Origin of the sequence: Microbacterium sp. TWP3-1-2b2 (assembly GCF_049896145.1) — a bacterium.
GTDB lineage: Bacteria > Actinomycetota > Actinomycetes > Actinomycetales > Microbacteriaceae > Microbacterium.
Map to the genome: position 1 here is coordinate 2,621,670 of NZ_JAFCTS010000001.1, position 111,532 is coordinate 2,733,201.

111 protein-coding genes and 3 tRNA genes (2 of these 114 only partly in view) are annotated in these 111,532 nt (G+C 66.1%); 64 read left to right on the top strand and 50 right to left on the bottom strand.

Translation table 11 applies throughout. The features are described from left to right. The 5 genes from argG to ACP7AR_RS12935 all read left to right on the top strand — a co-directional run. On the top strand, nucleotides 1-276 hold the final stretch of the coding sequence (gene argG / locus ACP7AR_RS12915; protein WP_426186364.1) for an argininosuccinate synthase. 1,155 nt of this gene lie to the left of the window's left edge; only the last 276 of its 1,431 coding nucleotides appear in the window; its start codon lies off the left edge, out of view; the stop codon is at nucleotides 274-276. 83 nt (nucleotides 277-359) lie between these two features. After that, nucleotides 360-977: a TetR/AcrR family transcriptional regulator gene (locus tag ACP7AR_RS12920; RefSeq protein WP_426186367.1), complete on the top strand. Its 618-nt coding sequence runs from the start codon at nucleotides 360-362 to the stop codon at nucleotides 975-977. Further along, a complete protein-coding gene (locus ACP7AR_RS12925; RefSeq protein WP_426186370.1) occupies nucleotides 974-1,660 on the top strand; it encodes a hypothetical protein in 687 nt (228 codons plus the stop codon). Before ACP7AR_RS12920 ends, ACP7AR_RS12925 begins: the two co-directional genes overlap by 4 nt. Further along, a complete protein-coding gene (locus ACP7AR_RS12930) occupies nucleotides 1,657-3,483 on the top strand; it encodes a YhgE/Pip family protein (RefSeq protein WP_426186373.1) in 1,827 nt (608 codons plus the stop codon). Before ACP7AR_RS12925 ends, ACP7AR_RS12930 begins: the two co-directional genes overlap by 4 nt. 184 nt (nucleotides 3,484-3,667) lie before the next feature. After that, complete coding sequence (locus ACP7AR_RS12935) at nucleotides 3,668-6,328, top strand: penicillin acylase family protein (protein WP_426186376.1); 2,661 nt, start codon at nucleotides 3,668-3,670, stop codon at nucleotides 6,326-6,328. A 22-nt stretch (nucleotides 6,329-6,350) separates the two neighbouring features. On the opposite strand, the gene ACP7AR_RS12940 is transcribed toward ACP7AR_RS12935, so the two are convergent. Beyond that, nucleotides 6,351-7,064, bottom strand: coding sequence for a GntR family transcriptional regulator (locus ACP7AR_RS12940; RefSeq protein WP_426186379.1), 714 nt, complete (start codon nucleotides 7,062-7,064; stop codon nucleotides 6,351-6,353). Between the two features lie 286 nt (nucleotides 7,065-7,350). Between ACP7AR_RS12940 and ACP7AR_RS12945 the strand changes: the two genes are divergently transcribed. From ACP7AR_RS12945 to ACP7AR_RS12965, 5 genes are read left to right on the top strand one after another with little or no spacing between them, the layout of a single operon-like run. After that, nucleotides 7,351-8,241: a transporter substrate-binding domain-containing protein gene (locus ACP7AR_RS12945; protein WP_426186382.1), complete on the top strand. Its 891-nt coding sequence runs from the start codon at nucleotides 7,351-7,353 to the stop codon at nucleotides 8,239-8,241. Between the two features lie 10 nt (nucleotides 8,242-8,251). Beyond that, complete coding sequence (locus tag ACP7AR_RS12950) at nucleotides 8,252-8,986, top strand: amino acid ABC transporter permease (RefSeq protein ID WP_426186385.1); 735 nt, start codon at nucleotides 8,252-8,254, stop codon at nucleotides 8,984-8,986. Next, on the top strand, nucleotides 8,983-9,648 hold the full coding sequence (gene ehuD, locus ACP7AR_RS12955) for an ectoine/hydroxyectoine ABC transporter permease subunit EhuD (protein ID WP_426186388.1): 666 nt from the start codon (nucleotides 8,983-8,985) through the stop codon (nucleotides 9,646-9,648). The genes ACP7AR_RS12950 and ehuD overlap by 4 nt, the downstream gene beginning before the upstream one ends. A 16-nt stretch (nucleotides 9,649-9,664) precedes the next feature. Further along, nucleotides 9,665-10,447 (top strand): ectoine/hydroxyectoine ABC transporter ATP-binding protein EhuA, encoded by a 783-nt coding sequence (gene ehuA / locus ACP7AR_RS12960; RefSeq protein WP_426187747.1) that lies wholly within the window; start codon nucleotides 9,665-9,667, stop codon nucleotides 10,445-10,447. A gap of 40 nt (nucleotides 10,448-10,487) precedes the next feature. Beyond that, complete coding sequence (locus ACP7AR_RS12965; protein WP_426186391.1) at nucleotides 10,488-11,252, top strand: alpha/beta fold hydrolase; 765 nt, start codon at nucleotides 10,488-10,490, stop codon at nucleotides 11,250-11,252. 129 nt (nucleotides 11,253-11,381) lie between these two features. On the opposite strand, the gene ACP7AR_RS12970 is transcribed toward ACP7AR_RS12965, so the two are convergent. The 7 genes from ACP7AR_RS12970 to ACP7AR_RS13000 form a co-directional block, all read right to left on the bottom strand. Then, complete coding sequence (locus tag ACP7AR_RS12970) at nucleotides 11,382-12,254, bottom strand: hypothetical protein (RefSeq protein WP_426186394.1); 873 nt, start codon at nucleotides 12,252-12,254, stop codon at nucleotides 11,382-11,384. A 256-nt stretch (nucleotides 12,255-12,510) separates the two neighbouring features. Further along, a complete protein-coding gene (gene mnhG, locus ACP7AR_RS12975; RefSeq protein ID WP_426186397.1) occupies nucleotides 12,511-12,900 on the bottom strand; it encodes a monovalent cation/H(+) antiporter subunit G in 390 nt (129 codons plus the stop codon). After that, nucleotides 12,897-13,166, bottom strand: a complete 270-nt coding sequence (locus tag ACP7AR_RS12980; protein ID WP_426186400.1) for a monovalent cation/H+ antiporter complex subunit F — start codon at nucleotides 13,164-13,166, stop codon at nucleotides 12,897-12,899. Before ACP7AR_RS12980 ends, mnhG begins: the two co-directional genes overlap by 4 nt. After that, nucleotides 13,163-13,735: a Na+/H+ antiporter subunit E gene (locus ACP7AR_RS12985; RefSeq protein WP_426186403.1), complete on the bottom strand. Its 573-nt coding sequence runs from the start codon at nucleotides 13,733-13,735 to the stop codon at nucleotides 13,163-13,165. Before ACP7AR_RS12985 ends, ACP7AR_RS12980 begins: the two co-directional genes overlap by 4 nt. After that, nucleotides 13,732-15,285, bottom strand: a complete 1,554-nt coding sequence (locus ACP7AR_RS12990) for a Na+/H+ antiporter subunit D (RefSeq protein ID WP_426186406.1) — start codon at nucleotides 15,283-15,285, stop codon at nucleotides 13,732-13,734. The genes ACP7AR_RS12985 and ACP7AR_RS12990 overlap by 4 nt, the downstream gene beginning before the upstream one ends. Then, entirely contained in the window at nucleotides 15,282-15,839 is a 558-nt protein-coding gene (locus ACP7AR_RS12995; RefSeq protein WP_426186409.1) for a Na(+)/H(+) antiporter subunit C, read from the bottom strand. The genes ACP7AR_RS12990 and ACP7AR_RS12995 overlap by 4 nt, the downstream gene beginning before the upstream one ends. Next, the gene (locus tag ACP7AR_RS13000; RefSeq protein WP_426186412.1) at nucleotides 15,839-18,784 is read right to left on the bottom strand and encodes a Na+/H+ antiporter subunit A; all 2,946 of its coding nucleotides are present in this window, start codon (nucleotides 18,782-18,784) and stop codon (nucleotides 15,839-15,841) included. The genes ACP7AR_RS12995 and ACP7AR_RS13000 overlap by 1 nt, the downstream gene beginning before the upstream one ends. Nucleotides 18,785-18,911: 127 nt before the next feature. On the opposite strand from ACP7AR_RS13000, the gene ACP7AR_RS13005 reads away from it, so the two are divergent. Then, on the top strand, nucleotides 18,912-20,423 hold the full coding sequence (locus ACP7AR_RS13005; protein WP_426186415.1) for a hypothetical protein: 1,512 nt from the start codon (nucleotides 18,912-18,914) through the stop codon (nucleotides 20,421-20,423). 5 nt (nucleotides 20,424-20,428) lie between these two features. Here the strand turns inward: ACP7AR_RS13005 and ACP7AR_RS13010 are convergent, their stop codons facing one another. The 8 genes from ACP7AR_RS13010 to ACP7AR_RS13045 all read right to left on the bottom strand — a co-directional run bounded on the left by ACP7AR_RS13010 (nucleotide 20,429) and on the right by ACP7AR_RS13045 (nucleotide 29,279). Further along, nucleotides 20,429-21,481, bottom strand: a complete 1,053-nt coding sequence (locus ACP7AR_RS13010; protein ID WP_426186418.1) for a Gfo/Idh/MocA family protein — start codon at nucleotides 21,479-21,481, stop codon at nucleotides 20,429-20,431. Beyond that, nucleotides 21,478-22,518: a Gfo/Idh/MocA family protein gene (locus tag ACP7AR_RS13015; RefSeq protein ID WP_426186421.1), complete on the bottom strand. Its 1,041-nt coding sequence runs from the start codon at nucleotides 22,516-22,518 to the stop codon at nucleotides 21,478-21,480. Before ACP7AR_RS13015 ends, ACP7AR_RS13010 begins: the two co-directional genes overlap by 4 nt. Before the next feature lie 10 nt (nucleotides 22,519-22,528). Then, a complete protein-coding gene (locus tag ACP7AR_RS13020; RefSeq protein ID WP_426186424.1) occupies nucleotides 22,529-23,410 on the bottom strand; it encodes a carbohydrate ABC transporter permease in 882 nt (293 codons plus the stop codon). Further along, nucleotides 23,400-24,353: a carbohydrate ABC transporter permease gene (locus ACP7AR_RS13025; RefSeq protein WP_426186427.1), complete on the bottom strand. Its 954-nt coding sequence runs from the start codon at nucleotides 24,351-24,353 to the stop codon at nucleotides 23,400-23,402. The genes ACP7AR_RS13020 and ACP7AR_RS13025 overlap by 11 nt, the downstream gene beginning before the upstream one ends. 5 nt (nucleotides 24,354-24,358) lie before the next feature. Further along, nucleotides 24,359-25,654 (bottom strand): ABC transporter substrate-binding protein, encoded by a 1,296-nt coding sequence (locus ACP7AR_RS13030; RefSeq protein WP_426186430.1) that lies wholly within the window; start codon nucleotides 25,652-25,654, stop codon nucleotides 24,359-24,361. Nucleotides 25,655-25,707: 53 nt separating this feature from the next. After that, nucleotides 25,708-26,880, bottom strand: a complete 1,173-nt coding sequence (locus tag ACP7AR_RS13035) for a Gfo/Idh/MocA family protein (protein WP_426186433.1) — start codon at nucleotides 26,878-26,880, stop codon at nucleotides 25,708-25,710. Further along, entirely contained in the window at nucleotides 26,877-28,046 is a 1,170-nt protein-coding gene (locus ACP7AR_RS13040) for an ROK family protein (protein WP_426186436.1), read from the bottom strand. Before ACP7AR_RS13040 ends, ACP7AR_RS13035 begins: the two co-directional genes overlap by 4 nt. 168 nt (nucleotides 28,047-28,214) lie before the next feature. After that, on the bottom strand, nucleotides 28,215-29,279 hold the full coding sequence (locus tag ACP7AR_RS13045; protein WP_426186439.1) for a LacI family DNA-binding transcriptional regulator: 1,065 nt from the start codon (nucleotides 29,277-29,279) through the stop codon (nucleotides 28,215-28,217). A gap of 57 nt (nucleotides 29,280-29,336) precedes the next feature. Between ACP7AR_RS13045 and ACP7AR_RS13050 the strand changes: the two genes are divergently transcribed. The 3 genes from ACP7AR_RS13050 (at nucleotide 29,337) to ACP7AR_RS13060 (ending at nucleotide 32,076) form a co-directional block, all read left to right on the top strand. Continuing rightward, entirely contained in the window at nucleotides 29,337-30,572 is a 1,236-nt protein-coding gene (locus ACP7AR_RS13050; RefSeq protein WP_426186442.1) for an MFS transporter, read from the top strand. A gap of 101 nt (nucleotides 30,573-30,673) precedes the next feature. Next, nucleotides 30,674-31,369: an endonuclease NucS gene (gene nucS / locus ACP7AR_RS13055; protein WP_426186445.1), complete on the top strand. Its 696-nt coding sequence runs from the start codon at nucleotides 30,674-30,676 to the stop codon at nucleotides 31,367-31,369. Nucleotides 31,370-31,407: 38 nt separating this feature from the next. Next, the gene (locus ACP7AR_RS13060) at nucleotides 31,408-32,076 is read left to right on the top strand and encodes an HAD hydrolase-like protein (protein ID WP_426186448.1); all 669 of its coding nucleotides are present in this window, start codon (nucleotides 31,408-31,410) and stop codon (nucleotides 32,074-32,076) included. 69 nt (nucleotides 32,077-32,145) lie between these two features. Here the strand turns inward: ACP7AR_RS13060 and ACP7AR_RS13065 are convergent, their stop codons facing one another. Continuing rightward, nucleotides 32,146-32,352, bottom strand: coding sequence for a cold-shock protein (locus ACP7AR_RS13065; RefSeq protein WP_033105552.1), 207 nt, complete (start codon nucleotides 32,350-32,352; stop codon nucleotides 32,146-32,148). A 745-nt stretch (nucleotides 32,353-33,097) separates the two neighbouring features. Here ACP7AR_RS13065 and ACP7AR_RS13070 point away from each other — a divergent pair. Together ACP7AR_RS13070 and ACP7AR_RS13075 are read left to right on the top strand one after the other, a co-directional pair. After that, a complete protein-coding gene (locus tag ACP7AR_RS13070) occupies nucleotides 33,098-33,271 on the top strand; it encodes a CsbD family protein (RefSeq protein WP_426186452.1) in 174 nt (57 codons plus the stop codon). A 36-nt stretch (nucleotides 33,272-33,307) separates the two neighbouring features. After that, entirely contained in the window at nucleotides 33,308-34,399 is a 1,092-nt protein-coding gene (locus tag ACP7AR_RS13075; protein WP_426186455.1) for a carboxylate-amine ligase, read from the top strand. On the opposite strand, the gene ACP7AR_RS13080 is transcribed toward ACP7AR_RS13075, so the two are convergent. Both ACP7AR_RS13080 and ACP7AR_RS13085 read right to left on the bottom strand, forming a co-directional pair. Then, a complete protein-coding gene (locus ACP7AR_RS13080) occupies nucleotides 34,371-36,443 on the bottom strand; it encodes an MMPL family transporter (RefSeq protein ID WP_426186458.1) in 2,073 nt (690 codons plus the stop codon). The genes ACP7AR_RS13075 and ACP7AR_RS13080 overlap by 29 nt on opposite strands. A 109-nt stretch (nucleotides 36,444-36,552) precedes the next feature. Further along, nucleotides 36,553-37,110 (bottom strand): small multidrug efflux protein, encoded by a 558-nt coding sequence (locus ACP7AR_RS13085; RefSeq protein ID WP_426186461.1) that lies wholly within the window; start codon nucleotides 37,108-37,110, stop codon nucleotides 36,553-36,555. A 157-nt stretch (nucleotides 37,111-37,267) separates the two neighbouring features. Here ACP7AR_RS13085 and ACP7AR_RS13090 point away from each other — a divergent pair, with 157 nt between their 5' ends. From ACP7AR_RS13090 to ACP7AR_RS13105, 4 genes are read left to right on the top strand one after another with little or no spacing between them, the layout of a single operon-like run. Next, nucleotides 37,268-38,494, top strand: coding sequence for a sensor histidine kinase (locus ACP7AR_RS13090; RefSeq protein WP_426186464.1), 1,227 nt, complete (start codon nucleotides 37,268-37,270; stop codon nucleotides 38,492-38,494). Beyond that, nucleotides 38,491-39,093 (top strand): response regulator, encoded by a 603-nt coding sequence (locus ACP7AR_RS13095; RefSeq protein WP_426186467.1) that lies wholly within the window; start codon nucleotides 38,491-38,493, stop codon nucleotides 39,091-39,093. Before ACP7AR_RS13090 ends, ACP7AR_RS13095 begins: the two co-directional genes overlap by 4 nt. A 16-nt stretch (nucleotides 39,094-39,109) precedes the next feature. Next, entirely contained in the window at nucleotides 39,110-39,802 is a 693-nt protein-coding gene (locus ACP7AR_RS13100; RefSeq protein WP_426186470.1) for an aspartate/glutamate racemase family protein, read from the top strand. A gap of 5 nt (nucleotides 39,803-39,807) precedes the next feature. After that, nucleotides 39,808-40,707 carry a hypothetical protein gene (locus ACP7AR_RS13105; protein WP_426186473.1) on the top strand — a complete coding sequence of 300 codons (900 nt, stop codon included), beginning with the start codon at nucleotides 39,808-39,810 and terminating at the stop codon, nucleotides 40,705-40,707. 61 nt (nucleotides 40,708-40,768) lie between these two features. Here the strand turns inward: ACP7AR_RS13105 and ACP7AR_RS13110 are convergent. Then, nucleotides 40,769-40,851 (bottom strand) — tRNA-Leu (locus ACP7AR_RS13110). Nucleotides 40,852-41,059: 208 nt separating this feature from the next. Between ACP7AR_RS13110 and ACP7AR_RS13115 the strand changes: the two genes are divergently transcribed. The 7 genes from ACP7AR_RS13115 to pknB all read left to right on the top strand — a co-directional run bounded on the left by ACP7AR_RS13115 (nucleotide 41,060) and on the right by pknB (nucleotide 49,958). Further along, nucleotides 41,060-41,752, top strand: a complete 693-nt coding sequence (locus tag ACP7AR_RS13115; protein WP_426186476.1) for an FhaA domain-containing protein — start codon at nucleotides 41,060-41,062, stop codon at nucleotides 41,750-41,752. Then, nucleotides 41,749-42,258 (top strand): FHA domain-containing protein FhaB/FipA, encoded by a 510-nt coding sequence (locus ACP7AR_RS13120; protein ID WP_426186479.1) that lies wholly within the window; start codon nucleotides 41,749-41,751, stop codon nucleotides 42,256-42,258. The genes ACP7AR_RS13115 and ACP7AR_RS13120 overlap by 4 nt, the downstream gene beginning before the upstream one ends. A 7-nt stretch (nucleotides 42,259-42,265) precedes the next feature. Then, on the top strand, nucleotides 42,266-43,594 hold the full coding sequence (locus ACP7AR_RS13125; protein ID WP_426186482.1) for a PP2C family protein-serine/threonine phosphatase: 1,329 nt from the start codon (nucleotides 42,266-42,268) through the stop codon (nucleotides 43,592-43,594). Then, nucleotides 43,594-44,979 carry an FtsW/RodA/SpoVE family cell cycle protein gene (locus ACP7AR_RS13130; protein ID WP_426187749.1) on the top strand — a complete coding sequence of 462 codons (1,386 nt, stop codon included), beginning with the start codon at nucleotides 43,594-43,596 and terminating at the stop codon, nucleotides 44,977-44,979. Before ACP7AR_RS13125 ends, ACP7AR_RS13130 begins: the two co-directional genes overlap by 1 nt. Continuing rightward, nucleotides 44,976-46,433 (top strand): peptidoglycan D,D-transpeptidase FtsI family protein, encoded by a 1,458-nt coding sequence (locus ACP7AR_RS13135; RefSeq protein WP_426186485.1) that lies wholly within the window; start codon nucleotides 44,976-44,978, stop codon nucleotides 46,431-46,433. The genes ACP7AR_RS13130 and ACP7AR_RS13135 overlap by 4 nt, the downstream gene beginning before the upstream one ends. Then, nucleotides 46,430-48,175: a serine/threonine protein kinase gene (locus tag ACP7AR_RS13140; RefSeq protein ID WP_426186488.1), complete on the top strand. Its 1,746-nt coding sequence runs from the start codon at nucleotides 46,430-46,432 to the stop codon at nucleotides 48,173-48,175. The genes ACP7AR_RS13135 and ACP7AR_RS13140 overlap by 4 nt, the downstream gene beginning before the upstream one ends. 70 nt (nucleotides 48,176-48,245) lie before the next feature. Beyond that, complete coding sequence (gene pknB / locus ACP7AR_RS13145) at nucleotides 48,246-49,958, top strand: Stk1 family PASTA domain-containing Ser/Thr kinase (protein WP_426186491.1); 1,713 nt, start codon at nucleotides 48,246-48,248, stop codon at nucleotides 49,956-49,958. A gap of 34 nt (nucleotides 49,959-49,992) precedes the next feature. Here the strand turns inward: pknB and ACP7AR_RS13150 are convergent, their stop codons facing one another. Genes ACP7AR_RS13150 through ACP7AR_RS13160 form a run of 3 tightly spaced genes read right to left on the bottom strand, consistent with a single transcriptional unit; the run spans nucleotide 49,993 to nucleotide 51,582 of the window. Further along, nucleotides 49,993-50,628 (bottom strand): anthranilate synthase component II, encoded by a 636-nt coding sequence (locus ACP7AR_RS13150; RefSeq protein WP_426186494.1) that lies wholly within the window; start codon nucleotides 50,626-50,628, stop codon nucleotides 49,993-49,995. After that, a complete protein-coding gene (locus ACP7AR_RS13155; protein WP_426186497.1) occupies nucleotides 50,625-50,780 on the bottom strand; it encodes a hypothetical protein in 156 nt (51 codons plus the stop codon). The genes ACP7AR_RS13150 and ACP7AR_RS13155 overlap by 4 nt, the downstream gene beginning before the upstream one ends. A 10-nt stretch (nucleotides 50,781-50,790) precedes the next feature. Beyond that, nucleotides 50,791-51,582 (bottom strand): class E sortase, encoded by a 792-nt coding sequence (locus ACP7AR_RS13160; protein ID WP_426186500.1) that lies wholly within the window; start codon nucleotides 51,580-51,582, stop codon nucleotides 50,791-50,793. Nucleotides 51,583-51,660: 78 nt separating this feature from the next. Here ACP7AR_RS13160 and ACP7AR_RS13165 point away from each other — a divergent pair, with 78 nt between their 5' ends. Next, on the top strand, nucleotides 51,661-51,900 hold the full coding sequence (locus tag ACP7AR_RS13165; RefSeq protein ID WP_307360439.1) for a cell division protein CrgA: 240 nt from the start codon (nucleotides 51,661-51,663) through the stop codon (nucleotides 51,898-51,900). Nucleotides 51,901-52,099: 199 nt separating this feature from the next. Here ACP7AR_RS13165 and ACP7AR_RS13170 read toward each other — a convergent pair whose 3' ends face one another. Then, complete coding sequence (locus ACP7AR_RS13170) at nucleotides 52,100-52,990, bottom strand: rhomboid family intramembrane serine protease (RefSeq protein ID WP_426186504.1); 891 nt, start codon at nucleotides 52,988-52,990, stop codon at nucleotides 52,100-52,102. A 25-nt stretch (nucleotides 52,991-53,015) separates the two neighbouring features. Then, the gene (locus ACP7AR_RS13175) at nucleotides 53,016-53,573 is read right to left on the bottom strand and encodes a peptidylprolyl isomerase (RefSeq protein ID WP_426186507.1); all 558 of its coding nucleotides are present in this window, start codon (nucleotides 53,571-53,573) and stop codon (nucleotides 53,016-53,018) included. 156 nt (nucleotides 53,574-53,729) lie between these two features. Between ACP7AR_RS13175 and ACP7AR_RS13180 the strand changes: the two genes are divergently transcribed. Both ACP7AR_RS13180 and ACP7AR_RS13185 read left to right on the top strand, forming a co-directional pair. Further along, entirely contained in the window at nucleotides 53,730-54,227 is a 498-nt protein-coding gene (locus tag ACP7AR_RS13180; protein ID WP_426186510.1) for a DNA helicase, read from the top strand. Between the two features lie 77 nt (nucleotides 54,228-54,304). Beyond that, a complete protein-coding gene (locus tag ACP7AR_RS13185) occupies nucleotides 54,305-54,766 on the top strand; it encodes an aminoacyl-tRNA deacylase (protein ID WP_426187751.1) in 462 nt (153 codons plus the stop codon). 22 nt (nucleotides 54,767-54,788) lie between these two features. On the opposite strand, the gene ACP7AR_RS13190 is transcribed toward ACP7AR_RS13185, so the two are convergent. Both ACP7AR_RS13190 and ACP7AR_RS13195 read right to left on the bottom strand, forming a co-directional pair. Continuing rightward, nucleotides 54,789-55,211, bottom strand: a complete 423-nt coding sequence (locus tag ACP7AR_RS13190) for an NUDIX hydrolase (RefSeq protein ID WP_426186513.1) — start codon at nucleotides 55,209-55,211, stop codon at nucleotides 54,789-54,791. A 45-nt stretch (nucleotides 55,212-55,256) separates the two neighbouring features. Continuing rightward, nucleotides 55,257-56,693, bottom strand: a complete 1,437-nt coding sequence (locus tag ACP7AR_RS13195) for a sulfatase family protein (RefSeq protein WP_426186516.1) — start codon at nucleotides 56,691-56,693, stop codon at nucleotides 55,257-55,259. Between the two features lie 115 nt (nucleotides 56,694-56,808). Here ACP7AR_RS13195 and ACP7AR_RS13200 point away from each other — a divergent pair, with 115 nt between their 5' ends. After that, nucleotides 56,809-57,978 carry an ROK family protein gene (locus tag ACP7AR_RS13200; protein WP_426186519.1) on the top strand — a complete coding sequence of 390 codons (1,170 nt, stop codon included), beginning with the start codon at nucleotides 56,809-56,811 and terminating at the stop codon, nucleotides 57,976-57,978. An 11-nt stretch (nucleotides 57,979-57,989) separates the two neighbouring features. Here ACP7AR_RS13200 and ACP7AR_RS13205 read toward each other — a convergent pair whose 3' ends face one another. After that, complete coding sequence (locus ACP7AR_RS13205) at nucleotides 57,990-59,597, bottom strand: amidohydrolase (RefSeq protein ID WP_426186522.1); 1,608 nt, start codon at nucleotides 59,595-59,597, stop codon at nucleotides 57,990-57,992. 94 nt (nucleotides 59,598-59,691) lie between these two features. Between ACP7AR_RS13205 and ACP7AR_RS13210 the strand changes: the two genes are divergently transcribed. After that, a complete protein-coding gene (locus ACP7AR_RS13210) occupies nucleotides 59,692-60,819 on the top strand; it encodes a M24 family metallopeptidase (RefSeq protein ID WP_426186525.1) in 1,128 nt (375 codons plus the stop codon). 13 nt (nucleotides 60,820-60,832) lie between these two features. On the opposite strand, the gene ACP7AR_RS13215 is transcribed toward ACP7AR_RS13210, so the two are convergent. After that, complete coding sequence (locus ACP7AR_RS13215; protein ID WP_426186528.1) at nucleotides 60,833-61,963, bottom strand: aminotransferase class V-fold PLP-dependent enzyme; 1,131 nt, start codon at nucleotides 61,961-61,963, stop codon at nucleotides 60,833-60,835. 196 nt (nucleotides 61,964-62,159) lie between these two features. On the opposite strand from ACP7AR_RS13215, the gene ectA reads away from it, so the two are divergent. The 5 genes from ectA to ACP7AR_RS13240 all read left to right on the top strand — a co-directional run bounded on the left by ectA (nucleotide 62,160) and on the right by ACP7AR_RS13240 (nucleotide 66,845). Further along, the gene (gene ectA / locus ACP7AR_RS13220) at nucleotides 62,160-62,711 is read left to right on the top strand and encodes a diaminobutyrate acetyltransferase (RefSeq protein ID WP_426186531.1); all 552 of its coding nucleotides are present in this window, start codon (nucleotides 62,160-62,162) and stop codon (nucleotides 62,709-62,711) included. Nucleotides 62,712-62,784: 73 nt separating this feature from the next. Further along, complete coding sequence (gene ectB, locus ACP7AR_RS13225) at nucleotides 62,785-64,125, top strand: diaminobutyrate--2-oxoglutarate transaminase (protein ID WP_426186534.1); 1,341 nt, start codon at nucleotides 62,785-62,787, stop codon at nucleotides 64,123-64,125. Continuing rightward, the gene (locus tag ACP7AR_RS13230) at nucleotides 64,122-64,514 is read left to right on the top strand and encodes an ectoine synthase (protein WP_426186537.1); all 393 of its coding nucleotides are present in this window, start codon (nucleotides 64,122-64,124) and stop codon (nucleotides 64,512-64,514) included. The genes ectB and ACP7AR_RS13230 overlap by 4 nt, the downstream gene beginning before the upstream one ends. A 72-nt stretch (nucleotides 64,515-64,586) precedes the next feature. After that, nucleotides 64,587-65,483 (top strand): ectoine hydroxylase, encoded by an 897-nt coding sequence (gene thpD / locus ACP7AR_RS13235; RefSeq protein WP_426186540.1) that lies wholly within the window; start codon nucleotides 64,587-64,589, stop codon nucleotides 65,481-65,483. A gap of 291 nt (nucleotides 65,484-65,774) precedes the next feature. After that, a complete protein-coding gene (locus tag ACP7AR_RS13240) occupies nucleotides 65,775-66,845 on the top strand; it encodes a 3-deoxy-7-phosphoheptulonate synthase (protein ID WP_426186543.1) in 1,071 nt (356 codons plus the stop codon). 134 nt (nucleotides 66,846-66,979) lie between these two features. Here the strand turns inward: ACP7AR_RS13240 and ACP7AR_RS13245 are convergent, their stop codons facing one another. From ACP7AR_RS13245 to ACP7AR_RS13270, 6 genes are all read right to left on the bottom strand, one after another. Continuing rightward, nucleotides 66,980-67,258, bottom strand: coding sequence for a hypothetical protein (locus tag ACP7AR_RS13245; protein WP_426186546.1), 279 nt, complete (start codon nucleotides 67,256-67,258; stop codon nucleotides 66,980-66,982). Between the two features lie 86 nt (nucleotides 67,259-67,344). After that, nucleotides 67,345-67,417 (bottom strand) — tRNA-Ala (locus ACP7AR_RS13250). A gap of 27 nt (nucleotides 67,418-67,444) precedes the next feature. After that, nucleotides 67,445-67,518: transfer RNA gene (locus ACP7AR_RS13255), tRNA-Ile, on the bottom strand. A gap of 53 nt (nucleotides 67,519-67,571) precedes the next feature. Next, nucleotides 67,572-68,513 (bottom strand): hypothetical protein, encoded by a 942-nt coding sequence (locus tag ACP7AR_RS13260; protein ID WP_426186549.1) that lies wholly within the window; start codon nucleotides 68,511-68,513, stop codon nucleotides 67,572-67,574. Continuing rightward, on the bottom strand, nucleotides 68,510-69,205 hold the full coding sequence (locus ACP7AR_RS13265; protein ID WP_426186552.1) for a LuxR C-terminal-related transcriptional regulator: 696 nt from the start codon (nucleotides 69,203-69,205) through the stop codon (nucleotides 68,510-68,512). The genes ACP7AR_RS13260 and ACP7AR_RS13265 overlap by 4 nt, the downstream gene beginning before the upstream one ends. Continuing rightward, on the bottom strand, nucleotides 69,193-70,473 hold the full coding sequence (locus ACP7AR_RS13270) for a histidine kinase (RefSeq protein ID WP_426186555.1): 1,281 nt from the start codon (nucleotides 70,471-70,473) through the stop codon (nucleotides 69,193-69,195). Before ACP7AR_RS13270 ends, ACP7AR_RS13265 begins: the two co-directional genes overlap by 13 nt. A 104-nt stretch (nucleotides 70,474-70,577) precedes the next feature. Between ACP7AR_RS13270 and ACP7AR_RS13275 the strand changes: the two genes are divergently transcribed. Then, entirely contained in the window at nucleotides 70,578-71,288 is a 711-nt protein-coding gene (locus ACP7AR_RS13275; protein WP_426186558.1) for a VIT1/CCC1 transporter family protein, read from the top strand. Between the two features lie 63 nt (nucleotides 71,289-71,351). Here the strand turns inward: ACP7AR_RS13275 and ACP7AR_RS13280 are convergent, their stop codons facing one another. From ACP7AR_RS13280 to dnaA, 7 genes are all read right to left on the bottom strand, one after another. Further along, entirely contained in the window at nucleotides 71,352-71,756 is a 405-nt protein-coding gene (locus ACP7AR_RS13280) for a DUF3566 domain-containing protein (protein ID WP_307360399.1), read from the bottom strand. Beyond that, nucleotides 71,753-74,293, bottom strand: coding sequence for a DNA gyrase subunit A (gyrA, locus tag ACP7AR_RS13285; RefSeq protein ID WP_426186561.1), 2,541 nt, complete (start codon nucleotides 74,291-74,293; stop codon nucleotides 71,753-71,755). The genes ACP7AR_RS13280 and gyrA overlap by 4 nt, the downstream gene beginning before the upstream one ends. 42 nt (nucleotides 74,294-74,335) lie before the next feature. Continuing rightward, nucleotides 74,336-76,408, bottom strand: coding sequence for a DNA topoisomerase (ATP-hydrolyzing) subunit B (gyrB, locus tag ACP7AR_RS13290; RefSeq protein WP_426186564.1), 2,073 nt, complete (start codon nucleotides 76,406-76,408; stop codon nucleotides 74,336-74,338). 119 nt (nucleotides 76,409-76,527) lie between these two features. Beyond that, nucleotides 76,528-77,019 (bottom strand): DUF721 domain-containing protein, encoded by a 492-nt coding sequence (locus ACP7AR_RS13295; protein ID WP_426186567.1) that lies wholly within the window; start codon nucleotides 77,017-77,019, stop codon nucleotides 76,528-76,530. Further along, nucleotides 77,012-78,217: a DNA replication/repair protein RecF gene (recF, locus tag ACP7AR_RS13300; RefSeq protein WP_426186570.1), complete on the bottom strand. Its 1,206-nt coding sequence runs from the start codon at nucleotides 78,215-78,217 to the stop codon at nucleotides 77,012-77,014. Before recF ends, ACP7AR_RS13295 begins: the two co-directional genes overlap by 8 nt. 64 nt (nucleotides 78,218-78,281) lie before the next feature. After that, nucleotides 78,282-79,424: a DNA polymerase III subunit beta gene (dnaN, locus tag ACP7AR_RS13305; RefSeq protein ID WP_426186573.1), complete on the bottom strand. Its 1,143-nt coding sequence runs from the start codon at nucleotides 79,422-79,424 to the stop codon at nucleotides 78,282-78,284. A gap of 424 nt (nucleotides 79,425-79,848) precedes the next feature. Beyond that, a complete protein-coding gene (gene dnaA / locus ACP7AR_RS13310) occupies nucleotides 79,849-81,240 on the bottom strand; it encodes a chromosomal replication initiator protein DnaA (RefSeq protein WP_426186576.1) in 1,392 nt (463 codons plus the stop codon). Between the two features lie 321 nt (nucleotides 81,241-81,561). Here dnaA and rpmH point away from each other — a divergent pair, with 321 nt between their 5' ends. The 11 genes from rpmH to ACP7AR_RS13365 all read left to right on the top strand — a co-directional run bounded on the left by rpmH (nucleotide 81,562) and on the right by ACP7AR_RS13365 (nucleotide 90,407). Further along, entirely contained in the window at nucleotides 81,562-81,699 is a 138-nt protein-coding gene (gene rpmH / locus ACP7AR_RS13315) for a 50S ribosomal protein L34 (protein ID WP_033105593.1), read from the top strand. Between the two features lie 5 nt (nucleotides 81,700-81,704). Further along, nucleotides 81,705-82,055 carry a ribonuclease P protein component gene (gene rnpA, locus ACP7AR_RS13320; RefSeq protein ID WP_426186580.1) on the top strand — a complete coding sequence of 117 codons (351 nt, stop codon included), beginning with the start codon at nucleotides 81,705-81,707 and terminating at the stop codon, nucleotides 82,053-82,055. Nucleotides 82,056-82,075: 20 nt separating this feature from the next. Further along, nucleotides 82,076-82,402 (top strand): membrane protein insertion efficiency factor YidD, encoded by a 327-nt coding sequence (gene yidD, locus ACP7AR_RS13325; protein ID WP_426187753.1) that lies wholly within the window; start codon nucleotides 82,076-82,078, stop codon nucleotides 82,400-82,402. 3 nt (nucleotides 82,403-82,405) lie between these two features. Further along, nucleotides 82,406-83,476: a membrane protein insertase YidC gene (yidC, locus tag ACP7AR_RS13330; protein WP_426186583.1), complete on the top strand. Its 1,071-nt coding sequence runs from the start codon at nucleotides 82,406-82,408 to the stop codon at nucleotides 83,474-83,476. Next, nucleotides 83,473-83,979, top strand: coding sequence for a protein jag (locus tag ACP7AR_RS13335; RefSeq protein WP_426186586.1), 507 nt, complete (start codon nucleotides 83,473-83,475; stop codon nucleotides 83,977-83,979). Before yidC ends, ACP7AR_RS13335 begins: the two co-directional genes overlap by 4 nt. Nucleotides 83,980-84,010: 31 nt before the next feature. Next, nucleotides 84,011-84,637: a 16S rRNA (guanine(527)-N(7))-methyltransferase RsmG gene (gene rsmG, locus ACP7AR_RS13340; protein ID WP_426186589.1), complete on the top strand. Its 627-nt coding sequence runs from the start codon at nucleotides 84,011-84,013 to the stop codon at nucleotides 84,635-84,637. Nucleotides 84,638-86,126: 1,489 nt separating this feature from the next. Next, nucleotides 86,127-87,050 carry a ParA family protein gene (locus ACP7AR_RS13345; protein ID WP_426186592.1) on the top strand — a complete coding sequence of 308 codons (924 nt, stop codon included), beginning with the start codon at nucleotides 86,127-86,129 and terminating at the stop codon, nucleotides 87,048-87,050. Next, the gene (locus ACP7AR_RS13350; RefSeq protein ID WP_426186595.1) at nucleotides 87,050-88,027 is read left to right on the top strand and encodes a ParB/RepB/Spo0J family partition protein; all 978 of its coding nucleotides are present in this window, start codon (nucleotides 87,050-87,052) and stop codon (nucleotides 88,025-88,027) included. Before ACP7AR_RS13345 ends, ACP7AR_RS13350 begins: the two co-directional genes overlap by 1 nt. Before the next feature lie 68 nt (nucleotides 88,028-88,095). Continuing rightward, nucleotides 88,096-89,538: a sugar porter family MFS transporter gene (locus ACP7AR_RS13355; protein WP_426186598.1), complete on the top strand. Its 1,443-nt coding sequence runs from the start codon at nucleotides 88,096-88,098 to the stop codon at nucleotides 89,536-89,538. 9 nt (nucleotides 89,539-89,547) lie between these two features. Further along, nucleotides 89,548-89,883, top strand: a complete 336-nt coding sequence (locus ACP7AR_RS13360; protein WP_426186601.1) for a tryptophan synthase subunit alpha — start codon at nucleotides 89,548-89,550, stop codon at nucleotides 89,881-89,883. Between the two features lie 5 nt (nucleotides 89,884-89,888). Beyond that, nucleotides 89,889-90,407, top strand: a complete 519-nt coding sequence (locus ACP7AR_RS13365) for a GrpB family protein (RefSeq protein ID WP_426186604.1) — start codon at nucleotides 89,889-89,891, stop codon at nucleotides 90,405-90,407. Between the two features lie 61 nt (nucleotides 90,408-90,468). Here the strand turns inward: ACP7AR_RS13365 and trxA are convergent, their stop codons facing one another. The 3 genes from trxA to ACP7AR_RS13380 all read right to left on the bottom strand — a co-directional run bounded on the left by trxA (nucleotide 90,469) and on the right by ACP7AR_RS13380 (nucleotide 94,068). Further along, entirely contained in the window at nucleotides 90,469-90,792 is a 324-nt protein-coding gene (trxA, locus tag ACP7AR_RS13370; protein WP_033105602.1) for a thioredoxin, read from the bottom strand. Between the two features lie 62 nt (nucleotides 90,793-90,854). Continuing rightward, complete coding sequence (gene trxB / locus ACP7AR_RS13375) at nucleotides 90,855-91,826, bottom strand: thioredoxin-disulfide reductase (protein WP_426186608.1); 972 nt, start codon at nucleotides 91,824-91,826, stop codon at nucleotides 90,855-90,857. A 148-nt stretch (nucleotides 91,827-91,974) separates the two neighbouring features. Then, a complete protein-coding gene (locus ACP7AR_RS13380; RefSeq protein ID WP_426186611.1) occupies nucleotides 91,975-94,068 on the bottom strand; it encodes a DUF6049 family protein in 2,094 nt (697 codons plus the stop codon). A gap of 98 nt (nucleotides 94,069-94,166) precedes the next feature. Between ACP7AR_RS13380 and ACP7AR_RS13385 the strand changes: the two genes are divergently transcribed. The 4 genes from ACP7AR_RS13385 (at nucleotide 94,167) to ACP7AR_RS13400 (ending at nucleotide 98,387) form a co-directional block, all read left to right on the top strand. Then, nucleotides 94,167-95,687: a class I SAM-dependent methyltransferase gene (locus ACP7AR_RS13385; RefSeq protein WP_426186614.1), complete on the top strand. Its 1,521-nt coding sequence runs from the start codon at nucleotides 94,167-94,169 to the stop codon at nucleotides 95,685-95,687. Between the two features lie 115 nt (nucleotides 95,688-95,802). After that, nucleotides 95,803-96,402 (top strand): carboxymuconolactone decarboxylase family protein, encoded by a 600-nt coding sequence (locus ACP7AR_RS13390; RefSeq protein ID WP_426186617.1) that lies wholly within the window; start codon nucleotides 95,803-95,805, stop codon nucleotides 96,400-96,402. Nucleotides 96,403-96,411: 9 nt separating this feature from the next. Continuing rightward, on the top strand, nucleotides 96,412-97,287 hold the full coding sequence (locus ACP7AR_RS13395; protein WP_426186620.1) for an RNA polymerase sigma-70 factor: 876 nt from the start codon (nucleotides 96,412-96,414) through the stop codon (nucleotides 97,285-97,287). 47 nt (nucleotides 97,288-97,334) lie between these two features. Continuing rightward, nucleotides 97,335-98,387, top strand: coding sequence for an LLM class flavin-dependent oxidoreductase (locus ACP7AR_RS13400; protein ID WP_426186623.1), 1,053 nt, complete (start codon nucleotides 97,335-97,337; stop codon nucleotides 98,385-98,387). Nucleotides 98,388-98,412: 25 nt separating this feature from the next. Here the strand turns inward: ACP7AR_RS13400 and ACP7AR_RS13405 are convergent, their stop codons facing one another. Then, complete coding sequence (locus ACP7AR_RS13405) at nucleotides 98,413-99,012, bottom strand: TetR/AcrR family transcriptional regulator (RefSeq protein WP_426186626.1); 600 nt, start codon at nucleotides 99,010-99,012, stop codon at nucleotides 98,413-98,415. A gap of 68 nt (nucleotides 99,013-99,080) precedes the next feature. On the opposite strand from ACP7AR_RS13405, the gene ACP7AR_RS13410 reads away from it, so the two are divergent. The 3 genes from ACP7AR_RS13410 to ACP7AR_RS13420 all read left to right on the top strand — a co-directional run bounded on the left by ACP7AR_RS13410 (nucleotide 99,081) and on the right by ACP7AR_RS13420 (nucleotide 100,729). Continuing rightward, the gene (locus ACP7AR_RS13410) at nucleotides 99,081-99,776 is read left to right on the top strand and encodes a GOLPH3/VPS74 family protein (RefSeq protein ID WP_426186629.1); all 696 of its coding nucleotides are present in this window, start codon (nucleotides 99,081-99,083) and stop codon (nucleotides 99,774-99,776) included. An 88-nt stretch (nucleotides 99,777-99,864) separates the two neighbouring features. Further along, a complete protein-coding gene (locus ACP7AR_RS13415) occupies nucleotides 99,865-100,419 on the top strand; it encodes a small multidrug efflux protein (protein ID WP_426186632.1) in 555 nt (184 codons plus the stop codon). A gap of 25 nt (nucleotides 100,420-100,444) precedes the next feature. After that, nucleotides 100,445-100,729, top strand: coding sequence for a hypothetical protein (locus tag ACP7AR_RS13420; protein ID WP_426186635.1), 285 nt, complete (start codon nucleotides 100,445-100,447; stop codon nucleotides 100,727-100,729). Here ACP7AR_RS13420 and ACP7AR_RS13425 read toward each other — a convergent pair. Then, nucleotides 100,716-101,939 (bottom strand): FAD-dependent oxidoreductase, encoded by a 1,224-nt coding sequence (locus ACP7AR_RS13425; protein WP_426186637.1) that lies wholly within the window; start codon nucleotides 101,937-101,939, stop codon nucleotides 100,716-100,718. The two genes, ACP7AR_RS13420 and ACP7AR_RS13425, sit on opposite strands and share 14 nt — an antisense overlap. Nucleotides 101,940-102,021: 82 nt before the next feature. Between ACP7AR_RS13425 and ACP7AR_RS13430 the strand changes: the two genes are divergently transcribed. Then, nucleotides 102,022-102,660, top strand: coding sequence for a TetR/AcrR family transcriptional regulator (locus ACP7AR_RS13430; protein WP_426186640.1), 639 nt, complete (start codon nucleotides 102,022-102,024; stop codon nucleotides 102,658-102,660). 101 nt (nucleotides 102,661-102,761) lie between these two features. Then, nucleotides 102,762-104,189 carry a CCA tRNA nucleotidyltransferase gene (locus ACP7AR_RS13435; protein ID WP_426186643.1) on the top strand — a complete coding sequence of 476 codons (1,428 nt, stop codon included), beginning with the start codon at nucleotides 102,762-102,764 and terminating at the stop codon, nucleotides 104,187-104,189. A gap of 55 nt (nucleotides 104,190-104,244) precedes the next feature. Here ACP7AR_RS13435 and ACP7AR_RS13440 read toward each other — a convergent pair whose 3' ends face one another. Further along, the gene (locus ACP7AR_RS13440; RefSeq protein WP_426186646.1) at nucleotides 104,245-104,667 is read right to left on the bottom strand and encodes a MerR family transcriptional regulator; all 423 of its coding nucleotides are present in this window, start codon (nucleotides 104,665-104,667) and stop codon (nucleotides 104,245-104,247) included. Between the two features lie 112 nt (nucleotides 104,668-104,779). On the opposite strand from ACP7AR_RS13440, the gene ACP7AR_RS13445 reads away from it, so the two are divergent. Continuing rightward, entirely contained in the window at nucleotides 104,780-105,505 is a 726-nt protein-coding gene (locus ACP7AR_RS13445) for an SDR family oxidoreductase (protein WP_426186649.1), read from the top strand. A gap of 7 nt (nucleotides 105,506-105,512) precedes the next feature. Here ACP7AR_RS13445 and ACP7AR_RS13450 read toward each other — a convergent pair whose 3' ends face one another. After that, nucleotides 105,513-106,685 (bottom strand): hypothetical protein, encoded by a 1,173-nt coding sequence (locus ACP7AR_RS13450; RefSeq protein ID WP_426186652.1) that lies wholly within the window; start codon nucleotides 106,683-106,685, stop codon nucleotides 105,513-105,515. 46 nt (nucleotides 106,686-106,731) lie between these two features. On the opposite strand from ACP7AR_RS13450, the gene ACP7AR_RS13455 reads away from it, so the two are divergent. Next, complete coding sequence (locus ACP7AR_RS13455; RefSeq protein ID WP_426186655.1) at nucleotides 106,732-107,088, top strand: hypothetical protein; 357 nt, start codon at nucleotides 106,732-106,734, stop codon at nucleotides 107,086-107,088. Nucleotides 107,089-107,094: 6 nt separating this feature from the next. Here ACP7AR_RS13455 and ACP7AR_RS13460 read toward each other — a convergent pair whose 3' ends face one another. Beyond that, nucleotides 107,095-107,694, bottom strand: coding sequence for an Lrp/AsnC family transcriptional regulator (locus ACP7AR_RS13460; protein WP_426186658.1), 600 nt, complete (start codon nucleotides 107,692-107,694; stop codon nucleotides 107,095-107,097). A 143-nt stretch (nucleotides 107,695-107,837) separates the two neighbouring features. On the opposite strand from ACP7AR_RS13460, the gene ACP7AR_RS13465 reads away from it, so the two are divergent. The 4 genes in view from ACP7AR_RS13465 to ACP7AR_RS13480 are tightly spaced (at most 8 nt apart) and all read left to right on the top strand, a layout consistent with a single transcriptional unit that may run on beyond the window. Continuing rightward, the gene (locus tag ACP7AR_RS13465) at nucleotides 107,838-109,409 is read left to right on the top strand and encodes an ABC transporter substrate-binding protein (protein WP_426186661.1); all 1,572 of its coding nucleotides are present in this window, start codon (nucleotides 107,838-107,840) and stop codon (nucleotides 109,407-109,409) included. Nucleotides 109,410-109,417: 8 nt separating this feature from the next. Further along, entirely contained in the window at nucleotides 109,418-110,476 is a 1,059-nt protein-coding gene (locus tag ACP7AR_RS13470) for an ABC transporter permease (RefSeq protein WP_426186664.1), read from the top strand. Beyond that, complete coding sequence (locus tag ACP7AR_RS13475) at nucleotides 110,473-111,390, top strand: ABC transporter permease (RefSeq protein ID WP_426186667.1); 918 nt, start codon at nucleotides 110,473-110,475, stop codon at nucleotides 111,388-111,390. Before ACP7AR_RS13470 ends, ACP7AR_RS13475 begins: the two co-directional genes overlap by 4 nt. After that, nucleotides 111,387-111,532: the 5' end (the start) of an ABC transporter ATP-binding protein gene (locus tag ACP7AR_RS13480; RefSeq protein ID WP_426186670.1), read on the top strand. The gene runs 646 nt beyond the window's last position; only the first 146 of its 792 coding nucleotides appear in the window; the start codon lies at nucleotides 111,387-111,389; the stop codon falls past the right edge of the window. The genes ACP7AR_RS13475 and ACP7AR_RS13480 overlap by 4 nt, the downstream gene beginning before the upstream one ends.

Here is a 111,532-nt window from a genome sequence, read left to right on the forward strand (position 1 = left end):
AAGCTGTCGATGGAGCGCGTCGGCGATGCCGCATTCGGTCCCGTCGACCGCATCGGCCAGCTCACCATGCGCAACCTCGACATCGCGGATTCGCGTTCGCGCCTCGAGCAGTACGCGAGCCTCGGCCTCGTCGGCGGAGCCACGGGCGAGCTCGTCGGACGCGTCACGGCGGGCGAAGCATCCGAGATCATCGATTCGGGCGAGGCGCACGACGCTCTCGCGGATGCCGTCGACACGGCCTCCGAAGGCGCAGCCTTCGACTCCGGCACCGACTGACCTCTTCACGACACGAATGGCGGATGCTGGAGCACCCGCTGAGTTATCTTGCACACCACTGTGCAAGTTCGTAGACTGGGGTCATGCCTGACCCACGTACCCCTCGCCGTGACGCGCAAGCCAACCGCGAAAGCATACTGGTCGCCGCACGCACGGCGCTCACGCGAGACCCCAACGCCTCGATCGACCTGATCGCCCGTACCGCCGGCCTCTCCCGCCGCGCTCTCTACGGTCACTTCGAGGATCGATCGGCGCTGATCACCGAACTCATCCGCACGGGTGCGCAGCGTTTCAACACGATCGCCGAGCGACCCCTCGATGACGATGCCCGCATCGCCCTGGCACAGCTCGCATCGCGGCTCTGGCACGAGGTCGCGCACATTCAGACCGTCACCGCCATCGCGCTCGACGACGCCCACGTCGCTGACACCGCCGCCGCGCTGGCCCCATTGCGCCAGGTCGTGACAGACATCGTCGAACGCGGTCGTCGTGCAGACGCGCTGCGCACCGACATCCCCGGCGACGTGCTCGCCCGCCTCATCGAGGAGACCGCCCGCATGGTGGTGCGCGTCGACGCCGTCGGCCCAGATGCCGCGGCCACAGCTGTACGCACCGTCCTGAGCGTTGCCGGGCTCTCCTGGCGCGAGGCAGACGCAGTGCTCACAGCCCACCCCGAGATCGGCCCAGAGGTCGCCGAATGAGGATCGCGCTCCACGGCGTCAGCAAGGGACGCGAGGGACAGGCTTTGCCGACGACGAGCCTCGAGTTCCACACCGGCGCCGTGCGCTTCGCCGTCGCCGAGACGCAGCAGCGTCCGACCGTACTCGGCCTGATCGCCAGCGGTCGGATGAGCCCCGACACCGGCCGGGTGACGATCGACGGAGACACCGACAACCGTTTTCTGCGTCGCGCGATCGCACTGGTGGATGCCCCGGACGTGAGCGATCCGCACGCCGACATCACAGTGGCAGGCGTCGTCGGGGAGGAGCTCATGTTCGCCGGCGTCGGCGCGACACCCATCCACGCCCGGCGATGGCTCACTCAGCTCGGGTTCGCGGAGCTCGCCTCGACGCCGATCGGAAATGTCGATCCCGCTGCGCGGGTGCGCATCATGTGCGAGCTCGCGGTGCTGCGTGAAGGCACAAGGGGGATCGTGCTGGTCGCGCCGGATCGTCATGGTGGCGGACCCGACGGCTGGTGGCGCATCGCGTCCGAGTTCGCCGACCGCGGCTACGCCATGCTCGTGATCATCGGCGGCGCCGCGGCCGTCGCCCTCGAGCGGATGCACGAACTGGAGGCGATCAACGCCTCGGGGCCGATCCCGCCGCTCGTACTGGAACAGCCCGGAGTGAGTGACGAGGAAGAGAGAGGGGACCGCCGATGAAGGTCCCCGCCATGATCGCCGCTGAGCTGCGGCGACTCACCGCGAGCCGGATGGGCATCATCGCCCTGATCGCACTGATGTGCGTACCGATCCTCTACGGCGGCCTCTACCTGTGGGCGAATCAAGACCCGTACGCGAAATTCTCCGAGGTTCCGGTGGCGCTGGTCGTGCAGGACGACGGCGCGACAGGCACCGACTCCGAAGGCGCCGACGAGACCGTCAACTACGGCGAGACGGTCGCCGAGAACCTCATCGAGGGAAATGCCTTCGACTGGCAGGAGATGTCGGCGGATGCCGCGGCTGCGGCCCTGCACGACGGCACGGTCGATTTCACCGTGACGATCCCGAACGGCTTCTCTGCGGCGCTGACCTCGGCCGCCGGCACCGACCCCCACCAGGCGCTCATCGAGCTCGAGACGAACGACGCCAACAACTACCTGGCATCCTCGATGGGCACGCAGGCCGTGGAGAAGATCCGCAGCTCCGTCGCCCAGATGGTCGGAAGCGAAGCGGCTGAGCGCCTCCTCACGGGTCTCAGCGACGTTCGCGATTCACTGTCAGATGCGACGGACGGCGCCTCCCAGCTCGCGGACGGGGCGGTCACGGCATCCACCGGCAGCGCCACGCTCGCCGACGGCACGTCACGGCTCTCCGACGGCTCAGCCCAGCTCGCGAGCGGAGCGTCCCAGCTCGCAGACGGTGCCCAGCAGGTCAGCGTCGGCAACCAGCAGATCGCCGACGTCGCCGACCAAGCCGGCGCGATCGTGCAGGATGCCGCGAACACGCTGCCGCAGATCCGCACCGACATCGCGGACACCCTCGCCTCACATGGCCTCACGCAGGAGGAGATCGACGCGGTCCTGGCCAAGCTCGATCCGCTGGGAGAGCGACTGGAACAGGGCAACACGACCGTGCAGGATGCCGTGGCCAAGATCGATCAACTCGCGGCAGGCTCTGCGACACTCGCGTCGAGCGCACGCACCCTGTCTGACGGCGCGAGCACCGTGGCGACCGGTGCAGCGGCGGCGAACGACGGAGCGGTCCAGCTGCGCGACGGCCTCGTGACGCTCGCCGACGGCACCGCCGAACTGCGCGACGGCCTCGCCAGCGGGGTCGAGCAGATTCCGGCATCCACGCCTGAGCTGCGCCAGACCCAGGCGGAGACGATCTCCGATCCGCTGCGGGTATCCAGCGACAAGGTCGCCTCCGCCGAGGACTACGGTGCAGGACTCGCACCGTTCTTTGCAGCGCTGGCGGCATGGATCGGCATCTACGCTCTGTTCCTGATCGTGAAGCCGGTGTCTCGCCGCGCCGTCACCGCGCTGCACTCCCCCATTCGCATCACCCTCGCCGGTTGGCTCACTCCTGCCGCCCTCGGCGCGCTGCAGATGGTCGGGTTGATGGGCATACTCGCGATCACCCTCGGCTTCCGCTTCGACAACGCGCTGGGCACGCTCGGGGTCATGGTGCTCGCTTCCGCGACCTTCGCCGCGATCATCCTCGCGCTGAACGTCTGGCTGGGGTCGGTCGGACAGTTCCTCGGGCTCGTGCTCATGGTGCTTCAGCTGGTCACCGCGGGTGGCACGTTCCCCTGGCAGACACTCCCCGCTCCGCTCGCAGCACTCCACCACGTGCTGCCTCTCGGCTATGTCGTCGATGCGATGAGGCAACTCATGTACGGCGGGAACTTCGATCGGGCGTGGTGGGATCTGGCGGTGCTCGGCATGTGGCTGGTCGCTGCACTGCTGCTCGCCATGATCGGAGTGACAAGGATGACTCACCGCCGCACGCTGCGCGATCTGCAGCCGAGCCTGATCGGATGAGCAGCATCGGATCGATGCTCTCTGGCGCGGATGCCGCAGCATCCGCACTCGTCCTGCACAGGTCGCCGCGGCCTGAGATGCGTGCTGAAACACGTCGACGGGGCTAGGCTTCCAGAGCGTGCCCGAAACGCGCTCTGGGGAACGGTGAGACCGAATCCCACCGACGACCCCGAAAGAACCCTCAATGACGATCGAATCCACGGAATCTGCTCCCCACCGCGTTCTCGGCGCCAGAATCGGACGAATCGCATTCGGGGTCATCGCCGGTCTGCTCGTCATCGCGGTCGCTGCGGCGTTCTTCGTGGTCTGGACGATCCAGCGTTCGTTCCCGCAGACAGCAGGCGAACTCGAACTCGACGGGCTGAAGGCCCAGGTCACCGTGCAGCGTGACGACCTCGGCGTGCCGACGATCACCGCAGATTCCTCGCACGACCTGTTCTACGCCCAGGGATTCGTGCATGCGCAGGATCGCTTCTTCGAGATGGACTTCCGCCGGCACGTGACGTCGGGCCGGGTCGCGGAGATGTTCGGAGAATCACAGGCCCCGACCGACATGTTCCTGCGCACTCTCGGGTGGCGCGACGTCGCCGAGCAGGAGGTCGAGGCGATGGACGAGACCACACTCGCCTATTACCAGGCCTATGCCGACGGCGTGAACTCATATCTCGCGACTCGCGACGGCGCCGACCTTTCACTGGAATATGCCGTCCTCGGCATACAGAACCCCGATTACACGGTCGAGCCGTGGGAGCCCGCCGATTCCGTGGCCTGGCTGAAGGCGATGGCATGGGATCTGCGTACGAACATCGAAGACGAGACCGAACGCGCGATGCTGGTCGCCGATGTCGGCGACCCGGCAGTCCCGGCCGACAGCCTCGAGCTTCTCGAGCAGCTGTATCCCGCGTATCCGTTCGATGAGAATCCGGTGATCGTCCCCGAGATCTCCACGGTCCCCGCGCTTGACGCGGGAGCCGGCGCCGCGCCGGCCGCCTTCTCGACAGACGGTGGCGGACTCGAAGATTCCGAGGTGCAGACCGCGGTGACCACGATCGAATGGCAGGAGGCCGACAGCGTCGTCGCGGCCGCGAGCCTGCTGGTCGGAGACGTGGGCGAGGGCATCGGCTCGAACTCGTGGGTCGTGTCCGGCCAGCTCACCGAGAGCGGAATGCCTCTGCTGGCGAACGACCCTCATCTGGGCGCCTCCCTCCCCTCGGTCTGGTACCAGGTGCAGCTGCGCTGCTCCGAGGTCACCGACGAATGCCCGTTCGACGTCGGCGGCTTCTCGTTCTCCGGTCTGCCCGGCATCGTGATCGGTCATAACAGTCAGGTCGCGTGGGGCTTCACCAACCTCACGACCGACGTCGCAGACCTCTACATCGAGAAGGTCGACGGCGACGCGTACTGGCGCGACGGCGCCCTCGTGCCACTCGATGTGCGAGAGGAGACGGTCAAGGTCGCGGGCGGCGAAGACATCGATCTCACGATCCGCTCCACCGTGCATGGCCCGATCATCTCCGGACTCACCGACGATTTCACCGCCGTCGCCGACGGTCCGGTCTCGGCGGACGGCGACGCCCTCGTGCAGGGCGAGACGGATGCTTCGGCCGCACTTTCAGGCGAGTACGCCGTGAGCCTCCGCTGGACTGCGCTCGACGCGGGCAGCACCGCGACTTCGATCTTCGCTCTCGCCACTGCCCAGGACTTCGACGACTTCCGGTACGCGGCATCGCTGTTCGACGTCCCGGCGCAGAACCTGATCTACGCCGACGTCGAGGGCAACATCGGCTACCAGGCGCCTGGCCGCCTGCCCATCCGCGGCGCCGGTGACGGGTGGATCCCGCAACCGGGCTGGGACAGCAGCTACGACTGGACCGGGTTCATCGAGTTCGAAGAGCTGCCGGTGTCGTACAACCCGAACTCGGGCTACATCGTCACGGCGAACAACGCCATCGTCACCGATGACTACGAGTACTTCCTCTCTCGCGACTGGGACTACGGCTACCGCGCCGCCCGCATCGCCCACCTGATCGAACGCCGTGCCGCGGCCGCGCCGCTCACCGCGCAGGACATGCGCGACATCCAGAACGACAACGAGATGTGGATCGGCAAGAAACTCGCGGCCGTCATGGAGGACATCGAGGTCGACGGTGCAGGACCCAAGGAGGCCGTCGCGCTGCTGCGAACCTGGGATGCGCAGAACAACGCTGATTCCGCTGCGGCCGCCTATGCGAACGTGCTGTGGTCGAACCTGGTGCTGAACCTGTTCGAGCAGCGTGAAGAGCCGCTGCCGCACGATGGTCAGGCCCGGCTGTTCACCGTGGTGTCCGAGTTGCTGAACGACCCGTCCGATCCCCTCTGGACGAACGAGAACATCGATGTCGACGGCATGGACGAGATGCTCGCGCTGTCTGCCGAGCAGGCCTATGACGAGCTCTCCGGGCTGCAGGGCTCAGCTGTCGCACGATGGAACTGGGGCGATCTGCACGCCATCACCTTGACGAGCGCCACGCTGGGCTCGTCCGGCATCGCTCCGATCGAGGCACTGTTCAATCGTGGACCGTATCCGGTCGGCGGTGGTCCATCGGTCGTGAACGCCACCGGCTGGGAGCTCGGCGAGGGATATGCGACGACCACTGTGCCTTCCATGCGCATGGTGATCGATCTGTCCGACTTCGACGCTTCGACGTGGAACCATCTGACTGGCGCATCCGGGCATCCCTTTCACCAGCACTACGTCGATCAGACCGAGAACTGGGCGGACGGCATCCAGACGCCGTGGGCGTTCACGGCGGATGCCGTGGACGAGAGGACCGTCGGCACCCTGGTGCTCGCGCCGAAGGGCTGAGCGCGAACACGGTCGCGCTCAGTCAGACCTCTTCGGTGAGCTCGATCGGCCCGATCGCCGGTGGCTCCTCGTCGGCGGGCGTCTCGACAGTCTCGACGTCGTCATCCTTGCCGGTGAGGCGCGCAACGGCTTCGGCGAACTGGCGCTCAAGGGCGGCGAACGCGCTCGACAGGTCACCAGCGGCGACCGCGGCGAGAAGCTCCCGATAGGTGTCGGACACCGACCGACGCACGGTGTAGCCACTGGGGTCGCTGAAACTGGCGATCCGAGTCTCGATCGCGAGTGTGGCCATGTAGTGCGACAGCCTGCGGCTGCCCGCGGAATCGACCAGCACACGATGGAACACGATGTCGGCGTCACCGATGGCGCGAGCATCCGTCCCTTCGCTGACGGTGACCAGCTCTTGATACGCGCGCTCGAGCCCATCGATCACTGACGCCGCGCCGGCCTTGATGATCAGCCGCACGGCCTGGCATTCGATCGCGAGACGGGCGTCGTACACGTCGGCGACGTGCTCGGGCCCGATGACACTCACGCGCATGCCGCGGCCCGGGGACGCGGTGAGCAGACCCTCCTGCACAAGGCGCTGGGTGGACTCCCGCAATGGGCTGCGGCTCACTCCCAGCTGTGAGGACATCTCGACTTCGCCGATGGGGCTGCCCACTGGCAGAGCGCCGGTGAAGATGGCCTTGCGCAACTCCGCGGTGATGAGGTCGACGGTCGACGGTCGCGCCACGCGCACCATCGAAATCGGTGAAACCGCGCGAGGGGTGTGTGAAGCCATGTGCATCCCTTCCAGCCGTCGCGCAGAATCGCGGACATCTCATTCTCGATCCTCCGCGTCGATCTGCGAAGTCGAATTCGGAGTCCCCAGTCTGCCTCATGATCACAATTTTGTATACGTGTCGACAATCTGCGCGTCTGACTGTACATCGCTCGACAGATTCCATAGTCTGGGGCACGGTCAACGGCGCCCGTGCAGAGCGCCCGGATACGGAACTCATACGGAACGCGAGGACATCATGACGAAGAGAACGACACGGATCGGCATCGCCACAGCCGCCATCGGGACCCTGACGCTCGGCCTTCTCGCCGGATGCTCATCGGGCGACGGCAGCGACACCGAAGGCATGAACACGCTCGAGAAAGCGCAGGAAGAGGGCAAGATCACTCTGGCGATCGCCTCCGAGCAGCCGTACTCCTGGGTCGAGGACGGCGAGCCGACCGGCGCCACGATCGCGATGCACGAGCAGATCTTCAAGAACCTCGGAATCGACGACATCGAGATCGAAGAAGTCGACTGGAACTCGCTGATCCCCGGGCTCAACGCCGGCCGCTGGGATGCCGTGAGCGCCGGGATGTCGATTCTTCCGGAGCGTTGCGCAGAGGCCGCGTTCAGTGATCCGGAGATCATGTACACGACGACCCTCGTCGTGGCCAAGGACAATCCCAAGAAGCTCAGCGACCTCGACTCGGTCGCCGCCGCCGGCGACGTCACCCTCGCTGTTCAGTCCGGTGCGATCGAAGAGGGCTACGCCACCGATCTCGGCATCGGGAACACGATCCAGGTCGACAGCGCCCAGGCCGGCATCGAGGTCGTGCAGTCCGGTCGCGCCGACGCGTTCGCGCTGACGGCAGTCTCGCTCAACTGGATGACCGAGGACATGGACGATGTCGAGACGACCGACGCCTTCGTACAGGAGATCGACGGGGTCGAGCAGATCGGTGCCGGTGCCACAGTGTTCCGCCAGGATGACAGCGATCTTCTCGAGGCCTACAACGAGGAGCTCGCCAAGATCACCGGCGACGAGGGGACGTACCTCGACCTGGTCGAGCCGTTCGGCTTCACGGCCGAGAACCTGCCCCCGGCAGATCTGACCACTGAGCAGCTCTGCTCGGGCGAGCTGGGCTGATCCCACTCCAGTGACTGACAACTTCGAAGCGCTCGGGCGGGCGCTGCCGCAGATCATCGACGGGGTCCTGATGACCCTGCAGCTGACTGCGGGCGGCGCCCTCCTGGCGTTCGTCGTCGCCATCGGGCTCGGCCTGCTGGCGCGATTCGACAACATCCTGCTCCGCGGCATCGCCCGCACCATCATCGAACTCTTCCGCGGCACTTCGCTGCTCGTGCAGCTCTTCTTCATCTTCTTCGTGATGCCGCTGCCGCCGTTCAACATCGAGATACCCGCCGTGCTCGCGGGCACGATCGCCCTCGGTCTGAACTACGGCGCATACGGAGCCGAGGTCGTGCGAGGGTCCATCAACTCGGTGGACGCCGGCCAGTGGGAGGCGACGACCGCGCTCAGCATGTCGCGCTCGCAGCGCATGTGGCGGGTGATCTTCCCGCAGGCGTGGGTGCTGATGATCCCTTCGCTGAACAACCTGCTGATCCAGCTGCTCAAGGGAACGGCCGTCGTCTACCTGATCACGATCGTCGATCTCACTGCCGAGCTGAACAAGCTGCGCGTCCAGACCGACGTGTTCTTCGCCTACACCCTGGGGCTGCTCATCTACTTCGCGATCGCCTACGCGCTCACGCTCGCCATGAACGCCCTTGAGACCCGCGCCAAGCACCGGCTCGGACAGGGTGGGAAGTGGCGGGACACCATCACGACCACCCCGATCCCCGACATGAAGGGGGCGGGCCAGGCCGCATGAACGACGACAACAGCTTCTGGAGCTGGGATCACGCCATCGCGGTGCTCCCAGATCTACTGTGGACCTTCCTCACCGTCACTCTGGTCGTGACGATCATCGGCAGCATCATCGCCGCAGTCCTGGGCCTGGTCATCGCGCTCGGCCGTCGCACGGCGCCGCGTCCGGTGAGCGCCGTGATCACACTCGTGATGAACTTCATCCGCATGACGCCGCTCGTCGTGCAGCTGCTGTTCGCGTACTACGTCTTCACAACGGTGCCGCCGCTCGTACTCGGAACCATCATCATCGGCATCCACTACGCCACCTACATGGCCGAGGTCTACCGAGCCGGCATCGACGCGGTGCCACCCGGCCAGTGGGAGGCGACGACCGCGCTGTCGATGTCGCCCGGCCGCACCTGGCGCGCGGTGATCATCCCGCAGGCCCTGCGCTCTACACTCCCCGCACTGGCCAACTACGTCATCTCGATGTTCAAGGACACCCCGTTCCTGATGGTCATCACCGTGACGGAGATGGTACGAGAGGCGCAGCTCTACGGCGGTGCGAACTTCCGCTACGTCGAGGCGATCACCCTCGCCGGCATCATCTTCCTGGCCGCAAGCCTGCTGAGTTCAGTGCTGGCCAGACGATTGGAGAAACGTCTTGAATACACCACCGCTTGACACGCACACCGGCGCCATCACGCTGGACGACGGCGATGTGCCGGCCATCCGCTTCGACAAGGTCGAGAAGCGCTTCGGCGACCACGTCGTGCTGCACGACCTCGACTTCACCGTGCGTCGCGGGGACCGGGTGACCCTCATCGGACCGAGCGGCTCGGGCAAGACGACGATCCTGCGCCTTGTGATGACACTCGAGGAGGCGAACGGCGGCTACATCCTCATCGACGGCAAGCCGCTCACGCACTACGAGAAGGACGGCAAGCGGGTCGAGCTGAAGGAGAAGCACAAGAACGAGATGCGCAAGCGCATCGGCATGGTGTTCCAGCAGTTCAACCTGTTCCCGAACATGACCGTGATCGAGAACATCATCGAGGCGCCGGTTCATGTCTTGGGGATGTCGAAGAAGGACGCGATCGTGCGAGGCCGAGCGCTCCTGGAGAAGGTGGGGCTCCCCGACAAGGAGAACGCTCATCCCACGCAGCTCTCCGGTGGCCAGCAGCAGCGCGTCGCCATCGCCAGGGCGCTCGCGATGGAGCCGGAGATCCTGCTGCTCGACGAGGTCACCAGTGCCCTCGACCCCGAGGTCGTGGGAGAGGTGTTGAACATCCTTCGCGACATAGCCCGCGACACCGACGTGACGATGCTGATCGTGACGCACGAGATGCAGTTCGCCCGCGACGTATCGAACCGCGTGCTGATGTTCGACAGCGGACGCATCGTGGAAGAGGGGGCGCCGGAGGATATCTTCAGCGACCCGCAGGAACAGCGCACCAGGGACTTCCTGGCAGCGGTGCTCTGACCTGTCCGGTCGGGCGCGCGCTGGGCAATAGGGTCGATTCATGCCTTCTCGTCTTCTCGCTCCCGATGGCGTCGGCGCATCCGTCGTCGAGTTCACCCACGGCGGAGCGACACTCATCGCCGAGGACTTCGGCGCCGGTGCCCGTCCCTACGTCCTGTTGCACGGGATCGGGATGGGCCGCAGCGTGTACGTGGACTTCGTCGAGCGGCTGCCCGGGCGCATCATCGCCCTCGATCTGCCAGGTTTCGGCGAGGCACCTGAACCCGACCGCACCCTCACCATGGCGCGTCACGCCGACCTGATCGCGGCGTTCCTGCGCAACATCGGCGTCTCGGATGCCGTGATCATCGGCCACTCGATGGGCAGTCAGATCGGCGCGGAGCTGGCGGTGCGGCATCCGGGCCTCGTCGACGGCCTCGTCCTCGCCGGCCCCACAGTGAACAGCGCGACGCGCAGCATCCGGGAGCAGGCGACGTACCTGCTGCGAGACCTGATGGGCGAGCGTCCTGAGGTGCTGTTGCGCGGTGCACGCGAGTATCTGCGTGGCGGGCCGCACCTCATCCGGAAGATCCGCGCCACCGTGGTGCACGAGCCGGAGAAGGCCTACGCGAGAGTGAAGTGCCCCGTGCTCGTGCTGCGGGGGGAGCGCGATCCCCTCGCGCCGGTGTCGTGGTGCCGCAAGATCGTCGATCTCGTCCCCGGCCCTGCGACGCTGCGCGAGATCCCCGACCACGGCCACGGCACGCTGATCAGCGATGCGAAGGTCGCAGCCGACATGATCACGGAGTTCGCCCGGGAGCTCTGAACCAGGCCTGCACGCTGAGCCTCTGCCCCCTGCCCTCTCCTCCGCCGGCCCCGGCATAACTCCGGAGTTTTTTGCAGATCCGGCGTCATTGCGGCCGAGCACCCGCGACGAGCAGCCGGTTCTCCGGAGTTATGCGCCCCGACGACTCCGCGCCCGCGATCCGAAGGCGTCAAGAACCTCCGAAATGCTCTGCCGAACCGCGTTGGAGTCGAAGAGGATGTCGGATGCGACCGGGCGGATGGTGAGGTAACCGAGCCGAGCGGCGGAGATGTCACGGGCGCGGTCCGCGACTTGCCTGTCCCACCCTTCGTGGAACTCCCTGCTGTCGCATTCGATGATGAGCCAGCCGTCGACGACGAAGTCGACTCGACCGACACCGGGGATGACCACCTGCGTCGTGTAGCCCACACCGAGCGTGCGAAGGATCAATCGCATGTATGTCTCGGGCCCGGACTCTGCCGAGGCGTCGACAAGGCTCAAGAGAACATGCAGCCGGGCCGGCACGAGCGTGAAGAGCTCCTCCAGTTGCGCCCAGGTGGCCAGACCGAGATGCAGCAGGCTGTCGAGAGTGGCTATCGCAGCCCTCGGCTGTTGACAGAGGATCGACTGGCGCACGGCATCGCCGAGTAGGACGACATGCCGCGGGCCGCCGCGCTGCATCGATCGGGACCAGTGCATCACCGTCGATCGCGAGGCACGGCTTCGAATCCGCGACATGTGCGGCAACAGGTGCATGTGCAGGCCTGAGGACTGCAACACGAACACCCCGAGCATCTGCAGCAGCGTCACGCACGACACGCGGCCACCCACACGAACGGCCTCCGCCACCCTGGCGTCGACGTCGGCGTAACTGTAGTGATCTCGACGCAGACGTACGAGCGTTCCTGCTTTGACGGCTCGGGTGATGTCATGTCCGCTACTCCCTGCCTCGAGGAGATCAGCCCGGGAGAAGACGGTCGGCGAATAGGTCGTGGCAACTCGCTCGGCAACTTTGTGGTTCACCCACGGAATGGTTCCCTCGTCGCGGAACGCCCGAGAGCTGGATAGCCACGTTCTGTGGAAGATTCGGCCTCTGGCGCCGGCAGTGCAGGAGAAGTTCGCGCCGCTCGTCCGCCCGCATAACTCCGGAGAATTCTGCTGCATCCGCGTCGTTCTGACCCGCGACACCCGATTCGGAGATTTTCTCCGGAGTTGTGCGCGTATCCCGCGCCCATCCGGCGGCCTATCCCCCGCGCATCCGGCGCCGCTTTCGGGCGGCCTACCCGGCCCCCGGCGGGGTCTGCTTCGACTCGGCGAGCTCGTCGACGACGAGGCGGCGTTCCTCAGTCGTCCCGTTGCGGTAGGCCTGGCGGCCCACCATGTGCGCGGACAGCGGTGCGGTCGCGAACTGCATCAGCACGATGGGCGCGACCAGCGCGAGCCCCAGCAGGATGCCGCCGACCGACCGCTGTGCGAGGGCGACAGCCAGGCAGATCAGGATCACCCCGAGCACCTGCGGTTTGGTCGCCGCATGCAGACGGGACGGCACATCCCGGAAGTGCAGAAGCCCGACCGCGGCCGAGAGGCACAGCACCGCGCCGAACAGGATCAGCACCAGCACCGCCACGTCGATGACGGCATCCGGGATCTCGAAGTCGAACACGTTCATGATGTCGTGTTGTCCCTTCTCGCCACGTATCGGGCGACCGAGATCGATCCGAACACGCCGACGGCCGCGATGATGAGCAGAACAGGAATGCTGCGCGTGTGTCCGTTGATCGCCATCTCAGCGCCCAGCACGCACATCACCTCGGTGAGCAGGACGTCGGATGCCACGGCGCGGTCGAGGATCGACGGACCGCGGATGATCCGGAACATCGTCAGGATCGCCGCGATGCTGAACACCGCCACGATCACGATCATCAGAATGTTCATCGCTCACCTCCCGCGCGCTCGTCCGCCTTCAGCGCACGATACTGCGCCGGGCTGCCGAGCGCCCGTACGATCCGCTTCTCCCAGCGCAGGATGCCGTCGCGCTGCGCATCTGCGTCGGCACGTGTTCGCACCCCGATGATGTGCAGATACAGCACCCGACGATCACGATCCGTCTCGACCACGAGGGAGCCCGGGATCAGCGACGACGTGACCGAGACGTGCGTCATCACCAGATCGTCCGCGTACCTCAGCGGCACCGCGATGATCGCCGCCCCCGGCTGACGGCGGAAATCGAACACCTGGATCGAGACCGCGATCGCACCGCGAAGGACGGCGAACAGGAACTGCACGACGAACAGCGCTCCGTACCAGAGGTTGACGCGTCCAGAGAGTTCGATGGTCGGCAGGCGGAAGACGCGAGTGACGAAGACGGCGACGACGAGCCCGGTGACGAGAGACAGCAGTGTGAACTGGTTCCACAGCAGCATCCAGAGCACAATGAGCCACGCGAGGAACGGAAGCTGCAGCCACACGTCGTGAAGGCGATGGCGCTGAATCTCGGGGGTCACGGGCTCACCTCCTCTTCCAACTGCACGAGGCTCACCGGCTGGAGCAGCGCATCACCGATACGATCGCACAACGCGTACAGCGGCCCGGCGAAGATCGTCAGCAGCAGCGTCACACCGACCATCCCCCCGGTCGCGAGCGTCATGATCTTCGGGATGCGACGTCGCTCCTGCTGCTCGTCTGCGGCGGGCGCGTTGCCGAGGTACTCGATCCGACCGTCGGTCTCCGTCGAGTCCTCCTCCTCGCGCCAGAACGAGAGGTTCCAGGCGCGCATCAGCGCATAGAGCGTGAGCAGCGATGTCAGGATGCCGCCGAAGATCAGCACCATCATGATCGGCGTGCCGACTGATGCTGCCGCCTCGAACAGTGCGAACTTCCCGATGAACCCGGAGAACGGCGGCAGGCCACCCAGGTTGATGGCCGGTACGAAGTAGAGCACGGCGATCAGCGGCGCCGCCTTCAGCAGCCCCTTGACCCTGAGGATCGAGGTGCTGCCGGCTCTTCGTTCGATGAGTCCGACCGCGAGGAACAACGTCGTCTGCACGACGATGTGGTGAACGATGTAGTACACCGTGGCGCCGATGGCGGCCGGCGTCGCGATGGCGAGGCCGAAGATCATGTACCCGACGTGGCTCACCAGCGTGAACGAGAGGATTCGTTTCAGCTCGGCCTGCGCCACGGCGCCCAGCACGCCGATGATCATGGTCGCGAGCGCGACGATCAGCAGGAGCGTGTCGATGCTGTTCTCTGCGAACAGCTGCGTCTCCGTCCGGATCAATGCATAGACGCCGACCTTCGTCAGCAAGCCCGCGAACACGGCCGTGACAGGTGCCGGCGCTGTCGGATAGGAGTCCGGCAACCAGAACGACACGGGAAAGATGGCTGCCTTGATGCCGAACGCGACCACGAGCATGAGATGCAGCACGAGTTGCGTCTCCTGCGGAAGCTCGGTCATCCGCTCAGCGATCTGCGCCATGTTCACGGTGCCGAGGGCTCCGTAGATCATCGCGATCGAGGCCAGGAAGATGATCGACGAGACGAGCGAGACGACGATGTAGACCGCACCGGTGCGGATGCGCGACTCCGTGCTGCCGAGCGTGATCAGCACATACGATGCCACGAGCAGGATCTCGAAGCCCACATAGAGGTTGAAGAGGTCACCGGCGATGAAGGCGTTGAAGATGCCTGCCGCAAGGATCAGGTACGACGGGTTGAAGATCGAGATCGGTGTCTCGTCTGTTCCGTCGGCGGCACCCTGGCCGATCGAGAAGAGCAGCACCGCGAGCAGCACGATGCTGGAGATCAGGACGAGCAGGGCTGCGAGCCTGTCGACGTACAGCACGATGCCGAACGGCACCGGCCAGCCCCCCACGGAGACGGCGAGTGGCGAGCCGCCGTCGACGGCGATGAGCAGCACCGCGGCGATGACGGCCACCGCGGTGAGAGTGGCGACGGTGACGAACACCTGCAGGCGGGGGCTGCGGCCGAAGACCAGGGTGACCGCTGCTCCGAGAAGAGGAAGGGCGACGAGCAGGGGGACGAGCGCGCTCATGTGCGGTCCTCCCCGTCGTCGGATGCTGTGGTGTCGGCCGGTTCTTGTCTCGACCAGGGCCGATCAGTCGGGGCGTCGTCGCGGATCGAGGCGTGATCTCGCATCTGCAGCACGGTGATCGGCGCGGTGCGGACGTCGACGAAGTCGGTCGTGGCCTCCTCGTCCTCGGCATCCCCTTCGTCATCCATGACGTCTTCATCGGCGTCGGTGCGCTCGCGCAGGGCGATGTCCGCCTCATCGTCCTCGACGGTGTCGGCTTGGCCGAGCTGCCAGGAGCGGTAGATCAGCGCGAGCAGGAACGCGGAGACGGCGAAGGTGATGACGATGGCGGTGAGAGTGAGCGCCTGTGGGAGCGGATCGCTCATGTCGCCCTCGGTGCCGTAGAACGGGGCATTGCCCGGCACTCCCATGACGATCAGCAGCAGCAGGTTGGTCGCGTTTCCCAGCAGCAGGAAGCCGATGAGCACGCGGGTGAGGCTGCGCTCGAGCATGGCGTACACGCCGCAGGCGAAGAGTATGGCCATCACGATGATGAGAGTGAGCGAGACATCCATCAGGCACTCACCCCCCGCGCGCGCATCTGCTGCGACTGGCGATCGACCTCAGCGCCGAGACTGCGCAGCACGTCGAGGACGAGTCCGATGACGACGAGGTAGACGCCGAGGTCGAAGACGGTCGATGTCACGAACTCCATGTGCCCCAGGCCAGGGATCTCCCACTCCCAGAACGAGCTGGTCAGCGGTGCGAGCCCGAAGAACAGCGGCAGCACCGCCGTGCCGACGGCGAGGATGAGGCCGAAGCCCAGAAGGCGACCCGCATCCGCGGGAGCGGCGGCGCCGAGTTCCCATCGACCGCCCGCGATGTAGCGCATGACGAGCGCCATGCCGGCGACGAGACCGCCGGCGAAGCCGCCGCCTGGCCCGTTGTGACCGGCGAAGAGCAGGTAGATGGAGACGACGATGATCGTGTGGAAAAGGATGCGCACGATCACCTCGAGCAGGATGGATCGGTTCTCCGGCTTCATCTGCTGGCCGCCGATGAGCCATGCCCGCGGGTTGCTGCGATTCTCGGTGGTCTGGAACCGGATGCCGTCCGTCGTCTCCACCAGCGGCGCGATACGCGCCTTGCGTCTCACGCGCTTCGGCAGCGACGGCCGCTGGGAGAGCATGTCCGCGCGGTGGGTGACGAACACCAGGGATGCGACGCCGGTCGCGGCGAGCACGAGCACCGAGAGCTCACCCATGGTGTCCCAACCGCGGAGGTCGACGAGCGCCACGTTCACGACGTTCTTGCCATGGCCGATCTCGTAGGCGAGATCGGCGAACGCGACCGAGATCGGATCTGTGATGCGGGCCTGAGTCGCGACGACCGCGATGAATGCCATCGTGACGCCGACGCCGATCGCCAGGACAGCACGCGGAATGCGGGAGACCGACGCGTTGTGCTCGCCCATTCGCGATGGCAGGCGCCGGAGCACGAGGGCGAAGGTGACCATGGTGACGGTCTCGACGAGGATCTGGGTGAGAGCGAGGTCTGGGGCGCCGCTGGTCGCGAACAGGGCGACCATGCCGAGACCTGTGACCGAGACGAGCACGACGCCGGTGTAGCGCTTGCGCGCCTGAACCGCGAAGACGGCGGCGATGGCCATGATCGGCGCGACGGCGATCTGGGTCGGAGTGTGCCAGACGGAGAGGTTCAGCCGATCGACGTCGCTCGCGAGAAGGGCCGTCGTCTCGGCGGCGACGAAGACGACGAAGATCGTGCCGACGTAGACCGGCAGCGAGCCTCGCTGGGTGAGAGTCGTGGTGATCACCGACAGTCGGTCGACGCCGCGCATCACGTAGAAGTACACGTCGGCGGCCGTGAACTTCAGCATCCGCGCCTTGCGGTCCCATCCCGTACGTCTGCTGATCAGGAACAGACCGATGCCCAGCACGACAGAGAGCACCGAGATGCCCAGGGCCGGTTCGAACCCGTGCCAGAGCGCCAGGTGCCCTGGGCCCTCAGCCGCCAGACCGTCCGCATCCAGACCCGGCGCAGCGGTCACGGCATATCCGTGCAGTGCGGTGTCGAGCGCCGGAGCACCGATTCCCAGCGCGATCGTCGCTCCGGCCAGGATGATCGGCGCTGAGAGGAAGCCCACCGGTGGGTCGGGCCAGACGGTGTCCGGGATCGTCTCGCCGCGCTCGTCGCGCTTCTTCCAGAATGCCCCCCACAGGAAACGGACGCCATATGCCGCAGTGAGCATAGAACCGAGAACGACGCCGATCAGGGCGACCAGGGCCCACGGCGAGCCGCCGAGCGCATCGTCGAGCAGTCCGGTGAGCGCCGATTCCTTCGCGACGAAGCCGACGGTCGGCGCGATGCCCGCCATCGACGCGACCGAAATGAACGAGACAGCGGCCATGACCGGCGCCTGCCTGCCCACCCCGGAGAGCTCGTCGATGTCACGGGTGGAGAGCTGACGGTCGATGACGCCGACGACCAGGAACAGGGCCGACTTGAACAGCGCATGCCCGACCACCAATGCCAGACCCGCGAGTGCGGTCGCCTGCGTGCCGTAGCCCACCATGACCGTGAAGAAACCGAGCTGACTGACGGTGCCGAAGGCCAGGATGCGCTTGAGGTCGGTCTCGCGCAGCGCCTGGATTCCGCCGAGCAGCATCGTGAACACTCCGAAGGAGATCACGATGGGACGCCATGATTCGGACAGCGCGAAGATCGGCGCGAACCGCGCAATGAGGTAGATGCCCGCCTTCACCATCGCCGCAGCGTGCAGGTATGCACTCACCGGCGTGGGGGCAGCCATCGCTCCTGGGAGCCAGAAGTGGAACGGGAAGATCGCGGATTTGCTGAGCGCGCCGATCAGCAGCATCACCACAGCCGCGTTCACGAGCGGCCCGGTGGGAGCGAGCTCGAGCATCTCGGTGATGCTCGAGGTGCCGGTGTCGACCACCAGCAGCACCACGCCGACGAACATCACGAGCCCGCCGAGCGTGGTAACCAGGAGCGCCTGCAGTGCGGCACGACGGCTCGCCGCGCGGCGGCGATAGTGGCCGATGAGCAGATACGACAGGATGCTGGTGACTTCCCAGAACATCACGAGCATGACGAGATCGTCGGTGAGGACGAGTCCGTACATGGCCCCGGCGAAACCGAGCAGCACGCCGGCGAACTGTCCGAGACCCGCGGCCTCGTCGTGGAAGTACCAGCGGCAGTAGAGCAGCACCAGGGCGCCGACGCCGGTGACGATGAGCGTCATCACCCAGCCGAGCACGTCCATGCGCATCGAGAGGTTCAGCCCGAGCTGCGGGATCCACTCCACGCTTTCGAACGGTGCAGGATCGTCCGCCAGCACCTGGGGAGTCATCACCAGCGCTTGAACGAACGCCGCAGCGGGTATGAGAGCCCCGATCGCGAACGCCCGCGCCCCGAGCCAACGCACCAACACAGGGAGAAGAAGAGCCCCGAGAAGGAACACGGCAAGGAGCAACAGCATAAGCGGCTCCTCAATGGCTCGTCGAGGCCTTGCGGCATTGGCGGGCGGGCGTTCTTGAAGTTTACCGGTTCATGCACCCCCGAGGTTCCGCGATCCGCACAGAAGCAGGCATGCAAGAGTGGTGGACATGCGACAGACGTGGGTCCGCGAGTTGTGCGGCTGGTTGGCCGCCGCCTTGATCGCGATCGTCACAGTCGCCCAGATCGCTGCGACGGCGCGCTCAGAGCTGTTGTTCCGCGACGGCGATTCGCTGATCGTCGCACTGCTCGTGCGTTCGGTCGCCGACGGAGAACCCTTCGACTGGGTGATGTCGAGCGTGTTGTTCCTGCCCGAGATCGTGTTGTTCGGACTGCTCTGGATGCTGGGCAGGCTGTTCGCGCTCGACGTCAATGCCGTACTCGCGATCAACGCCGTCCTGAACCTGATCGCGCTCTACGGGGCGGTTCGACTGGTCGCCGGCCGCCGGCGCGCCGATTCTGCCCCCGTCCTCTGGTCGCTGGTCGCCGTCGGCGCGTTCAGCATCCTCTCGATGACCGAGACCTCCAGCTCTCGCGAATCATTCGAGCTGGCATCGCTGCTGCTGACAACGACCTACTATTCGGCGACGGTGATCGCCGTCGTACTGAGCATCGGGATCGTGCGGCGCATGTTCGACGACCCCGATCGATCATCACGGCTCCTGCCGGTGCTGCTCGGTGTGGTCGCTGCCGTCTCCGTGCTGTCCAACCCGCTCTACGCGGCGTGGGCGACCGTGCCGCTCGGCCTGCTGCTGGGCGGTTCCGCCGTGTATGCGCGCTGGCGCGCTCTTTCGCTCCGGCTGCTCGGGTGGCTGCTCGGCGGCACGGCGGCCGGCCTTCTCGGTCGCATTCCGCTTTCGGAATGGATCGCCAACGACGGATCCGCGTACGCACAGCCCACCCTCTGGCCGCAGTCGGTCCGCTACTACGGAGAGCTTGCAGCCGAGCGTCTCTCGACCCCGCTCGGCATCCTCGGCGCGGTGCTCGTGGTGGCGCTGCTCGCAGTCGCCGTTCGGCAGTCCTTCCGCGCGCAGGATGCGGGAGCTCGCATCGTGGCGACGGCGGCATGGCTGCTGCCCCTGGTCGTCACGGTCGGCGCCGTCGCGCTCGGCACACACGCCGCCCGGTACCTCGAGCCGGTGGTGTTCGCGCCGGTCCTCGGCCTGGTCGCCTCACCTCTGGCGTTGCGTGTCCCGCGGCGGGCAGCGTTGAGCGTGACCGCCGGCGCTGGGGTGCTGCTCATCGTCTGCGCAGGTCTCAGCATTCCCCGCGTGAGCGTCGCCGCGCAGCATCCGAACGGCGACCTCACCTGCGTGAGCGACTGGGTGAACGGATCAGGGCAGACCGGAGCCGGGCAGTTCTGGACTGTTCGCCTCCCGAAACTGCATCTGGATGATCCGTCCCGACTCGCGCAGGTCGATCATCAGCTCAACGCCTATGCCTGGCTCATCAATCGCACGGACTTCGCCGTCGGCGAGGTGACGTTCCTCATCGAGGATGCGCAGAGCAGCCCGTGGGCTCTCGGCACGAACGCGCAGCCCTCGGACGTGATCACGTGCGGCCAGTTCACGATCTACGACTTCTCACCCGTCGCACTGCCGCTCGGCCCTGCCCGCTCCTGAGATCGTCAGACCGTGACGGGCGCGCCCGCGCGGGCCGACCGGCGCGCAGCATCCACGATCTCGAGCGTGCGCACGCCCACCGCGCCGTCCGGCTGCGGCACGATCGGCGCCTGCCCCTCGACCGCCGAGCCCGAACGACGCACGGCATCGAGGAACTCGTCGATCAGGAGCGCATCGATATCCGTGCCGTAGTCGAGACGGATGTCTCCCTCGACTCCGAAGCCGCCGACATGCTCGGCGAACGGCTCGATCTCGACCGAGCCGTTCGTGCCCGTCACCTTCAGCGTCAGCCCACCCCACGTCGACGCGGCGTCCGGCTGGCTCCACGAACAGTCGATGGTGGCGATGAGGCCGCTCTCGTACGTGATCGTGACGAGCCCTCCCGTCTCCGCGGCGACATTCTTCTCCGAGTGCAGGATGCCGTTCGCCGCCGCATACACGGTGCGCGCCCGCATTCCCCCCGTCAGTGCATCGATGAGGTCGGCGCAGTGCACGACATGATCGACCATCGCACCGCCACCGGCGAGCAGCGGGTCGGTGAACCACTGCCGGGAATCGATCGGGATCTTGCCGTTGTTCGTGCCGACGATCGCGAACGGATCGCCGAGGGCACCGGCATCCAGCTGCTGCCGCAGCGCGGTGAACTGCGGGGCGAATCTCACCGGGTAGGCGATCATCAGGATCACGCCTGCGGCCGCGCACGCAGCGACCATCGCCTCGGCATCCGCGACCTCGGTGGCGATGGGCTTCTCGCAGAGGACGTGCACGCCCTCGGCAGCCGCGCGTTCGACGATCGCGCGGTGACGTGCGTTCTCCGACGTGACGATCACGGCATCCGGACCCCAGGCGAAGAGCTGGTCGTAGTCATCGACGTACGGCAGTCCGATGCTCGCTGCGAGTTCAGCACCGCGCGGGGAGGCATCGGGGGCCGAAGCGCCGTCGGCATCACTGGCGAGCAACTCGACCCCCGGCATCTCGAGCAGCGTCCTGGCGTAGCCTGCCGCGTGCACGTGCGCGAATGAGGCGATGGCGACCTTGATCGGGCGAGCGATGCTCATGCTGCCTCCTCCTGCTCGGTGATGAGTTCCGACATGACGACGACCTGACCGGTGTCGAGTGACCGCTGCGCCGCCTCTGCGAGGTAGACGGCGATCGCCCCGTCTTCGGCATCGACTCGCGGAGACGGTCCGCCCCGGAACGCGGCGGCGAAGTCACGGAGCTCACTGAGGTACGGGCTCTCCCGCACCGGCGCGTCGGGGATGGTCAGGCCCTCTTCCGCCACGCCCTGAAGCTCAAGAGCCAGCCCGCTGTTCTCGAGCGACGAGTACGTGAGCACACCCTTCTCCCCGGCGATGCTGAAGCCGGTCTTGAACGTCGTTCCGGTCGCACCCCAGGTCGCGTGGATGTGCGAGATCGCGCCGCCGACGTGCGTGAGCGTGACGTGCGCGGAGACGAACGGGGGGATGAGTCCGTCCACCGTCGCGGGGTTCTGCACGGCGTAGACGCTGAGCACCTCACCACAGGTCCATCGTGCCTGATCGAGGTCGTGCAGCATCAGATCCATGATGACTCCGCCGGAGAGCTTCACGTCCTGGAACCACGTGCCGATCGCCGGGCTCGAGCCCTCACGGTGAAAGCGCGCCACCGCGATGCGTCCCAGCCGCCCCTCAGTGACGGCGCGATGCGCCGTCGCATAAGGCGCTGTGTAACGCACGACGTGAGCGGGGAAGATCTGCACCCCGGCCGCCCTCGCCGCTTCGAGCACCGCGCGGGAGGATTCGGCAGTGAGGGTGAGCGGCTTCTCGCACACGATGTCCTTCCCTGCGTCGATCGCGGCCAGCGCGATGCTCTCGTGCGTGGAGGTGGGCGTCACGATGTCGATGATCTCTGCACGAGAAAGCACCTCTGCAACGGAATCGACCACCTCGAGGTCGAACTCCGCTGCGAGTGCTTCTGCCCCGGCGATGGACTGGACCAGCACGTGCGCACCGAGCGCCTTCCACGCCGGGGCGTGCATCTGGGCGATGCCGCCGGCGCCGATCAGGCCGACGACGAGTTGAGTGGATTCGGATGCCACCGGCTCCGGATTTCGCATGAATGACTCTCTATTTCAGGCCGGAGAAGGCGATGCCTTCGACGACGCGGCGTTGCAGGATGATGAACGAGATGAGCACGGGCGCCATCGCGAGCAGCGATGCCGCCATGAGCACACCGGTGTGGATGCTGGACCGATAGCCCTGCAGGGTGGCGAGTCCCACCGACAACGGCATGTTCTCCGGCGAGCTCGCGACGACGAGCGGCCAGAGGAGGTCGTTCCAGGAGGCGAGGATCGTGATGATCGCCAGCGACACGATCCCTGGCTTCGCCAAGGGCAGCATGACGCGCCAGAAGATCTGCCAGCTGTTGCAGCCGTCCAGGCGTGCGGCCTGCTCGAGTTCCATCGGCAGGGTGCGGAAGAACTGCACCATGAGGAAAGTGCCGAAGGCGCTGAACAGACCGGGCAGCGCGATGCCGAAGATGGTGTCGAGCAGGCCGAGGTTCTGGATGATCTGGTACTGCGGGATCAGGTACACCTGACCTGGCACCATCAGGATCGACAGGACGACGCCGAGCAGCACGCCCTTGAACCTGAAGTGCATCCGCGCGAACGCGTAGCCCGCCATGGCGCAGAAGATCACCTGGCCGACGGTGCGCAACAGGGTGACCGCGACCGACACCCAGAACTGGCTGAGGAACGGCAGTCGTTGGAAGACCTCGACGTAGTTCTCCCACTCCACCCCCGACGGCCAGAAGTTCGGCGGTACGGCCATGATCTCCGCCTCGGTGGAGATCGACAGCTTGATCTGCCAGAGGAACGGGAAGAGCATCACGAGCGCCGCGATGATGAGCACCACGTGCGCGACGCTGTTGTTGCCCTGGCGCATCCCCGGGCGGCGACGAAGGCGTTCGGACGGCTTCCGTCCGGTCACGAGGGTCTCAGTCGACATAGTGCACCCACTTCCGCTGGAGTTTGAACTGCGCGACGGTGAACGCGGCGATGATCACCAGCACGACCATCGCGATGGCCGATGCGTACCCCTTCTCGTTCGTGAGGAAGGCGGCGTCGTAGAACATGAACACGAGCGACTGCGTCTTCGGCATCACCGGGTTGGTGGGCCCGAGCAGCGCGTACAGCAGGTCGAAGAGCTGGAACCCGGAGATCAGCGTCATCACCGAGAGGAAGAAGATCGACGGTGTCAGCAGCGGAACCGTGATCGAGAAGAACTGCCTAGTCTGCGATGCGCCGTCCAGCGCCGATGCCTCGTACAGCTCGGCCGGGATGCCCTTGAGCCCCGCGGCCAGGATGATCATGTTGAACCCGACCGACATCCACAGGCCGAGCACCGACACGGCGATCAGAGCGAACCACTCCGTGGCGATCCAGGCCGGTCCTTCGATGCCGACGACGCGGAGTGCGGAGTTGATGACGCCGTAGTCCTGGTTGTAGATGATCTTCCACACCATTGCGATGGCCGTGGGCATTGCGACGTAGGGCAGGAAGAAGCAGATCCGATAGACCATGGCGAAGCGCAGGCCCGGCCGATTGAGCAGGCTGGCGAACACCGTCGCGATCGGGATGCCCAGCAGGAGGATGAGCGTGTAGATGACCGTGTTGAGGATGGAACGCAACACGCTCGGATCCTGGAGCAGTCGGACGTAGTTGTCGACGCCGATCCAGGTGGTGCCGCCGAAGACGCCCCACTCGGTGAAGCTGTAGTAGAACGACTGGACGAGCGGCCAGAGGTAGAACAACGCGACCCCGGCGAACAGGGGCAGGATGAACAGCACGGGCCAGTAGCCGTCGGCCGAGGCCATCCGCCCACGGGCGGGCGGCCGGGCGTCGGGGGCGGACGCCGTGACGACGCCCGCCCCTTCGAGTGTCGAGACCATGTCTCTTACTTCTCCTTGGCGAGCGCCTGGTTCATCCCGTCGGCGAGCTCTGCAGCGATGTCCTCGACGGGCTGCGCGCCGGAGAACGCCTCAGGCAGCAGATCGCCTTCGAGCTTGTTCCACGCGCTGGTGTTCTTCGAGACCGGGTAGGCCACCGCGTAGTCGGTTGCGGCATCCAGGAAGATCTGGAGGTTGTACTCGGGCGCGGAGTCGACGAACGCCTGCTGCGTGCCGGTGAAAGCCGGGTTCGCGACACCGAGTTCCGCCTGGGTCACTGCGGCCTCCTCCGATCCGAGATAGGCCAGGAACGCCTGCGCAGCGGGGTCGCCCGCGGCCTTCGCGCTCATCACGTTGCCGATGCCGTGGATCACGGTGGTGCGCTCGCCCGACGGGGCGAGGGGGAGTTCGACGACCGTGACGTCATCGGCGACGGGAGAGTCGAGCAGACCCGAGACCTGCCAGTTGCCGCTCCAGAGCATCGCGGCCTGCCCGTTCAGGAAGCGCTGGAGACCGGAGGTGTCCGCGTTCTGCGCAGGGGTCGGCATCGAGCCGTCAGCGATGAGGTCTGTCCAGAACTGGATGCCTTCGATCGATGCAGGGTCGTCGTAGCCGGATTCGCCGTCCTCATTGAGGATGCTGCCGCCGTTGCTGAGGATCGACGGGTAGACCATGGCCTGGTTGTCGTAATTGTCGCCCGATCCGAAGATGCCTTCGTCGCCGAGCTTGTCTGTGATCTCCTTCGCGATGGAGCGGTAGTCGTCCCAGGTCCAGTCGGCGGTGGGTGCGTCCACTCCGGCACGTTCGAAGATCGCCTTGTTGTAGAAGACGGCGATCGTGTCGAAGTCCTTCGGGATGCCGTACTGGGTGTCGTCGAGCGTGTAGATGTCGTTCATCGCATCGGGATAGTTCGCCGTGTCGACGAGCCCCGCCTCTTCCAGCGGCGAGAGCGGGGCGAGCAGGTCGTTCGAAGCGAACAGCTGGAAGTTCGGCCCGTTCATCCACATCACATCGGGCAGCGTGCCCGAAGACCCCTGGGTCTGCAGCTTGGTGAAGTACTGCGCGTAGGCGGTGAGTTCGATCGAGACGTCCACGTTCGGATAGGTCTCGTTGAAGTCGGCGATGAGCTGCTCCATCGCCGGCTGCTGGTTCACGTCCCAGATCGCGTAAGAGATCTCACCTGTGACGTCGGCCGGGTCGATGGAGGTGTCGACCTCGGCCCCTTCGGTCGAGGCCGCGGAGGAGCAGCCGGTCAGGACGAGAGCGACGGCCGCTATGCCGACGCCGGTTCGGAGATACCGCATGGGTGACTCGCTTTCAATGGGGCGGGTGATCGACGATCCGCGAGGACCGTGCGTCACTGCCGCGTCTGGTGGTTGTCGAAGTAGTGCTGCAGGGCCTGTGGCAGAGGAGCGATGGCTTGTGGCCGCGACCCCGCCCGCAACGACTCGGCGGCGGTGATGCCGGTCGCGACGGCTTGTCTGGCTGCAATCGGAGACGTCTCGGTCGCCCCGCCGTCCCGCACGAATCGAAGGAACTCGGCCATGGTGAGCTGATCGGCGTCGCCGTGCCCGTCCTCGTCGCCGACGATCGGATACTCGAGGTCGCCGCGCTCCTGGTAGTCGTGCCGCCTGTTCCACACCCGCACCACTCCCCCGGCTGCGTCGCCGAAGTTCTCGGCGCGGCCTCTGGTGCCGATGACGGTGTAGTTGCGCCAGTAGTCGGGCGTGAAATGGCACTGCTGGTACGAGGCGAGCACACCGTTGTCGAGGCGCATCTGGATCATCGAGATGTCCTCGACATCGATGATCGGGTTGAGGTCCGTCTGTTCCTCGGGGGGCCAGTTGTCGTAGCTGAACCAGTCGCCCATGAGGCGGTCGGAGTTGTCACGGCGGGAGGCGACATCTCCGTACATCATCAGATCGCCCATCGCCGTGACCTGCTCGGTGTAGCCGCCGGCCAGCCAGTGGATGACGTCGATGTCATGCGCGCCCTTCTGCAGGAGAAGACTGCCGACGCGTGATCGCTCGGCGTGCCAGTCCTTGAAGTAGTAGTCGCCGCCGTTGCCGACGAAGTGCCGGCACCAGATCGCACGCACCTCCCCGATCGTGCCGCTGCTGATGATGTCGCGGAGTGTGCGCACGACGTTCATGTGACGCATGTTGTGGCCGATGTAGAGCTTGCTGCCCGACTCGTGAGCAGCCACGAGGATGCGGTCGCTGTCGGCGACCGTGATCGCGAGCGGCTTCTCCAGGTACACAGCGATCCCCGCACGCAGCAGGAATTCGGCGACATCGGCATGGGCGTCATCCGGCGTCGTCACGACAGCGGCATCGAGGGAGAGACCCGCGAAGTCCCGATAGTCGGTGACGAAGACCGTCTCGTCGCCGAACAGCTCACGAGCGCGTTCGGCCGCTGCGGGACGAACGTCCGACGCTGCGACGAGCACCGCATCCGTCGGCGCGGCGGACACCCACCGTCCGATCGACGCCCTGGAGCCCACTCCGACTATCCCGACTCGCAGAGTCATGCGATCTCCGTCGTCTCGCGATCGAGCACGAAGGTCGGCACGGTGACATCGGCGATGCCGAACAGCGATTCGGACCCGAACTGGAAGGCCAGCGCGAGGGCACCCGATGCCGTGCCGGTGGAACCGAGCGGAGAGGCCGTCACCTCCGGCTTGTTCGCGAGCACGATCAGCCGGTGCATCTCCTCGCGCAGCATGTCGACGAACAGGTCTCCGGCGCGGGACAGCCCACCCCCGACGACGATGCGGGCCGGGTCGACGACAAGGCTGACGGTGGTGAGCAAGGGCGCGATCTCCTGGATGAACGCCGTCACCTCGTCCAGTGCGGTCGCGTCACCTGTCGCGGCGCTGGCGAACACCTGCTCGGCGGTCTGGCCGCTGCGCCACGTGAGCTGGCCCTTGACCGATGTCTTCGTCCAGTGCATGCCGCGAAGGCTGCTGACCTCGCCGGCGCTGCGGTGCGCGCCCTGGAAGATCTGCCCGTCGAAGGTCTGCGAGAGAGAGATCCGATTGCCGATCTGGATGAAGAGGATGTTGTCGACGTCCTGAGCTGCGCCCATGTGGTGCTCGGCGTACGCGGCGAGCTTGATGTCGTTCTCGAGCACGGCGGCGCAGTCGAAGCCGGCCGCGATGTGCTCGGCGATCGAGACGCCGTTCCACTCCGGGACGGCGAAGCTGTCGATCAGGCGCCCTGATTCGCCGACGATGCCCGACACCGCGATGCAGGCCGCCTGCAGGTTCGCCGCAGGGACGCCGCTGCGCTCGAGCGCCTCGGCCGTCACGGCGCTCACGATGTCCAGTCGCTCATCGGAGGCGGGGGCGCCCGCGATGACCTTGGTCGCACGGGCGATGATGTGTCCGCGGAGGTCGGCGATCAGGACGCGAACGTTCCGTGGTCCTGCATCGATTCCGGCGACCAGAGCACTGGTCGCTTCCAGAGCGTAGCGGCGGGCGGGCCGTCCCCCGCTGCTGGCGGCCTCGGCTGCTTCGACCTCGGTGACGAGGCCTCGCAGCTCGAACCCTGAGATGACCGACTCGATCGTCGGCCGCGACAGTCCGGTGCGCGCCGCGATGTCACTGATCGACAGCGGCTGATCCACGGCGCGGAAGACGTCGATGCATGCGAGCGCATTCGCGTGGCGGATGTTCGCCGGCCCGAGTGTGTTCATCTGCATCCTGCCTTCATGTGACTGCGCGAGTAACGCTACCAGGTTATATAACCAGCTTATTAAACCTGAATGACGCGCGTGTTACAAGTGCGATGGCGCAGCAGATCGGCCCGCATCGCAAGGCTGCCGAGGGGGGAGACGCCGGAGTTCGGGCGCCTGGGCGCGGCGTCAGGCCGCAGGAGCGGCCGTCGTCGTTCCCGCGCGGAAGCGGCACGTGAGATGCAGGGATGCCGCCGGTTCGCCGCGCAGCATCCGAGCGACCTGCTCCCCCGCGGCCCTGCCCTTCTCCACCGCAGGCTGCACCATGGTGGTGAGCATGTGCGGACCGATGCCGTCGACTCTGATCCCGTCGAACCCCGCGACGCTCAGATCATCCGGCACCCGAAGCCCGAGATCCTCGGCCGCGCGGATCACGCCGGCCGCGAGAAGGTCGCTCTGGGCGAGAATCGCGGTGGGCCGCGCCGCCGGATCGCTGAGCAGCGCACGACCTGCCATCACGCCGTCGTCGATCGAGCTGCTGCCCGCCGACACCGCGAGCAGTCCGGGGTAGACATCGCGCGCACCGGCCAATCGCTCCAGCGTGACGTCGATCGTGGCGCGCCCCAGTCGCTCCTCCGTGACGCGACCACGCACGCGATCGCTGTCGAGCGGCAGCGTCACCGTGGCGACCCGCTCGTGCCCGAGTTCCTTGACGTGTCTGGCGACCTCGGCGGCCGCCTCACGATTGTCGAGAGTGATCTGGGGGATCCCCTCCCCCGCGTCGCCTTCGATCACGACGACGGGAAGCCCTCTGCCACGCACGATCTCCAATGAGGCACGGGCTCGCCCTGAGCATCCGATGAGCACGACGGCATCGACCGGCGCCGTCGTCAGTGCGGAGACCTCACCCTCTCCCGGTTCATCACGCAGCAGCAGCACTCCCGCGCCGAGTGAGGCGAGACCGTCCGTGAGCCCGTCCATCATCGGGATCGTCACTGGGTCGAGGAACGCTGCGCGGAGGTGACCTTCGAGAACGACCGCGACGATGCCGCTGCGTCCACGCCGGAGCGATGCCGCACGAGGGTCCGGGCCGGCGTACTCGAGCTCGGCGGCTGCGGCGAGCACGCGGTCGCGTGTGGCGTCGGAAACCTTCGTCCTGCCGCTGAACACGACGGATGCGGTGGAGGTCGACACGCCCGCGGCTCGAGCGACATCCGCGAGCGTCGCACGCCGGTGGGCAGGAGACGAGGTCATTCTCCGAGGATAACCCGACCATTTCCGCAAATCGAATCGATTCGATACGCTCTGTGCATGGACTACGCCCTCACCCGCTCGCAGTACGTGCGCTGGCGCAACGCGATCTTCGCGATCTTCCTCGCCAGCGGCGTCTCCATCGCGACCTGGGCGTCACGTGTGCCCGACATCAAGATCGCTCTCGGCATCGACAACGCGCAGATCGGACTGCTGCTTCTCGGCATGGGTATCGCATCGATACTCGGCATCTCGACGAGCCCCGCGGTCATGGCCCGCACCGGCGCACGCCGAGGGATGCTGTCGCTGATGATCATGCTCTCGATCGGGCTCGCACTGGTCGGCGTCGGCACGACCGTGCTCGCGTCGTTCCCCGTCGTGATCATCGGCCTCGCGCTGTTCGGATACGGCAACGGCTGCCTCGACGTGATGATGAACGTCGAGGCCACCGCCATCGAGCAGGAGGCCGGCAAGACGATCCTGCCGCTGTTCCATGCGTTCTTCAGCTTCGGCACCGTGATCGGTGCAGGCCTCGGCTGGGCGGCGACCAACTGGCTCGTCGCCGTCGCACCGCACGCGATCCTCGTCGCCGTGCTCATCCTCATCAGCGCGTTCGTCTGCATCGCGAACGTGCCGAACCGCGATGCGGTGCTCGACCCATCAGCGCCGGGCGAGAAGCCGCACTGGCGCGAGCGCATGCACGTCGCGATGTCGGCGTGGCGCGAACCGCGCACCTACGCACTCGGCGTCGTGATGCTCGGCATGGCCTTCGCAGAGGGCGGTGCCAACGACTGGCTGGCACTCGGCACGAGCGAGGACCACGGTGGTGGCGCCGCCATGGGCGCGGCGGCACTGACCGTGTTCTCGGTGGCGATGACGACAGTGCGGATCTTCGGCGGTCCGCTCGTCGACAAGTTCGGGCGCGTGCTGGTGCTGCGCATCCTCGCGGTGGCGGCGACCGGCGGCATCCTTCTGTTCATCCTCGCCCCATCGCTCCTCCTCGTGTTCGTCGGCGCCGCACTGTGGGGTGTCGGCGCCTCACTCGGATTCCCGCTCGGCATGTCGGCGGCGGCGGATGACCCGGCGAAGGCCGCGGCACGAGTGAGCGCGGCGGCCACCATCGGCTACGTCGCGTTCCTCGGCGGCCCGCCGATCCTGGGGCTGATCAGCGAGCACATCGGCCTGCTGAACACCCTGTTCATTCTCGTCGCGCTCGTCGCGGCATCCGGTCTGGCCTCGGGTGCCGCACGGCCGATGACGGATGCCGAGAAGACGCAGGACACGAGCGCGAACTAGAGTCGGCTCTGGCGCTCAGCGCTCCCAGGGTCTGGCGATGGCCGCTGCGTGCGATCTTCGTTGTGGGGATGCTCGACTCCATCGGCGGTTAGGCTCGTCTGGTGCGTCTCGTCATCGCCCGCTGCGCCGTGGACTACACCGGCCGGCTCAATGCCCACCTTCCCCTCGCCACGCGACTGCTCGTCCACAAGGGCGACGGCAGTCTGCTCGTGCACTCCGACGGCGGCAGTTACAAGCCGCTGAACTGGATGAGCCCGCCCTGCACCCTCGTGACCGAAGAGCCGGGTGAAGAAGAGGCCAGCGCCGGCGTCATCGACGTGTGGCGCGTCACGCACAAGAAGACCGGCGACGCGCTGCGGGTACAGATCTATGAGGTGCTGCACGACTCCGCGCACGAGCTCGGAATCGACCCCGGTCTGCAGAAGGACGGCGTCGAGGCCGATCTTCAGCGCCTGCTCGCCGAGCAGGTCGAGCGCATCAGCGAAGGGGCGACCCTGGTACGACGGGAGTACCCGACGGCCATCGGCCCCGTCGATCTCATGGTGCGGGATGCTGCGGGCGCGGCCATCGCTGTGGAGATCAAGCGTCGCGGTGACATCGACGGCGTCGAGCAGCTCACCAGGTACCTCGAGCTCCTCGGGCGCGATCCGCATCTCGCCCCGGTGCAGGGCGTGTTCGCCGCCCAGGAGATCAAGCCCCAGGCCCGCGTGCTGGCCGAAGACCGCGGCATCCGCTGCCTCGTGCTCGACTACGACGACATGAAGGGCATCGAGTCCGGAGTGCCGCGTCTGTTCTGACGCACGGGCGTCGCGGCGACTGCCCATAGGCTTGAAGAATGCCTCACTCCCCCTTCTCCTGCGTGCTCTGGGATGTCGACGGCACCATCGCCGATGCGACCCCTGGCATCTTCCCCCGACTGATGGAAGTGCTCGCATCCTTCGGCCAGCCCGCTCCTGACCCGGCATCGCTGCCGCGCTGGGTCGGCCCGCCGATGTACGAGTCGTTCCAGAGCCTGGCGGGTCTCAGCGCCACCCAGGCCGAGGATGCTCTCTTCCGCTATCGCACTCTCGCCGCTCGCGACGGCTATGCAGCATCCGTCGACATCTATCCCGGGGTCCCCGACGTCATCCGTGCTGTCGCCGCCGCCGGCATTCCTCAGGCGACCGCGAGCACGAAGCCCGAGAACCAGGTGACCTCGATCCTCGAGCACAACGACCTGCTCGATCTCTTCACCGCGATCTCCGGTGCGCGCAGCGGCACCGTCGGGCGCAGCGACAGCAAGTCCGACGTGGTCGGCTGGGCTATGGAACGACTGCGGGCAGCAGGCGTCGACACGTCGAAGCCGGTGCTCGTGGGCGATCGCCACCACGACGTGGAAGGCGCCGCGGAGCACGGCATCCCCGTGATCTTCACGGAATGGGGATTCGGCGATCCGTCAGAGGGTGACGATGCCGCCTATCGCGCCGCGGATGCCGAAGAGCTGAAGACTCTGCTGCTGCCCTAGAAAGCACAACACTCCCCGCCGGAACACGCTGTTGACGTGCGCCGGAGCGGGGAGTGCGGTGTCATCGCCTCAGATGGGGCGGATGTTCTCGGCCTGCAGGCCCTTGGGGCCCTGTGCAACCTCGAACTCGACGCGCTGGTTCTCGTCGAGTGAGCGGTAGCCGCTTGCTTCAATGGCGGAGTAGTGCGCGAAGACGTCAGCGCCGCCGTCATCGGGGGAGATGAAGCCGAAGCCCTTCTCCGAGTTGAACCACTTGACCGTGCCTTGGGTACTCATGTACTGCCGTTCTGCTGGAATGTCGTCGACGCAGGGTGCCCCGACGATGCCCACAATATCCGTGCTGCCCACCAGAGGAACAGCCCGAAGCAGAAGGTAATCCAAATGTTGCACGAGCGTCACGCGAGCGGCTCGACCGGCGAAGACCGGGAGAAAGAGTGCGGCCCTCACCGCGGGGGGAGCGGTGAGGGCCAAAGACGACCGGAGGGTGCGTCACAAAACACCCTAACCCCAAACTCGTGATCTTGTCCCCCATTTGGGGGACAAATCTCGAAAAACGTGGGAAGATGAGCCGATAGCGGCCCCCTCGAGTAGGCCATTGGGGACTGACCTACTCGAGAGGACCCAATCGCATGCGCGGATCGTCAGGCTCTGGGGAAGCCGGAACCGTCATCTGGGGGAGACGGTGACGATCAAACCCCGTGCGCATGCACCTTCACATTAGGCGAGATGAGCGACCTCGTCCAGGAGGATCCGGGACACCAGGTCAATGAAGGTTGGGGAACTGATCCCGCGTGGATCGCAGGCTTCGGGAAGAGATGGGATGCACAGCACGGAGTACATCTCCGGCATCTCATCCCTCCCGAAACCGCGGGACAGCAGCCGTGAGACGACTCGGTCGTGCACGCCGTGCGCTCACCCCTAACCGTCGTCGCTGCGCTCGTCAACCCCGTCGCTGAATCTCCTCGCCGGTGTGAGAGTCGATCACACGGATCACCTGATCCCCGACGAAAGGAATGGATCAATGGGTATTGGAGACAAGGCGAAGCACGCCGCAGAAGACGCTGCCGGTCACGTCAAGGAAGGCGTCGGCAAGGCCACCGATAACGAGAAGCTGGAAGCCGAGGGCAAGACCGACCAGGCGAAGGCCGACCTGAAGCAGGCCGGCGACAAGGCAAAAGACGCCTTCGAGCACTGAGACGGACCTTTCCTTCGTGCATCCGGAACCATCGCCATGACGCGTTTCGGGATCGAAGAGGAATTCGTCCTCCTCGACGAGGAGACGCTCGTGCCCGTGCCGCTGGGCAGCGACGCAATCGACGCGCTGACCGGTGGCACGGGCACGTTTCCGCCCGGAAGCACTGGCACGCTGAAGACGGAGTTCCTGACCTCTCAGGTCGAGTTCGCCACGTCGGCGGTGCATACGCTCGCCGAGGCCGAGCAGCAGTTGCGACCCTGCAGGTCAGCTCTGTCCGAATTCGCACGGCGACGCGGCGCCGTGGCAGTCGGGATGGGCACCCCGTACGGCATCGGGCCGGCGAGCTCCGTGACCCACTCCGACCGCTACGGAGAGATCGCGCGATGGCTCGGCTTCATCAGCGACACTCATCACGTCAACGGCGTCCATGTGCACGTCGAGATCCCTGATGTCGACGAGCGGATTCGCGCCTTGAATGCGGCGCGCGCCTGGCTCCCGGTGCTCCTCGCCCTCTCCGCCAACTCGCCCTTCGCTGATGGCCGCGACACAGGCCATGCCAGTTGGCGGAGCATCATGATGCGGCGCCTTCCTCTGTTCGGCTCGCCGCCGCATTTCCTCGATGCGGATCACTATCACGCGACTGTGGATCGACTCATCGACGCACACGTCATCCCGGATGTGGCATCGGTCGCGTGGGTGGCTCGCATATCCGCCCGCTATCCCACCGTGGAGCTGCGAGTGTTCGACGCTCAGCTCTCGACGGATGACACCCTGCTGCTCGCCGCAGTCTGCAGAGCGCTGCTGGTCACGCCGGCGCGTGATCAGCGCGTCCATGACTCGGACGTCATTCAGACCTCTCTGTGGTCGGCGGCGCGATGGGGGATGGACGCGACGCTCGTGCACCCCGTCTCCGGCGATCCGATCGCAGCCAGATCGGCGACACGGCTGCTGCTGCAGACCATCGCACCGGCGCTCGAGGAGAACGGCGACCTGACGTTCGTGCAGGAGCAGTTCGCACGCATCCTCCGTGAGGGCAACGGTGCGCAGCGCCAACGTGCCGCGCACCATCACGCCGGCATCGCCGGACTCCGCGCGCTCGTCAGCGCCCCGCAGCCGGCGCCCGCGTGAGATCGGCAGGTGTGCGCCGCGGCCACCAGATGCGATGACCGAGCACCCCGAACAACGCGGGCACGATCACGGTGCGAACGATCAGCGTGTCGACGATCACGCCGACTCCGACGATCAGACCCAACTGACCCAAGGTGACCAGCGGCAGCACGCCGAGCGCAGCGAAGACCGCCGCAAGCACGATCCCCGCGCTCGTGATGACAGCACCCGTGTGCGAGACCGCGCGCACCATGCCCTCTCGGGTGCCGTGGTGTTCGGCCTCCGCACCGGCGCGATGCACGAGGAATATCGTGTAGTCGATGCCCAGCGCGACCAGGAACAGGAACGCCAGCAGCGGCACCTGCAGGTCGAGTGCGTGCTGATCGAACAGCATCCGGCTCAACCATGAGCCTGCGCCGATCGCCGCCGCGGCACTCGCGAGGTTGACCAGCAGCAGCACGACCGGCGCCACGACCGATCGCAGCAGCACGAGAAGCACCACAAGGCTCACGGCGAGGACGAGCGGGGCGATGACAAGCAGATCCTGCTGGTTTCCTGCCCTGGCGTCCAGATCCGTCGCGACCGCACCGCCGACGAGCGCGTCCGCTCCCGGCACGTCGTGAACGCTGTCACGGAGTTCGGCGACGAGAGCGAGACTCTCGGGCGTCCCCGGTGCGAATTCACCGGTCACCATGACCTTCGTGAGCGCACCGTCAGCCGTCTCGCCGATCGCGTGCGCTCGCACCACGCCTTCGAGGTCGTCGATGCTCTCGAGCACGTCGTCGGTCTCCGTCGAGTTGGCGACGATCAGGATCGGCTGCGACTCACCCGGTGGGAAGTGCGCACCGAGCACCTCCAGACCTGCCGCTGATTCGGACTGCACGCGGAACTTCTCGACCTGACTCAGTCCGACGGTCGTTCCCGCCAGACCGGCGAACAACACCGCCAGCACGAGCGCACCGGCACCGAGACTCACCCAGGGGCGGCGCATCACCGCGGTGGCGATGCTCTTCCACACCCTGCCGTGCTCGGCGTTCGCACCGGGCTTCGGCACGAACGGCCAGAACACCTTGCGTCCGCACACCGCCAGCAGGGGAGGAAGAGCGAAGAGCACTGCGGCGAGTGCGACCAGCAGGCCGACGGCCGAGGTGACACCGAGACCACGGGTGCCAGGGATGACGGCGAGCGCCAGCGTGAGCAGTGCGAGAACGACCGTGATGTTCGAGGCGACGATCGCGGGCACGGTCTTGCGCCAGGCCGTGCTGAGTGCTGCGCGATGATCCTGGTCGACCAGCAGCTCTTCGCGGTAGCGCGAGATGAGCAGAAGGGCGTAGTTGGTGCCAGCGCCGAAGACGAGGACGCTGATGATCCCTGAGTCGAACTGCAGGTCGAGCAGGCTTCCGACGGCGCCGGTGACCTTTCCGGCGAGCTGGTCGGCGAAGGCGACGACCACGAGGGGGAGCAGCCACAGGATCGGGGAGCGGTAGGTGACGATCAACAGCACGGCCACGATGATGATCGTGACCAGCAGCAGCGTGAAGTCAGCGCCATCGAAGGCGCTCGTGACATCTGCGCCGAAGGCCGGACCCCCGGTGACCTGCAGGTCGAGCCATGCGGGGGTGTTGCCGGCCACCTGCACACGCAGGTTCTCGATGACGTCCGCCGTCTCGGCGTTGTCGGCACCGACCGTGATCGGGGCGATGATCACGGCTGCGGCGCCGTCGTCGCTCACGCTCGGCCCCGAGGAATCCAGCCCGGTGTGCGCATCCAGCACGGGCACGATGGCCTCCAAGGCGGCGAGATCCGCGGGGGAGAGGTCGGCGGCATCCACCCGCGAGGCGACCACCAGGACCGCCTGCTCATCCGCATTCGGGAACTCCTGCAGAAGCGCGCTCACCCGCGACGACTCCGAGTCCGCCGGCGCCGTCTCGTTCGCGGTGGGGCCGTCGATCCCGGTGAACAGGCCGAACAGCGCCACGAAGGCAAGGAGCACGATACCGAGGGACATCCACGCGCCCCGCCGGGAGGTGAGCCGGTCGGGAAGGCGCGAGCGAGAAGCTGTCATGCCTCAAGCCCATCAGCGGCGTCGGATCGCGACATCGCTCGAAAGGTTGATCATGCGAGCTGGACGCGGCACCCGTCAGGGCGCCGCGTCCAGCTCGACTACCGCCCGCTCAGCTCACTGCGTGGACGACGCTGCCGACGAAGACGGAGAGGATCGTCGTCCATCCGATGATCGCGACGGCCTGCCAGATCAGGACGCGCGCCTTGCTGACGCCGGATGCCGCGAGCATCGTCGCGGTGAACTGCGTCGGGAGCAGGAGCGGGCCGAGCAGGCTGACACCGGGGACGCCGTAACGGTCGAGCGCCCGGCGGAACTTCGCCTTACGAGCAGCACTGCGGCCGCTGTCCTCGTCGGCTTCGGCCTCGACGACCACCGCGCTGCCGGAGACCCCGCCCGCTGCGGCCAGACGTGCCTTGCGCTCCTGATTGCGGTTGACCACGGCATTACGGGCACCGGAGCTGAGCAGCACGAGCACCAGCACGCAGAGGAAGTTGCCCGTCATGCCCGCGATCGCGGCGATCACCGGGGGGATGCCGCCGATGATGCCGATGCTGGCGGCTCCCTCGCCCTCGATGAAGGGCACGGCGCCGGCAAGAGCCACGATGAGCGGTTGGACGATCTCTGGCACCTGCGCGACCAGATCCTGGAAGGTCTCGATGAGGTTCATGGGATGTTCCTGTCCTTGCGACTGCCCGGGCATCTCCCCGGCGATGACTCCAGTCCATCGGATTCATCCGGTACGCAGAAGTGTCGCGCTGTCACCGGTTCTCGGGGGGTTCGCACGTCATACGGGTGACATGTGTCATGGCCGTAATGTGGACGATATGAGCAGTTCGTCCGCCCCCGTCTCCGACGGTTCCCCGACGGCGGCGCAGCGCAGCTCCGTGCGCCTCGCCCGGGGCGTGACGGCGACCTGGTACTACACGATCCTGGCGCTGCTGATCTTCGAGCTCGGCATCGTGCTCACAACCACATTGGCCGTGTGGGCGTCCGTCGAGCGCCCGCCCGCGGCATCCGTCGCCGTGACCGTCGGCGGGCTGCTCTGGGTGGGGTCGACCGTCGCGCTGATGGTCGATTATCGGCACCGCACGGATGCCGCACCGCTGGTGCGGTGGCGCCGCCAGCTGCTGCCGTTGCTGATCACGCTCGCCTACGCCATCACGGCCGGCACTGTCTCGGGGATGTGGATCGTCGGCGCACTTCCGCTGTTGCAGTCGCTCATGCTCCTCAATTGGCAGTCGGGCGTGCGCCTGCGTGTGATGATCGCGGCCACCGTCGTGCTCATCGGGCTCGCCGTGATCGACATCAGGACGGCACCGGCCGACACGTCGACGAGCTTCGGTCCACTCGTCTCGTTCTCCGTGATTCTGCCGGCCATGACCGTCACATCGCTGTGGTGGTGGGATGTGCTCGTGCGGCTCGACCGCGCCCGAGCCTCGGAGAGCCGCCTCGCCGCGACGCAGGAGCGACTGCGGGTCGCGACCGACGTGCACGATCTGCAGGGCCACCACCTGCAGGTCATCGCCCTTCAGCTCGAGCTCGCCGAACGCCTCATGACCAAGGATCCGGATGCTGCGCTCGAACAGCTTCGCGCAGCGAGAGGAAGCGTGGCCGAAGCGCAGCAGGGTACGCGCGACCTCGCGATGCGGTTCCGCTCGGCGCCGCTGAGCGATGAGATCGCCAATGCGGTGGATCTGCTGCGGGCGGCCGGAACGTCGGCGGAGGCGAGTCTCGATGCCGGAGCGGATCACGCCCCGGCATCCGTTCTCGGCCCCGTCATCCGCGAGACCACGACGAACGTCTTGCGTCACGGCGGCGGCAAGTGGGCACGGCTGTCATTGACGCGTTCGGGGCAATGGTGGCGATACGAGATCGTGAACGACGCGTCAGCTGACCGGGCGCCGGCGAAAGACGGCTCAGGACTCGAAGGCGTCGCCCGTCGCGCTGCGGAGGCAGGCGGAGCCGTGGAACTGCGGCGGGGGAAGCAGGAGTTCGCGGTCGTGGTGACCGTGCCGAACACTGTGAGCGCACAAGTGGAAGGAACACGATGATCCGAGTGCTGCTCGCAGATGACGAAGCGATGATCCGGTCGGCGCTGGCCGCCCTGCTGCGACTGGAAGAGGACATCGACGTCGTGGCGGAGTGCGCCGACGGAGAGGAGGCTCTCGCGGAGGCCATCCGGCTGACGCCTGACATCTGTCTGCTCGATCTCGAGATGCCTGGACTCGACGGGGTCGAGGTCGCCGAACGACTGCGGCGCGTCACGTCGATACGCTGCGTCGTCGTGACGCGGCATGCACGGCCCGGAGTGCTGCGGCGAGCGCTGGCATCCGGAGTCGCCGGTTTCCTGCCCAAATCACGCGGTGCGAACGAGGTCGCCGAGGTCATCAGACGCGTCGCGGCCGGTGCGCGCTACGTCGATCCGGAGATCGCAGCCGATGCACTGAGCGACGAGCGCAGCCCGCTCACCGATCGAGAACTCGACGTGCTCCGGGCGGGACGACGCGGTGAGACGACCGGGCAGATCGCACGGGCGCTCGCACTGGCGCCAGGGACGGTCCGCAACCACGTCTCGACCGTGCTCGGCAAACTCCACGTCACCACGCGCCAACAGGCAGTCCTGCTGGCCGAAGAACGTGGCTGGATCTGATGCGAAAGGCGCTGCCGTGAAGACGATCGGGGTACTCGGCGGAATGAGCTGGGAATCATCGCTGCAGTGGTACCGCCTGGCCAACGAGCGCGTCAGGGATCGTCTGGGCGGGCACCATTCTGCACGCATCCTGCTGGATTCGCTCGACTTCGCGGAGATCGAGGCGATGCAGGCGCGACATGACTGGGATGCCGCCGGAAACCTGCTGGCCGGTCGCGCGCTCGCGCTCGAGAGTGCCGGAGCGGAGTTGCTGGTGCTGTGCACCAACACGATGCATCTGGTGGCAGAACAGATACAGGATGCCGTCAGCATCCCCTTCCTGCACATCGTCGACGTCACCGCCGAGGCGATCCGTGCGTCGGGGATGCAGACGGTCGGACTGCTGGGTACGGCCTTCACCATGGAGCGGCCGTTCTACGCCGATCGACTCGGTGCTCACGGCATCCGCACGATCGTGCCCGACGCAGAAGGACGGCGGGTGGTGCACGACGTGATCTACGACGAACTCGTGCACGGCGTCGTCCGCGAGGAATCCCGGCGGCGCTACCAGCGGGTCATGGAGGATCTCGTCGACCGCGGTGCAGAGGGCATCATTCTGGGCTGCACGGAGATCGAGCTGCTCATCAGTGCGAGCGATGCCACCGTGCCGGTCTATCCCACGACCTCGCTCCACGTCGACGCCGCGCTCGCTGCCGCGCTGGAGAACTGACGACCGTGTTCGGACTCTCTGGACTCTTCGGGTCGATGTGGCGCCCGATGCGCCACCGTCGGCGCGGTGTCGTCGAGTTGAAATGGCTCACCGCCAGGTCGTACACGACGAAGTGGTACCCGCAGGGCATCGACTTCGGCACGTGGCAGGGGCGGCGCACGCTCGCGGTGAGCTGGTTCCGCAAGGAGAAGAGCGGTGAGCATCTCGCGTCGCGCGTGACGTTCATCGACCTGGAGCGCTCACGGCACCTCGATGTCGCCCTCACGATCGAGGGCGATGACGGCGAACTCGTCCCCGCCCAGATCCATGCCGGCGGACTCGCCTGGTTCGGCGACCGCCTCTTCGTCGCCGCGACAGGACAGGGGATCTGGGAGTTCGATCTCAGCGACTCTCGCCGGTTGCGCGGAGCTGCAGCACGACGCGTGCTCGGATCACGACGACGCATCTTCGGTGCGGTGGCATTGGCCGCGGTACGCACGCGCGTGCATCCTGTGCCGTTGCGATGCTCATTCCTGGGCCGCGTGTTCGACGCCGAGGGCACGTCTCTGCCTCGCGTGCTCATCGGCGAGTACCGCACCGACGCGCTCGGGCGCATCGGCGAGTTCACGATCCCGCCCGATGCCGACGGCCGCTTCGAGCGCGTCGACGAGAACTCTCCGCAGATCGCCCGCATGCAGGGTGTCGTGCAGTGGGGTACCCGACGTTTCATCTCTCAATCACGCGGCCTGCAGCCGGGCGCATTGTGGGACGGGGAGGGAGCCCGGCTGCAGCGCAGTCACGTGCCGCTGCCGATCGGCTGCGAGGACCTCGCGCTGGACCCGGAAGAGCGGATGCTGTGGTCGCTGGGTGAGCATCCATGGCGCCGAGTTGTGCGCGGCATCCCGTTCGCGCGGCTGGGGCTGTGAACAAAAAGAACAGGCCCTCACCGGCAATGAATACCTGGTGAGGACCTGTTCTCGCTCGCTGTGCGCGAGGGGGGACTTGAACCCCCACGCCCGTAAGGACACTGGCACCTGAAGCCAGCGCGTCTACCATTCCGCCACTCGCGCGAGCGTCTCGTTCCGAAGAACTCAACTTCACGAGGATATCACGCACTTTCTCGTGCAACGAACCCGCGCCAGCCGTTGCATCCACGCTGCAGATCAACGAAAGAAGGTCCTGTTTCGAGCCGAGGTCACCCCGCAAGACCCCTCAGGAGGCGCATATACAGTTCACCTGGCTACGATGTTGCTACCGCCGCCATGCCAGAGGAGCCCAGTGGGACTACTTGACAGCTTTGAGAAGGGTCTTGAGCGCGCCGTGAACGGCGCGTTCGCCAAGACCTTCCGCAGCGGCATCCAGCCGGTGGAGATCGCCTCGGCGCTCCGCCGCGAGGCCGACATCAAGGCCGCGGTCGTCAGCCGCGACCGCATCATCACCCCGAACAGCTACGTCGTGCGTCTCAGCGCCGACGACCTCGAGCGGATGCAGGGACTCGGCAGCGCGCTCACGGACGAGCTGCACGCGCTGATGAACACGCACGCCAAGGCACAGGGCTACAGTTTCTCCGGCCCGGTCTCGATCGCCCTCGAATCGGACGAGAGGGTCGCCACCGGTACAGTGCGCGTGAACTCCGGCACCGTCGAGGGGCGCGTCAGCTGGCAGGCTGTCGTCGACGTCGACGGACATCGTCACACGATCACCAGGGCGCGCAGCGTCGTCGGACGAGGCAGCGATGCCGACATCACGATCGCGGATGCCGGTTCGAGCCGCAAGCACGTCGAGATCCTCTGGGACGGCGAGCGGGCCATGATGCGCGACCTCGGCTCCACGAATGGCACGAAGGTCAACGGACAGAAAGTGCGCGAAGCGCCGCTGCCCTCCGACACCACCATCACGATCGGTCGCACCGACCTGGTCTTCCGCGTCGTCCCTGTGTCGGCCGACCGCCCGTCGGGAGCGAGCCGATGAGTGAACTGGTCCTCCTGCTGCTGCGCATCGGCTTCCTCGTGCTGCTGTGGTTCTTCGTGTTCGGCGTCGTGTACTCGCTGCGTGCAGACCTCTTCGGCGTGAAGGTGCGAAAGCTCCCCGCCGAAGCCGCCGGCGGGGCACCTGCAGCCGCCCCGGCCGCGAAGCCGAAGGCCGCTCCATCACCCCGCGCCGGAGGCGCCGCCCGCGTCAGCAGCGTCACCAAGCTCGTCATCACCTCCGGCCCCAAGGCAGGACTCGAGCTTCCCCTGGGCACTGAGCCGATGACGATCGGCCGCTCCAGCGAGTCGGGCCTCGTCATCCGCGACGACTACACCTCGAGCCACCACGCCCGCCTGCTGCTGCGCGGAGACACCTGGGCGATCCAGGACCTCGACTCCACCAACGGCACCTTCCTCGGCGCGAAGCGCATCTCGGGAGCGCCCGTCCCGATCAACATCGGCGACGCCGTCAAGGTCGGCGCCACGACCTTCGAGCTGCGAGCCTGACGCCGGCATGGTCTTCGAAGGATCGAGCGCGGCGATCTCCCATACCGGGAAGGTGCGCTCCAACAACCAGGACTCCGGGTATTCCGGCGCCAACCTGTTCGCCGTCGCCGACGGCATGGGCGGTCACGCCGGCGGCGATGTCGCCTCCAGCATCGCGATCCAGCGGCTCGAACCACTGGATCAGTCCTTCCCCGACGTCGACGAAGCACAGGCTTCGCTGCAGGCAGCCGTCACCACGGCTGCGGGTGATCTCATCCGCGCCGCCAAGGAACGTCCGGAACTCGCAGGCCTCGGCACAACGGTCAGCGCGATCATCATGGTCGACGATCACGCCGTCATCGGCCACATCGGCGATTCGCGCATCTACCTGTACCGCGACGACGAGCTGACCCAGATCACCGCCGACCACACGTTCGTGCAGCGACTGGTCGACTCCGGCCGCATCACCCCCGAGGAGGCGCGCTACCACCCCCGCCGCTCGGTGCTGATGCGTGTGCTGAGCGACATGGACCACGACCCCGAGCTGGACATGTTCGTCATGCCCACTCTCCCTGGCGACCGCTGGCTGCTCTGCTCCGACGGTCTCTCCGGCGTCGTCGACGAGCCGCACATCCTCAGGGCGATGCGGCTGGGGCTCCCGCCGGGACGCACCGCAGACAATCTGCTCAAGCAGGCTCTCGACGGCGGCGCACCAGACAACGTCACGGTCGTGCTCGTCGAGGTCGGCGGCGTGCACCCGATCTCGTCCGGGACGGCGACGATCGTCGGCGCAGCATCCACCCCGTCCGGCGTGCTGATCCCCGCCGTCCGCCCCGCGCGCACGAACTGGCTGCACCCGGTGCGCCAGGCGGCGAACGAACCCTCGCACTTCGAACCTGCCGCCGACTACCTCGAAGAACTCATCGAGGAGGATCGCCGACGCGCCAAGCGCCGACGGATCGGCTGGATCTCCGCGCTGCTCGTCGTGCTGCTCGCCCTCACCGGTGCGGGGATCCTCGCGTACAACTGGACGCAGACCCGCTACTTCATCGGCGCCGACGACGACAGCGTCGTGATCTTCCAGGGTGTGCAGCAGAGCATCGGCCCGATCTCGTTGTCCACCGAGATCGACGACACCGGCATCCTGCTGGCCGATCTGCCGCCGTATCAGCGTGCCTCCGTCGAGCGGACGATCAACGCGCGCTCGCTGGCCGACGCCATGGCGATCGTCGATCGTCTGCGCGCCGGATCCGAGGCGGTCACAGGTGAGACGCCCGCACCGACTCCGCCGCCCACCCAGACCCCGACGCCGATTCCTGCGCCCACCGAGGGAACCGACGGAGGGGGTGCAGGATGATGAGCACCGACGTCACCGCCGACACGGCGGTCATCAAGGCATTGAAGCGGATGCGGTTGCCGCAGACGCAGCGAAATCGGGAGTTCTGGCTTCTGCTGTTCGCATGCGCGATCAGCGGTGCAGCCCTGTGCCTCGTACAGCTCGGGGCGCTCGGGCTGATCGACCCCTTCATCCTGTTCATCGGCGGCGGGCTCGCCGTTCTCGCGTTCGCCCTGCACTTCGTGCTGCGCGTGGTGGCCTCGGACGCCGACCCGTTCGTCCTGCCCATCGCGACTCTGCTCACCGGCCTCGGCATCGCGATGATCTACCGGATCGACATCGCGCTGCACAACACCGGGTGGGCGGCATACTCGACCAAGCAGCTGGCGTGGACGGGCATCTCACTCGCCGGCGCCATCGCGGTCGTCATCCTCCTGCACAACTACCGCATCCTGTTCCGGTACACGTATCTGTTCGGTCTCGCCGGAATCGTGCTGCTGCTGCTGCCGTTCATCCCCGGCCTCGGAGCCTCCGGCTCCAACGCAGATGTCTGGGTCACCATCGGCGGGATCTTCGCGTTCCAGCCGGGTGAGCTGGCCAAGATCTGCCTGGCGATCTTCTTCGCCGGCTACCTGGTGCGCACCCGCGAGAGCCTCACTTCGGTGGGCAAGGTCTTCCTCGGCATCACGTGGCCTCGCATGCGCGAGCTGGGTCCGGTCATCGTGGTGTGGCTTATCTCGCTCGGCATCATCGTGGTGCAGCGCGACCTCGGCACCGGAATGCTCATCTTCGGCATGTTCATCGCGATGCTCTACGTCGCCACCGGCAAGACGAGCTGGGTGCTCATCGGCCTGGCGATGGTCGCGGCGGGAGTCGCCGTCGCCACTCAGATCCTCAGCTACGTGCAGGGGCGCTTCACCAACTGGCTCGATGCGTTCAACCCCGAAGTCATCGAGGCCCAGGGCGGCAGCTATCAGCTCGTGCAGGGCATCTTCGGACTCGCCCACGGCGGCCTGATCGGCACCGGCCTCGGTCAGGGACGCCCGACCGTGACGCCGCTCGCGCACAGCGACTACATCATTCCGAGCCTCGGTGAAGAGCTCGGGCTCATCGGGCTGTTCGCGATCCTCGCCCTGTACATGGTGTTCGTGAGCCGCGGCGTGCGCATCGGCATCGCCGGGCAGGACGACTTCGGCAAGCTGCTCGCGACGGGGCTGTCGTTCACGATCGCACTGCAGGTGTTCATCATGGTCGGCGGTGTGACGCGAGTCATCCCCCTGACCGGTCTCACCACGCCGTTCCTGGCCGCCGGCGGGTCGTCGCTGGTCGCGAACTGGCTCATCGTGGCGCTGCTGCTGCGAATCTCCGACGGCGTGCGCCGTCAGCCCAGGGTGGTGATCGGATGACAAAAGAACTCCGCAGACTCACGATCGTGATGCTGTTCATGTTCCTGTCGCTGTTCGTCGCCACGAGCTGGATCCAGGTCGTGGCCGCCGATGGCCTCGGACAGGCCGAGCGCAACACGCGATCCTTGCTCGACAGCTATGAGATCCAACGCGGCTCGATCATCGCCGACGGCGTGCAGATCGCGTACTCCGTCGCCAGTGAGGACGAGTTCCGCTACCAGCGCGTGTACGCCGACTCTCCGATGTGGTCGAGCGTCACAGGATTCTTCAATCCCGCGCTGCAGTCGTCGACCGGCATCGAGCACGCACTGAACGGCGATCTCTCGGGTACCGGTGCGAGTGCGTTCCTCTCCGAGATCGAGCGGATCGTCTCGGGTCAGCCGCAGTCCGGGTTCAGCGTCGAGCTGACTCTGGATGCCGCGGCTCAGCGGGCCGCTTATGAGGCGATGGGGGATCTGCAGGGCGCGGTGGTCGCCATAGAACCGACGACGGGCCGGATCCTCGCGATGGTCTCCACGCCCGGTTACGACGCCAACGCGATCGCCGTGCACAGCGGCGCGCAGGCCGAGTCCGCGTACGACGCACTCGACGCTCTGAAACCCAACCCCCTGCAGAACCGCGCCATCGGAGGCAACCTCAACCCCCCCGGCTCGACATTCAAGATCCTCGTCGCCGCTGCCGCCTATGCGACAGGGGAGTGGTCGCCTGATTCGAAGCTTCCGAACCCTGCTCGTTACACGCTTCCGGGTTCCTCCTCCCAGGTCTCGAACGCCACTGGCGGCACGTGCGGTCCTGGCGCGACCGTGACGATCGCCGACGCTGTGCGCCTCAGCTGCAACATCCCGATGGCGGAACTCGCGGTCGAGCTCGGCGACGCGACGATCCTCGAGATGTCCGAGAAGTTCGGGTTCAACCAGAGTTTCTCGACGCCGCTGGAGTCGACGCCCTCCCGTTACCCGCGCGGCCTCGACGACGCACAGACGGCGCTCACCGGATTCGGTCAGGGTCAGGTGACCGCGACGCCGCTGCAGATGGCGATGGTCTCTGCAGGGCTCGCGAACGACGGCGTCGTGATGAACCCCCGACTCGTGGATGCCGTGATCGGAAACGACCTCTCAGTGGTCCGCCAGTACGAGAACAGCGAGTTCGGTCGCGCCACGGAACCGGATGTTGCAGACGCCGTGACCGACGCCATGACGGCGAGCGTCTCAAACGGTGCGGCGACGGGTGCAAGAATAGACGGCATCGACGTTGCCGGTAAGACGGGGACGGCCGAGAACGATGGCGACGAGCCGTACACGTTGTGGTTCACCGGTTTTGCACCGGCGGACAATCCACAGGTAGCTGTGGCGGTCGTCGTCGAAGACGGCGGCGGAATGGGACAGTCGGGATCCGGTGACACGCTTGCCGCCCCGATCGCGAAGAAGGTCATTGAGGCGGTGCTTAACGGATGAGGCCGACGCAGGGTGTGTCGTTCGGTGGTCGATACGAGCTTCAGTCGCGAATTGCGATCGGTGGCATGGGCGAGGTCTGGGAAGCCACAGACCACGTCATCGGACGGACTGTCGCCATCAAGATCCTCAAGGACGAGTACATGGGGGATCCGGGCTTCCTCGAGCGCTTCCGCGCCGAGGCCCGTCACGCCGCACTCGTCAACCACGAGGGCATCGCCAGCGTCTTCGACTACGGCGAGGAGAACGGCAGCGCGTTCCTCGTCATGGAGCTCGTACCGGGTGAAGCGCTCTCCACGATGCTCGAGCGCGACGGCGCGCTGAGCGCGGACAAGACGCTCGACATCGTCGCGCAGACGGCATCCGCTCTTCAGGCCGCGCACGCCGCCGGTCTCGTGCACCGCGACATCAAGCCGGGAAACCTGCTGATCACCCCGGATGGCCGGGTCAAGATCACTGACTTCGGCATCGCACGCATCGCCGATCAGGTACCGCTGACCGCGACCGGTCAGGTCATGGGCACGGTGCAGTACCTGTCACCGGAGCAGGCCTCAGGGCATCCGGCGTCGCCTGCGACCGACACGTACTCGCTGGGAATCGTCGCCTACGAATCGCTCGCCGGCAAGCGCCCGTTCACGGGTGAATCGCAGGTCGCGATCGCGATGGCGCAGATCAACGAGCAGCCGCCACCGCTGCCGCCGACCGTGCCGATCCCGGTGCAGAACCTCGTGATGGCGATGATCGCGAAGAAGCCGGCCGACCGGCCTTCGTCCTCTGCGACGGTCGCTCGTGCTGCTCAGGCGCTGCGCCGCGGCGACCTGAACTCGGCAGCGATCGCCGTACCGGCCATCGCCACCGGCGGTGTCGCGGGCGATGACGCCACCCGCCTCCTGACCGCCAGCGGTGACGACGGCACCACGCGCATCCTGCCGACCACCGCTCAGCTGCCCGCCGACGGCGCCGACACGGACGCCGACGGAAAGAAGAAGAAGAAGCGCAGCCCGTGGACGTGGCCGCTGATCGCGCTCATCGCGCTCATCGCCATCGTGCTGGCCGGGACGGTGTTCGCGCTGTTGAACCAGGGCGATCCGGATCCCGATCCCACGACCTCCAGTTCGGCGCCGACCACGCCGACGCCCGAGCCCACGACGCCGACCCCAGAGCCCCCTCCCGAGCCGGACCGCGTGGATGTGGCATCACTGAACCTGGTCGGGCTGGACTGCGCCGCAGCGACCACGACACTGACGGACAACGGCTTCACGGACATCACCTGCCCCACCGGCGATGCCGCGCCTTCGGACGATCAGGTCGGCAAGGTCTACAAGGTCGAGCCGCTCGGAAACGTGGCGGTCGATCAGACGATCACCCTGACCACGTACGGCGAGCGCGCGGCCCTTCCCGCGCCGACCGTGGCTCCCACGATGACCGGCGAGCCGGTCGCCGACGGAACCGTGACGCTCTCGTGGGGCACGGACTTCGTCTGCCCGAGTGGCACGAACCTCACCCGGTACACGGTGCAGCTCACCAACGGCACCTTCGTCGCGGGGGGTCCGAACTTCCCGCCGACGCAGCGCAGTGCCGATGTCAAGGTCGCCAACGCCGAAGGTCAGCAGCTGATCGCGACGTATACGGCGACGTGCGCCAGTGGCGACGAACGCGTCACGCCGGCATCGCCGCCGCTGTCCGAGACGATCCAGCCGGCATCCATCCTGCCCGGTGATGGGGGCGACGACGTCGAAGGCTGAGAGTCATCTCAGGGGAGCTGAGGGTAACCTTAGGAAGTCCATGCCGTTGTTGTAAGAGGGGGAGTCACCAGTGACCGCAGAGCCGCGCATCATCGCTGAGCGATACCGCGTGGACGAACTCATCGGCCACGGCGGCATGGCGAAGGTCTATCGCGGTTACGACATCACGCTAGGGCGCGAGGTCGCCATCAAGATCCTCGATCCTGATCTCGCGCGCGACACGGCGTTCCGCACCCGCTTCCGTCTGGAGGCGCAGGCGGCTTCTCGCATGTCGCACCCCTCGATCGTGCGCGTCTTCGACGCCGGAGATCCCACCTCTGCCCCGCATGGCGCGCCCGCCGTCGGCTCCGCCGGCAGCGAGCCGTACATCGTCATGGAGCTCGTGCAGGGCCGTCAGCTGAAGGAGATCATCGCCGAGGGCCCGGTTCCTGTCGAGGATGCTGTGCGTTACGTCGACGGCATCCTCGAAGCACTCGACTACTCGCACCGTGCCGGCGTCGTGCACCGCGACATCAAGCCGGGCAACGTCATGGTCACCGCCGCGGGGCAGGTCAAGGTCATGGACTTCGGCATCGCGCGCGCGGTGTCGGATTCGTCCTCCACGGTGGCCGAGACCACGCAGATCATCGGCACTGCCGCGTACTTCTCGCCGGAGCAGGCCAAGGGCGAACCGGTCGATGCGCGCGCCGACCTCTACTCGACCGGCATCGTGCTCTACGAGCTGCTCACCGGACGTCAGCCGTTCCGCGGCGAATCTCCGGTCGCCGTCGCCTACCAGCACGTGAGCGAGACGCCGCTGCCGCCGACAGAGGTGAACGAGAACTCCCCTGGCGCTCTCGATCCGATCGTGCTGCGCGCTCTCGCGAAGGACCCGTATCAGCGGTATCCGGACGCCGCGCACTTCCGTGCCGCGCTCGATGACGCCGTCGCCGGCAAGGCCCCGAGCAAGAAGCAGCTCGGTGCGCTCACCAGCGAGCTGTACGGCCCCAGCCCTCGCCAGGCGCAGGAGACCGCGCGATCACTGCGCCAGCTCAGCAGCGACACCACGATGACGCGCACGCAGTCCGGACCGCCGGTGGTGTGGATCTGGGCGGGCGTCGCGCTGCTCGCGGTGCTGCTCATCTCGGTGCTGGTGTGGGTGCTCACGATGCCGCGTGGAGAGCAGATCCCCACGTCGTCGCGCACGGTGCCCAACCTGATCGATGTGTCGTACGAACGCGCACAGGATGAGCTCGAAGCCCTCGACCTCGAGTCCACGCTCGTCTACGAGGCGAGCTCCTCTGTCACCGAGGACAACGTCATCCGCACCGATCCTGAGGCGGGTCAATCCGTCGAGGCTGGGCAGCAAGTGACGATCTACGTCTCCTCGGGCACCGAGACCGTAGAGGCACCGACGCTCGTCGGTCTCTCGCAGACCGCGGCGAAGGAAGCTCTGAGCGAGGCGGGCCTCGAACTCGGCAACGTGATCCAGCGCAACGATCCGAACAGCGCCGCCGACACGGTGCTGGAGGCGAGTGTCGAGGCCGGCGACGAGGTCGCCCCCAAGACAGTCGTCAATCTCGTCGTCGCCAGCGGCCAGGTCACGCTGCCTGATGTCTCGGGCTGGACGCTGGATGCGGCCACGGCGAAACTCGAGGAGCTCGGACTCACCGCGATAGCAACCGAGATGGCTGACTGCCCCGCCACGGACCCTGCGACCGTCGCATCGATGTCCGCCGCCCCCGGTGATGTCCCGGTGCACTCCGAAGTGCAGCTGCGTCACTGCACCGCCCCGGCGCAGTGACGCGGCGCCACCGAACGGTGATCCGGAGCATCCGCTAGCGCGCACGCGGGTGCAGACGAGCCGACACCTCGACGGCCTTCGGATATCCGACCTGCGCCAACCAGTTCGCGAGCAAGCGGTAGCCGTGATCGGTGAGCACACTCTCCGGATGGAACTGCACCCCTTGCAGCGGCAGATCCTGGTGCGCCATCGCCATCACGGTGCCGGATGCCGTGCGTGCCGTCACGCGGAGCGCAGCGGGCAGGTCGGATTCGGCGAGCGCGAGCGAGTGGTAGCGCCCGACATCGAACGGCGACGGGATGCCGTCGAACAGGGCAGACCCGTCATGGGTGATCGTGGACACCATGCCGTGCATGAGTTCCGGTGCTTCTGTGACCTCGGCGGCGAACGCGGCGCCGATCGCCTGATGCCCGAGGCAGACGCCGAGCAGCGGCATCCGGCGCTCTGCGACGAGCGCCACGATCTCGACCGACGCCCCTGCGTCCCGTGGTCGGCCGGGCCCCGGCGAGAGCAGCACAGCATCGAACTCGGGGAGGAGGCGGGCGAAGCCCGCCGCGTCTGCGGCATCCGCTTCGATCATCCGCACCACGGCACCGAGCTCACGCAGATATCCCACCAGCGTGTGCACGAAGCTGTCGTGGTTGTCGACGACCAGCACACGCACGCTCACTCCAGATCGACCTCACCGGGCGTGATGAGCGGACTCACCCAGGGGAACACGTAGAAGAACAGCCCGTAGAGGACCGCCGCCACGACGACCAGCACGATGAACAGCCTCAGCCACCAGGGGCCGGGCAGGATGCGCCAGATTGCTGCGTACATCAGATCTTCCTCACAGGGATGGGGCTGCGACTCGGTCCACAGACGCCAATGACTCGGGGGCACCCTCTGCGCGAGGCTGGAATCCCTCGAACACGGCGTACCCGACGATGCGCTCGGCGAGTGAGTACAGCGGGGAACACGCGGTCAATGTGAGGTACCGCTCGCCGGTGGCGGCGCCCGGCACCTGAGGCACGTCGAGGAGCACATCGACCTGGTCGGGCTGCACGTACTCGAGAGTGCGGAAGCGGTACGTGTACCACCCCTCCGGCGTCTCGATCACGATCGCATCGTCGAGGTGCAGCTTGTCCATCCGGTTCAGCGGAGCGCCCCAGGTGGTGCGGTGGCCCGCGACCGAGAAGTTCCCGACCTCTCCCGGCATCACCGACTGGTCGTACACCCCGATCCAACCGTTGTCGAGCGTGACGGGCCGCGACGTGCCGCCGGCGACGGCGACGTTGTATTCGTCTCCGAAACGCGGGATCCGCATCTGCCCGAAGGTCTCGCCGGCTGCCGGATGCTGCAGCACCGGTGGTTCGAACCATCTCTCGCCGTCGTCGTTCTCCACGATCGGCGGAGGCTCGGGGGCGGGCTGCTGCTCCCAGGCCGCGGAGACCGCGTTGCCCTCGCTGTTGCTCTGAGCACCGATGATGATGTCGCCGATCCACATCTGCCAGGCGACGAAGAGCAGCACCACCACACCGGCGGTCAACAGCAGCTCACCGAGCACGCTCGTGAACGTCGCGCGGGAGCGTCTCGGAGAACGCCGAGTGCGCGCGCTCATCGACGCCCCAGCTGCAGTCATAGGCGTGATCTTATCCCGGTCGGGTGCACACCCGCCGTCGGAGCAGGCAGTCATCGCTGTCATGGGTAGACTGACCCCATGGCACGAGACCGTAAGAGCGAAGAACCCGCTGTCGAGCGCGCTGAAGGCGAGGCGGCACCGAACGCCGTGTGGTTCAAGCCGGTGATGCTCGGCTTCATGCTGCTGGGCCTCGTGTGGATCCTGGTGTTCTACATCTCAGGCATGCAGTTCCCGGTTCCTGGCATCGGTTCGTGGAACCTCGCCATCGGGCTCGGCATCGCGCTGATCGGCTTCCTCATGACCACCCGGTGGCGCTGAGTCGCACCTTTTTCTTCGGAAGGCCTCTCGCTTCGCGAGGGGCCTTCTCTCGTTCATATGCGGCGCGGGGCTTCCACGGCCAAGTTATCCACAGGGTTGTGCACAGGGTGGGGAGAATTACACCGGTGTTATTCACAGGGGTGGAGAACGCTGTTAACAACTTCTGACCGGGGTGAACGCGCTCGGTCGAAAGGACGCCTCAGGCGGTGAGGATCAGGGGCGGCACGATGAAGACCGCGGCGAGGAGGAGTACCGCCAGCGCGATCAGGAGGAGGACCTGCCAGACCCTCTGCTCTCGCTTTCGGGTGCGCAGCACGATCAGGCCCACCAACGCGCCGACAGCAGCGCCGCCCACGTGCGCCTGCCACGCGATGTTGAAGCCGGGCACGAACCCGATCACCAGGTTGATGCCGAGGATGACGAACAGCCCTGTCATGTTGGCGCCGAGATGCAGGCCGATCACGAGCAGGGCGCCGAACAGCGAGAACACCGCTCCTGATGCACCGACGGTCGCCGTGTCGGGAGAGATGATCGCGACGGCGACCGAGCCGCCGAGCCCGCCGAGCACGTAGAGCGCGAGGAATCGCCAGCGTCCGAGCATCGGTTCGAGACTGCGGCCGATCATCCACAGCGCGAGCATGTTCAGACCGATGTGCCAGATGCCACTGTGCACCAGCATCGCGGTCAGAAGGCGCCAGGGCTGGAACGGAAGACCTGTCAGATCGGGGAAGAGATAGGCGGCGTGGAAGAGGAGCAGTCCGGTGATGTCGAGACCGGGGATGAGCTGCAGCAGGCCGACGAACGCCGTGGTCGCCATGATCGCGTAGGTCATGATCGGCTTGCCGGACTGAACGGCCGCGAGCGAGCCGCGTGAGCGTGCACCCCACTGCCGCTGTGCACGCTTCTGAGCAGGTGTGCGATTGCTGCGCTCTGCCTTCATGCACTCCGGGCAGATGACGCCGACGGCCGCCTGCGTCTGGCATTCGGGGCAGATGGTGCGCATGCAGCGCTGGCAGAGCACGAAGCTCTGCCGATCCGGATGGCGGTAACAGAAGTTGTCACGATTGCTCGTGAATTCGGGGGTCGTCATCCGGATCGGCCTGAGAGGTCCGAACTCAGACGGCGACGACGTCGACCGACTGGAGAACGACGTCCTCCAGCGGACGGTCGCCCGCGGCGGTGGGAACGGCCGCGATGGCGTCGACGACCTTCTTGGAGGCGTCGTCCGCCACCACACCGAAGATCGTGTGCTTGCCCTGCAGCCACGGAGTCGGGTCGGTCGTGATGAAGAACTGCGAACCGTTCGTGCCCTCGGTCTTGCCGGTGATGGCGTTGCGACGGAGCCCCGCGTTGGCCATGGCGAGGATGTAGGGCTCGTTGAAGTTGAGGTCCATGTTGATCTCGTCGTCGAAGTTGTAGCCGGGGCCGCCGACGCCCTGGCCGAGCGGGTCGCCGCCCTGGATCATGAAGTTGGGGATGATGCGGTGGAAGATGACGTCCTTGTACAGGGCGCCCTCACCGGGCTTCTCCGTGGCGGGGTCGGTCCACTCCTGGGTGCCGTCGGACAGGCCGACGAAGTTCTTGACCGTCTTCGGGGCGTGGTCGCCGAAGAGGTTGACGACGATGTCGCCGTGGTTGGTGTGCAGGGTTGCGACGTGTGAGTGCTGAGCCATACGTCCATTCTCGCAGAGCTTGCAGTGAGCCGGCCGGAAGCGCCGCCACAGTAGCGCGCAGTGCGGCGGATGACAAGGGTCGGCACAATCACTGCCAGCATCCAGTCTCGTCTGGCAAGATGGGGAACCCGTACTCCAAGTCGACAGGAGAACATCGTGAGCCTCACCCGCAAGCGGAAGAAAGAACTGCGCCGTCTGCGCGACAACGCCACCGAGCTGTGGGAATCTCAGCAGGAGGTCGTCGGCCATGCTGCCGAAGTCGCCCGCGAGGCGAGCCGTCAGCTCGCAGGCGTCGGTCGCGAGCAGGTGGTTCCCGTCGTTCAGGACGCCTACAACCGCCGGGTCGCCCCGACGGTCGACCGCGGCGTGAAGTTCGGACGGCACGTCGTGGACGACAAGATCGTCCCGATCGTCGGTGGCGTCGTAGGCTCCGCTCTCACCGCGTGGGATGTCGCGAACGCCAAGCGTCAGGGCCTCGAGTTCTCGCACGGCCGCATCGTGAAGAAGAAGCAGGGTCCTGGCATCGGCTCCGTCATCGCGATCGTCCTCGGTGCTGCTGCGGCTGTAGGCGTTCTCTACGCCGCATGGCAGGCACTGCGTACGGACGACGAGCTCTGGGTCGCAGACGACCCGCTCGCAGCTCCTGACGCGTGACCCCGTCGGCTTCTGCCGCTTCGACCCCTGACCCTTCGATCGGCTCAGGGGTCGATGTCGCGTCGCAGCACGCACGCGTGCAGGATGCCGCGGCGGCCCGCGGCCTCGCCATTGAGATCCGCGAGCGTCCGCAGGCGAACAGCCTGCATGAGGCGGCGGCTCTGCTGGGAATCGATCCGTCGGGCATCGTCAAGACACTCGTCGTCAAGCGGGCCGACGACACCTATCTCTTCGCACTCGTTCCCGGTGGACGAGCGATCTCATGGCCGAAGCTGCGCGCCGTCGTCGGCGTGAACAGGCTGCGCCTGCCTGAAGCCGAGCTCGCCTTGGCCGCGACCGGGTACGAGCGCGGCACCATCGTTCCGATCGGCAGCACCACGGACTGGCCGATCTACGCGGACGAGTCGATCGTCGGCCAACGCGTCGCCATGGGTGCGGGAGCGCACGGCTACAGCCTCTTCGTCGACGCTGATGACCTGATCGCCGCCTACGGTGCGACGGTCGCCGACATCACCGTGCCGGAGCAGCCTCGCGACTGATCGCCGGGCCGGACCGTCTGCGTCAGACGATCTCGGCCATCCGCAGTGCGATGTCGACGAGCTTGACGCGCTGCAGCTCTGCCAGAGCGGGGACAGAGAACCATCCGGCCATGTCGGTGGAGCCGTTCTCCTCGAACCGCAGTTTTCCCCCGCTGATCTTGGCCCGGTAGACGATCCGCAGAGTGTGCAGCGGCTCGGCGGACTTCTGCACGCGCCGACCCGCGGGGATCACCCTGGAATGGATGCCGAGCAGCTCCTGCACATGCACCGTGTAACCGGTCTCCTCACGGACCTCACGACGAACGGCGTCTTCGGGGTCCTCCCCGGCCTCGAGCCCACCGCCCGGCATCGTCCATGCGACGCGGCGACCCTCGGTCCACCGGGCGAGCAGCACCCTGTCATCGTCATCAGTGACGACCGCATACGCTGCAACTCGCAGATCCATGGCCTCACACTACTGTGCGATGCGGCGCGCCCGATCGCACACAGGCTACCGGCCAGATGTCGCGAGCAGCTCCGGCACCGGCTGCGAGTGGTGCGGGACATCCGACAGATCGGCCTGCAGCTTCCACAGCTGCACCTTGAGCTCTTCACGTCGCTCGCGGTAGTCCGGATCGAGGTAGACGTTGTGCATCTCCTCGGGATCGGCGGCGAGGTCATACATCTCCCACTCCGGCGGGTAGGTCAGGCCGGATGAGCCAGGCAGCCCCATGCCGTCGTTGTAGAAGTAGATGAGCTTGTAGCGCTCGGTGCGGATCCCGTAGTGGGCGAACGCGTGGTGGCTGATGTCGTCGTTCTCGAAGTACCGGTAGTACATCGCATCGCGCGTCGGTCGCTCCGGATCCGTGGTGAGCTGCGGCACGATGCTGACGCCCTGCATGCGATCCAACGCGTCGACCCCCGCGAACTCGAGAATGGTCTGCGCGAAGTCGACGTTCGTGACGATCTGCGCCATCGGCTCCGACCGCGCCGGAATACGCGAAGGGCAGCTCATCACGAGCGGCATGCGCAATGACTCGTCATACATGAACCTCTTGTCGAACCAGCCGTGGTCCCCGAGGAAGAACCCCTGATCCGAGGTGTACATGAGCAGTGTGTCGTCGAACTGCTGCTTCTCACGCAGCCAGTCGATCACGCGACCGACGTTGTCGTCGACGGATGCGACGCAGGCGAGGTAGTCCTCCATGTAGCGCTGGTACTTCCACACTGCCGCCTGCTCGTATGTGAGTCCCTCGGGCGGAGCGACCTTGAGATCGGTGAGTGTGAGGTGATCGGCGATGCGCATGGCGGCACGATGGGCTGCGGACGTGCGCGTCGCGTAGTCGTCGTTGAAGGTCGCCGGCATCGGGATCGGCTCGGAGTACATGCCCTTGTGCTTCTCGTCCGGCTCCCACGGGCGGTGCGGTGCCTTGTGGTGGACGAGCAGACACCACGGCTCGTCCCCATCCAGCGAATCCAACCACTGCAACGACAGATCCGTGATGACGTCGGTCGCATAGCCGGGCACGATCTCGACGCCGTCCTCGGTGAGGATCTGCGGGTCGAAGTACTCACCCTGATTGCGCAGCACCGCCCAGTAGTCGAAGCCCTGCGGGTCATGCTCCGGGCCTTCGCCCATGTGCCACTTTCCGACGATACCGGTGCGATATCCCGCATCCCGAAGCTGCGAGACGAAGGTCGGCTGTGAGGCGTCGATCGGCGTCTCCAAGGTCGTGACACCGTTGATGTGGCTGTACGTGCCCGTGAGGATCGACGCCCGGCTCGGCGTGCACAGCGCATTGGTGCAGAAGCAGTTGTCGAGGCGCACACCGGCGTGCGCGATCTCGTCGATACGCGGTGTGCTGTTCACCACCGACCCGTACGAGCCGATCGCGTGTGCGGCGTGGTCGTCGGTGAGGATCAGGACTATGTTCGGACGCGCTGTCATGCGATCTCCGCCGTGTTTCTGGAGTCTTGCGAACTCGTGAGCTGTCCAACAGACTGCATCGAGAATGCGATAGTGTCAAATTATTGAACAGAATGCCCGAAAGTAGCGATCTCGCATGGTGACCCTGGCTCCGAACGCGCAGCGCCTCCTGCATGCTCTTTTCACTGACGGTCCCGCATATCGCGCCGACCTCGCACGCACGCTGGATGTCACGCGGGCCACCATCACGAATCTGGTGAACTCTCTGCGCGCAGACGGGTGGATCGAGGAGACGGATCCGGAGCCGGGTTCGCTGAAGAATCTCCTGGGGACCACCTCGCAGTTGGGGGTGCTGGCCTCCGTGATGTTCCTCGTGGACACGTGCACGGTCGCGCTGGCGACGCTCGACGGCAGAGAGCTGAAGCAACGCACCCTGGACTGCTCGACGACCGCGACCCCGCTGGAACGCCTCACCCTCGGCACCGACCTCACCGCCGGCCTGCTCACCGAGGTCGATCTCACCGCGAGCGACCTCCGCGCAGTCCATCTGGCTGTGGACACCCAGATGGATGCGCAGACGGGAGCGGTGTACGCCCAGAACGCATCGAGCCGCTGGTTCGGCGTGAATCCGAAGCAGCACTTCAGTGAACGATTCGAGGTTCCGGTCCACGCGCAGAACACCGCCCGCCTGGAAGGGCTCGCCGAGAACCTGTGGGGAGCGGGTCGTGGTCACGACGACATGCTCCACATCGAGATCAGCTACGGCATCACGTCAGGGCACGTCATCGATCGCGTTCTGCAGTCGGGGGCCAGAGGCGGATCCGGCGAACTCGGCCACGCGATCTACGACTGGAACGGACCGGAGTGCACCTGCGGCAACTCGGGATGCCTGATGCAGTACGCGTCGATCCCGGCGCTGCTGCGCGAGCACGATGCGGCGACGGAACAGGCCATCGACTGGGCCGGATTCCGCAGGCTCGTGCTCGATGGCGACGCGACGGCCACGTCGATCGCACACCGCGCCGCCGGCGTTCTCGGACGGATGCTGGTGAACACCTGCCATATCGTCGACCCCGGACTCCTCGTGCTGGGCGGAGAAGTCGCGCGCGAGCTGCCTTCCTTCGTCGACGAGGTCGCTGCCGTGATCCGCAGAAGCGCGTTGCCGCTGGTCGGCCGCAATCTCTCGATCGTGCCCGCGCAACTCGATGACACGCTGGCAGCGACAGCACGCGCCGGAATCGAATCGCTGCGGGCGATGGACGCCCTGATCCTCGCCGCAACGGAGTCGGCGGATCGCGCGGGCTGAGAGCGAAGCGGTCAGCCGACCTTCGTGCCGGAGAGGTAGGTTGCGGTCACCGTCGTCTCGGCGAGCTCGTCGGCTGTGACCGTCACCGGATCCCGGTCGACCACGATGAAGTCCGCGAACAGCCCTGCAGCAAGGCTTCCGACCTCGTGCTCACTGAACAGCTGCCATGCGGCGTTCTTCGTCTGTGCTGCGAGGGCCTGGGCGCGTGTCACGGGTGTGCCACCCGGCATCCGGAACCCTGAGCGCGTCGTGCGCGTCTCGGCCACAGCCATGTTGCGGAACGGCTCGTTCGGCGTGACCCAGCCGTCGTTGTGGAACGTGGCGCGATGCCCCGCCGCGAACGCCGCTCCGGCATCCGCCCACGCCCCGCCATGCTCTGCGCCGAACAGATCGTCGACGAGCACCTCGCCCCAGTAGGTGATGTGGTCGACGAAAAGGCTGACCGTGACCCCGAGGGATGCCGCGCGCGCGAACTGCGGCGGCGTCATCGCTCCGCAGTGCTCGAGACGGAAACGGTGATCGGTCAGGCCATGGCCGGCGATGATCTGCTCATACACGTCAAGGGTCGAATCGATCGCCCGGTCGCCGTGCGCATGGCACGCGAGCTGCCAACCACCGGCCGCATAGGGCTCTGCGATCGCAAGCAACTGTTGCGTGGTGTAGTTCGCGGTGCCGATGTGGTGCGGATCGAGGCCGAGATCGCGCGTCGCCTGGGTGTCGAGGTAAGGGAAGGAGGTGGCGATGTTGCCGATCCACGGAGACCCGTCCGACCAGGTCTTCACACCGATCTGCCGGAACACCGGGTCGTCGTCGCCGCGCGGCGCTGCGGTGCCACCGGGTCGCGACATCTCGTACCAGCGCAACCGCACCGGCAGCTGTCCATGCGCGTGAAGCGCCTGGATGAGCGGATTGAGATCCGGGTTCCACGACAGATCGGAGACCGTGGTGATCCCGCGGCGGGACATATCGCGCAGGTGCGCGACGAGCAGCTCCGGCAGATGCTGCTGCGCACGAACGAGCATGGGAGCGACGACCTGCTCGACCGCGGCCTCTTCGAAGGCGACGCCGGCGAGGTCGCCGTCCGCGTCGCGAGCGAATCGGGCTCCTGCAGGGTCAGGGGTGTCCCGATCCACGCCCGCGGCGCGAGCGGCCGCGCTGTTGAAGTACGCCGAGTGCCCGGAGTTGTGGATCACGACGAGGGGAACATCGCCCGCGAGTTCGTCGAGCCAGCGCATGTCGGGGTCGGGGAGCCCGCGCTGCAGCAGCGCGTCCCACCCGTTCGCGAACACGGCCTGCCCGTCGGCGGCAGCGATGGCCTCCTTCAGCGCGGCGAGCACGCCCGCAGCATTCGCAACCGTGACAGGGCGGATGTCCACGACCAGGTGCGACAGCAGGATCGACGAGTACGCGGGATGCCCGTGCGGCTCGATGAGGCCGGGCATGACCCAGCCGTCCAGCGCGATGGTGTCGGCATCCGGATGCTGCGCCTTCATCGCGGCCGCTGTGCCGAGCGCGACGATGCGGCCATCCTCGACGGCGAGCGCCTCGACTTCGACCCCGATGTCGGCCTCGGCGTCTCCGGCGAGTGGGCGGATGCGGCCGGTGAAGACTGTCGTCATGGCCTCAGTCTGGCAGGCCCTCAACCCGAAAGGTGGGGATGGACGATCAGAATCGGCCCCGAATCGACCCGTCTCCCGGAGTAGCGTGGCAGACGTGAGCAGCCTGCCCTTCCCCGCCTCCGTGTACGCCAGCCGACTCGAACGCGCCGCCGCCCTTGCCGCCGACGGTGGTTTCGACGCGATCGTCGTCGGACCGGGGCCAGACCTGCAGTATCTCGTCGGAGTGGACGGCGACACGATCGAGCGCCTGACCGTGCTGCTGATCGGCCCGTCTCTCGCGCCGACGATCGTCGTGCCTCGGATGGAGCTCGCGAAGGTGCGCTCGACGGCGGTCGGCGAGCTCGGTCTGACCGTCCTCGACTGGGTGGACGGTGACGACCCTTACGCGCTGCTGAGCGGTGCACTCGACACGGCAACCCGCGTGGGTGTCTCGGATGCACTCCCTGCTCTGCACGTCATCCCGATCGGCGAACGTCTCGGTGTGCGACTCGAGCTTGCGACGCCGGTACTCCGCGAGGGGCGCATGATCAAGGACGCGACGGAGATCGCCGAACTGCGCCGCGCCGGCGAGGCGATCGACGCCGTGCACCGCCGGGTTCCGCAGTGGCTGCGTGCCGGACGCACCGAACGCGAGGTCGCCGTCGACATCGCCGAGGCGATCGTGGCCGAGGGGCACCGCACGGTCGAGTTCGTGATCGTCGGCTCCGGCCCGAACGGCGCCGATCCGCATCACGAGGTCTCCGATCGCGTGATCGACGACGGCGACATCGTCGTGGTCGACATCGGCGGCGCGGTGCCCAGCGGTTACAACTCGGACAGCACCCGGACATACGTCGTCGGCGAGCCCGCCCCTGACGTCGCCGAGCGCATCACCGTGCTCGTGAGCGCGCAGCAGGCGGCCGTGGATGCCGTACGACCGGGTGCGACGGCATCCGAGGTGGATGCTGCCGCCCGCAACGTGTTGACCGCGGCCGGCCTGGGAGACGCGTTCCTGCACCGCACCGGGCACGGCATCGGAGTCTCAGTGCACGAGGAGCCCTACATCGCCCCGGGCAACGACCTGGTGCTGCGCGAGGGCATGGCGTTCAGCATCGAACCCGGCATCTATTTCCCGGGCGAGTGGGGAGCGCGCATCGAGGACATCGTCGTGGTCACGGCCGACGGCGGCGAGCGCCTCAACGTCGCTCCGCACGAGCTCACGCGGGTGGACGCAGTCGCCTGATCCGAGCAGGAGGTCAGCGCAAGATAGAGTCCAGCGCCGCGGCGAACCGCGACACCGTCCCGTCGACGTCGGCGAGCTTGTCGAGGCCGAACAGTCCGATCCGGAATGTCGAGAACCCCTCCGGCTCATCGCAGTGCAGCGGTACGCCGGCGGCGATCTGCAGCCCCTGCTCCTTGATCGCCGCACCGGACTTCAGCGCAGGATCATCCGTGTGCACGACCACGACACCGGGGGCGGCGAACTCTGATGCGGCGACAGAGGGAAATCCGCGCTCCTCGAGAAGCCCTCGCACCCTGGTACCGAGTTCGATCTGCGCGGCGCGCAGCGTCTCGAAGCCGCGGCCCTGAGTCTCGTTCATCGCGGCGAGGTTGTGGGTCAGCGGGTCGGTGGGCATGGTCGCGTGGTACGCGGCCCGTCCTGCGCGATACTCGTCGGCGATCGACAGCCACTTTCCGAGGTCGGCGGCGAAACTCGTCGACACTCTCGAGCGCACGGCATCCGCACCCGCCTCACTGAGCATGACGAAGCCGGCGCAGGGAGAGCCGCTCCAGCCCTTCTGCGGTGCGCTGAGCAGCACGTCCACGCCGACAGCTTTCATGTCCACCCACATCGCGCCTGAGGCGATGCAGTCGAGCACGAGCAGTCCGCCGACCTCGTGCACGGCATCCGCCAACGCGCGCACGTAGTCGTCCGGAAGGATCATGCCGGCCGCGGTCTCGACGTGCGGAGCGAAGACCACCTCGGGGCGGCGAGCGCGAATCGCCGCCACCACCTCCTCAACAGGCGCCGGCGCCCACGTCGCCTGCACATCGTCGGAGTCGGGACGGGCGGCGAGAACTGTGACGTCGTCGCTGATGCCGCCGGTCTCGAATATCTGCGACCACCGGTACGAGAACAGCCCGTTGCGCACCACGAGGGTGCGACGGCCGGTGGCGAGCTGACGGGCGACAGCCTCCATCGCGTACGTGCCGCCGCCTGGGACGATCGCCGTCGTGTGCGCGTTGTACGCGTCGCCGAGGATGTCGAAGGTCTGCTGCAGCACGGAGACGAAGCGCGCGGACATGTGATTCAGGGAACGGTCGGTGAAGACCACCGAGTATTCCAGGAGGCCATCTGGGTCGACATCATCGTGCGGCAGGCTCATGCGCCCAGCATCCCACAGCGCCTCACGCACGGCGATCGGAGACCGGATGGATTTGAGGTCGCACACGGTGCATGACAGTGTGGAAGACGGACCGATGCTGTTTCACCCAGCGGAGATCACACCCCATGGACACGAATTCTTGCGAGCTGCACACCCCGATCCGGGACGGTGACACGCTCTGACTTCCCCCGGCTCTGTGGAGCCGAGCACGTCAGCACAGGCCGCGCATATCGATGCACGGTCGGGTGAGACGAGCCTGATCCGGCCGCCTCGCATCGACGAGGGAATCGAGCTGTGGCGCATCGCACGCGACTCGCACACGCTCGATCTGAACTCCTCGTACGCGTATGTCCTCTATGCCCGCGACTTCGCCTCGACGTGTCGGATCGCACTCGTGGGTGGTGTGCCGGCGGGCTTCGTGATCGGGTATCGGCGTCCGGCAGACCCTTCCTGCCTGTTCATCTGGCAGGTCGCCGTCGACGAGCGGTTCCGCGGGCTCGGGCTCGCCGGGCGGATGCTGGACGATCTGCTGCACGATAGGACGACCCCACCTGCGGTGCGAACTCTGCAGACCACCATCACCGACGACAACGTCGCGTCGCAGCAGACCTTCCGCAGCCTCGCCCGGCGTTGGAACGACGCACCCATGACCGTCACCCCCCTCTTCGAGAGCGCGCATCTGATGCACCCGTCGGATGCCGCGCATCACGAACCCGAACGGCTGTACGAGATCGGTCCGCCGATGTAGCCGTGCCATCCGCCCACCCGGGGCGGCGTGCGTTCCCCGCACGTGATCGATCAAGGAGGAGAACCACCACTCGATGAATATCTTCACCCAGCTCGAATCCGAAGTCCGCAGCTATTCGCGCGCATGGCCCGTCGTGTTCGACCGCGCGATCGGCAGCCTGATGTACGACGAAGAGGGCAAGGAGTACCTGGACTTCTTCACCGGCGCAGGCGCCCTGAACTACGGGCACAACAATCCCGAGCTCAAGCGCGTGCTGCTGGACTACCTGGCCGATGACCGCATCGTGCATTCGCTCGACATGTTCACCTCTGCGAGGCGCGACTTCCTCGAGACGCTGGACGAGGTCATCCTGAAGCCCCGTGACCTCGACTACAAGGTCGTCTTCCCCGGCCCCGGCGGTGCCAACGCCGTCGAAGCCGCGTTGAAGCTGGCGCGCAAGGTGACCGGCCGCGAATCAGTGGTCAACTTCACCAACGCCTTCCACGGCATGACCCTCGGCGCACTCTCCGTCACCGGCAACTCGCTCAAGCGCGGCGGAGCGGGAGTCCCGCTCGTGCACGCGACACCCATGCCGTACGACGACTACTTCGACGGCGACTACCCCGACTTCTTCTACTTCGAGCGCCTGCTCGAAGACTCCGGCAGCGGACTCAACATCCCCGCGGCTGTCATCGTGGAGACCGTGCAGGGCGAGGGCGGCATCAACGCCGCACGCGCTGAGTGGCTGCGCCAGCTCGCGGCGCTCTGCAAGGAGCACGACATCCTGCTGATCGTCGACGACATCCAGATGGGCTGCGGTCGCACCGGCGACTTCTTCAGCTTCGAAGAGGCCGGCATCGTTCCCGACATCGTCTGCCTGTCGAAGTCGATCTCCGGCTACGGCATCCCGATGGCGCTGACCCTGATCCGCCCCGACCTCGACGTCTGGCAGCCGGGGGAGCACAACGGCACCTTCCGCGGCATCAGTCCGGCGTTCGCGACGGCCGCTGCGGCGCTGCGGCGTTACTGGTCCGATGACGTGCTGCGCGACTCCACGATCACGAAGGGCGCGCGCGTCGAGGGATGGTTCAACACGTTCGTCGCCCGATACCCGCAGCATGAGCTCATCGCGAAGGGCCGCGGTCTCGCGCGGGGTCTGCAGTTCCCGTCCGGTGAACTGGCGGATGCCGTGTGCCAGGCCGCCTTCGAGCGTGGACTGCTCATGGAGACCTCCGGTCCAGAGGGCGAGGTGATGAAGATCCTCCCCTCCCTGACCATCACCGACATCGAACTCGAGCGCGGACTGCGGATCATCGACGAGTCGATACGCGCGGTGCTCGGCGAGCCCGATCCGCACGCCGCCGACCACACGGTCGACCACGACGCAGATCACGCCATCAGCAACGCAGAGAACAAGGAGCACACCCCCGCATGATCGTTCGCACCCTCGACGAGGTCACCGACACCGACGCAGACATCAAGACTGAGAACTGGCGAAGCAAGCGCATCGTGCTCGCGAAGGAGAAGGTGGGCTTCTCGGTTCACGAGACCACGCTCTATGCGGGCACGGTGAGCAGGTTCTGGTACGCGAACCACATCGAGGCGGTCTTCGTCGTCGCCGGTGAGGGAGAGATCACCGATCTCGGCACCGGTGAGACGCACCAACTCGCCCCGGGATCGCTGTACCTGCTCAACGACCACGACAAGCACGAGGTTCGCCCTCGCACCGAGATGCGCGTCGTGTGCGTGTTCAACCCGCCGGTCACCGGGCGCGAGGTGCACGACGAGAACGGCGTGTACCCGCTGGTCACCGAACCCGCGTGAGCGGGATCACGGCATCCGCCTGAGAAGCATCCGCACGAGAATTCATCCGCACGAGAGACAGGAGAACGAAGCATGACGACCACGACCACCGCAGAGGACCTGTTCCCGACCCGGTTGGCACAGCCCTCCGACTTCATCACCCGAACGCAGCCCGCAGTGTGGGGATCGGCCGGTGACGGCCCGTTCTCGGCGACCGAGCTCGAGACCCACGAGGGGCGCGGATTCACGATCCTCGACGACTTCATCTCGTCCGACGACGTCGCGTTGTACTCCGGTGAACTCGACCGACTCGCATCCGACACCGCGCTGCAGGGCGACGACCGCCTCATCACGGAGCGCACGACCGGCACCGTGCGCTCGGTGTTCGAGGTCGAGAAGCTGAGCTCGGTGCTCGACGCCCTCGCCCGCGATCCGAAGGTGCTCGATCGGGCGCGGCAGATCGTGGGTTCGGAGGTGTACCTGCATCAGACCCGGATCAACTACATGCCGAGCTTCACCGGCACCGGCTTCTACTGGCACTCCGACTTCGAGACCTGGCATGCGGAGGACGGCATGCCGATCCCGCGCGCGGTGAGCCTGTCGATCGCACTGACGGATAACTATCCGTTCAACGGCGGGCTGATGGTGATGCCTGGTTCGCACCGCACGTTCGTGCCGGCCGTCGGAGAAACGCCCGACAATAACCATGAGCAGTCGCTGCAGGCGCAGGAGGCCGGCGTGCCGAGCCACGCCGCCATCACGGCGCTGGCCGACGAGTACGGCATCGACCAGTTCACCGGGGCCGCAGGTTCCGCCCTGTGGTTCGACTCGAACATCATGCACGGCTCGGGCAACAACATCACCCCGTACGCGCGCTCGAACGTGTTCATGGTGTTCAACAGCGTCGAGAACGCGCTCGTCGATCCGTACGCCGCGAAGTCGCCGCGTCCCACGCACATCGCGAATCGCGACTTCACGCCGTTGGGCTGACAGCGTCATCCTCCCCGCGCGTCCTGCTGCCGCCGACGCCCCTCGTGTATGACGACACGACCTGGGCGCCGACGGCGGCGGGAGGCGCCGACGCCTTCGCACATGGGGTAGTGTCTTTCGCATGACAACCCGTTGGTATGCGTATTTCGAGTCGGCTCTGGAGGGGCCGGCGCTGATCTAGCGCACACTGACACCTTCAGAGCCGACAAGCCAGAGCATTTGCTCTGGCTTTCGCCGTTTCATCGGCGGGCTCTGCATCCGGGGTCCGCCTGACTACAGGACAGGACCCCCATGAACACTCTCGATGCGACATCGGATCTGCACGTCGCGCGGTTCACGACCCTCCCCGCCCCCGGCGACATCGCCGCCGAGCTCCCGGTCGGCGATGAGCGCGCGGCGCTGGTCTCCCGCACGCGCGACGAGGTGCGCGCGATCATGTCGGGCGAGGACGATCGGCTCCTCGTGGTGGCCGGACCCTGCTCGATACACGACCCCGCGGCGGGCCTCGAGTACGCAGGACGCTTGGTGCGCGAAGCCGAGACGCACCGGGACGACCTGCTGATCGTGATGCGCACGTACTTCGAGAAGCCGCGCACGACGATCGGCTGGAAGGGCCTGATCAACGATCCGCACCTCGACGGCAGCCACGACATCGAGACGGGACTGCGACTGGCTCGCCGCTTCCTGCGTGACGTCACCGCACTGGGTATGCCGTGCGCGACCGAGTTCCTCGAGCCCATCAGCCCGCAGTACACCGCCGACCTCATCACGTGGGGCGCGATCGGGGCGCGAACGACGGAGAGCCAGATCCACCGGCAGCTGGCATCCGGCCTGTCGATGCCCATCGGGTTCAAGAACGGTATGGACGGCGGGCTTCAGGTGGCGCTGGATGCCGCGGCCGCCGCATCCGCCCCGCAGGCGTTCCTCGGCATCGGCTCGGACGGTCGCGCGAGCCTGGTGGCGACGACGGGCAACCCCGACACCGGCGTGATCCTGCGCGGCGGCGCCGATGGACCGAACTACGGCGCCTCGCACGTCACGGAGGCGTCTCGTCGACTGGATGCGTCGATGCTCGCCCCGCGTGTGATCATCGACGCCAGCCACGGCAACAGCGGCAAGGATCACGTGCGCCAGGCGATCGTCGCGGCGGAGCTGGGGGAGCAGATCGCGACGGACGGAACAGCGATCGCCGGCGTGATGCTGGAGAGCAACCTCGTCGCCGGAGCGCAGAAGCTGGATGTCACAGCCGGTCGCACGCGGCTCGTCCACGGCCAGAGCGTGACGGATGCCTGCATGGGGTGGGATGCCACCGCAACTGCCCTCGCACAGCTGGCCGATGGCGTGCGTCGCCGCCGCGGGTGACTGCGTTTGTGCTGCGGCCGGTGCCGATGGGAGCTTTTCGCGCGCTCACGGCGTCGAGTACGTGCGAAAAGCTCCCATCGGCGTCGAGTTGACGGATGCTGGCCGACAGATGCCGGCCGACGGATGCCGGGGCTTCAGGCTGTCGCGCGGACGCTCAGGAGTTGCCAGCCCTCCGGGACCTTGGCGAGCAGGGCGTCCATGTCGTCTGCCTCGATCTGCTCGATACGGTCCCGGCTCTGGAAGGTTCCCTTGGCCTTGAGGATCGCAGCGCCCTTGATCATCACGACAGGAGCGGAGACGAGGTCGAAGCCCTCAGGGCGCTGGGCGGACAGCGCTGTCTGCACGCCGGCGAGATCTGCGGCCTCGACGTCGACGGAGCGGGTTTCCACGGGACGCATCAGACCGATCAGCACTCTTCGATCCTACGGCTCCTCCGCGAATCGCCCCGCTCGGTAAACGCAAGAAGCGCCACCCTTGCGGGCAGCGCTTCCTCCATCTGTGGAGCCTAGGAGATTCGAACTCCTGACATCCTGCTTGCAAAGCAGGCGCTCTACCAACTGAGCTAAGGCCCCGTGAGGGTGTTTAGTTGAGGTGAAAAGTGGGGCTACCAGGATTTGAACCTGGGACCTCTTCATTATCAGTGAAGCGCTCTAACCAACTGAGCTATAGCCCCGTCAACCTCCAAGACTTTACCGGAGATCGACGGAAAATCCGAATCGGCGCAGGTCAGTCACCCGGGCGCAGAATCGCGCTGCCGGCAGAGACGCTGGCCACGATCGAATTCCGTGCGGTCGACGACGTCTGCAGGCCGTTGTCGAGCGATCCGGCACTGACCTCCTGGCGGACGTCGTACTCCTCGTCCGGCACGGTCAGCTTCAGCGAACCGGCGCTCACATCGAACTGCACCTCATTCGGTGCGGTCCCGGTGAGCTCGGCCTCGATGCGCCCTGCCGAGATGGAGAAGTCGGCCTCTGACACGTCTGCCAATTCGAGCTCGGCACGCCCTGCACCCAGATCGAGGTCGATCGTCTCGGCAGATCCGGTGATGAACAGCGCGCCGGCACCCATCTCGACATTGACGCCACCGAAGTCGCCCTGCACATCGAGACTGCCGGCGCCGAGCGAGATTTCGGCGTCGAGCGCTGCATCGCTCAGCTCCTCCGGCAGGGTCAGCAGCACACTGCCCTCGTCTTCGAACCAGTCGCCGAACCACCAGCCGAAGTTCGCGTCCGGGCTGCTGACGACGAGCTCGTCACCGTCGCGCGTGAGCTTCCAGCGTTCGCTTCCGCTTCCGGTGACCTCGAGCTCTGCTTCCTCGACATCGCCGAACTCGACTCGCATGTCCACGCCGCCGAGTTCCAGGTCGATACCCGTGACACCGGACGCGTCGATCTGCTGCTCGGAGGTGAACGATGAGCTGACGTCGTTCACGGCTGCCACGGCTGCCGAGCCGCCGGTCGCCAGCAGAGCGACGCCTCCGAAAGCGGCTATCGCAATCGCTCCCGCTCGTGCACCTGAGCCTCGTGATGATCCCGGCTGCGGGGCAGGGGCGGCAGGAGCAGGGGCGCTCGGCGCACCAGCATCCGTCGACGACCCGTGCTCGGCTGCGGGCGGCGGGGTGAGCGGGAGATCATGCCCACCGGTGTTGTTCTGTGATTCGGCGTTCATCGTGCCGCTCCTGTCTGTGGCGGGTTTCCCAGCGGACCATTGCCGCTGCCGGTGTTCTCGATGTGAGCGAGTGCGGCGAGCACTCGACGGTTGCCGGCTTCTGGTTCGAGGCCGAGCTTCTGGAAGATGGACGTGATGTACTTCTCCACGCTGCCCTCCGAGAGGAACAGCAGACCGGCGATCGTCTGGTTCGACTTGCCCTCGGCGATGAGCGAGAGCACGGTGCGCTCCCGCTCGGTGAGCTGCAGCATCCGGTCGTCGCGGTTGCGACGGGTGAGCAACTGCGCCACGACCTCGGGGTCGAGCACGGATGCACCTTCAGCGATCCGCTCGACCGAGGCGAGGAACTCGGAGACATCTGCGACGCGATCCTTGAGAAGGTATCCGAGCGCGCCGCCCTGCGCAGCGATCAGGTCGCTGGCATAGCGCTCCTCCACATACTGCGAGAGCACGAGAAGCGGGAGCGTCGGATGCGTGGACCGCAGCGCGAGCGCCGCGCGGATGCCCTCGTCGGTGAACGTCGGAGGAAGGCGCACATCGAGGATGCAGAGCTCAGGAGCTGTCGTACGCACGGCCTCGGTGAGTCCGTCGGTGTCTGGAAGCGCTGCGACGACCTCGTGACCGGCGTCCTCGAGCAGTCGCACCAGCCCCTCGCGCAGCAGCACGGAGTCCTCACAGATCAGGATGCGCATGGCACGCTCACCTCCAGCGACGTCGGGCCACCCTGCGGGCTGTCGAGGCGGAAGGTTCCGCCGGCCGCGAGCACGCGGTTCGAGATTCCGTCGAGCCCGCCACCGGGCTGCACCTGGGCGCCGCCGATGCCGTTGTCCTCGACGCGGGCCCACAGCAGGCCTCCTTCGCGCAGCCTCACGACCACGCGGCATTCGCTGGCACGGGAGTGCTTGGCGGCATTGGTCAGCGACTCTGCGATCGAGAAGTAGACCGCGGCCTCGGCATCACGACTGCAGCGCCCGTCCATGCGGACATCCAGCTGCACCGGGATGTGCGACCTGCTGGCAAGCGCCGACAGGGCAGCATCCAGTCCTCGGTCATCGAGGACCGATGCGTGGATGCCGCGGGCGAGCTGTCGCAGCTCGGTGATCGCCGCCTTCGTCGACGTGTGCGCTTCGGCGATGAGGTCCTTCGCCTGATCAGGGTCGTCGTCGATCTTCTGGTGCGCGAGGCCCAGCGTCATCCCTACCGACACGAGTCGGGGCTGGACGCCATCGTGCAGATCCCGCTCGATGCGGGTGCGCTCCACGTCGGCAGCGCGTACGGCGCCTTCGCGCTGTGCGCTCGTCGTGCGCACCTGCTCGGTGAGCTCGGCCTCGCGATTGGGAACGACGAGTGCACGGCTGATGGTGCGGTGCAGCAGAGCGAGACCGATGATGCCGGCGGCTGCCGCGAGAACACCGAGGATGCCGACCAGCGGCGCCCACTCGACGGCGACGTCACTCGCACCGAAGACGAGCGGGATCGTCACCGTCTCGGCTGCACCGAGCGGGGCGAAGATGGTGATCGCCGAGAAGATCAGAGCCCAGAACAGCCGCAGCACCAGCGCACCGAAGATGCACGCGATGACGAAGCTCGCCAGTGCCCGCCACATCCGTCCGTCGATGCTTTGACGGCCGAGCGAACGCAGCCACCCCCCGAACCCGGGACGCTGGCGGCGGCGCGGCGCGAGGTCGGGGACGTCGAGCGCGTACAACCCGCGGACGCGGACGATCTCGAACCAGCCGAGACCGTAGAGCGCGTAGACGAAGCCGACCAGGAACACCAGTCCGATTCCGAGGACGAAGAGCAGTGCCAGGCCGGTTCCGAACGCCGCGGCCAGGATGCCGATCACGACACCGCCGAGTGTACCGAGCGCGGCGAGATGAAGGATCGTGAAGAACAGCCGCAGCGGCGGCGCCTTCGAGGGTGTCGTGGACACCGTGGCGGGGACAGTCTGAGTGGTCATGACTCAAACGTAGGCCGCAGGCGCCGGGCCGCGACACCGTGTCAGCCGGAGAGCTCTGTTCGGGTTTCCCCTAAGAGGGCGCTCTGATCTGCTTCACTGAAGTCATGAGCGCACACGAGGGAGAACCGCACGGCGCGGGGCTCGGACAACGGCTGAACTGGCTGCGCGCCGGAGTGCTCGGCGCCAACGACGGAATCGTCTCCGTCGCATCTCTCGTCGTCGGCGTCGCCGGCGCGACCACCGACAATGCCGCCCTGCTGACCGCCGGCATCGCCGGTCTCGTCGGCGGTGCCGTCTCCATGGCACTCGGCGAGTACGTCTCGGTCAGCAGTCAACGCGACAGCGAGCGCGCCCTCATCAAGAAGGAGCGTGAAGAGCTGCGTACGATGCCAGATACTGAACTCGCAGAGCTTGCCGGTCTGTACCGCGAACGAGGGCTCAGCGATGAGACCGCGCTCAAGGTCGCAGAAGAGCTCACCGCGCACGACGCGCTCGCAGCGCACCTCGAGGTCGAACTCGGGATCGATCAGGAGGACCTGATCAATCCGTGGCACGCGGCTCTTTCCTCCGCGATCGCGTTCACGCTCGGCGCCCTCCTGCCGCTGCTGGCCATCCTGCTCCCCCCGCCGGAATGGCGAGTGCCCATCACATTCGCCGCCGTTCTCATCGCACTGGCAGTGACGGGCGCTGTTGCCGCCAGAATCGGCGGCTCACCGCCGCTTCGGCCGTCGATACGCCTCGTGCTGGGTGGCGCACTCGCGTTGGCTGCGACCTGGTTGATCGGCACGCTGCTCGGCACCGCCGGCGTCGTCTGACAAGAAAGGGACGGATGCCGCAGCATCCGTCCCTTTTCTTCGATCGCTGAGCGTGTCGACGCGTCAGTTCGAGGTGAAGCCGACGAGCAGTCCGCCGGTGACCTTGACGGCCAGGTTGTAGATTCCGGCGCCGACGGCGCCGAGCACGGTGACGACGATCAGGTTCAGGATCGATACGACCGCCGCGAACGCCATCACCTGGGGCAGCCCCATGAGCGAGGCGAGCGAGACGGATCCGTCTGTGATGTTGCCGACGAACTCGTCGGCCTGCGACATGATCCCGGTCGCCTGCAGCACGAGGAAGATCAGGAAGAACGAGACCATGGTCACGATCGCCAGCGCCACAGCGGCCAGGAACGAGAGCTTCACCGCCGACCAGAAATCGACGTAGACCAGGCGCAGGCGAACCTGCTTGCCGCCGGTCTTGCGCGTCGATTTCTTCGCCAGCTTGTCAGCTACTGTGCTCATACGTCGTTGCTTTCCTCAGGGGTCTCAGTGTCGGATTCCGCCTCGTCCAGTTCTTCGACGATGCGGCGCTCTCCGTTACGTGCGATGGCGAGGATCCGGTCCTTCTCGGACGTCCGGGCGAACACCACTCCCATGGTGTCACGGCCCTTGGCGGGCACCTCGGCCACGGCAGAGCGTACCACCTTGCCGCTGGACAGAACCACCAAGACCTCGTCGTCCTCAGACACGATCAGACCACCAGCGAGAGTGCCCCGATCGTCGTTGAGTTTGGCGACCTTGATACCGATTCCGCCTCGTCCCTGAACGCGATATGCGTCGACTGCGGTGCGCTTCGCGTAGCCGCCGTCGGTGACGACGAACACGAATGCGTCCTCGTCAGCGACGGATGCCGAGAGCAGGTTGTCCTCGCCGCGGAAGCTCATTCCCTTCACGCCGGCCGTGGCGCGTCCCATCGGGCGCAGCGCCTCATCCGTGGCGTTGAATCGCAGCGACATGCCGTGACGCGAGATGAGCAGGATGTCATCCGTGTTGTCGACGAGCAGCGCACTGACGAGCTCGTCCTCCTCCCGCAGGCGAATGGCGATGACGCCGCCCTGACGGTTGGTGTCGTACTCCGTCAGGCGCGTCTTCTTCACCAGACCGTCACGAGTCGCGAGCACCAGGTAATCCGCCACCCCGTAGTCACGGATGTCGAGCACCTGGGCGATGTTCTCGTCCGGCAGCAGAGCAAGAAGGTTCGCGACATGCGTGCCCTTCGCATCGCGCCCGGCCTCTGGCACCTCGTAGGTCTTCGTGCGGTACACACGACCCTTGTCGGTGAAGAACAGCAGCCAGTGGTGCGTCGTCGTGACGAAGAAATGCTCGACGATGTCATCGGCGCGCAACTGTGCACCCTTGACGCCCTTGCCTCCGCGGTGCTGCGAGCGGTAGTTGTCGCTGCGCGTGCGCTTGATGTAGCCGTCACGCGTGACGGTGACCACCATCTCCTCTTCGGCGATGAGGTCTTCCATCGAGACGTCGCCGTCGAATCCCTGCAGAATGTGCGTACGGCGGTCGTCCCCGAAACGCTCGACGATGCCCGTCAACTCCTCGCGGATGATGGTGCGCTGGCGCGCCTCATCAGCGAGGATCGCCTTGAAGTCGGCGATCTGCGCTTCGATCTCGTTGGCTTCGTCGATGATCTTCTGACGCTCGAGCGCAGCGAGTCGGCGCAGCTGCATCGCCAGGATCGCGTCGGCTTGGATGTCATCGATGTCGAGGAGCGACTTCAGGCCGGAGCGCGCCTCATCGACCGTGGGGGAGCGGCGGATCAACGCGATGACCTCGTCCAGCGCGTCGAGCGCCTTGAGATACGCGCGCAGGATGTGCATGCGTTCTTCTGCCTTGCGCAGGCGGAACGTGGTGCGACGCACGATCACGTCGATCTGGTGCGCGATCCAGTTCGTGATGAATCCGTCCAGCGCGAGCGTGCGGGGCACACCGTCGACGATGGCCAGCATGTTCGCGCCGAAGTTGTCCTGCAGCTGGGTGTGCTTGTACAGGTTGTTCAGCACGACCTTGGCGACGGCATCCCGCTTCAGCACGACGACGAGACGCTGACCGGTTCGATCGCTGGTCTCGTCGCGGATGTCGGCGATGCCGGTGATCTTGCCGTCACGGGCGAGGTCGCCGATCTTCACCGCGAGGTTGTCGGGGTTCACCTGGTACGGCAGCTCGGTGATCACGAGGCAGGTGCGGCCCTGGATCTCCTCTACGTTGACGACGGCTCGCATCGTGATCGAACCGCGACCCGTGCGATACGCCTCGTGGATGCCCTTGGACCCGAGGATCTGCGCGCCGGTCGGGAAGTCAGGACCAGGGATGCGCTGGATGAGCCCCTCGAGGAGCTCGTCGCGCGGCAGGTCGGGATTATCAAGGGCCCACAGCGCAGCATCCGACACCTCGCGCAGGTTGTGCGGCGGGATGTTGGTCGCCATTCCGACCGCGATGCCGACCGATCCGTTGACCAGCAGGTTCGGGAACCGGGCCGGCAGAACGTCGGGCTCCTGCGTCTGGCCGTCGTAGTTCGGCGAGAAGTCGACGGTCTCCTCTTCGATGTCGCGCACCATCTCGAGCGCGAGCGGAGCCATCTTCGTCTCAGTGTAACGGGGAGCCGCCGCGCCCATGTTGCCCGGTGAGCCGAAGTTTCCCTGGCCGAGAGCGAGGGGATAGCGCAGGGCCCACGGCTGCACGAGACGCACGAGGGTGTCGTAGATCGCCGTGTCGCCGTGCGGGTGATACTGACCCATGACCTCGCCGACGACGCGCGCGCACTTCGAGAACGACTTGTCCGGACGGTAGCCACCGTCATACATGCCGTAGATCACGCGGCGGTGGACCGGCTTGAGACCATCGCGCACGTCAGGCAGCGCGCGCCCGACGATGACAGCCATGGCGTAATCGAGATAGCTGCGCTCCATCTCGAACTTCAGGTCGACCTGGTCGATCTTGCCGTGCTCGTGGAAGGGAGTCGCGTCGGGGCGGTCTTCGTCAGTCATGTGTTTCTTTCAGTTCCGGTCGTCGCTCAGAATTCCCGCGGATCAGATGTCCAGGAAGCGGACATCCTTCGCGTTGCGCTGGATAAAGCCGCGGCGGGATTCGACGTCCTCGCCCATCAGCACGCTGAAGATCTCATCCGCGGATGCGGCGTCTTCGATGGTCACCTGGCGGAGGGTCCTGGTGGTGTGATCCATCGTGGTCTCCCACAGTTCCTTGGCGTTCATCTCGCCGAGACCCTTGTACCGCTGCACTCCGTTGTCCTTCGGGATGCGCTTGCCGTTGGCGAGTCCGTGCTTGAGCAGGGCATCGCGCTCGGCATCCGAGTACACGTACTCGTGCGGCTGGTTCGACCACTTCAGGCGGTAGAGCGGCGGCATCGCGAGGTACACGAATCCGGCCTCGATGAGTCCGCGCATGTACCGGAACAGCAGGGTCAGCAGAAGCGTCGTGATGTGCTGACCGTCGACGTCGGCATCCGCCATGAGCACGATCTTGTGATAGCGCGCCTTCTCGATGTCGAAGTCCTCGCCGATGCCTGTCCCGAAGGCCTGGATCATCGCCTGGACCTCGCGGTTGCCCAGCGCCTTGTCGAGACGGGCGCGCTCGACGTTGAGGATCTTGCCGCGAAGGGCGAGGATCGCCTGCGTGTGCGGGTCGCGACCCTGCACTGCCGACCCGCCTGCGGAATCACCCTCGACGAGGAAGATCTCACTGATGGACGGATCCTTGCTCGTGCAGTCCTTGAGCTTGTCCGGCATCGCGGCCGATTCGAAGACGCTCTTACGGCGAGCAGTCTCGCGCGCCTTCCTGGCGGCCATGCGCGCGGTCGCCGCGTCGATCGACTTGCGAATCACGTTCTTCGCTTGAGTCGGGTTGCGTTCCAGCCAATCACCGAGCTGGTCACCGACGACCTTCTGAACGAACGCCTTCGCCTCGGTGTTGCCGAGCTTGGTCTTGGTCTGTCCTTCGAACTGCGGCTCACCGAGTTTGATCGAGATGACGGCCGTCAGCCCTTCGCGCACATCATCGCCGGAGAGGTTGTCGTCCTTCTCCTTGAGCAGGTTGTTCGCACGGGCGTACTTGTTGACCAGCGTCGTCAGCGCGGCACGGAATCCCTCTTCGTGCGTGCCACCCTCGTGGGTGTTGATCGTGTTGGCGTAGGTGAAGACGTTCTCCGTGTAGCCGGTCGTCCACTGCATCGCGACCTCGAGAGAGATCTTGCGCTCAGTGTCCTCCGCCTCAAAATCGATGATCTCGTCGTTGACGACCTCCGCATGACGCACCCTGTTCAGGTACTCGACGTAGTCGACGAGGCCGCGCTCGTAGAGGAAGACGTCACCGCGCTGCTTGGTGACAGTGGTGCCCTCTTCTTCGACCTCGTAGGCCGATCCCTCTCGTTCGTCGCGCAACTCGATGCGCAGTCCCTTGTTAAGGAACGCCATCTGCTGGAACCGCGTGCGCAGGGTCTCGTAATCGAACTCGACGCCTTCGGTGAAGATCTCGGCATCCGGCCAGAATGCGATGTTGGTGCCGGTCTCTTCCGTCTCGGCCCCTTCGATGAGTCCTTGCTCCTGGGGCACGCCGCCGTTGGAGAAGCTGTGGTTCCACACGCGGCCCTGACGTTTGATCTCGACGTCGAAGCGCGTGGAGAGCGCGTTCACGACCGAAGAGCCGACGCCGTGCAGACCACCCGAAACCGCATACCCTCCGCCGCCGAACTTCCCACCGGCGTGGAGGATCGTCAGCACGACCTCGACACTGGACTTGCTCGGATCCGAAGAGTGCGGATCAACGGGGATGCCGCGGCCGTTGTCGACGACCCGCACGCCTCCGTCTGCCAGCAGCGTCACAAGGATCGTGTCGGCGTGACCGGCCATGGCTTCATCGACGGAATTGTCGACGATCTCCTGCACCAGGTGGTGCAGGCCGCGCGGTCCGGTCGAGCCGATGTACATGCCGGGGCGCTTGCGCACGGCCTCGAGACCCTCGAGGACCTGGATCTCATTGGCTCCGTACTCGCCCTGCTGCTTCTGCTTGGGGGCTGTGGTGCGCTCGGCTTCGGGGGTACCCCCGGTTGTCGATTCAGGCTCGTCAGCAGGGGTTTCAGGCGTCATCAGAGGTGATTCTCCACATCGATATCTCGAATCCCCAGTCTAGCGTGTCTGGGACCCGAAGATGTGGCTATACGGCCGTGTGTGGCCCTGAAATCGATCGAGGGGGCTTCATTGATGCCCTACCCGTAGGTATCGCGTGGACCGCGCCCTGGGACGGCTCTCGGGCCCCATTTCCAAGAGGGAACGTCCGGCCCGATGAAACGGAGGTTGTTCACACCCGCCTGCGGGTAGCGTCTGCCGATCTCTGTGAGGATGGTCGCGCGCATGAACTGCAGGTTCTTCGCCCAGGCCGTCGAATCGCATTTGACCGTCAGCATCCCGTTCTCCAGCGAGACCGGTTCGGAGTGCTTCGCCGTGTCAGAACCGGCGAGATCATCCCACTGGCGAACGAGATCCTCACGGGCCAGGGTGATCTCCCAGCCCGACTCCCGGCTGAGCTTGTCGAGCACCGCACCGAGGGCGCCGGGGTCGCGTCCGGGTGTGAACGGGGCGTTGTCATCGTCGTCGCGGATGCGCCGCTTGCGCTTCCAGGACGATGAGCTCGGCTTCAGTCCGCGAAGGCGCAGGTAGGTCGCGACGGTCTCTGGGGTGTCGGATGCCGCGTCACTCATCTGCTTCCTCCTCTGCACTTTCTTCGGCGCCGTCGTTATCGTCATCGAGAATCGTGCGGTCATCTGTGATCGTGCCCGCGTCGATGCGGACCACATGACGATGCAGCTCCTCTGGGATATCCTCCTCGACGGCGGCGGTCACCACCACCTGTTCATACCCGACCGTGAGGCCGGCCAGGCGCTGCCGGCGGTCGGCGTCGAGCTCGGCGAAGACGTCATCCAGGATCAGGACGGGGTCACCGGCGGGGGATTCCGCTCGCAGCAGTTCGGCGGATGCGAGCCGGAGTGCGAGTGCGACCGACCACGATTCGCCGTGCGAGGCATAGCCCTTGACCGGCAGACCGCGCACGCGCAGCAGCAGATCGTCGCGGTGCGGACCGACGAGCGTGAGTCCTCTATCGAGTTCTTGGGTGCGCTTCGCCTCCAATGCCACCCGGAACATCTCCGCGATCTCGCCGCGTGAGTCCGAGGATCCTTCTTCGCCTTCTTCCGGATCACCGCCACGCACCGACAGCGCCCACTCGATCTCCGGGGTGTGATCTTCGCCGGCGATCGCCGTGTACGCAGCGGCCAGCGGCTGCTGCAGATCAGTCGCAAGGCGCAGGCGCGCGTCGATGATCTCGGATCCGAGCGCGACGAGTTTGTCATTCCACACGTCGAGGGTCGCAAGTGCATCGCCGCGGATGCCACGGGCACGAGCAGACTTCAGCAGCGCCGTGCGCTGCTTGAGCACACGGTCATAGTCGCCGAGGACGCCGGCCATGCGCGGAGTGCGCTGGATGAGCAGTTGATCCGCGAAACGCCGCCGCGACGAGGGATCACCGCGGACGATCTGCAGGTCTTCGGGTGCGAACAGCACCACATGCGCGTATCGGGGAAGCTCGTTCGTCTTCGACGGCGACCCGTTTATGCGCGCTTTGTTCGAACCCTGTCTGTTGATCTGCACCTCGGCGAGCACCTTGCGCTCGCCGACCGAGAGTCGCGCTCGGATCACGGCGTATTCCTGACCGTCTCGGACCATCGGAGCATCCGACGACACCCGGTGCGAACCGAGAGTCGCGAGGAAGACCACCGCTTCTGCGAGATTCGTCTTGCCCTGACCGTTCCGCCCGACCAGCACGTTCGGTCCCGAGAGCAGGGCGAGTTCGGCGGTCGCGTAATTGCGGAAATCCACCAGACTCAGATGCTCCACGATCACGGGTTCACCCTATCTTCGGGCTCTGACACGGCGCCGGATGTCGGTCGCTGAGCCTGTCGAAGGGTCAGCGAAGCAGGAGGTTCGGCTGGAGGAGGTACTTGAACGAGTCGTTGCCTGCCTGGTCGACCGAGGTCTGGCTGGTGATGAGCACCGGGCTGAGCTTGTTGGCGTTGTCACTCGAGGTGAAGGTCACGCGCACGAACTCGCTCTTGACCGCACTGAGTGCCTCGGTCAGGTACTGCGGGTTCAGTCCGAGGGTGACGTCGTCGCCGCCCGATAGGTGCGCGTCGACCGACTCGGAAGCCCGAGCGTGCTCGCTGCCGGATGCGTCCATCGTCACGCTGTCGGAGGTGAATGTGAACCGCAGCGGAGCGGCACGATCCAGCACCAGCGCCACGCGACGGACGGCCTCGATCAGATCGGCGGTGTTGACGACCGCGTAGTGTTCCGTCTGCTCCGGGAACAGGCGTCGCACGGGCGGGAAATTGCCCTTGATCAGGAGAGAAGTGACGGTCTTGTTGCCGGCGGTGAACGCGATGATCTCGCGATCGCCCTGACCCGAGAACGCGACTTCGATCGTCCCGGCGTGGCCGAACGTCTTTCCGACCTCGGTCAGCGTTCGCGCTGGTACGAGCGCTGTCTGCTCCGGGGCATCGCCATCCCACGGCACGTCGCGAAGCGATACGCGATAGCGGTCGGTGGCGACAAGGCTCAGGCTGTGGCCGGATACCTCGAGCTGCACACCCGTGAGCACAGGGGTGACGTCGTCGCGAGATGCTGCGAAACCGACCTGCGCGATCGCCGTGCCGAAATCATCAGCAGGCACGACGCCCGATGAACCGGACACCTCGGGGATGGAGGGATATTCCTCGACCGGCATGGCTGCGAGCGTGAATCGCGCGGACCCACAGGTGACCGCGATGCCGCCGTCTTCTTCGACGGCGATCTCGATCGGAGCGTTCGGGAGCCTGCTGGCGATGTCGGAGAGCAGTCGTCCGTGCACGAGGATCGTGCCGGGGGTGTCGATCGTGGCTTCGATCGTCGTCCGCGCTGACGCTTCGTAGTCGAAGGCCGAGAGCGTGAGTCCCTGCTCTCCTGCTTCGATCAGGACTCCGGCGAGGATCGGCTGCGGGTTTCGCTGGGGCAGGAGCTTGACGACGAAGGACACAGCTTCGCTGAAGACATCGCGGTTGACCTGGAACCTCACGGGCGCTCCCTCGTCGTAATTACATGACCTGATGGCGTGGACCCACGTCAGGGGTTCCCATCGTATCCCCACAGCCGCGCTGCGCCATACGACGGGTTCTCACACCTTCGAGGTGATCGGATCGCTCTCTCAAAGGGTTAACTCCTTAACAGTGTTAACCGCTGTGGAAACTGTGGATAAGTCGGTGGATATCAATCGCGAGTAGGGAACTACACACGTGTGAGATGTGGAATCCCTGAGGAATCCGCACCAATACGGGGTGGTCTCATCACCGGCGTGATCCGGAGTTATCCACAGGATGCCGCGATCGGCACACATTCGTCCCGAACTCGGCATGCATTCATCCACAAGTTATCCACATGTGCAAACCGGCATTTATCGGATGCTCACCGGCACTGTCAACTCGACGAATGCGACCGGTTTGTCAGCGTCGACCGAGCTGAGTGGTGATCTCGGTGACCTGGTTGTAGATCGAGCGACGCTCCTTCATGAGCTCGCTGATCTTCTTGTACGCGTACATCACCGTCGTGTGATCGCGGTTGCCGAACAGCTGACCGATCTTGGGCAGCGACAGGTTGGTGCGCTCCCGGCACAGGTACATGGCGATCTGACGGGAGGTCGCGATCTGCTGCGACCGGCTCGACCCGTACAGATCGTCGACGGTGAGCTTGAAGTACTGTGCGGTCGCCGTGATGATGTCGGTCGGCGAGATGATGTTGTCCTCGGCCGTGTCGATGATGTCGCGCAGCACCGTCTGGGCGAGGGAGATGTCGAGGGAGGATCGGTTCAGACTCGCGAAGGCCGAGACACGGATGAGCGCGCCCTCGAGTTCGCGGATGTTGGATGAGACGACGGTGGCGATGTATTCGAGCACCTCGTCGGGGATGTGCAACGCCTCGCTCTGCGCCTTCTTGCGAAGAATGGCGATTCGAGTCTCGAGGTCCGGTGCCTGGACGTCTGTGATCAGACCCCACTCGAAGCGGCTGCGCATCCGATCCTCGAAGCCGGTGAGATGCTTCGGCGCGACGTCGCTCGTGATCACGACCTGCTTGTTGTGATCGTGCAGAGTGTTGAAGGTGTGGAAGAACGCCTCCTGCGTCTCCGCTCGTCCCTGCAGGAACTGGATGTCGTCGATGAGGAGGATGTCGACGTCGCGGTAGCGCGCTTGGAACGCGGAGCCCCTGTTGTTGGCGATGGAGTTGATGAAGTCGTTCGTGAACTCCTCGCTGGAGACATAGCGAACCTTCACCCCGGTGTACAGGGACTGCGCGTAGTCGCCGATGGCGTGAAGGAGGTGCGTCTTGCCGAGTCCGGAGTCACCGTAGATGAACAACGGGTTGTACGCCTTGGCCGGAGCCTCGGCGACGGCGACGGCCGCCGCATGCGAGAAGCGGTTCGACTGGCCGATCACGAAGTTGTCGAATGTGTACTTGGGGTTCAGACGTGATTCGTGCCGCAGCGGTGTCTGCTGTTCCATCGGAGACTCGGTACGCGAGACGTCGGCTCGGGTGAAGTCGCTGACCACTATCGGTGCAGTCGGCTGTTCGGCGAGCTCGTGGTTGACCACGACCCGGAACGAGGTGACCTCTTCGCCGAGGTGGGTGAGCGCCTCCATGATCGGCATCCGCAGACGCTTGTTGATCTGTGCCGCAGTGAGGTCGTTGGGCACATCGAGATACAGCGTCGCGCCCATGACGCCGGCGGGTACGACGAGGCTCAGGAATCCCTGCAACTGAGGGGTGACGCGGTCGTCGTGATCGAGAAGATCCGCCACCTGCGCCCAGATCGGAACGTCGGGCTGGGCAGGAGATGACATGGTGCTCCGGGCAATGGTTCGCGGAAGGTGGACCGATACGGCCTTTCCCCCTGTGGATAACTTCGGATGCCACGGTAGTCACCCGCGCTGTGAACGGCAACCTGCCTGTGGAAAACCGCGGGTGTGTTGCGCAGCCCGCGAGAGTCGAGGTTGTGGATAATTGCTGTGCGGAGTGTTGATGCTCGAACCGGTCGTGGCGTGGAGATTTGCCCTCTGCGCCGGTAAGACGTACCCTTAATCGGTTGACTTATGTCCGAAATCGGGCAGTTCCCTATGTCTCCGGTCGTACACATCCGGTGACAGCGTTCCCGGAGTGATCCCATGACCAAGCGTACGTTCCAGCCCAACAACCGCCGCCGCGCCAAGAAGCACGGTTTCCGCGCCCGCATGCGCACGCGCGCAGGCCGCGGCATCCTCTCGGCTCGCCGCGCGAAGGGCCGCACCGAGCTCTCGGCGTAAGCCTCGTGCTCGCCCGTCCGTTCCGACTGACGCGAGGCACCGACTACAGATCGGTGGTCCGTCGCGGTGTTCGGTGCGGGGGCGCCCGCGTCGTCACCTCGATGTTGACGACCGGTGAAGCACGTGAGCCCAGGTTCGGGTTCATCATCAGCAAGCAGGTGGGCACCGCTGTGATCCGCAACACCGTGCGTCGACGGCTCAAAGCCGTTTGTGCGTCGGCGATCACAGACGTTCCCGAGGGCACGGATGTCGTCATCCGTGCCCTTCCTGCTTCTGCGACTGCCACCTTCGCTGAGCTCGCGGCCGATGTGACCAGGTGTCTCGCCCGTCTGGATCGCGAGCGGGCGACGACATGAGCACGCTTCCGTCCTACGCCATGGGGTCGGGGCACTTGCACGGTGGAGACCTCCTTCGCAGCATCCCGCTCCTGCCGCGGAACCTTGTCCTGGGTTTCCTGACCGGGTATCGAACCGTGATCTCGCCGCTCTATGGAGACGTGTGCGCGTATTACCCATCCTGCTCGGCTTACGCTGTAGGTGCGGTGCAGCAGCACGGTGCAGTGAAGGGAGCGGTGCTCTCGGCATGGCGCATCCTTCGCTGCAACCCCTGGACCAAAGGCGGCGTCGACGACGTTCGCCCTCACGACCATTTCCGATACGACCTGACTGCTCGAGGTTTCGTCGTACCTTCCCGAAAGGACTGATCAGTGGGTCTTGACCTTCTGCTCGCCTCTGCGACACCGACACCGGATGCCGGTGGCGGTGGCTTCGACCTGCTGAGCACCATTCTGTGGCCGCTGAAGTGGGTTGTTGAGCTCATCCTCGTCGCCTGGCATTGGCTGTTCACCACCGTTGGGCTCCCGGAGGCATCAGGAATCACCTGGATCCTCTCGATCGTCGGCCTGGTCATCGTTGTTCGTGCGTCAGTATTTCCCCTGTTCGTGCGGCAAATCAAGAGCCAGCGCAAGATGATGGAAATCGCTCCTGAGATGAAGAAGGTTCAGGAGAAGTACAAGGGCAAGAAGGACCAGCTCTCTCGCGAGGCGATGAGCCGCGAGACGATGGCGCTGTACAAGAAGCACGGCACATCCCCGATGTCGAGCTGCCTGCCGTTGATCGTTCAGATGCCGATCTTCTTCGCGTTGTTCAGCGTGCTCAACGACGTTTCCAAGCACGCCAAGGCGGGTCTCGGTGGCGTCGGACTACTCAACCCGGAGCTCACAAAGCAGTTCTATGACGCCACGATCTTCGGTGACGTGTCGCTGCACGGGACGCTCGGTGACGCCGTCGACGCGCAGAACACCGTCGCAATCGTGCTTCTCGTCATCCTCGTCGTTCTCATGATCGGATCGCAGTTCTTCACCCAGCTGCAGATCATCTCGAAGAACCTGTCGCCCGAGGCCAAGACCGGCCAGGCGTACCAGATGCAGAAGATCATGCTCTACGTGCTGCCGCTCGGGTTCATCTTCTCGGGCATCTTCTTCCCGCTCGGTGTCGTCGTGTACTGGTTCATCTCGAACCTGTGGACCATGGCCCAGCAGTTCCTCGTCATCCGTGAGATGCCGACGCCTGGTTCGGAAGCGGCCAAGGCTCGCGAGGAGCGCCTGGCACGTAAGGGCAAGGCGATCGACTCCTCTGGCAAGGTCGTGCCGATGTCCGTTTACGAGGCAGAGCAGCAGCGTCTGCTGGATGAGGCCGAGAAGGCCAAGCAGAACGCACCGAAGCGCCAGCAGCCTGTGGGAAAGAAGCGCGCCAAGAAGAAGGGCCCCAACTCATGACCGGTGAGAACGTCGTCGAGCGCACCACCGATCGCTCGGAGCCCACTGTCGAGCAGCTCGAGCACGAGGGCGATGTCGCAGCGGACTTCCTCGAGGAACTTCTTGATATCGCTGACATCGACGGCGATCTGAACCTCGACGTGCGGCAGGGCCGGGCCTACGTCTCGGTTGACGCAGAGGGACAGGACATCTCCGTTCTCGCTGACCCCGACACGGTGCAGGCGCTGCAGGAGATCACCCGCCTCGCCGTGCAGAGCAAGACCGGTGCTTTCTCGCGCCTGATCCTCGATGTCGGTGGCTCCCGTGACGCGCGTCGCCGCCAGCTTGAAACGCTCGTGGATGCTGCGGTCGTGAAGCTCGACGAAGGTGCCTCACAGGCGTCGCTTCCTTCGATGTCGAGCTACGAGCGCAAACTGGTACATGACATCGTCGCCGACCGTGACCTGGTTTCGGAGTCGTACGGCGACGGGGCTGATCGCCACACGGTGATCCGTCGTCGTTGATGTTTCACGTGAAACATCGCAGGGGAACGTCATGACGTCGCTCGAGATCGAGCCGGCCGCCGCGCAGTCTTTGTTCGGCGATCGCATCGACATCGCGCGCAAGTTTACCACCGCCCTCGCAGAGCAGGGGGAAGAGCGCGGCCTGATCGGTCCACTCGAGCTCCCCCGCCTGTGGACGCGCCATATTCTCAACAGCGCGATCGCTGCACCGCTCTTCCATGGGACCGCTGCGGATATCGGATCCGGCGCTGGGCTTCCCGGCCTGGTGCTCGCCATCGCCCGGCCCGACGTGAGTTGGACTCTGGTCGAGCCCATGGAGCGCCGCGTCAATTGGCTCAACAAGCAGGTTGCGGATCTCGGTCTCGAGAATGTCGAGGTACTCCGCTCACGTGCTGAGGATGTACGCGCGGTGGGCACGTTCGACTTCGTCACCGCTCGCGCCGTCAGCGCCTTGCGCACGCTCATCCCTTTCACAGCGCCGCTGCTGCGAGACGGGGGAGAGCTCGCCCTGCTCAAGGGGATGAATGCGCCAGCCGAGATCGATGCGGCTGCCAAGCAGATCAAGAAGCATCGGCTGAGTGACGTGCGCGTCGAAGTTCTCGGCGAAGGCGTGCTCGATGAGACGACGCGGGTCGTGCGAGCTACTGTTCGCGGCTGACGCACTGTTCGACAGTTGCCACCAGGTTTAAGGGACAGCCCTCGCGCAGCGCCGGAGTCTGCCTCACCAGCGGGCACCCCGAAGCTTGTTCACTCAACGCCCCTCCGGCACTTGTGGTTAGGGGAGTGGAGTTCTTGCTTTATGAACAGAGGGTGGGGCGCACATGTTTCACGTGAAACATGTGCGCGAGGCCGACAGGTTCTCGCGGGTTGAACGTCAGTCCGGGAGGTAGCGCGGACTTCGGGATCCCGACTCTCTTGCAGAGCTGGGACCCGCCCGCTGCGTGGGCACCCCGATGCGCGTTCGCTGGGCATCCCTACCCTTTTTAATAGTTGGGTGATTCGTCGCACCGCCAGCGGGCGAGGATGGCTGGGATGACGTTTCACGTGAAACATCACGCCGCATGCCATCGCTAGATCTGGGGCCGGAGCTATCGACGAGCGAGCTGGGACTTATGTCGGGGCTGCTGCCAGTGCGTTGCGTAATCAACCCCGAACTGACGTCATGACGCTTACTACTCCGTGGTTGCGCCCGCGATCTCGACAGAGGCGGTGTACAGCCCGGGGACGGAGGAGTGTTTCACGTGAAACATGAGCGTGACCCAAGACCCGGTATTCGGAAGGGGAGGGGCAGGGGCGGGTCGGAAATGGCGCTGAGTGTATGAATTGATCCGAGTCGTGACGCATGTCGTGCCGGATGAGCGAGACGAACCCATGATTGGGACGACGTGCGCGACTGCTTCTTAGGCTGTGGCGAGGGCATGTTTCACGTGAAACATTGTTGGTTTCTGCATCTGCTCTATAAGCGGTCGAGGGTGTTCAGGGAACTGTGGCCGAAGCGAACCTGAGATCGCGGCCTCAGCAGCGCCGTTCGGCATTCTGGGCAGAGGAAGCGTTGCTGATTCCTCCCGAAGTCGGGGATCTCAAGTGTGCGCCGCGCGTGAACGGTAGAAGAAGTCGTTCGGGTGACACGGCTCGGACGGGTGGGATTGCTTGAAGGAAGTCGCCCACCTCAGGCTGTCAGGGGAGGCACGTCACCCTCCGGCCCACGAGTGCAGGTCCCGGCGCAATCACTTCGCGGGTCGCTTGCCGTATCGCAGAGTCGAGCGTGCATCGCTTTGGGTGTGTCGAGCAATGTGCCCCGCGCGCGATCCTTCGCTGCCAGCCGCGCGCGCGGTGGAGGCATTCCTTCTGCGGGTTGCCACAACATCGGGGATGCGGAGCCCATGTTTCACGTGAAACATGGGCGGGGGAGGGTGTGGCCACAGCCGGTCGTCGGGCGTTAGGGATGGAGCTCCGAGTAAGACGCGAGTGTGAGAACCTGCTTCCGAGCGACCCGGGGTCTCAGGAGAGGTCTCGCTTGCCGGGGGACTACCGCCTTGCGAGTGGGCCGGCAGCATGTATCCCGGCGAGCGAGACGTCATGGGCGCGCTCCGGTTCGCAACGTCGGCCGCAGCGATTAGAGTGGAACACGGTCCCGAAAGGAGCGGATGTTTCACGTGAAACAGTCTGAAAAGGCAGCACCGAACAGTACTTTCGGGGTAGACACTCCACTGGCACGCGAAATCGCTGATCTGAGCGCGCGCAGACGTGCACTGGAGGCGACGACGGTTCAGTTCGACGGGCAGACGCGCGTCCTCACCGTGTCGAACCAGAAGGGCGGCGTCGGTAAGACGACCACCGCGGTGAACATCGCGTCCGCACTCGCCAGTTTCGGCGCGAAAGTGCTGGTCATCGATCTGGATCCGCAGGGAAACGCGTCGACCGCGCTCGGCGTCCCGCACAATGCGGAGACCCCGAGCGTCTACGACGTTCTGATCGATGATGTCCCGCTCGCCGACATCGTGCAGCAGAGTCCCGAATCGCCGAATCTCTTCTGTGCGCCGAGTACGATCCATCTGGCCGGCGCCGAGATCGAGCTCGTCTCCCAGGTGGCGCGCGAGCACCGGCTACGAAACGCACTCAGCCAGTACCTGAGCGACAACACCGTCGACTTCGTGATCATCGACTGCCCGCCCTCCTTGGGACTTCTGACGATCAATGCCTTCACCGCAGCATCCGAGGTCTTCATCCCGATCCAGTGCGAGTACTACGCACTCGAGGGGCTGAGCCAGCTGCTCGGCAGCATCCAGATGATTCAGAAGCACCTCAACCCCGAGCTTCATCTCTCGACAATCCTGCTCACGATGTATGACGGACGCACGCGTCTCGCTCAGCAGGTCGCGGATGAGGTACGCAATCACTTCCCCGAACAGGTACTGGACACGGTCATCCCGCGGTCGGTTCGAGTGTCGGAGGCGCCGAGTTTCGGCCAGACGGTGATCGCCTACGACGGATCCTCCGCCGGCGCGATCGCGTACCGCGAGGCCGCTGTCGAAATCGCGTCGCAAAAGACGCAGAGCAAGGAGAACTGATGGCCAAGCGCACCGGATTGGGCCGAGGAATCGGCGCACTCATCCCCACCGCGGATCAGGCGGAACGCCCGGTCGACGTGTTCTTCCCTGGTGCATCGCTGCGTCCGGCAGCCGATATGACGATCACCGTCCCGGATGACGCACCCGCGGATGCCCCCGAACTCGCCGAGGTCCCCGGCATCCATCTGATCCAGATCGATCCGAACCTGATCGTTCCGAACCCGCGTCAGCCTCGCACGCACTTCGACGAGGATGACCTCGCCGAGCTCGTCCACAGCGTCCGCGAGTTCGGCGTCCTGCAGCCGGTCATCGTGCGCAAGAACGCCGACGGCGAATACGAACTGATCATGGGGGAGCGCCGCACCCGAGCTGCACGTGAGGCGGGGCTCGACGCGATCCCGGTGATCGTCCGTGACACCGCCGACGAGAATCTCCTGCGCGACGCTCTGCTCGAGAACCTGCACCGTTCCGAGCTGAACCCGCTCGAAGAGGCCTCCGCTTACCAGCAGCTGCTGGAGGATTTCGGCATCACCCAGGAAGAGCTTGCGACGCGCATCGGACGCTCCCGCCCGCAGATCAGCAACACGATCCGGCTGCTCCGGCTCCCCGTGCCCGTGCAGCAGCGAGTCGCGGCCGGTGTTCTCTCCGCCGGCCACGCTCGCGCCCTGCTCTCCCTCGACAGCCCCGAAGCGATGCAGAAGCTCGCAGACAAGGTCATCAACGAGGACCTGTCCGTGCGTGCGACGGAAGAGGCGGCGAAGTCGAGCCCGTCGGCCGGGAACAAGACCCAGAAGCCGCAGCCGGGCGCGCGACGTGCGTACCTGGACGAGGTCTCCGGAAAGCTCGGCGACCGTCTGAACACGCGGGTGAAGATCACACTCGGTGCAAGAAAAGGCCAGGTAGCGATCGAATTCGCATCGATCCAGGACCTCAACCGTATCCTCTCCGAACTGGGTGAAGAAGGATACGGATCCTGAAGAGATGATCGAGCCCTCGCAACCGAGCGGCTCGTACTCCTAGAGTGAGCACAGACGGGGGAGAGCACATGTCAGAGAAGAAGCGTACGGCCGGACGGCTCAGCGCCAGGGTCGTAGGGATCAGCATCGCCGCCGCACTCGGCGGATTCCTGTTCGGTTTCGACACCGCGGTGATCAACGGAGCAGTGGATGCTCTGGCCGGAGCATTCGATCTCGGGCCGGGTCTCCAGGGCTTCGCCGTGTCGTCAGCCCTGCTGGGCTGCGCGGTCGGTGCCTGGTTCGCAGGGAGCTTGGCGAACAAGCTCGGCCGTATTCCTGTGATGGTGATCGCGGCCGTGCTGTTCCTGGCCTCATCGATCGGGTCAGGCCTCGCCTTCGGGGTCATCGACCTCATCATCTGGCGCGTCATCGGTGGCATCGGCGTCGGGGCGGCATCCGTGATCGCCCCGGCATACATCGCCGAGGTGTCACCGGCGAAGGTACGTGGCCGGCTCGGATCACTGCAGCAGCTCGCGATCGTGACCGGTATCTTCACCGCGCTGCTCTCCAACGCTCTGCTGGCGAACATCGCCGGATCCGCCGCCAACGTGCTGTGGTTCGGGATCGAGGCGTGGCGGTGGATGTTCATGGTCGAAGCGATTCCGGCCATCGTCTACGGCCTGATGGCGTTGCGCTTGCCGGAATCTCCACGCTTCCTGGTGGCACGCGGACAGGTCGACAAGGCATCCCAGGTGCTGTTCGACTTCTCCGGCGAGACCGACGTGAACGTCAAGATCGAAGAGATCCGCTCGACGCTCAACGCCGAGAAGCGCGAATCCTTGAGCGACCTTCGCGGCGACCGCTTCGGGTTGAAACCGATCGTGTGGGTCGGCATCCTGCTGAGTGTCTTCCAGCAGTTCGTCGGTATCAACGTCATCTTCTACTACTCGACGACGCTGTGGCTCTCGGTCGGTTTCGACGAGTCCCAGGCGCTGATGACGTCGGTGTTCACCTCGGTCACGAACATCGTCGTCACGATCGTGGCGATCCTGCTCGTGGACAAGGTCGGGCGTCGACCGATGCTGCTCACAGGATCGATCGGCATGGCCGTGACCCTCGGCATGATGGCCGTGGCGTTCTCGTTCGGTACTCTGCAAGACGGAAACGTCGTGCTCCCGCAGCCATGGTCGCTGATCGCCCTGATCTGCGCCAACGGATTCGTGGTGTTCTTCGGAGCGACCTGGGGTCCGTTGGTCTGGGTGCTGCTGGGGGAGATGTTCCCGAACAGCATCCGTGCCGGTGCTCTCGCTGTCGCCGCGGCGGCGCAGTGGATCGCGAACTTCTTCATCTCGACGACGTTCCCTGCATTCGCCAACATAGGACTCACGTTCGCGTACGGCTTCTACGCGTTCTTCGCGATCGTGTCGTTCTTCTTCGTGTTCTATCAGGTGCCGGAAACGAAGGGCAGAGAGCTCGAGACGATGACGGATGTCGTGAACCTGCCGCGCCGGGGCGGTCATAAGCGCGCGTAGGCTTGAGCTATGTCAGAAGCCGTTCCGCGCCGTGCCAGCCTCGAAGTGCTGCGGGCAGAAGCCTCGGACGAGCTGGCGGTACTCATCCAGGAACGTCTTCTGAGCGGCGAAGATCCGTGGGACTTCATGGAAGATCTTCCGAGCGTGGACGAACTCGTGGTCTACCTGCTGCGCGCCGACAACATCGCAGCTAATGACGGCGTACGGCCCAATGCGACACGCAACTACCGTGTCATGCGCCAGATCGCGCTGGAGTACCCGGAGTTGACGCCGGCAGTGTGGCGCCTGCTCGGCGTGGAGACACGTCACCGCAAGTGGGACACGACCGTCGCTGACATCTCCTAGCGCGCATGCTCGCCGCGTATGACCGGCGTTGGCCGCAGCAGTTCGCGTTGATCGCTGCTGAGCTGCGAGACCTCGGCGACGCGGCTTGGGTGATCGAGCACATCGGTTCCACAGCGGTGCCAGGCATGCGTGCCAAGCCGATCATCGATGTCGCGGTCCGAGTCGCTGACGAGTCCGAGTTCGAGCGGTATCGTCCGCAGCTGGAACGCGGAGGATGGCGGGTCGGAAGCCGTGTGCGTACACACCCGGTCATGGTGTTCGAACAGGAGGGGGTTCGCACTCGCATCGCGCACTTCTTCACCGCCGAAGGGTGGGATGCTGTAAATCAGCGGATCCTCCGGGACTGGCTGATCTCTCATCCCGCGGATGCGCGACGTTACGAGCAGGCGAAGATCGCCGCAGAGGTCGCCGCCCAGGACAATCGTGGGGCGTACAACGCAGGCAAGACGGCCATCGTCCAGGAGATCGTGGATCGTGCGCGTCTGGATCGTGGGATGCCGTCGGTGGCGGTCTACGACAAGTAGGTCGATGCACGCGAATGGCCCGCCCCTCCGGACGGAGGAACGGGCCACAAGAAAAGCGTGATCAGCCGATGAACGCAGCGAGATCCTTCTCGAGTGCCGGCTTCGGCTTGGCGCCGATGATGGTCGTCTTGACCTCGCCGCCCTGGAAGACCTTCATCGCCGGGATCGACGTGATCTGGTACTTCATCGCCAGTTCGGGGTTCTCATCGACGTTGAGCTTGACGATCGTGATCTTGTCGGGGTTCTCCGACTGGATCTGGTCGAGCACGGGAGCGACCATGCGACACGGTCCACACCATTCAGCCCAGAAGTCCACCAGAACGGGGCCTTCGGCCTGCAGTACATCCTGATCCCACGTCGCCTGGCTCGTTACCTTGGCAGTCATCAGATTTCTCCTTGGATTGAGGTTCACCCGCTACAACAGCGGTTGAACGGAATGTGTTCCCGTCAGGCGATGATCGCTGCCGCCTCCGCCGCGGGGAACTCCACGGAGGCGTCGTCAAAATCCGCGAGGTAGTGCTCCGCGTCGAGAGCGGCGATCGTTCCTGTGCCCGCGGCTGTGATGGCCTGACGGTACGTCGGGTCGATGACGTCGCCCGCGGCGAAGACACCGGGAACCGTGGTGCGCGATGAGCGCCCATCGACCCAGATCGTGCCCTCGGGGGTGAGTTCGAGCTTGTTGTGCACCAGGTGGGTGCGCGGGTCGTTGCCGATCGCGACGAACAGCCCGTCGAGTGCGAGCTCGCTGGTCGTTCCGTCGACCGTGTTGCGCAGCTTCACACCGTTGACACTGTCACCACCGGTGATCTCCTCGACCTCGGTGTTCCAGATGAACTCGATCTTCTCGTTAGCGAAGGCGCGCTCCTGCATGATCTTCGACGCACGCAGCGTGTCCTTGCGGTGGATGACGTAGACCTTGTCCGCGAAGCGGGTGAGGAAGGTCGCCTCCTCCATCGCCGAGTCGCCGCCTCCGACGACCGCGATGTTCTTCTCGCGGAAGAAGAATCCGTCGCACGTGGCGCACCAGGAGACGCCATAGCCGGAGAGGCGCTCTTCACCCTCGATGCCGAGCTTGCGATATGCGGAACCGGTCGCGTAGATGATCGTCGCGGCCTCGTGCGTGGTACCGCTGCCGAGAGTGAGCTTCTTGACCGGGCCATCGAGCTCGAGCGAGGTGACGTCGTCGTAGACGACCTCGGTGCCGAACTTCTCTGCCTGTTCCTGGAACTTGGCCATGAGCTCGGGACCCTGGATGCCCTCAGGGAAACCGGGGTAGTTCTCGACCTCGGTGGTGTTCATCAGCTCGCCGCCGACCTCGACGGAACTCGCGATGAGAAGTGGCTTCAGATTGGCGCGCGCCGCATAGATGGCAGCGGTGAATCCGGCAGGACCCGAACCGATGATGATGACCTGACGCATGAGCTCCCCGTCTTAGAAATGCCGGCTGTGAATGATCGTGAAGATGCTGGCTTCGCATGCTTCAACCAATGGTAACTGCGAGTCATTCCCTGAACGGCGCACGCCTCTCGGCCGCGGGATCACTCTGCTCAGCAGCCCTGCCGAAAGATCAGGCAGACGGCGTCGCATCCGCGCGATTCCGGCGTCGCCGCACCACGGTGCGCACGATGCCCAGAACGAGCAGAAGGGCGATGATGCCGCCCAGGATGACGAGGCCGATGCTCTCCCATTCGGCGCGCACCGTGACCGTCGCGCTCTGGTCCTTGCCGATCTGCACCCCCGTCGGGGAGCTGAGTGAGAAGTCGACGGTGAGCGAACCGCTGCCGACACGCGCCTCCACCGGGACCTTGACGCGGGTGTTGCTGGCAGGAAGTGCGACGACAGGAGTCGTCGGCTGCACATCGAGCCGGGCGTCAGAAGGGTCAGCGGTCAGCTGCACATTCACCGGCCATGGCAGGTCGTTACGCACCCAGACAGGCATCGGTGCGGCCGACGTGAAGAGCTGAATCGGGCTCGGTTCCTGCACGCCGACGGCATCGAGCGTGACAGAGGTGGCTACGCGATGCGTGGCCACCTCGTCGGTGTATGCCGCGGCATCACGTTCACCGAGCAGTCGCAGCATCCGGAGCCGTTCGGGGGAGAGCAGCACGAGCGGATCATCAAGGATCGTCGCGAACTCGGTCAGACGCGCCTCGTCGGCGAGGAGCGTCTTCAGGAGCGCGGCGCGGTCGGATGCCGCGGCGGCTTCCGAATCCGACACGCGGAGGGTCGCCGACTGCGGCTTCGTCGCGCGCAGCGTGCTGAACTCGGTCGTGTCGGCGATCGACGACACCGACAGGATCGTCTCCCGCAGAGCGTCGGCCGTGCGCGCTTCATTCCGGTCGAGTCCCACCAGCAGTGAAGGGGCGGGGCCCGTGAGCGCGAGATGGGCGATTCCCTCGGCGATGTGCTGCTCGCGAGTCTCGTCGTCGGTCTGTGCGGCAGCACTCGAGAACGCGGCAGAAGCAGCCGCGTCCATCACGAGCCCACGATTGCCGTCGATGTCGACGACAGCGCCGGTGGATGCCGCGATCGACGTCGAAGGGATGATCGTCGTGGCGTCCGCCGACATCCACTCGTTGAAACGCGCCAGATCAGCGGTGTCGACCCCGGCGGTCGGCCACAGCACGTCGGGGGATGCCCGCTCGATCGACATCAGCTCGGCGTCGGTCGGCAGAACAGGATCTGTCGTCGTCGGAGTCGGCGTGGGTGACGCCGAAGAGGCGGGAGTCGGTGTCGGCGTCTCGTCGGCGACGAAGTTCGTCGGATCCAGATACGAGGCGAGCGGGAGAGGAGTCAGGAGCTCGGGAAGACCTGCGCGCGATTGCGTCGTCGCATCCGCGTCGCCCGCCTGCAGCGCGAATCGATCGTTGGGGAGCATCTCGAGTCGGTTCAGCCAATCACGCGCGCTGGTCGGCGCGGCGGTGCCGAGCGCACGGATGGCAGCGGGGATCAGAGGATCGACGGCGAGTGCCGCCGAGGTACCCGCGACCCCATCGAGCTGTGCGGTGAGAGCGCCGTCCGGCGCGGTCAGCGCGGTGAGCTCTTCCGCGGTGAGCAGACCGTCGTCAGCCGGGGTCGCAGTGACCGGTACGAGGACCGTCACCTGTGCAGCAGCAGTATCGCCCTGCACGATGAGAACGCTCTGGGCGGTGGGCGGCGTCGCATCGCGACCGGCATCCGCAGCGAGGCTGACGCGCATCGGGTAGACGCCGGCAGGCAAGGCGCCGAGCAGCCCGACCGGGGTCAGCACCGGTGTCGTCGAGGTGTCGGATGCGGGGACAGCGTCGGTCTCCTCGGAGCCGAGCGGGGTGAAGGGACCAGGCGTCTCTCCGGTGTCGAGCCATGCGGTGAGTGCGGCGCCGTCTGCGAGCGCGGTGCGGTTCAATTCGACGCTGATCTGATCGGCGGGGATCTCCTCGTCGGTGCCGTTGTCGATCGTGACCGTGGTCAGCAGAGGCGAACCGGGCTGTGACACGCCGTGCACGCCCGCCGTGAATGAGAGCTCGACCGTGCCGTCCTCAACCGCGTCTTCGGCCGCGGTTGCCGGCGTCACGGGTGACAGGAACGGTGCGGAGACGAGCGCAACAGCGAGCGCGAACACGACAGCACCGCGTGCACCGCGCTTCGCGCGCGTGCGACGGCCGAATCGGGGGATGATCAACGTCTCTGGTCTTCCTCGGGCACCGCGGCGGTCAGCCCGTGAGTTGTGACCCTGTGATTCTAGGCGGGTGGGGTAGGGGAAGGCTGAAGGCGCGTAGAGTGACGGCCGTGTCCGACGCGCTTCCACCCACACCAGATCCGTCACTCGCCGCCGCGCTGGCCGCGGATCTTGATGCTGCCGACTTCCGTTCTGAGCCACTGCGACGCCTATGGGGTGAAGAAGCAGATGACGCGCTGGGCCGCGGCGTTCGCGAGCCTCTCTTGCGTGCGATCGCACGGGATGTCGGCGCCCTCGCAACCCTCGGTCGCTTCTTCGCTCTCGGGATGCCGCAGCCGATCGCGCTGGTCGATCAGGCGCTGCCCCGCCTCGGTTTCGAGGGGCTGATCGGTCTCGGCCTCGCGCGCCTCTCGGACGACGAAGAGGACGTCACACCTTCGGCGCTCATCCGCCCGCAGTCGTTCGTCGATGCCGACGGCATCGGCGAATGGTGGATCGCCAGCGACCTCGACGAACTCGCACTCGGTAGCGCGCTGCCCGCCGACCACGTGCTCGGTGTCGGCGGAGCCTCGCGGACACTCGCGGAGCTGATCGTGCCGATGCCGGTGGCTCGCGCGCTGGACCTGGGCACCGGATGCGGCATCCAGGCCCTCCTCGTCGCTCGTCACGCCGGCGAGGTCATCGCGACGGACATCTCGGCACGTGCGCTGGCGTTCGCGGAGCTCAACGCGCGTCTGAACGGCGTGAGCAACGTGTCATTCCGTCAGGGCAGCATGTTCGAGCCGGTGGCGGATGAGGCGTTCGATCTGATCGTCTCCAACCCGCCGTTCGTCATCACTCCGCGCGTCGACGGCGTGACCGCGTACGAATACCGCGACGGCGGGCTGATCGGTGACGCACTGGTGGAGCAGTTCGTGCAGGATGTGTCCGCGCACCTCACCCCCGGTGGCATCGCACAGCTGCTCGGCAACTGGGAGTCGCGCCCCACCGCCACGGGTCTCGAACGCCTCGAGTCCTGGATCGACCCGTCGCTCGACGCCTGGGTGATCCAGCGCGAAGAGCTCACCCCCCTCGGCTACGCCGAGCTGTGGATCCGAGACGGCGGCACCACCCCGAGGGAAGACGCCTTCGGCAGGATGCTGGAGGCCTGGCTCGACGACTTCGCGGAGCGCGACGTCACGGCGATCGGCTTCGGATACGTGCTGCTGCGTCGCCCGGCCGATCCTGAGCCCGCCCGCCTGCGACGCGTCGAGACCGTATCGCAGCCGCTTTCCGCACCGGGGCGTGCGCTGCGCGACGGGCTCGACGCGCACGACTCATTGGCGGACGGCATCCCGCACACGCTCATCACCGCAGCGGATGTGACCGAGGCCCGGCACTTCATGCCAGGAGATGACGACCCGAGCGTGATCGAACTGCGTCAGGGCGGGGGCTTTGGTCGCACCGTTTCGGTGGATTCTGCGCTCGCCGGATTCGTCGGCGCGTGCGACGGCGAACTCAGTGTCACCCAAATCGTTGCGGCGCTCGCCGACCTCTTCGACGTGCCGCTCGTCGACCTCTGGAACGATCTCGAGCCTCGTATCCGTCGGCTCGTGTTGGACGGGTTCCTGGTCGCGGGCTGATCTGCAGCCTGGCTGAGGCATCCCAGATGTCACAGCAGCCGCCTGGGCGGTGTCTTCATGTCGACGGGATGCTCGGGGAACCGTTCCCGGACCGTCGAAGATCCAGGAGGACGTCATGACCACCCAGACCCGTATCCCGCCGACCGAACTCACCGGCATGTTCGGCTCGTTGGTGAAGCTCGCCGCGCGCCGCATGCTCGGCCGTGTGCCTGAATCGATGGGGGTGCTCGCACACCACCCGACACTGATGCGGGCGTCCATGGGCATCGGCCGCAAGATCGATGCGCTCGACACGCTCGATCAGAATCTCGCCAGTCTCGCGGTCATGGCCGTGGCAGCGAACATCGGCTGTAGCTGGTGCCTCGATTACAACTACTACAAGGCGCACAACGAGGGCCTCGATGAGGTGAAGGCCCGCGAAGTGCCGAACTGGCGCGCGGCATCCGTTTTCACATCCCTCGAACGTGACGTCATGGCGTACGCCGAGGCGATGAGCCAGACGCCTCCCGCCGTCACCGATGAGCAGTCGGCGGCGCTCCTCGAGCAGCTGGGTCCCGCAGCACTCATCGAGCTCACGGCGAAAGTGGCCTTCATGAACATGAGCTCCCGCATGAACATCGCCCTCGGGATCCACTCCGAAGGCTACGCGGACTCCTGTGATCTGCCGGCACTCGCGTCGAAGGTGCCGATCGCGAACGCTGCCCCGGATGCTTAGGCTTTCGTCATGAGCGGCGAGCCATTCCTTGTCCACCGCAACCTGCTTTTCACCGTTGCCTACGAGATGCTGGGATCGGCAGCAGATGCGGAGGACGTGCTGCAGGATTCTTGGCTGCGATGGCGCAACGTGAATCACGCAGACGTGCGTGATCAGCGCGCGTACCTCGTGCGGATCGTGACCAGGCAGGCGCTGAACCACCTGAGGGCACGGTCTCGTCTGCGCGAGAAGTATGTGGGCGAGTGGTTGCCCGAACCGTTGCTGACCGGTCCGGATGTCGCTGACGATGTCGAATTCGCCGAAAGCGTGTCGATCGCCATGTTGACGGTGCTGGAGACGCTCGGGCCGACCGAGCGGGCAGTGTTCGTGCTGCGCGAGGTGTTCGACGTTCCATACGACGAGATCGCCGAGGCGGTCGACAAGACTTCGGCGGCGGTACGGCAGATCGCGCACCGTGCAAAAGAGCACGTGGCAGCGAGACGTCCGCGGGTCGACGTTCGCCGGGCCGAACAGGAGGAGGTCGTCGCGCGGTTCGTCGTGGCGGTGAACTCGGGTGACATCCAGGGGCTGATGGACGTCCTTGCGCCCGACGTGGTGTCGGTTGCCGACGGTGGTGGATTCGTGCGCGGTGCCGCTCGACGGCCGATCGTGGGTGCAGAGAAGATCGCGCGGTACCTGCTTGGCGGCCTTGCCAAGCTCGGCGTCCCGTTCGAGGCGCGTCCTGCGTGGGTGAACGGCGCGCCGGCCATCCGTGGCGAGGTCGACGGCGCCTTGGCGGGTGCGATCTGCTTCGCGATCGCCGGAGGTCGCATCACGCGTATCTACTCGATCGCCAATCCCCACAAGCTCCAGCGGCTCGATGAGCTGTCCGAACTCGTGCGTTAGGGCGCGCGCGGGGGAATGGACGCAGCATCCATTCGGTTGCATGGAGCATGAAGGCTTTCGGATTCCTCTCGTTCGGGCACTACGCACCTGTGCCGGGATCGGGCACCCGCACGGCGGGCGACATGCTGCATCAGACGATCGACCTCGCGGTCGGCGCTGACCAGCTCGGCGTCAACGGTGCATACGTGCGCGTTCATCACTTCGCCCGGCAGGCGGCGTCTCCCATGCCGCTACTGGCAGCGATGGCCGCGAAGACCGAACGCATCGAGGTCGGCACGGGTGTCATCGACATGCGATACGAGAACCCGTTGCAGTTCGCCGAAGAGGCCGCGGCCCTCGATCTCATCGCCCGCGGCCGCATCGCCCTCGGAGTGAGCCGTGGTTCACCCGAGACCGCGCTGCGCGGCTACGAGGCGTTCGGCTACGTCGGGTCGGAAGACCCTCGCGGCGCCGATCTCGCCCGCGACAAGTTCGAGCTGTTCCTCGAGGCGATCGATGGTGCCGGCGTCGTGCAGGGCGACCCGCAGCAGGTCGGTGAGGGACGGTACTTGGCCATCGAGCCGCGCTCGGACAGCCTGCGCGATCACATCTGGTGGGGATCCGGCTCACGTGCGACCGCAGAGCAGACCGGCCGCATGGGGCTGAACATGATGAGTTCGACGCTTCTCACCGAGGCGACCGGCGCGCAGTTCCACGAGCTGCAGCGGGAGCAGATCGACCTGTATCGCGCGGCATACAAGGCGGCCGGACACACCGGAACGCCGCGCGTCTCGGTCAGTCGCAGCGTGTTCCCGCTCGTCAACGACATGGATCGGGCCTACTTCGGCCTCCGCAGTGCCGAGAACGGCGACCAGGTCGGCATCATCGACGGGTTCCGCTCGACGTTCGGCAAGACCTACGCCGCAGAGCCCGATGTGCTGATTGAGCAGCTCCGCGCAGATGAGGCCGTCATGGCGGCCGACACGCTCATGCTCACGATTCCCAACCAGCTCGGCGTGGACTACAACCTGCACGTGCTGGAATCGTTCGCGACGCATGTCGCACCGGCGCTGGGGTGGAAGCCGAACACAGAGGGCCCCGTTCAGGGCGACCCGACCTGAGGCACCTGACGCCGGGAACGAGCACCTATGGCGTCGGCTTCACAGGGAAAGCGACATCGAAGACCGCGTCGACGGCGAATCCGATCGTCGCGGCCTCATCCTCGAGACTCGTATCGCTGGGTGGCAGTGCGCGCGCGATCGAGAGTCCGTCGACGATGGTCAGCAGAAGGCCCGACCGCCTGGCATTGTCGCCTGGAGGCAGGACACCCTCCTCTTCGAGGATCGCGAGCCAGGCGCCGACCCGGCGCTCGGCCTGGGCCACGAGAACCTGGTAGCCGGCGCGGATCTTCGGGTCACCCTCGGCACCTGCGAACACACTGAGCAGGTTGGTCCACACCTCGCGAGCCTTGGCGGGCGTACCGACGGGATCCAGCAGTCGCCAGATGCATTCGCGCAGCCGCTCGCGCGGTGGGATCGAGGTGTCCCGGATCCGCTCGTCGGGCATGGCCGCGTCGTACGTGGCAGTGAGGGCCGCGTTGACCAGATCGCGTTGCGTGGGGAAGTGGTGGCGCAGTGTGCTCGCACCGCACTCCGCACGCGCCGCGACCGCACGCACACTCAACCGTGTAGCGCCTTCCTGCATCATCGCCGTCGCCGCAGCGATGATGCGATCCCGCGTACTCATCACGTTCCTCCTTCGTCGATACTAGGCCACTAGCACAGTGTACTAGTACAGTGTGCTAGTATCGAATCATGACCGACGACAGCATCCACCCCCAGCGCACACGCACGCTGATCACCGAGGATCTCCTCCTCGTGCTGTTCCAGCCTGACTCGGGCACGATCGCGGGCGAGAACACGCTCTTCTACGTACTCGCCGGCGGCGCGCTGACCGATCTCGCTCAGCGCGGTCACGCCACGATCGAGGATGCCGGAATCCGCGGCACTCGGATTCACGCGGCCGGCGATCCGCCCGAGGACGAACTGCTGCGCCCGATGTGGGACTACATCAGCCAGAGGCCCCGCGGGGTCCAGACCGTTCTCGCGGCCAGCGGCCCGACTCTGCGCGAGCCCGTCCTCGATCGCCTCGTCGAACGCGGTGACCTCCGCCGGCAGAAGAGGCGTGTGCTCGGGCTGTTTCCATCGACGGCTCTCGTCGATGGCGGTTCGGGCCGCCGCGCAGAGCTCGTGGCCGGGATGCGCGCCGCGCTCGTCGACGGCGAGGAGCCGAGCGAGCGCATCGCTGCTCTCACGGCGCTCGTCTCGGCGAGCGGATCGCTCCCTGTGCTGCATCGGGAGATCCCGTGGTCCTCCGCCACCGCCACCAGGGCGAAGAACCTGGAGCAGGGCGACTGGGCGGCAGAGGCCGCGGCCGCCGCCGTCACACGCACGATGATCGCCGTCATCGCGAACTCCCTCATCGCCGGTGCCGTAGTGGCGAACCGCTGACACCGCCTGACCCTCCCATCCTCAACGCACCCGTTTTCGCCGTATCCGGCGGTGCTCGGCGTGTCCGCAGACCCCAGAAGGAAAGAACATGAACTTCATCGAATTCCTGCAGAACCTCATGTCGCAGGTGCCGTTGCTCGTACAGCCGCTGATCGTCGCGGCCGCTGCAGCCATCCCGTTCCTCGAGTCCGAGCTCGCCTCGGTGCTCGGCGTCTGGGCGGGCCTGAACCCGTTCATCGCGGCAGGTGCCGCCATGGCCGGCAACTTCGCCTCCGTGTTCGTGGTCGTCGTGTTCGGCGCCCGCATCCGCGCGATGATCATCGCGAGACGCGCGCGGCGCTCCGAACTCGTCGTCGCCGGGGCCGCGGCGGGTGGCACGGAGGTGCTGGACGAGCCGCTCGCCGAACCCAAGCCCGAGTCAAAGGGCGTGCGGCGTTTCAAGAAGTTCCTCGTGCGCTTCGGTGTCCCAGGGGCGAGCATCCTGGGTCCGCTGGCCATCCCGACGCAGTTCACCTCCGCCCTGCTGGTCTCGACCGGCGTGTCCAAGAGTTGGGTGCTGCTCTGGCAGGGGGTTGCGATCTTCCTCTGGACGACGATGACCACGCTGATCGCCACCGGTGTGCTCACGCTCGTGACCGGCTGAGCGGACGCACCGATACGCTTCGGGCATGAGCTACTCGCTGAATGCCAGTTCGAACGACCCTCGCGTCGAAGAGCTCAAGCGGCAGCACCAGCGGCGTCAGACACGACTCCTCGTCACGATCGCCCTGATCGAAGGGATCGCGCTCGCCGCTGCCGCTGTCGCCGTGTACGTGCTGGGGCTCATCGACCAGGAACAGGGCATCTGGATCCTCATCGGGATCGCCGCCGTCGGCGCGTTCGTGATGTCGACGAGCCTGATGTCGTTGATCCGCCGTCACGCAAGGGAGATGCGCGACCTCACCGGTCGTTGAGCACCCGCTCCGCTGCGGCGCGCGGATCCGGCTGATCGGCCACGAGACGGACGATCGGGCCGAGCGCGGCACGGACGGTGATCATGCGCATCACCGCCTCGCGCAACCACACAACGACCCGACCTCGACGGAACATCAAACGCGCCAGTATCCGTGAGTTCGACTGCGCCGCCTCGACGCGCGGCTTCTCGGTGCGTTCCCACTCGGCCAGTACCTCTGCCGAGGTCGTGCGGTCGGCGCACGTCAGCAGCCGTCCGAGCATCCACGCCGACTCCATCGCCATCGCGGCTCCGACTCCGGCAGTGGGCAGAAATCCCGAGGCCGCATCGCCGAGCAGTACCGCCCCTGGCGCGACCCAGCGCTCCGCGCGCACGTCTGTCAGTGGCCAGAAGTAGGGATCCGCGTCGTCGGCGACGGCATCCAGAGCCGTCTGAAGGCGATCGCTCATCGACGGTGCGGCGGCGCGCACGCGGTCTGAGAACGCCGCAGGTCCGACGGCTGTCGCATCCGTCGGACCGCCCAGGAAGACTCCGAGCCGGTCCTTCACCGGATAGACGCCGAGGAAGAACCCGTCACCCCACACCTCTTCGCCCGCCGTCGGGTCGCCGAACGGATCGCACCAGCTGACCCAGCCGCCCCAACCGGTGTCGACCTCTTCGACCTTCCCGATCGGCAGCAGATCACGGGTGCGGGAACGGATGCCGTCGGCGGCGACGACCAGATCGAACGATGCCGTGACCTCGGAGTGCGCAAAGCGAACCACCGACTCGCCACCACCGAATGAGATCCGATCGATCGTCGTGTCGAAGCTCACATGGATACCGCCGGTGCTGAGCAGATCGAGGAGAGTGCCGCGCTCGATGCCCTGGTAGTGGCCGTGGTTCGACAGAAGTGCACCGAGGTCGTCCGTGCGCAGCCGCTTGCCCTGGTGCGAATGGAACGAATAGCGACTCAGAGGTGTGCTGTGTGCCAGGTACTCGTCGCGGATGCCGAGATCGTCGAAGACCGGGTCGACGATCGGCATCAGGGCGAGCATGTATCCGGGATGTGCCATGGTGCGCATCCGCTCGATCACCACGGGATGCAATCCGTGACGTCGCAGCAGTGCGGCGAGGGTGATGCCGGCGACCCCAGCGCCGATGATGAGGATGCGCAGGCGGTCTTCGCGTTGGGATTCGAGCAGCTCATCGAGATCGGTTGCGATGATCATCATTTCTCCTCTGTGGCGAGTGTGGACCGGGTGGTCCACACTCTACGCTCGTTGGACTGGGCGGTCCACTAAGATCGGGTTCATGATGGATGATGGCGACGAGGGGCGGGGCGCCCGCGCGCTGACCGCTGAGCGTCGAGCCGCGCTCGCCGCGGCGACGGTGACGGAGTTCTCACGGTCGGGTTACGAGGCCGCGTCACTCAACCGCATCATCCGTGACGCGGGTATGAGCAAGAGCTCGTTCTATCACTTCGTCGGTTCCAAGAACGAGCTGTTCGATGCGGTCGTGCGGATGCTGATCGCCGACGTGCGTGCGCAGTGGACACCCCCCGCACCCTCCGAGTTCGGGGCGCGGGCATTCTGGCGACGCGTCGATGCGCTGTTGGAGGAGTTCGCGACAGTGTCGGCGTCGTCGGCACTGCAGCATCTGGGCCGTATCTTCTACCTGCCGGGTGACGCTGCTTCCGCTGTCTCAGGCGGAGCCCGCCGCGAGCTGCTGGATTCCGTGCGCTCATGGGTGGAGGCCGTGCTGCGCGCAGGACGCGAGAGCGAGCAGGTTCGCGACGACCTTCCCCTCGATCTGCAGGTCGAAGTCACCTTCGCCGTTCTTCGAGCCATCGATGAGTGGGCCCTGGCAGCGCACGGCACCGATACGGGTGGGAGGGCGGCTGTTGCGGCATCCGCTCCCGCCCTGTTGCTGCACCGCCTCCTCGCGCCCTGATCGCGGCATCCGGACGCAGGTGCGTTTCGCAGCGACGGCGTGAGCGGACCAGCCCACCGGCACGACCGGCCACCCGAACGCGTGCCGGTATTCTGGAACCCATGCTCAACATGGCCGAGGGACTCGCTCGTCTGGGTGCTCTCGCCGAGGGGCCTGTCGTCGCAGAGGTCGCGCGCGCATTCGAGGCCGCGGGGTTCGAGCTCGCCGTCGTCGGCGGTCCGGTTCGCGATGCGCTGCTCGGGCGAGAGGTGAACGATCTCGACTTCACCACGAACGCGTCGCCCGACGAGATCCTCAAGATCGTGACGCCGATCTCGTCCACGCAGTGGGACATCGGCCGTGCCTTCGGCACCATCGGCGCCCGCGTGCGCGGCGAGCAGGTCGAGATCACCAGCTATCGCGCCGACAGCTACGACGGCGTCACGCGCAAACCCACCGTCGAGTTCGGCGACACGATCGACGGCGACCTCGTGCGCCGCGACTTCCGGGTCAACGCGATGGCGCTGCAGGTTCCCGCCGTCAAGCTCATCGACCCGACGGGCGGCGTGGAGGACCTCGTCGGCGGCGTCCTGCGCACCCCCGCCGACCCGAATGTGAGCTTCGGCGACGATCCGCTCCGGATGCTGCGTGCCGCCCGCTTCAGCGCGCAACTCGGCTTCGAGATCGAAGCGGGCACGCTCGAGGCCATCAGCCGACTGCGCGAGACGCTGAAGATCGTGAGTCCGGAGCGCATCCAGAGCGAGCTCGTTCGCCTCATGCAGACCGACGACCCCGCGCGCGGCATCCGGGTGCTGGTCGACACCGAGCTCATCGAGGAGTTCCTGCCCGAGGTCAGCGCGCTGCGCCTCGAGGTCGACGAGCACCACCACCACAAGGATGTCTACGAACACTCGCTGACCGTACTCACCCAGGCGATCGAGCTCGAGCACGCACGCCACCCGGATGCCGCCCCCGACGTGCCGCTGCGCATCGCGGCGCTGCTGCATGACATCGGCAAGCCCCGCACCCGCAAGCTCGAACCAGGTGGCGCGGTCACGTTCCACCACCACGACGTGGTCGGCTCGCGCATGGCGCGCAAACGCCTGCAGGCCCTCCGCTTCGACGGCGACACGACGGATGCCGTCTCCACGTTGATCGAACTGCACCTGCGCTTCTTCGGCTATGCGGAGGGCACGTGGACGGATGCTGCGGTGCGCCGCTATGTGCGTGACGCCGGCGACCTGCTGGAGCGGCTGCACATCCTCACCCGCGCAGACGTCACGACCCGCAATCGCCGCAAGGCCTCGCGTCTCGCCAGTGCATACGACGACCTGGAGAAGCGCATCGCCGACCTGCGCGAGCAGGAGCAGCTCGACGCGATCCGCCCCGAACTCGACGGCAATCAGATTCAGGAGATCCTGGAGATCGGGCCTGGGCGCGAGATCGGCGAGGCCTACAAGTTCCTGCTCGACCTCCGCCTCGATGAAGGCGTGCTCGGGCCGGAGGTCGCGGAGCAGCGACTACGCGAGTGGTGGGCCGCCAGGGGCTGACCCACGGCGAAACAGGACCTCCTGGCCGAAACAGGTCGGGACACCCCCGTTCCGGCTACTCCGCGTCGGCGTACGGCGCCCAGGCCGGCTCGCGCAGCGCGGGGCAGTGCTCCGGTGTCGGATGGTTCGCGATATCGACGATCCGGTCGAGTGCGTCGCGCGCGGCGGCGAGGTCTGCCATGGCCGCGGTGATGCGATCGCGCTCCGCCGCGAGCATCTCGAAGACCTCGGGCGACCCCTGCCCGCTGTCGACGCAGGGCAGCAGTTGGAGAATCGTGCGGCTCGCCAGACCTGCAGTGAAGAACTGCTGAATCAGCTGCACGCGTTCGACGGCCGACTCGGCGTAGATGCGCTGACCGCTGGGGGTGCGCTCCGAGGCGAGCAGACCCTGTTCCTCGTAGTAGCGAAGGGCGCGGGTGCTCACGCCTGCCTTGTGCGCGACATCGCCTATCCGCATGTTCGCCCTCTCCTTGAGCACTGATCGACCCTCGACTTGCCCTTGACGTCAACGTCAACTCTTAGATTAGTCCACGCGTCGCCGGATGCGGCCCGCAGAACCTCGAGAACACCACGCAGAAAGCGGAGAATCCATGAACATCGCCGACCAGATCGCTCTCGTCACCGGAGCCAACCGCGGTATCGGCCGCGAATTCGTGCTCGAGCTGCTCGAGCGCGGAGTCAGCAAGGTGTACGCGACGGCCCGCCGGCCCGAGAGCATCGACTTCGACGACAACCGGGTGGTGCCTCTGCGCCTGGACCTGCTCGATCATGACTCGGTCGTCGCTGCGTCCGCGATCGCACGCGACGTGACGCTCCTCGTCAACAATGCCGGCATCTCCACGGGCGCCGCGCTCGTCACGGGCGACCTCGCAGAGATCCGACGAGAGATGGACACGCACTTCTGGGGAACGCTCGACGTGATCCGCGAGTTCAGCCCTGTGCTCGCTGCGAACGGCGGCGGCGCGATCGTGAATGTCCTGTCGGCGCTGTCCTGGTTCGCGAGCCCAGGCGCCGGGTCATACGCTGCCGCCAAGGCGGCGGAGTGGAACATGACGAACGGCGTGCGCCTCGAGCTCGCCGCGCAGGGCACGCTCGTTCAGGGCGTTCTTCTCGGCGCCGCCGACACCGAGATCGCCGCGGGATACGACGGGCCGAAGATCGATCCGCGCGATGTCCCGCGCCTCTCGCTGGACGGCCTCACCGAAGGGTCGATCGAGGTGATCGTCGACGACTGGACCGCGATGGTGAAGGGCGCGCTCGCCGACGACCCCGCGCCGTTCTACGAGCGGATGACTGAACTGCTGGGCGTGAGCTGACGGATGCTCAGGACAGTGTCCTGATCCAGAACCAGCTGATCGCGAAGACCGCGACGATCACGATCCAGACCCATCGTCCGCTGCGCTTGAGTCGTCGGCCCTGCTGTGCGACACCGGGCGGCGGTGTCAGCATCCCTGCCGGAGCGGCGAACGGCAGAGCCGGTGTGGCCGGTGCGGGTGCAGGTCCGGGCGACGGCCCAGAGGTGGCCGCCGTCTGGACCTGCGTGTAGGTACGGCCCTGTTCCGCGAGCAGGCGATCGTCGCGCCACCTGGCCCATTGGTCGAACTTCGTGATGAGTGCTCCGACAGTGCCGAAGAGCCACGCCCAGGTGTTCGGGTCAAGCGTCGACGCTTCGCGCCTGGTGTACAGGAACATCCAGTCATCGACGATCTCGACGTCGAGCTGCGCGGCGTTGTCGATGAAGCGCGCCATGATGTCCGGTGTGAACAGGTAGAGAGCATCCTGTTCGTAGCCGGTGGGGCAGTAGAGCGTGAAGTACTGGTCGAAGTCGCCCTCAAGGGAGAGCCGTTGCTCCTTCTGGAACGACGCCGGCAGGTTCGTGCCGAACAGCGCATTGTTGCCGAGGGCGTCGAGGACGATGTTCGGCAGTGGCACGTCGAGTTTGACGGCGACGTAGCCCCACTTGTGCGTCGTCGAGTTCTTCCCCGAGCCCGTCGTGTACTGGTAATTGCCGAACTCCACGAACCGCGGCGAGTGACCGCGCACGAGCCGTTCGGACTGCCGCGAGTGGCCGACACCGAAGATCATGCCTGGCAGTGGGGGGTTCTTGATCCCGTCTTCATAGGTCATGTTGTTCGCGGCCGCGAACCGGCTGATCCGATACCGGGCGACCCTGCCGCTGCGGAACGAGAACCAGAACAGCAGCCCTCCTCCGATCACGATCGCGGCGATGACCAGGACAGGCAGAAGCAGGAAGGGCGTTCCGCCCCTGCTGACCCCCGCCAGCAGCAGCGCCATCGTCGGGATCAGGATCATGGCGAACACAAGGCCGATGAACGCCGCGACGACGATCACGATGACCTTCGACGCCGACGTCGATGATGTGCTGCGCGCACGCATCTCCGCAGCGAACGCCCGCACCGCCTTCGGGTCGACCGGCTCGGTGAGAGGCCGGGCGTCGAAGGTCAGCGGCTGCGGGGTCGTACTCGGCGTGCTCACGCGTCAACGCTAACCCGGCACCCCCGGCGGTTGCGATAATCGAGGGGTGAACACGCAGACAGCCCTCCCGTCACTGGACGGACGCACTTTCCGGATGATCTCTTCCACCACCTCCGCCGTGAACCCCGATGCACCCAGCGTGTTCCGCTACCACGAGCAGGACGGCGTCGTCTGGGGCGACTACACCGGCGACACCGTGACGTTCGGGCGCTTCGTCGGCACCCGCGACGGCGACGTGATCAGCATCGACTTCGTTCATGTGCTCGTCGCCGACGGATCGGTGGTCACAGGCTCCGGCGACAGCGACATCGAGCAGGACGACAGCGGCCTTCGCCTGGTCGAGCACTACGAGATGCACGGAGAGCCGCAGCTCAGCATCTGCGCGGAGGTCGTCGAGGGCTGAGCCTGCTCAGCGTGGCGGCAGCGGCTCCCTCGCTCCCGGCGCCGGGGTCCACCGCGTCATCCCCAGCGAATCCGCCGGCGCGCGAGCCGGTATGTCGGTGGGCAGGATATACGGGCGTCGGACGACTTCGTCGAGGATCACGACGCTCACCACTGTGCGCACCTCCGGCAGCTGCGCGATCACGCCGGTGGAGAAGTCGTGCACGCCACCCACGTCGGTCGCCCGGATCATCAGCATGGCGTCGTGCTCTCCGGTGGTGACGGCGCAGTATTCGACCTCAGGCATCTCCCTCACCCGCTCCCGGAACGACGGCCAGGACTGGGGATGCACGGTCACGAACACGTGCGCACCGATGGACAGACCGGCCTTCGCCGGATCGATGGATGCCGAGAACCCTGTGATCACGCCGCCTTCGAGGAGAGCCTCGACCCGCGAGTACGCGTTGGCTCGAGAGATGCCGATGCGTTCAGCGAGTGCCGCCATGGACAGGCGGCCATTCTCGCGAAGCACCTCGAGGATGCGGTAGGCGATGTCGTCCAGCACCGGCGCACTTCGTCCAGCGGATGCCGAGTCACTCGGCCGTTCGTTGGACGTTCTGTCTGTCATTCCCGAATTCTAGGATGAATCGTGTCTCAGCCCGTGCTCTCATTGGACAGATCGTCGCGCATCGTGCCAATCTGAACACGGTCGTCCACAGCAGTCCGACCTTTCCCGAATCGCTCCTCTCCCTTGGAGGGTCTATGTCCTCGATGTCTCGCAGGTCTCTGGTCGCAGTAGGAGCCGTGGCGCTCCTGGCCGTCACCGGCTGCTCCGGCGGTAACTCCGGTGCCAACAACAACAGTTCGTCGGACTCGCTGGTGATCGACACCGCGTTCACGATCGAGACGGCCGACCCCGGCCACAACTACGACCCGACCGGCAACATGCTGGCGAAGGCGCTCTACGAGACGCTGGTCGACTTCGAGGGATCCGATGTCTCCACGCCGGTTCCCGGACTCGCGTCCTGGGAGCAGAACGACGAGGCCACCGAGTTCACGTTCACCCTCGAGGGCGAACGCGTCTTCTCCGACGGCACGCCGATCGAGGCGAAGGACGTCGTGTTCTCGCTGCAGCGCATCCAGGGCATGGCCGAGGCGAAGCCGAACTTCCTCCTCGCCGGTGTCACGATCGAAGAGGTCGACGAGAAGACCATCAAGTTCACCACTGAGACACCGCTGCTGCAGCTGCCGGCGATCCTCGCCAACCCGTCGCTCGGCGTCGTCAACTCCGACGTCGTGATCGAGAACGGGGGCACGACCGATGGAACGGACACTGCGCAGGCGTTCCTGGACGGCGAGTCCGCCGGCTCAGGGCCGTTCGTGCTCGACACCCTCGACCTGTCGTCGCAGATCGTGCTCACCAAGAGCGACGAGTACGACGGCGACGAGGAAAGCGCATACGACCGGGTGGTCCTCCGCAACGTCAGCGAGAGCGCCACGCAGCTGGCGAACCTCAAGGGCGGCGACACCATGGTCGCCATGGACCTCAACGGCGACCAGGTCGCGACCCTCGGTGACGACCTGAATGTCGACTCCGTCCCGTCCGGACAGACGATCTTCCTGCTGCTGAACCAGTCGGCAGCCAATGCCGGCGAGCTCGCGAACGTCAAGATCGCCGAGGCGATCCGCTACGCGCTCGACTACGACGCTCTGCTGGAGCTGGCTGGCACCGGAGCCGTGCAGGCGACCGGCGTCATCCCGCCCGGATTCGAGGGTGCTCTGGATGCCGGTGTCGAGCAGGACCTCGACCGCACGAAGGCCGCGCTCGCGGAAGCCGGCTACACCGGTCAGACGCTGAAGCTGCAGTTCCCGAACGATTACCCGGCCGGCGGCGTGGAGTTCACCCCGCTCGCCGAGCGCGTGCAGGCCCAGCTGGGGGACGCCGGCATCGACGTCGAACTCGCACCCGCGCCGTTCGCGACCGAGCTCGACGCCTACGTCAACGGCACCGAGGGCTTCGGTCTCTGGTTCTGGGGGCCGGACTACGCCGACTCGGCGAACTTCCTGCCGTTCGGCCCCGGCCTCAAGGTCGGTCTCCGCTCCGGGTGGGCGGCTGAGGCCAACCCGGAGATCGCCGCACTCGCCGCCGATGCCGCCAGCGCGACCGACCCGGACGAGCGCACGGCAGCCTTCACGGCCTTCGCCGAGGCGATGCAGGTCGACGGTCCGTTCGTCCCGTTGGTCGTCCCTGGCCGCAACATCGCGGCAGCAGGCGACGTGAGCGGCGCGGTCTACAACTCGGTGTGGGAGATCGACATCGCCGAGATCGCCCCCGCCGGCTGAATCCTTCGATGAGTACGACCACCGGCGCACGCAGGCGCCCGACCCGCTCTCCGCTGGTCGGGTACCTGCTGCGCCGACTCGGTACGTCGGTGCTGCTGCTGATCGGCGTCACCATCGTGACGTTCCTGCTCACCAACCTGGTGCCGGGGGATCCGGTCTCGGCCGCGCTCGGTGAGGGTGCATCGCAGAACCCCGCGACGCGCGAAGCGTTCATCAAGGCGCACGGACTGGATCAGCCGCTGTTCGTGCAGTACTTCATCTACATGGCGAACCTGTTGCGGGGCGACCTCGGCACGTCGCTGGTCACGGGCCGAGCGGTGACCGCCGATCTCGCGACCGCGGTTCCGGCGACGATCGAGATCGCGGTATGCGCGATCATCGTCAGCCTCGCCGTCAGCATCGTTCTCGGCACGCTCGCCGCCTATCGCCGCGGGCTGGTCACCGACCAGGTCGTTCGTGTCATCACCCTCGTCGGGCTGAGCGTTCCGACCTTCTGGCTCGCGCTGGTCAGCTACTACTTCTTCTTCCTGCAGCTGGGTGTCGCGCCCGGCTCGGGGCGCGTGTCGCCGTCGATCACGCCGCCGCCGCGGATCACCGGGTTCTATACGGTCGACTACCTGCTGGGCGGCGACAGCGTCGGCTTCTTCGATGCGGCCGCGCACCTCGCCCTGCCGGTCATGGTGCTGTCGCTCGTCACGATCGGTCTGCTCACCCGGTTCGTTCGCACCTCGGTGCTCGAGGTGCTCGACAGCGACTATGTGCGTGCTGCCCGCGCCAAGGGGCTGAGCGGCACGCGCGTCGTGCTCGGCTACGTACTGCGTGGTGCGGCGCTGCCGATCCTCACCGTCGTGGGCGTCGCGTTCGGCGCGCTGCTTTCCGGCACGGTGCTCGTCGAATCGGTGTTCGCCTGGCCTGGCCTGGGTACGTACGCCTACAACGCCGCCGCGAATCTCGACCTCACCGGCATCATGGGTGTCGGACTCGTGGTCGGCGTGATCTACCTGCTCATCAACCTCGTCGTCGACCTGCTGTACGGCGTGCTGGATCCGAGAGTGAGGATCGCATGAGCGCCTTCGACGACCGCCGTGTCGCCTCCCGCTGGAAGATCCGCTTCCGCTGGCCGCGAGCCTGGCGCACACCACTGGGCATCATCGGCTCCGTGATCGCCCTCGCCTGGGTGATCGTCGCGTTCACCGCGCAGTGGTGGGTGCCATACGGCCCCAACGCGCAAGTACTGCCGCGACTGCAGGCACCCGGCATCGAGACGATCATGGGCACCGACGGCAACGGCCGCGACATCTTCTCGCGTCTGATGACCGGTGCCACCGTGACGATACCGCTGGCGCTCATGCTCGTCGTCGCCGCTCTGATCATCGGCACCGTCCTCGGCGCCGTGGCCGGATACTTCGGCGGATGGGTCGATGAGACGCTGATGCGCATCACCGATCTGTTCATGGCGTTCCCGACCGTCATCCTGGCGATGGTGGTCGCAGCGTCCCTCGGTCCCTCGCTGTTCAATGCGGTGATCGCGGCGATCATCGTGTCGTGGCCGCAGTACGCCCGCGTCACCCGAAGCCTGGTGCTGAGCCTCCGGCGGCAGAACTACGTGATCGCCGGTCGCCTGCTCGGGCACTCGCCGTTGCGCAGCCTCACGGTCGACATCCTGCCGAACATCGCCGGCCCCGTTCTCGTGCTCGCCACCCTCGACATCGGCGCGGCGATCCTGCTGCTTTCCGGCCTGTCGTTCCTCGGGCTCGGCGCGCAGCCGCCGACCGCCGAGTGGGGGTCGATGATCTCTGCGGCCATGCAGAACTTCGACTCGTGGTGGCTCGGTGTGTTCCCGGGCCTCGCGATCCTCACGGTCGTGATGGCGTTCAACTTCCTCGGGGACGCGATGCGCGATGTCCTCGACCCGACGGCTGAGATCGCGCACGAGAACCAGGCAGACCTCACGGCATCCGCGAAGGGGGCGAGCGCATGAGCACCGCGCTGAGCATCACGGACCTCCACATCTCTATCGGCCGTCCACTCGTGCACGGCGTCTCACTCGATCTCCACCCCGGCCGGGTGCAGGGCCTGGCCGGCGAGTCCGGCTCCGGCAAGACACTCACCTCACTCGCGGT

Excerpts from the sequence above, each read along its gene's own strand:
- ACP7AR_RS13130 (WP_426187749.1), top strand. The coding sequence starts at position 43,594 with ATGAGCACCGACGTCACCGCCGACACGGCGGTCATCAAGGCATTGAAG.
- ACP7AR_RS13040 (WP_426186436.1), bottom strand. The coding sequence starts at position 28,046 with ATGAACACACTCGGGCCGGCGAACATCCGCCACGCGAATGCGCTCGCA.
- ACP7AR_RS13390 (WP_426186617.1), top strand. The coding sequence starts at position 95,803 with ATGACCACCCAGACCCGTATCCCGCCGACCGAACTCACCGGCATGTTC.
- ACP7AR_RS13265 (WP_426186552.1), bottom strand. The coding sequence starts at position 69,205 with ATGCGCATCCTGATCTGTGAGGACTCCGTGCTGCTGCGCGAGGGGCTG.
- thpD (WP_426186540.1), top strand. The coding sequence starts at position 64,587 with ATGACGACCACGACCACCGCAGAGGACCTGTTCCCGACCCGGTTGGCA.
- ACP7AR_RS12935 (WP_426186376.1), top strand. The coding sequence starts at position 3,668 with ATGACGATCGAATCCACGGAATCTGCTCCCCACCGCGTTCTCGGCGCC.
- ACP7AR_RS13085 (WP_426186461.1), bottom strand. The coding sequence starts at position 37,110 with ATGAACCTCATCGAGACCTTCCAGGATCTGGTCGCGCAGGTGCCAGAG.
- ACP7AR_RS13420 (WP_426186635.1), top strand. The coding sequence starts at position 100,445 with ATGAGCTACTCGCTGAATGCCAGTTCGAACGACCCTCGCGTCGAAGAG.
- ACP7AR_RS13275 (WP_426186558.1), top strand. The coding sequence starts at position 70,578 with ATGAGCGCACACGAGGGAGAACCGCACGGCGCGGGGCTCGGACAACGG.
- ACP7AR_RS13020 (WP_426186424.1), bottom strand. The coding sequence starts at position 23,410 with ATGTCGACTGAGACCCTCGTGACCGGACGGAAGCCGTCCGAACGCCTT.
- ACP7AR_RS13120 (WP_426186479.1), top strand. The coding sequence starts at position 41,749 with ATGAGTGAACTGGTCCTCCTGCTGCTGCGCATCGGCTTCCTCGTGCTG.
- ACP7AR_RS12995 (WP_426186409.1), bottom strand. The coding sequence starts at position 15,839 with ATGGATGTCTCGCTCACTCTCATCATCGTGATGGCCATACTCTTCGCC.
- ACP7AR_RS13270 (WP_426186555.1), bottom strand. The coding sequence starts at position 70,473 with ATGACCACTCAGACTGTCCCCGCCACGGTGTCCACGACACCCTCGAAG.
- ACP7AR_RS13175 (WP_426186507.1), bottom strand. The coding sequence starts at position 53,573 with ATGGCTCAGCACTCACACGTCGCAACCCTGCACACCAACCACGGCGAC.
- gyrB (WP_426186564.1), bottom strand. The coding sequence starts at position 76,408 with ATGACGCCTGAAACCCCTGCTGACGAGCCTGAATCGACAACCGGGGGT.
- ACP7AR_RS13075 (WP_426186455.1), top strand. The coding sequence starts at position 33,308 with ATGACGCGTTTCGGGATCGAAGAGGAATTCGTCCTCCTCGACGAGGAG.
- ACP7AR_RS13135 (WP_426186485.1), top strand. The coding sequence starts at position 44,976 with ATGACAAAAGAACTCCGCAGACTCACGATCGTGATGCTGTTCATGTTC.
- ACP7AR_RS12965 (WP_426186391.1), top strand. The coding sequence starts at position 10,488 with ATGCCTTCTCGTCTTCTCGCTCCCGATGGCGTCGGCGCATCCGTCGTC.
- ACP7AR_RS13160 (WP_426186500.1), bottom strand. The coding sequence starts at position 51,582 with ATGACTGCAGCTGGGGCGTCGATGAGCGCGCGCACTCGGCGTTCTCCG.
- ACP7AR_RS13095 (WP_426186467.1), top strand. The coding sequence starts at position 38,491 with ATGATCCGAGTGCTGCTCGCAGATGACGAAGCGATGATCCGGTCGGCG.
- ACP7AR_RS13465 (WP_426186661.1), top strand. The coding sequence starts at position 107,838 with ATGTCTCGCAGGTCTCTGGTCGCAGTAGGAGCCGTGGCGCTCCTGGCC.
- ACP7AR_RS13065 (WP_033105552.1), bottom strand. The coding sequence starts at position 32,352 with ATGAGTACCCAAGGCACGGTCAAGTGGTTCAACTCGGAGAAGGGCTTC.
- ACP7AR_RS13430 (WP_426186640.1), top strand. The coding sequence starts at position 102,022 with ATGATGGATGATGGCGACGAGGGGCGGGGCGCCCGCGCGCTGACCGCT.
- ACP7AR_RS13140 (WP_426186488.1), top strand. The coding sequence starts at position 46,430 with ATGAGGCCGACGCAGGGTGTGTCGTTCGGTGGTCGATACGAGCTTCAG.
- ACP7AR_RS13030 (WP_426186430.1), bottom strand. The coding sequence starts at position 25,654 with ATGCGGTATCTCCGAACCGGCGTCGGCATAGCGGCCGTCGCTCTCGTC.
- ACP7AR_RS13010 (WP_426186418.1), bottom strand. The coding sequence starts at position 21,481 with ATGAGCATCGCTCGCCCGATCAAGGTCGCCATCGCCTCATTCGCGCAC.
- ACP7AR_RS13295 (WP_426186567.1), bottom strand. The coding sequence starts at position 77,019 with ATGAGTGACGCGGCATCCGACACCCCAGAGACCGTCGCGACCTACCTG.
- ACP7AR_RS13060 (WP_426186448.1), top strand. The coding sequence starts at position 31,408 with ATGCCTCACTCCCCCTTCTCCTGCGTGCTCTGGGATGTCGACGGCACC.
- ACP7AR_RS13470 (WP_426186664.1), top strand. The coding sequence starts at position 109,418 with ATGAGTACGACCACCGGCGCACGCAGGCGCCCGACCCGCTCTCCGCTG.
- ACP7AR_RS13335 (WP_426186586.1), top strand. The coding sequence starts at position 83,473 with ATGACCGGTGAGAACGTCGTCGAGCGCACCACCGATCGCTCGGAGCCC.
- ACP7AR_RS12925 (WP_426186370.1), top strand. The coding sequence starts at position 974 with ATGAGGATCGCGCTCCACGGCGTCAGCAAGGGACGCGAGGGACAGGCT.
- ACP7AR_RS13240 (WP_426186543.1), top strand. The coding sequence starts at position 65,775 with ATGAACACTCTCGATGCGACATCGGATCTGCACGTCGCGCGGTTCACG.
- ACP7AR_RS13070 (WP_426186452.1), top strand. The coding sequence starts at position 33,098 with ATGGGTATTGGAGACAAGGCGAAGCACGCCGCAGAAGACGCTGCCGGT.
- gyrA (WP_426186561.1), bottom strand. The coding sequence starts at position 74,293 with ATGACTGACGAAGACCGCCCCGACGCGACTCCCTTCCACGAGCACGGC.
- ACP7AR_RS12920 (WP_426186367.1), top strand. The coding sequence starts at position 360 with ATGCCTGACCCACGTACCCCTCGCCGTGACGCGCAAGCCAACCGCGAA.
- yidD (WP_426187753.1), top strand. The coding sequence starts at position 82,076 with ATGGGGTCGGGGCACTTGCACGGTGGAGACCTCCTTCGCAGCATCCCG.
- ACP7AR_RS13050 (WP_426186442.1), top strand. The coding sequence starts at position 29,337 with ATGGACTACGCCCTCACCCGCTCGCAGTACGTGCGCTGGCGCAACGCG.
- ACP7AR_RS12980 (WP_426186400.1), bottom strand. The coding sequence starts at position 13,166 with ATGAACATTCTGATGATCGTGATCGTGGCGGTGTTCAGCATCGCGGCG.
- ACP7AR_RS13025 (WP_426186427.1), bottom strand. The coding sequence starts at position 24,353 with ATGGTCTCGACACTCGAAGGGGCGGGCGTCGTCACGGCGTCCGCCCCC.
- trxB (WP_426186608.1), bottom strand. The coding sequence starts at position 91,826 with ATGCGTCAGGTCATCATCATCGGTTCGGGTCCTGCCGGATTCACCGCT.
- ehuD (WP_426186388.1), top strand. The coding sequence starts at position 8,983 with ATGAACGACGACAACAGCTTCTGGAGCTGGGATCACGCCATCGCGGTG.
- ACP7AR_RS13425 (WP_426186637.1), bottom strand. The coding sequence starts at position 101,939 with ATGATCATCGCAACCGATCTCGATGAGCTGCTCGAATCCCAACGCGAA.
- ectB (WP_426186534.1), top strand. The coding sequence starts at position 62,785 with ATGAATATCTTCACCCAGCTCGAATCCGAAGTCCGCAGCTATTCGCGC.
- trxA (WP_033105602.1), bottom strand. The coding sequence starts at position 90,792 with ATGACTGCCAAGGTAACGAGCCAGGCGACGTGGGATCAGGATGTACTG.
- ACP7AR_RS13435 (WP_426186643.1), top strand. The coding sequence starts at position 102,762 with ATGCTCAACATGGCCGAGGGACTCGCTCGTCTGGGTGCTCTCGCCGAG.
- ACP7AR_RS13400 (WP_426186623.1), top strand. The coding sequence starts at position 97,335 with ATGAAGGCTTTCGGATTCCTCTCGTTCGGGCACTACGCACCTGTGCCG.
- ACP7AR_RS13165 (WP_307360439.1), top strand. The coding sequence starts at position 51,661 with ATGGCACGAGACCGTAAGAGCGAAGAACCCGCTGTCGAGCGCGCTGAA.
- rsmG (WP_426186589.1), top strand. The coding sequence starts at position 84,011 with ATGACGTCGCTCGAGATCGAGCCGGCCGCCGCGCAGTCTTTGTTCGGC.
- ACP7AR_RS13355 (WP_426186598.1), top strand. The coding sequence starts at position 88,096 with ATGTCAGAGAAGAAGCGTACGGCCGGACGGCTCAGCGCCAGGGTCGTA.
- ACP7AR_RS13475 (WP_426186667.1), top strand. The coding sequence starts at position 110,473 with ATGAGCGCCTTCGACGACCGCCGTGTCGCCTCCCGCTGGAAGATCCGC.
- ACP7AR_RS13360 (WP_426186601.1), top strand. The coding sequence starts at position 89,548 with ATGTCAGAAGCCGTTCCGCGCCGTGCCAGCCTCGAAGTGCTGCGGGCA.
- ACP7AR_RS13345 (WP_426186592.1), top strand. The coding sequence starts at position 86,127 with ATGTTTCACGTGAAACAGTCTGAAAAGGCAGCACCGAACAGTACTTTC.
- ACP7AR_RS13155 (WP_426186497.1), bottom strand. The coding sequence starts at position 50,780 with ATGTACGCAGCAATCTGGCGCATCCTGCCCGGCCCCTGGTGGCTGAGG.
- ACP7AR_RS12990 (WP_426186406.1), bottom strand. The coding sequence starts at position 15,285 with ATGAGCGCGCTCGTCCCCCTGCTCGTCGCCCTTCCTCTTCTCGGAGCA.
- ACP7AR_RS13445 (WP_426186649.1), top strand. The coding sequence starts at position 104,780 with ATGAACATCGCCGACCAGATCGCTCTCGTCACCGGAGCCAACCGCGGT.
- ACP7AR_RS12930 (WP_426186373.1), top strand. The coding sequence starts at position 1,657 with ATGAAGGTCCCCGCCATGATCGCCGCTGAGCTGCGGCGACTCACCGCG.
- ACP7AR_RS13015 (WP_426186421.1), bottom strand. The coding sequence starts at position 22,518 with ATGCGAAATCCGGAGCCGGTGGCATCCGAATCCACTCAACTCGTCGTC.
- ACP7AR_RS13045 (WP_426186439.1), bottom strand. The coding sequence starts at position 29,279 with ATGACCTCGTCTCCTGCCCACCGGCGTGCGACGCTCGCGGATGTCGCT.
- rpmH (WP_033105593.1), top strand. The coding sequence starts at position 81,562 with ATGACCAAGCGTACGTTCCAGCCCAACAACCGCCGCCGCGCCAAGAAG.
- ACP7AR_RS13280 (WP_307360399.1), bottom strand. The coding sequence starts at position 71,756 with ATGAGCACAGTAGCTGACAAGCTGGCGAAGAAATCGACGCGCAAGACC.
- ACP7AR_RS13230 (WP_426186537.1), top strand. The coding sequence starts at position 64,122 with ATGATCGTTCGCACCCTCGACGAGGTCACCGACACCGACGCAGACATC.
- ACP7AR_RS13410 (WP_426186629.1), top strand. The coding sequence starts at position 99,081 with ATGACCGACGACAGCATCCACCCCCAGCGCACACGCACGCTGATCACC.
- ACP7AR_RS13005 (WP_426186415.1), top strand. The coding sequence starts at position 18,912 with ATGCGACAGACGTGGGTCCGCGAGTTGTGCGGCTGGTTGGCCGCCGCC.
- ACP7AR_RS13405 (WP_426186626.1), bottom strand. The coding sequence starts at position 99,012 with ATGAGTACGCGGGATCGCATCATCGCTGCGGCGACGGCGATGATGCAG.
- ACP7AR_RS13215 (WP_426186528.1), bottom strand. The coding sequence starts at position 61,963 with ATGAGCCTGCCGCACGATGATGTCGACCCAGATGGCCTCCTGGAATAC.
- ACP7AR_RS13260 (WP_426186549.1), bottom strand. The coding sequence starts at position 68,513 with ATGAACGCCGAATCACAGAACAACACCGGTGGGCATGATCTCCCGCTC.
- ACP7AR_RS13200 (WP_426186519.1), top strand. The coding sequence starts at position 56,809 with ATGGTGACCCTGGCTCCGAACGCGCAGCGCCTCCTGCATGCTCTTTTC.
- ACP7AR_RS13170 (WP_426186504.1), bottom strand. The coding sequence starts at position 52,990 with ATGACGACCCCCGAATTCACGAGCAATCGTGACAACTTCTGTTACCGC.
- ACP7AR_RS13195 (WP_426186516.1), bottom strand. The coding sequence starts at position 56,693 with ATGACAGCGCGTCCGAACATAGTCCTGATCCTCACCGACGACCACGCC.
- ACP7AR_RS13205 (WP_426186522.1), bottom strand. The coding sequence starts at position 59,597 with ATGACGACAGTCTTCACCGGCCGCATCCGCCCACTCGCCGGAGACGCC.
- ACP7AR_RS13035 (WP_426186433.1), bottom strand. The coding sequence starts at position 26,880 with ATGACTCTGCGAGTCGGGATAGTCGGAGTGGGCTCCAGGGCGTCGATC.
- ACP7AR_RS13190 (WP_426186513.1), bottom strand. The coding sequence starts at position 55,211 with ATGGATCTGCGAGTTGCAGCGTATGCGGTCGTCACTGATGACGATGAC.
- ACP7AR_RS13080 (WP_426186458.1), bottom strand. The coding sequence starts at position 36,443 with ATGACAGCTTCTCGCTCGCGCCTTCCCGACCGGCTCACCTCCCGGCGG.
- dnaA (WP_426186576.1), bottom strand. The coding sequence starts at position 81,240 with ATGTCATCTCCTGCCCAGCCCGACGTTCCGATCTGGGCGCAGGTGGCG.
- ACP7AR_RS13090 (WP_426186464.1), top strand. The coding sequence starts at position 37,268 with ATGAGCAGTTCGTCCGCCCCCGTCTCCGACGGTTCCCCGACGGCGGCG.
- ACP7AR_RS13000 (WP_426186412.1), bottom strand. The coding sequence starts at position 18,784 with ATGCTGTTGCTCCTTGCCGTGTTCCTTCTCGGGGCTCTTCTTCTCCCT.
- mnhG (WP_426186397.1), bottom strand. The coding sequence starts at position 12,900 with ATGAACGTGTTCGACTTCGAGATCCCGGATGCCGTCATCGACGTGGCG.
- ACP7AR_RS13365 (WP_426186604.1), top strand. The coding sequence starts at position 89,889 with ATGCTCGCCGCGTATGACCGGCGTTGGCCGCAGCAGTTCGCGTTGATC.
- ACP7AR_RS13125 (WP_426186482.1), top strand. The coding sequence starts at position 42,266 with ATGGTCTTCGAAGGATCGAGCGCGGCGATCTCCCATACCGGGAAGGTG.
- ACP7AR_RS13350 (WP_426186595.1), top strand. The coding sequence starts at position 87,050 with ATGGCCAAGCGCACCGGATTGGGCCGAGGAATCGGCGCACTCATCCCC.
- ACP7AR_RS12945 (WP_426186382.1), top strand. The coding sequence starts at position 7,351 with ATGACGAAGAGAACGACACGGATCGGCATCGCCACAGCCGCCATCGGG.
- ACP7AR_RS13415 (WP_426186632.1), top strand. The coding sequence starts at position 99,865 with ATGAACTTCATCGAATTCCTGCAGAACCTCATGTCGCAGGTGCCGTTG.
- ACP7AR_RS13395 (WP_426186620.1), top strand. The coding sequence starts at position 96,412 with ATGAGCGGCGAGCCATTCCTTGTCCACCGCAACCTGCTTTTCACCGTT.
- ACP7AR_RS13460 (WP_426186658.1), bottom strand. The coding sequence starts at position 107,694 with ATGACAGACAGAACGTCCAACGAACGGCCGAGTGACTCGGCATCCGCT.